Origin of the sequence: Nocardioides fonticola, from assembly GCF_039536805.1 — a bacterium.
GTDB lineage: Bacteria > Actinomycetota > Actinomycetes > Propionibacteriales > Nocardioidaceae > Nocardioides > Nocardioides fonticola.
On the sequence record NZ_BAAAZH010000003.1, the window covers coordinates 1 to 112,807 of the forward strand.

A 112,807-nucleotide genomic window follows, 5' to 3' on the forward strand; every position below is an offset into this window, starting at 1 on the left:
TGGGCGGCCTGCTTGGCGGCGGCCTCGTCGGCGGCGATGAGGGCCTCGGCGGCGAGGGTGGCGCGCTGCTCGGCGGCGGTCGCGATGGCGGTGGCCTCGCTGGCGAGCCGGGCCTCCTCGGCGGCTGTGGCTGCGGCGGCGATGCGGGCCGCGGTGGCCGGCTGGGTGGCCTCGGCCTGCGCGGTGGCGGCCTCCTCGGCGGCCAGGCGGGCAGCCGACTGCTCCTGGGCGATGGCGGCCTGGGCCCGGGCCGAGCGCTCGGCGTCCAGGCGCGCGGCCTCGGCGGTGGCGGCGGCCTCGGCCTGGCCGCGGGCGGCGAGCTCGGCCTCGGCGCGCAGACGGGCGTGCTCGGCGGCGCGGCGGTCGGCCTCGTCGAGCAGCGGGTTGGAGCTGCGCACGGCCTCGCTGGTCTGCTGGTGCGCGGTGCGCAGGTCGGCGAGCTCGCGCTGGGTCTCCAGCAGCAGCTGCTGGGTCTCGCCGAGCTGGCGGCCGGTCTCGTCGAGCACCGAGGTGAGGTCGGCGATCTGGCGGGCCTGGTGCTGGATGAGCTGCTGGGCGGTCGCGACGAAGGCGCCGATCTGCGGGTCGAGGCCCTCGGTGGCGACCTCGGGCATCTCGACCTCGGGGGCCGGCTCGACCGCGGCGATGCGGGGGGCCGAACCGTCGCCGCCGCCGCGGGCGCGACGGCGCTCCTCGATGAGGGCCTGGGCACGCTGCACGGAGTCGCTGTTCGACCGCGACGAGAGCGCGCTCGGAGCAGGTACCGGCACGGAGACAGGGGTCTCGGGCTCGAGGTCGTCCTCGTGGTCGCGGCCGCGACGCCAGCCGCGTCCGCGGTCCTGCTCACCGCGTCCGCGGCGGCGCGAGCGCGACTCGGGTGCGGCGGGACCGGCGTTCTGGCCGGCCAGGATGGCGGCCCGCGCCTCGGCGATCGGGTCGAGTCGGGTCTGCTCACTCGCGGGCGCGTTGCCCGCGGCGGCGTCCTGCTGCATCAGGACGGCGCGCGCCTCGGCGATGGGGTCGAGACGGGTGCGTTCGGCCGGCGAGCTGTCCGGCGACTCGGGGGGGAGATCGCTCATGCTGCGAAGGTAACCGACAAGGCACCCCCACGTGACCCCTTTGGGCCATATCGGACAGGTGGTGAAGGTCGCGTGGACCTGGGGGTGACCTCCGGCCCGCGTCGTCGTGCGGGCCCCGGCTCGCCGCCCGGTCACGGGCGGGTCACGCGAGGGTGTCGAGATACCCCACCCGGTGTCGGACGCCGGTGCGCAGCCGCTGCTCCTCGACGGCCACCATCGTCTCGATGACCGCGCGCAGCTGCCGGGACGGCGTCCAGGCGTACCGCGCGGCGAGACGGCTCGCGTCGCCGCGCACGCCGGTGACGTCGTGCGGTCGCGCCGGCACCTGTTCCGGCCCGGCCAGGTCGCCGATCAGGCGCGGGTCGGCCGGTGCGCCGGCGGCGGCCAGCGCCCAGGTGGCGACCTCCCCGAGCCGGTGCAGCTGACCGGTGGCCACGACGACGTCCTGGGCAGGGTCGGGGGAGAGGGCCACCTGCGCCCAGGCGGCCATGAAGTCGGCGGCTCCGCCCCAGTCGCGCTCGACGCTCGGGTCGCGCAGCTCGAGACGCTCGCGGCGTCCGGCGGCGACCTCGACGGCCTGGCGGCAGGTGGTGGGCAGCGCGAAGTGGGCGGCGTGCAGCGGCCCGGTGTGCCCGAAGAGCACGAGGTTCGCGGCGTCGAGTCCGCTCGCGCGGGCGGCGACGACGGCCTCGTGCGCCGCGGCCTTGGCCCGGCCGTAGGGGGAGACCGGGGCCAGCGGGGAGTCCTCGTCGAGCACCGCGCCGGGGGTGGCCGGGCCGAAGATCTCCGAGCTCGAGGCCTGGAGGAACCGCGGCGCGCTGCCGTGCCGCTCGGCGTGCTCGCGGAGCACGGCCAGCATCGCCACGACGGCGTCCCGGTTGACCGCCAGGGTCAGCTCCTCGGCCTCCCACGAGGCGCCGACCGAGCTGAGCGCGGCCAGGTTGTGCACGACGTCGGGTCGCACGCGTTCGAGCAGCCGGGCGAACCCGCGACTGTCGCGGACGTCGTGGGCGGCCAGCTCGATGCCCTCGAGGTAGACCAGGGTCTCGGGTTCGGAGGCGTCGGAGACGGTGCCGACCACACGGTGCCCGGCCGCGTGCAGCAGCCGGGCGAGGTGGACGCCGTCCTGGCCGGCGACGCCGGTGACCAGGTGCGTCAGGGGCGGGCGTGGGGTCGACACCCGCGTCAGCGGTTCAGCAGGTGGGCGATCTTGGCCCGGTCGGCGTCGACCATGATCCCGGCGAGGGTCACGGCGTCGGTCTCGGGCTTCCAGCCGAGCAGGTCGCGGGCCTTGGAGGCGTCGCCGATGAGGGCGTCGACCTCGGTGGGCCGCTCGTAGGCGGCGTCGTAGGTGACGTGGTCGCGCCAGTCGAGGCCGGCGTGGGAGAAGGCGGCCTCGCAGAACTCCCGCACGCTGGTGCCCTTGCCGGTGGCCACGACGAAGTCGGTCGGCTCGTCGTGCTGGAGCATGCGCCACATCGCCTCGACGTACTCCGGGGCGTAGCCCCAGTCGCGGACGGCGTCGAGGTTGCCGAGCACGAGGGTGTCGGTGATGCCGGCCTCGATGGCGGCCACGCCCTGGGTGATCTTGCGGGTCACGAAGTTCTCGCCGCGGCGGGGCGACTCGTGGTTGAAGAGGATGCCGGAGACGGCGAACAGCCCGTAGGCCTCGCGGTAGTTGACCGTCACCCAGTGGGAGTAGAGCTTCGCGGCGCCGTAGGGGGAGCGCGGGTAGAAGGGGCTGGACTCGCTCTGGGGCGGCGCGGTGGCGCCGAACATCTCCGAGGTCGAGGCCTGGTAGAAGCGGCAGTCGAGATCGGCGGCGCGGATCGCCTCGAGCAGGCGCAGGGTGCCCACGGCGTCGGTGGAGGCGGTGTACTCCGGCATCTCGAAGGAGACCTTGACGTGGCTCTGGGCGCCGAGGTTGTAGACCTCGTCGGGCCGGATCGCGTGGATGAGGTTGACCAGGCTGACGCCGTCGGTGAGGTCGCCGTAGTGCAGGTGCAGGCGCTCCTCGTGGGTGAGGTGGTCGATGCGGTGGCGGTTGAGGGAGGAGGAGCGGCGCACGAGCCCGTGCACCTCGTAGCCCTTCGCGAGCAGCAGTTCGGCGAGGTAGGAGCCGTCCTGGCCGGTGATGCCGGTGATGAAGGCGCGCGGGGTGGACATGGTCGCGGACCCTACGACATGGGGCCCGCCTTCCGGGGCGTCTCACATCATGGATCTCAGTCTCATGATGCAGACACTCGATTGGGAGCACCGGTCGCCCGCGCCCTACTCTCGTTTCCATGCCGTCGACCATGCTCACCAAGCGCCGCGCAGTGGACCACTGCCGCGTGCGCTCGGCGCTGTGTCGAATGTCGATCGGGCTGTAATCCCCAACTCCTAGCGAGTTAGTACAGTTTCCACGGGCCGTGTCTGCGGCCCACCCGACCGACACCCCCAGGAAGTGCCATGTCCACGTCCTTCCAGCAGTCCTCGGCGTCCACCGGGGCCTCCGCCACGGCCCGGCCGCGCGGCATCGACCCCCGCGGTCCGCAGTTCACCGCCTCGATCACCGTCGTGGTGCTCGTCGCGATCCTGCTGCTGCCGACCACCGCAGCCACCGTGCTGACCGCCGTCCAGACGGCGTTCTTCGCGATCGGCGCCGCCTGCGGCGTCCAGCACACGCCGCACGCCTGGGTGTTCCGCACCTTCGTGCGGCCGCGCCTGGCCCCGCCGTCCGAGCTGGAGGACCCGGCTCCGCCGCGGTTCGCCCAGGCGGTCGGCCTGGTCTTCCTCGGGGTCGCCCTCGCCGGGTACCTGACCGGGGCCACGCTGCTCGGTCAGATCGCCATCGGCTTCGCCCTCGTGGCCGCCACGCTCAACGCGGTCTTCCGCTTCTGCCTGGGCTGCGAGATGTACCTGCTCATCAAGCGCGCGACCGCCTGACGCCGTTCGCCGTCCCGGCGCGGCTCGCACCCGAGCGCCGCGTCCTGCACCACCGCCACCTGCACGTCTCCGCAATGACGCATACGAAAGAGAGAAACCAATGAGCCGCGAGAACACCCTCGTCTCCGCCCAGTGGGTCGAGGAGCACCTGGATGACCCGAAGGTCGTCCTCATCGAGGTCGACGAGGACACCTCGGCCTACGACAAGGGCCACATCAAGGGCGCCATCAAGCTCGACTGGACCACCGACCTGCAGGACCAGGTGCGTCGCGACTTCGTCAACAAGCAGCAGTTCGAGGCCCTGCTCTCCTCGCGCGGCGTCGCCAACGACGACACCGTGGTGCTCTACGGCGGCAACAACAACTGGTTCGCGGCCTACGCCTACTGGTACTTCAAGCTCTACGGCCACCAGGACGTCAAGCTGCTCGACGGCGGCCGCAAGAAGTGGGAGCTCGACTCCCGCGAGCTCGTCGACGAGCTGCCGACCCGCGCCGAGACCACCTACGTGGCGCAGGAGCAGGACTCCTCGATCCGCGCCTACCGCGACGAGGTCGTGGCCGCGATCGGCACCCAGAACCTGGTCGACGTCCGCAGCCCCGACGAGTACGCCGGCCGCCTGCTCGCCCCGGCCCACCTCCCGCAGGAGCAGGCCCAGCGTGCCGGCCACATCCCGACCGCCGCGAGCGTGCCGTGGAGCAAGGCCGCCAACGACGACGGCACCTTCAAGTCCGACGACGAGCTGCGCGAGATCTACACCGAGGCCGGCGTCGACTGGAGCAAGGACACCATCGCCTACTGCCGCATCGGCGAGCGCTCCTCGCACACCTGGTTCGTGCTCAAGGAGCTGCTCGGCCAGGAGAACGTGAAGAACTACGACGGCTCGTGGACCGAGTACGGCTCGCTGGTCGGCGTCCCGGTCGTCCTGGGCGACGAGCGCGGGGAGGCCTGACATGTGCGGAGCCACCACGGGCGGTCTGCCGCTCGACGGCGTGAACGTCGCCAAGGAGGCCGTCGTCCAGGGCCAGGTGCTGCGTGACGGCGAGCCCGTCGGCAACGCCTACGTGCGCCTGCTCGACAAGTCCGGCGAGTTCACCGCCGAGGTGCCCACCTCGGCCACCGGCCACTTCCGGTTCTTCGCCGCCGAGGGCGAGTGGACCCTGCGCACCCTGGCGCCGAAGGCCGACCCGGTCGACAAGAAGGTCGTCGCGGCCATCGGCTCGGTCGCCGAGGTCGTCGTCGCGATCTGATCGCGTTCTCGACCTGTAATACAGCGCACAGTGAATGTGGCCCGAGCCCGGTGGGCTCGGGCCACATCGCGTCTGCGGTTCTGAGAGGGTGTGCCCGTGGCGATGCTCCCCCCGCTCCGCCGACGCTCCGTCCTGCGGTACGCACTCGGTGTCGTCGTGCTGCTCGGGCTCCTGGTGTCGTGGCGGGTCTGGCAGGTCCGCGGCGACCTCCTCCAGGCGCGCGACTACGCCGAGGCCCTGCGTGCCGCCGGCGACGAGCGGGATCTGCCGGACGCGCGGGTGGCGCTCGCGTCGCTGGAGGTGCATGCGGGCGACGCGGCCGATGGGACTCGCGGCCCGAGTTGGTGGCTGCTGGAGCATCTGCCTCTCATCGGCGACGATGCCCGGGCGGTGGCGACATCGTCCCAAGCCCTCAGCGAGGTGGCTCGGGCCGGACGTCCCCTGCTGAACATCGTGGAGGAGATCGATCGCGGCAGCCTCTCGCCCGAGGGCGGTCGGCTCCCGCTGGATCGCATCGAGGCGATCGGTCCACCGCTCTCGCAGTTCTCGGACGCGGTCATCGATGCGCGCGACGAGATCGCGGGCCTGAACGGCAGCTACGTGGGACGGCTGTCGACTGCGCTCGACGAGTTGTCTCCGGTGCTCGACGACCTCTCAGCGACCGTCGCGCGGACGCAGACCGCCGTCACTGAAGCGCCGGTACTCCTCGGTGCCGACAAGCCGATGCGGTATCTGCTGGTCTTCCAGAACAACGGCGAGATACGAGCTACAGGTGGACTGCCGGGGTCGGCCGCGGAGGTCATCGCCGATCGCGGCCGCCTTCGGTTACGACGCACGTTCTCCCCGATCGATCGAGACGTGGTCGCGCCGGCTGAGTTCCGGCTCTCGTCGGCTGAGCGGACGCTGTACGGTCCGCTGCTGCAGCGGCACACGGCGATCTTCCTCAACTCGATGCCGGATCGCTCGCGGGCCGCGAGCCTGTTCGCCGAAGGGGCTCAGGCGTGGCTTGGTCAGCGGGTCGACGGCGTGATCCTGATGGATACGGTGACGCTCGGCTATCTGCTGCAGGCCACCGGTCCCGTCTCGGTCGAAGGTGTGCGTCTGGACGCGACGAACGCAGTCCGCGAGCTGCTCTACGGCACTTACGCTCGGTTCCCCAGGCTGGCGGACCAGGACCGGTTCTTCGGCTCCGTGTCATCGGCCATCTTCGAACGCATCACGGGCCGTTCCGTGGACGTGGCCGAACTGGCCGGCGCGCTGCGCCGCTCGTTCTCCGAGCAGCGCTCCTACTTGTACCTCCGCGACCGGGCCCGCGACTCTGCTCTCCGCGACATTGCGGGCAGCGGCTCGCCAAGTGATCTCGAGGTCGGCCTGAACGATGTCGGCGGAGGCAAGATGTCCTACTTCCTCCGGTCGCGGATCCAGGGTGGTGCCACGTGTGGATCGACCCGCTCATCGGGGTCCTTCCGCGTCCAGCTCACCTCGGAGGCGCCCCTCGATGCCTCTCGGCTCCCCGACCGTTTCGAGAACGCTGGCGAGCATTGGCAACCGGTGCGGGACGGAGCCCAGATCGTGCAGGTGGTCGCGATGCTTCCGCGTGGTTGGTCGGTCACCCGGGTCGATCTCGGATCCCGCCCGGTCGCCTTCAGGTCCGCTGCCGTGGGCGGTCGCGAGGTCGTGACCTTCCAGACCGAGGTGCTCGCCCAGGAGACCGATACCGCGACCATCGAGATGCGAGGGACGCCGGGCGACGCCTTCGGGGACGTCTGGCTCACGCCAGGGGTGACTGCCGGAGGACCCTCGGTCGACGCGCAGGTGAAGGGCTGTTGACGATTCCCATGGTCCAGACCACTGGTCTGGACCTTTGCATTTAGTTGGGCGAGCGGCCATCCACATGGAAACCTGTACCGAAGCTCCCCCAGAAGCGGACACCGTCGTCCCGCCATCCGCTTGCACATACCTCCCCCGAAGGTGCTCCCTCCATGAAGAAGCTCATCTCTGCCACCCTCATCGCCGGTCTTCTCGCTCTGACGCCGGTCGGCGCCGAGGCCGACACCTCCGGCGGCCAGGCCATCCCCGCCTCCTGCTCCGCGCCGTCCACCTCTGCCTCCTCCGGCAGCAACGGCACGCTGACCGTCGACTGCTCGGTTGGAACGACCCGCACCGCGGCAGGCGCCCGCCGCGCCGACGCGAACGACGGCCGCCTGCGCATCAAGGTCTGGCTGAAGCAGGACGGCAAGATCAAGCAGAAGTTCGTCATGTTCCGCCGCGTCACCGTCGGTAAGACCTACAACGTGCAGACCTGGACGCTGAAGTACCCCGGCACCTACCGGGTGAAGCTCGGCTTCCGGCCCGACAAGGGCACCCGCTTCGCCAAGTCGATCACCTACACCAAGATCCGCGTCTCCTGATCGAACTCTGATGCCGACTCCGGCCCGCGACGCGGGTCGGAGTCGCTGTCATTGTCGTCATCGCCCGGCCTCGGGAGGGAGAGGGTCTCGTGAGATCGCGACGTGCCGTCATCGCTTCAACAGCAGGTGCGGTGCTCCTCGTGCTGGTCGCCGTCGTCGGCTGGCGCGTGTGGCAGGTGAAGGAGGCGCTCGGCGCCTCCGAGGACGCCGCCTCCGCGCTCGAGGCAGCCATCCGCGACGACGACTCCGCGGCCGCCGACCGCGCCCAGACCGACCTGGAGAACCATGCAGCAGCGGCGGATTCCGGTACCTCGGGTCCGATCTGGTCGACGCTGCGCCACCTCCCGCTCATCGGCGACGACGCCGACGCCGTCCGCCTGGCCAGTTCGGCCCTGGTGGACCTGGTGCGCAGCGCCGTCCCGGCCCTGCGCACGGTCGCCGACCAGCGCGACGACCTCCTGCCGCAGGACGGGCAGGTGCCCCTCGACCGGATCGCCGCGCTGCGTGACCCGGTCGCCACCGCCGACCGTGCTGTCGGTCGGTCGGCCGACAGGCTCGACCAGGTCGACGCCGATGCCCTGCTCGGCCCGCTGCGGTCGCGGTGGCGCTCGCTGGTCGAGCGGGTCGACCAGGCCCGGGCCGATCTGACCGCCGCACGGGCGGCGGTCGACCTCCTTCCGACGATGCTCGGCGGCGACGGGCCTCGCCACCTCCTGCTGATCTTCGAGAACAACGCCGAGATCCGCGCCACCGGTGGTCTGCCGGGCTCGGCGGCCGAGGTCACCGCCGACGACGGACGGCTGTCGCTCGGTCGTCAGGTCGCCGGGAGCGATCTCGTCGGCACCACGCCCGTGCTGCCCCTGACCGAGGCCGAGCGACGCATCTACGGCCCGCGCCTCGCTACGGACTTCCGTCAGGCCAACTGGACGCCGGACTTCCCGCGATCCGCCGACCTGTGGGAGGCCAACTGGAACCAGCGGTTCCCCGCCGATCCGGTCGACGGCGTCGTCGCGATCGATCCGGTGGCGCTCTCCTACCTGCTGCGGGCGACCGGCCCGATCACGGTCGGCGCGGTGACGCTCACCTCCGACAACGCCGTGGACGAACTCCTGAGCAACGTCTACGCCCGCATCCCCGACCCGCCCGACCAGGACGTCTTCTTCCGGCAGGTCGCGGCCGCGGTGTTCGCGCGCTTCACCTCCGGGGTGCAGGACACCTCCGCCCTCCTCGGAGCGTTCCGGCAGGGAGTGACCGAAGGGCGTATCCGGGTGCAGAGCAGTCTGCCCGCCGAGCAGGGCGCTCTCGCGCGGTTCTCGATCGCCGGCGTCCTGCCCACGACGCCGACGCGCGAACCGCAGCTCGGGCTCTACCTGGTGGATGCGACGGGCTCGAAGATGTCGTACTACCTGCGCACGGCCGCCCAGGTCGAGGCCGTCTCCTGCGTCGACCGCGTGCAGCGCTTCGACGTGACGGCCACGCTCTCCTCCACGCTGCGTCCTGAGGACGCCGCCGCGCTGCCGGACTACGTGGCCGGCGACTACGAGGACATCGCGCTCGACCGTGGCGACCAGATCGTCACGGTGCGGCTCTACGGTCCGATCGACGGCCGCGTGGTCACCCAATCGATCGACGGCGCGACGCCTAAGAAGGCGCCGATCGTCGAGTCCGACGGCAGGGGAGTGGCCACCGTCTACCTCGTGGTGCCGCCCGGCAGATCGGTGTCGGTGACCTGGCGCGTGCAGACGCCGGCCGGCCAGACCGGCTCACCCCAGCTCCAGCTCACCCCCGGCGTCACCGCCAACGAGGTCTCGGTCGACCCCAGCGCCTGCTGAGGAAGTGAGCCGCGCCGGTCGCCCCGGTGCGAGCAAAGCGACCCCACCCGGTCGGTGAGGTGCGAGCGAAGCGAGCCTCGAAACGCCCGCACCCGAGCAGCAGTCGGTACCGGCCGCCGTCCGTCTCGCCGGGTCTCGCGGCTCCTCGCTGGCGCTCGTCGCACCTCGACCACCGGTGGCCACCCGGTCACCCCGGTGCGAACGACGTGAGCCCACCCGGTCGTTGAGGTGCGAACGAAGTGAGCCTCGAAACGCCCGCACCCGACCGCCGACGTCGGCCACCGGTGGTATCCGGTGGTCGAGGTGCGAACGAAGTGAGCCGCGAGACCCCGTGAGCCGACCGCCGACGGCGACCACCGCCCGCTGGCCCGAAACGACGATCGGGGCGCCCCGCGAACCCGCGGAGCGCCCCGATCGAGCGTCTGATCAGCGCGAGACGCGTCGTCCCTTGCGCGCGGCCTTGCTTCCCACGCCCTCCGGCACGGTGCTGGTGGCGTAGTAGCCGGTGTAGTAGCCGGTGCCCGACTCACGGCGCGGCACCCGGTTCACCACGAGCCCGAGCACGCGTCCCTTGACCGAGAAGATCGAGTTCAGCGCGTCTTGGAGCTCCTGGCGCACCGTGCGGCCGTGGGAGAGCACGACGATCGCCCCGTCGCACTCGCGGGCGAGGATCGCCGCGTCGGTCACGGGCAGCAGCGGCGGGGCGTCGATGATCACCATGCCGTCGCGGGCGAGCTCCTGCACGAGGCTGTGCATGGCCCGCGAGCCGAGCAGCTCGCTGGGGTTGGGCGGGATGCTGCCGGCGGCGAGCACCGTGAGGCCCTCGAAGTCCGGGCTGTCCTGGAGCACGTCGTTGAGCGTCACCCGCCCGATCAGCACGTCGGTGAGCCCGGCACCCTCGACGAGGCCGAAGCCGTCGGCGACCGACGGACGCCGCAGGTCGCCGTCGACGAGGGTGACCGCCTGGCCCGAGATCGCGATCGCCGCGGCCAGGTTGGCGGCGGTCGTCGACTTGCCGTCGTTGGGCTGCGGGCTGGTCACCACGATGATGCGCGGCGGGTTGTCGACGTCCATGTAGGCGATCGAGGTGCGCAGCTTGCGGAACGCCTCACCGGGCTCCCAGCCAGCGGAGCCGGAGGACTTGCTGACCGCGAGCACGGCCGGCCCGTTGTTCTCGCCGTCGTCCAGTTGCTTGATCGCCGGCACCCGGCCGACGACCGAGACGCCGAACTCCTTGTCGAAATCGGTGGAGGAGCGCAGGCGCTGGTCGAGACGCGATCGCACCACCGCGTAGGCGATACCGAGCAGCAGGCCGAGCACGAAACCGATGCCGAGATTGCGCGGCGGGTTCGGTGAGACCGGGGTGCTGGGCAGCTCGGCCGACTCGATCGGTGCCACGTAGACGGCGTTCGGGATGTCGTCGTTGGGGTTCTCGATCTCCTTGACCTCGGCCGCGGTGGCCTTCACCCAGGCGTCGGCGAGCTGCTGGGCGAGCTTGGGGCTCGAGGCACGAGCAGTGATCTTGAGCAGAGTGGTGTTGAGCGGCTGGGTGACCGAGATGTCACCGATGAGGCCGGCCGGGTCGGTCTGGAGGCCGAGGTCGTCGATCACACGCTGGGCCACGGCGCGGCCGGTGGCGATCTCGACGTAGGAGACGGCCTTCGACTTGGCGAGCGTGTCGTTGTTGATGCCCACCGCCGGGTCGGTGGTCGCCTCACTGGCGACCGTGACGACACCGTTCGCGTTCGCCGCGTAGATCTTCGGCTGGGTCAGGGTGTAGGCGCCCGCGCCGGCGGTGCCGAGGATCGTCAGCAGCAGCACCCCGATCCAGTGGGCACGGAGCACGCGGAGGTATTCGCTGAGTTCCATCGACGCGAGTGGCCTTTCACAGGGGAGGTGGGGAACTACGATCCGGCAGTGTGACGCCAGACGACGCCGAGACTGATCGCGTGGATCTTAGGGCGGTCGGCGTCCCTCTGGCCGTCGAAGTGGCAGGTTGTAACAAGAGTCTCGCGCTCGCGGAGATCCGACGTGTGTGGGCCCGCTGCCTGCGAGACGACGATGAGGCACCGGTGGGCACGATCCGCGCCGTCCTCGACGACGATCCGGAGCTGGTGGCCGACGAGCTCGCCGGCGGGGCCGTCGCCTACACCGAGCTCGCCCACCTGCTCCACGATCTCTCGCCTCGGGTCACCGACCTGGCGCTGCGCCTGCGGGCCCATCACCCGGTCGCGCTCCTGCACGCGGGCGGTGTCTGCGATGAGGAGGGCAACACCGTGGTCGTGGTCGGGCCGTCGGGGGCCGGCAAGACGACCGCCGTACGGCGCCTGACCCGGCACTTCGGCTACGTGAGCGACGAGACGATCGCCGTGGCCACCGATCTCACGATCGCGCCCTATCCGAAGCCGTTCTCGGTGCTCGACCGGGGTGACGCCTGGAAGACCCAGCATGCTCCCGACGAACTGGATGCTGGGCCTACCCCGGCGACAGCGCGGGCGGCAGCCATCCTCGTCCTCGACCGGCAGCCGGGCGCAGGGTCGGACGTCCTCGTCGAGGAACTCGACACCCTCGAGGCCATGAGCCTGCTCGTGCCTCAGGTCGCCTTCCTCGCGGGTCGTCCGGGCCCGCTCGGCCGGTTGGCGATGATCCTCGACCAGGTGGGACCGGTCCGTCGCGTCCGCTACGAGGAGGCCGACGACCTCCGGCCCCTCGTCTCGACCCTCCTCGACCTCGCGCGCGATCGGGAAACGCGAACCCTCCCGACCATGGACGATCGGCTGCCCTTCGTGCCCCGCCCTGCGGCGAACCCCGATCCGTCGCCGAGCGCCTGGCGGCTCGGCGGTCTCACCGACCTCCACCACCTGCCGGACGGGCGAACCGCCGTCCTGGTGGACGACCAGTTCCTCGCCCTCTCCCCGGCTGCGGGTGCGGTGCTCCGCGCGCTCGAGGCCGCTCCGCAGGGGCTGAGACTCGAGGACTTCGCCGCAGCCGGTGTCGGTCTTCCCGACGAGGTGGCGGTCGATCTGCTGCGCCAGCTGGCCGCCGTCGCCGTCGTGACGGCCCCTGTCGACGCTCACTTCCGCGCCTGATTCACGCCCCCGTTACACCGTGGTCTAGACAGAGACGTCGGTCACCTGTTGTTCGTTGGCGCCCCTGCGGACTCTGCGCCTAGTCTGTTCGGCAGCGGCACTGTCGCCGCCCTCCCTCCCAACTTGCGTCCGACGGGCGCGCCTCTGTGATGAATGGGGTTCACATGACCACGCTCGACAACTCGACCGAGTTCGAGGACGGGGCCACCGAGTCCGGTCTCTCTCGCCGCTCGCTCGTCCGCGCCGGCGCCATGGGTGCCGCGGCTGTTCCCGCGATCACGATCGCCACTGCGGCCCCCGCCCTCGCGGCGGCCACCTCCGCCACCAACTCCGGGTCCACCGTGCTCGCGGCCTCGCTCTACGCGAACCGCGTCGGCGGCACCCGCAACATCAACCTGACGGTGAACATCACCAACACGGGCACGCTGACCACCACCGCCCTCGCGGTGACGGTCACCATCGACCCGCTGACCCAGGTTCCGATCCTCTCCATCCTCCCGGGCCTCGGCAGCATCCTCGGTGGCAGCGCCGCCGACGCCGACTCCTCCGCCCAGGGCGGCTGGACGGTCTACAAGACCGGCAGCATGATTCCGCTCGTCGGCAACCTCACCAAGGCCGTGCTCGGCTCGGTGACGTTCCGCTACGTCGCTCCGACGCAGCTCGCCGGCGGTGCCAGCACCACCCTCAAGGCCGTCGTCAACCTCCCGGTCAAGACCCAGTCCATCGGCTTCCTCGCCGCTGGCACGGCCTCCCCGGGTACCGGCGTGCCGGCGATCCTCGTGGGCGCCTCGATCTGACCCAGCCGTTTCGGCTCTCCAGGGCCCTCGGCCGCCGGCGAAAGCCGGTGACCGGGGGCCCTGGTGCGTCAGAATGCTGGAAGTCGGTAACCGAGAGGGAGCGAACGTGGGGAACAGCGACGTGCCGCGTCGTCGCGTCGGCATCGCCGCAGTCGAGCGCCCCGGCCGCGTAGCCGTTCTCGATACCGATCGGTTGGCGCAGGCACCGGTGATCCTGTTGGGACTGGCCGCCGATGTGTGGAGGACAGTCGACGGAAGCCGCTCGCGCGACGACATCGCGCGCGAACTTGCGAGCCTGTGGGACACGACACCCGGCGAACTGACCGAAGTCGTCGCCGAGGCACTCGATGCTCTGGTGAGCTGTGGCTTCATCGAACGAGTGAGGTCGGCAGACAGTGATCAGTGACGACGCCCTGCGGCTCGAGGCCGATGAGGCTGTCGAGCTCGCACACGTCCTGGCATTCCGACTCGCCTCTGATCACGGCATCCGCGCGATGGTCATCAAGGGTCCGGTCGCACGACACTTCGGGCTACGTCCCGCTGGCGACACCTCGATCGATGTCGACATCTGGGTGGACCCGCAGCGTTACGAGACCTACTGCGACCTGCTCCGATCGGTCGGCTGGACGATCGGTGTTCTGCACCGCTCAGCCAGCATCATGGCGATCCATTCCGACGCGTTCGTCCATCCGACGTGGCCGTGCGAGATCGACGTGCATCACCGATTCCCCGGGTTCCTGGCCGATCCGCAACTTGTCTTCGACACCCTATGGGAACGGGTTGTGGAGATGACCGTCGCTGGCGATCAGTCGCTCGCTGCTCCCGATCGCATCAGCAGCATCCTGATCGAGAGCCTCCATCTGCTGCGTGATGGCCCAGGGGGGCAGGGGCGACTCGCCGGCCTGATCGAGCGGGTTGCGCCGCTCCTGGGCGAGCGCGACAAGGTGGACCTCGCGAAGCTCGCCCACGGGGTTGGCGCCGCTGAATCCCTCGAGCCCGTTTTCGATCGTCTGGGAGTCGTCGCCTTCGTTCCACCCGACCCAGAACCCCGGCATGTGGAGTCCATCGCCGACTGGAGGCTCAGGACCACCGTCGGCGATGCACTGGCAGTCCCGGCCATTGCCGAACTGTCGCGAACTCCGCTTTCTCGCTGGCCGCGGATGTTGTGGCGCACGGTGTGGTTGACCGAGGCGGAGATCCGTGAGCGCCAGCCGGGGGCGGCGCCGGGTGCATGGGGCCTGTTCCGAGCACGTCTTCGACGGCTCGGCTACGGGACATTGGCGCTTGCGCCAGCGTTGCGCGCGGTGTTCGGCGTACGCCGGCAGGTGTCGCGTTCTGGGAGGCGAGGGAGATGAGATCAGCTCGGACGTCCCAACGGCCGATCGCCGAGTACAGCGCCCAGGCAGATCCGGCTCTACGAATGGATCCACGCACATGACCAAGGTTGTTCTCGCTGCTCCCGGCGCGGACCGATACGGATCTGATCTACAACTCCTGGAATCGGCGCGTGCTCTTCGGTCGGCTGGATGCCGCGTGAACGCCTTCGTGCCGGAGTCTGGCCCACTCGTGCCGATGCTCGAAGACCTCGGTGTCGATGTGAGGGTTCTCCCCGTCCCGGTCCTCCGACGCACTGACAAGTCGGTTCGCGGGCTCGTGGTCCTCGCGGCCCGCTTGTCCATCGCCCTTCCCCGCATGATCTTCGCGCTTCTTCGGGTCAGGCCGGACGTCGTCTATGTCAACACCGTGACCATTCCATGGTGGACCCTGGCGGCGCGGCTGGTGGGGCGCAGGGCCGTCGTACACGTTCACGAAGCCGAGTCCCAAGACAGTCGAGGGGCCAGGCTCGCGCTGTACCTTCCGCTCGTCCTCGCCACCCGGATCATCATGATCAGCACAGCTGCACGTGATGCTGCCGTGGGAACCATTCCGCGCATTGGTTCACGGGCGATCATCGTTCGCAATGGTGTCCCCGACCGACCCTCGCCTCCGGCCATACGACAGCGGGGCTCGGTCCTTCAGGTCGGCGTCGTAGCACGTCTGTCGCCCCGCAAGGGCACGATGGATGCCTTGGAAATCGCTGCGAAACTCGCGTCGACGACTCCGGTTCAACTCCATCTCTTCGGCGATGTGTTTCCCGGATATGAGTGGTACGAGGAGGAGTTGAAGGCGCGGGCTTCTCGCCCCGACCTAGCCCGCCTCGTGACGTTCCACGGCTACACGCGGCCGGTATGGAACGCACTCGACGATCTCGACCTCGTTCTAGCCCCGTCACACGTCGAACCATTCGGAAACTCCGTCGTTGAGGCGCAACTCTCTCAGCGAGTGGTGGTTGCGAGTGAAGCGGAGGGTCATCTCGAGTCCATTGAGCATGGCGTGACGGGATTCCACTATCCGATCGGAGACATCGAGGCCGCGGTGCGTTGCATCGAGGGAATCGTGTCGGATGGCGAACTCGCCCAAGCGGTCGCTCTGCGAGCCCGGGATTCAGCGCTTCGCAACAACGGCACCGATGCCTACAGGGGTGGACTCCTTGCGGCACTTGAGATTCCGCAGGATTCTCTCGCTCCGATCCCCTCTGACCGATCTCGCCCCATCACAGGAGAGATGTCATGACGTCTTCAGCGGTCGTTGTCGGGATCGCGACCTTCAAACGCCCCGGCCTTCTCAAGGAGCTGTTGGAATCCTTGAGGGATCAGCAGGACGCTGAGTCTTTCGATGTTCTTGTGGTGGACAACGATCCCGAGTGCTCGGCCCGACAGACGGTCGAAGAGTTCGCCGCCCGCTCACCGTTGACAGTCCGCTACCTGGTGGAGGGACGTCCGGGGATTGCCGCGGCGCGGAACAAGGTGCTCGAACATTCTCAGACTTACGACAGGCTCCTCATCATCGACGACGACGAGGTCGCGGGCCACCGCTGGATTGCCAGTTCGCTGGAGGGCCTCGATACGACAGGCGCGACCATGGTGCACGGAGAGGTTCGCTACGCATACCCGCAAGGGACGCCTCGATGGATCACCGAGGGCGGCTACTTCATCAACCCCGTACTGCCGAACGAGGCTGAGCTCCCGTTCGCGGCTACGAACAACCTCGCCATCGATCTTGTGAAGATGCGAGCGCTCGGAAACTTCAGATTCGACGATCAGTTGGGACTCGCGGGGGGTTCGGACCTGCTGTTCACCGGAACGGTTCATGCCGCCGGGGGGGTCATCAAGTGGTGGCCAGCGGCGTCAGTCACCGAGATCGTTCCGCCGGAGCGCGTGAAGCCGCGATGGGTTCTCACGCGCGCCATCCGAGCGGGGGAATCTCAGGCGAATTCCTCCCTCCTCCGCGGCCGTCCGAGTTTCGCCCTGCGACTGAGCCTGATGCTCTACGCCATCACTCGTCTTGTCGGTGGGGCTGGATTGGCCGCAGTGGGTCTGCTTACCGCCAATCAGGGGCGCTGTGGAACCGGTCTACGGCATGTGTTGCGCGGCGTCGGGTTCATTCGGGCGATCCTCGGTTACCGCGTGCAGGAGTATCAGCGACGTGACACCGACTGACCGCGTGGTGATCTGGAGGCAGACCTGGCTCCCAGGATCGGAGACCTTCATCCGCAACCAGGTTGACTCCCTCAGCCACTGGCGTGCGCTTCCGATTGCAGTGGAACACCTCGATTCCCCCATCTCCGGTGGCGGGTCGATCGTGCTCGGTGATGGCCTGCCCGATCGCATCAGACGACGCTCCTACCGCGTGACCCGGCGGTCGTCCGCGGTCCGACGAGCGATCCGAGATGCAGCGCCAGCCATCATCCATGCGCATTTCGCGAACGACGCCGGCCTCATCGAACCGATCGCTCGGCAACTCCGCGTGCCGATGGTGGTGACCGTTCACGGGTATGACCTCACGGTCACCCGCGACCGGCCGAGGAGGGACGCACGCGATGTGGCGGCTGGGCTTCGGCGGGCTCAGAGCGTGATCACCCTGTCCCGATTCATGGCTGATCGTGCGGTGCGTCAAGGTGCGGATCCGGGGAAGATCCTGACGATCCCGACTGGCATCCCGATTCCGCCGGACCCGGGCCCGCGACGTGCGGACGACGACACGGTCAAGGTGCTGTTCGTCGGTCGCCTGGTCGAGAAGAAGGGTGTCGAGGATGCGATCCGCGCTGTTGCTGCGGTCGCTGCGAAGGGACATCGGCTTGCTCTCACCATCGCGGGATCGGGCCCGATGGAGGCAGAGTTGAAGGCGCTTCCTCCGCAAGTCAGGGCCTCCGTCCGGTTCGTCGGCGCGATCTCGCCCAGCTCTGTCCGAGAGTTGATGGCGACCCACGACCTTTTCCTCGCCCCGTCGAAGACTGCACCCAACGGAGATTCAGAGGGTTTCGGGATGGTGTTCCTCGAAGCCGCGGCGCATCGACTCCCGGCTGTCGGTTATGTCCATGGAGGCGTGCCGGAGGCTGTGGTGGACGGCGAGACGGGTCTTCTTGCTCCTGAGGGCGATCTTGAACAGCTCTCAGCCCGCCTCGAGCAACTCGTCGAGTCGGAGGCGATGAGGCTGGAGATGGGTCTCGCGGGTCGACGTCGTGTCGAGACGGACTTCGACGTCCGCAAGTGCACCGCGCAGCTGGAGCGTCACTATGACTCCGTTGTCGGTCGAGGATGAGGCGTAGCCTGGCGGTCGCCTCACTTGCGGGCGTGGTCGGCAACCTGGCTGCACCTGCCGTCGCCATCCTCACCGCGCCGATGCTCGCGCGGGGCCTCGGCGTTGCAGAGCGTGGCGATCTTGCCGGAGCGACCAGCCCGTTCATGCTGGCGGTGGCTGCCGCCACGCTCGGACTTCCGGAAGCGGTGGTCTTCCTCACTGCGCGCGCGGGCTGCGTTGACCGGCGACTGACGAGACAGGCGATCATCATCCTTACCGGGGTCGGCGTCATCGTCGCGATCCTTCTCGCTGTTGTGGTCTCCCCCTCTCTCCGCACTGACGCCGCCCGCCATGCCTGTTGGATCTCGCTCTTTCTCTTGCCATGGTGCCTGGCGATCGGGTCCATCCGAGGTGCGGCGATGGGGATCCATGCATGGGGCAGGGTGTCTGCCGAGAAGCTGACGACCGCCAGCTCGCGATTGGTCGCGATCTCGCTTCTCTTCGCTTTCGGTCACCTCTCGGTTCTGACCGCTGCGACCGCGATTGCAGGCTCCATGGCGTTGGGAGCGGTCACGTACCTGGGAACCTTCAGTGCGCACCGCGGTTCAGTATTCCCGCGACCCGAGCGCCCGTCCTTCGACATGCTGGGCTTCGGCGTCAGGTACTGGTCGGGCTCATTGGCGGGAACGCTTCTCTTGCGGCTCGATCAGCTGCTCATGGTTCCCCTGACATCCTCGACGGAGCTGGGCCTCTATGCAGTGGCTGTGAGCATCGCCGAGGTCGCGCTTGTACTGAACCTGGCGCTGAAGGACATCATGCTCGCCACGGAGGCGGGAGACAGCAATGAAGAGAGGGTCGTGTCCTTCGCCCGGCTCTCGACTCTTCTGACGACTGCGCTGGGCTTGTTCGTGCTCTCGGCGTCCTGGCTCTTGGTCGAACCGCTCTTCGGGGCTGACTTCGCCGACTCTCGGATCATCATCGCAATCCTCGTTCTCGGGATTGTGGTCGGCAATCCTGGCTCCATCTGTGGTGCTGGCATGAGTGGTTGGGGCCGTCCGGGCCTCCGGAGCATCGCGGTGGCCGCAGCCGCAGCAGTCAACTTCGGACTCGTGTTGATCCTGGTGCCCACGTACGGGGGGGCCGGAGCGGCGTGGGCGACCGTTGCCGGGAACGCTGTCGCCGGCAACCTCAACATCGTCTTCTGTCGACGATATTTCGGCCTGTCGATGTCGCGGTTCTACGGTATCCGTCGGTCGGATCTCGCGCTTCTGGTGCGAGGACTGGACTCGCTCAGGGCGCGACTGGGTAGCTGACTCTCGGCCGTGCAGCCGTCGCACTCTTGTCGGCTGCGGCTTCGAGCAACCCCGCCTCCGACTCGCCGAGCGAACTTCTCGGAGCGAGCGCTGCGAGGGCTGCCGCAACGAACAGGGCGGGGCCGGCGATGGTGTCGGTCGCGATCGAGGAATACGACGCTACCGAGAAGGCTCCGATCAGGAGGCTGATCGTGAAGGGAGCATTCCGCTTGCCTGAGACGAGGGCTGGCCCGATCAACGCGAGAAAGAGGAGCAGGGTGGTCAGCAGACCGTAATCCACGGCGTACATCAGCCAGCCGTTCTCAAGGCTGCTGGGAAGGCGTTCGCCAGCGGCGAATCGATAACTGGAGCCGGAGCCGTCCCCGAACACGAAGAACGATTCCCAGTGCCGACCGAACGCCGCTCGAGCGAGTCCACGGGCGGCCGCACTTCCGCTGTCCTGAACGAACCGGCCCTGCGTCTCGGCGAAGAGCGAGGTGCCGGCCACGTAAACCCCTCCAGCGAGAGTTCCGACGGCGATCACGAACTTTCGGCCGATGCTCTGCGAACTTGCGATCGCAAGGTAGAGGACGCCGAGCACCAGGAGAAGGAGTCCGGTTCGCGACTGTGACACGACAACCCCAGACGTGATTCCCGCGAGCAGTGCCAACTGGATCACCGACGACCTGATGAAGACGAGGAGCGGCACAGCCATGGCGCAGAACAGTGCCAGGGCTAGCGGGTGATCAAAGGTCCCGCTCTGGCGTCCCGTCCCAAGGGAGTACCACACCGTTTTCTGGAAGTCGGACTCGAATGGCTGCGTCAGTGCTCCGGACTTCACCAGGAGCCCCAAGACGCCTTCGCTCGCCGCCAGTACAACCCACAGGCGGGCAGCCTGGAGGAGCAGGCGGGGTGCGGTCGAAGACGCGATGACGATCAACAGGTAGAGGAAGAGCCCTCCGGCGAGCTGGTCCAGCATCAAGGCGGTGCCGTTCGGGCTCCCGAGGTACACGGTCTGGCCAACGGCACTTGCAACAACGAGGGTGATGGCGGCGATGGGGCCACGCTTGGTGCTCAAAGCACTGAGCGCGGTCGGACCACGAAACACCACCTGGAGGAGCAGAGCGACCGCCGCCAGGACGGTGACGGGATGGACTGGCGGGATCGGAGTCGCAGTTCCAATGACCATGCCGGTGAGTTGGTGCCCGGCTACGCCGGGAACGATTGCCCACAGGAGGATCACAAGCATGACGAGGCGCTGCGGTCGATTCAGCAGCAGCGCACTGATGATCACGCTCACGGCGGCCCAGGTCTGCAGATTCATCTCGCGCCCTCCTCGTCTCTCGCGCCTGCATGGACTGTACGGCTGACGGACGGTCCCAATTCGCCGATCCTCGAAGATGGACCGAGACGCAGGTCTCGAGCCGGGCTCCCATGACCGATCTCGATCTTGGCCTGGATGCCCTGGCACGCCGCACCTTGCGACTGTCTACGGTTGACCTCATGGAGTCCGGTTCCAAAGACGAGCGCTCATTCGCAATCCTCACGGCTTGCGTCGGGAACATCTGCCGGTCGCCTCTTGCTGAGCGGCTCCTCGACCAGCGGCTGAGGCCAGTTCGAAATGACACCTCCGTAGTCGTCAGTTCGGCTGGCGTCCGAGGATTGACCGGACAGCCCATGGAGCCCCACGCCGCGGCCGAGTTGATGCGTCTCGGCGGAGACCCGGACGGATTCGTCGCGCGCCGGGTCGACGCTCAGATCGCGGGTGATGCCGACCTCATCCTCGCCATGACCCGCGAGGTGCGAGCCGATGTCTTGAAGGAGCAACCGCGCGCGATGAAGCGCGCCTTCACCCTGCTCGAGTTCGCCTACCTGTGCCGGTACGCCGTCGAGCAGGACGCACCCATCTACACGGTCGAGGACCTACTGGCGTATGCGGCTCGGCATCGCAGTCAGGCGGCCGGCATCGAACAGGACGTGCCGGACCCGATCGGTCGTTCGCCCGAGGTCCACCGTGAGGTCGCCGACCTCATCGCGGTCAATGTCAACGTCGTGAGCGCGCTGCTCGTGCCGCTCCTGCGGGACTGACGTCACAGGAGGCCGAGCCGCGACTGCTGCGGGTCGAGTGCGCCCATCCCTAGAATCAGCCCGACACCGAGCCCGCCGGGCCCGCCGCACAGGGAGACCTCTCGTGAAGATCGCAGTCGCCGGAATCGGCTATGTGGGACTGTCCAACGCGGTCATCCTCGCTCAGCACCACGAGGTGTGGGCTGTCGACCTCGACGAGGCGAAGGTCGCGCAGGTCAATGCTCGACAGTCGCCGATCGTGGACGCCGAGATCGAGGAGTACCTGGCCTCCCGCGACCTCGACCTCACGGCCACGACCGATCCCGCCGCGGCCTACACAGGCGCCGAGTTCGTGCTGGTGGCCACACCCACCGACTACGACCCCCAGACCAACTACTTCAACACGGGCTCGGTGGAGGCGGTGATCGAGCAGGTGCTCGAGGTCGCTCCCCAGGCCGCCATCATCATCAAGTCCACCGTGCCGGTGGGCTTCACCTCGCGCATGCGCGAGGTGCACCCGGGCGCGGTGATCGTCTTCAGCCCGGAGTTCCTCCGCGAGGGCCGAGCCCTCTACGACAACCTGCACCCCTCCCGCATCGTCGTGGGCTCCCGCAGCGCCGTCGGCAAGCGCTTCGCCGATCTGCTCCTCGAGGGTTCGTTGGAGAAGGACGTGCCGGTGCTGCTCACCGACTCCACCGAGGCGGAGGCCATCAAGCTCTTCGCCAATACCTACCTCGCACTGCGGGTCGCCTTCTTCAACGAACTCGACACCTACGCCGCGATGCGCGGGCTCGACTCCGCCCAGATCATCGAGGGCGTCGGCCTCGACCCGCGCATCGGCAACCACTACAACAACCCGAGCTTCGGCTACGGGGGCTACTGCCTGCCCAAGGACACCAAGCAGCTCCAGGCGAACTACCGGCACGTGCCGCAGAACCTCATCAGCGCGATCGTCGACTCCAACACCACGCGCAAGGACTTCGTCGCCGCCGACATCCTGTCCCACAACCCGCGCACCGTCGGCATCTACCGGCTGATCATGAAGGAGGGCTCGGACAACTTCCGCATGTCCTCCATCCAGGGTGTGATGAAGCGGATCAAGGCCAAGGGCGTCGAGGTGGTCATCTACGAGCCGACCCTGGAGGACGACCTCTTCTTCAACTCCGAGGTCATCAGCGACCTCGAGGAGTTCAAGAAGCGCGCCGACATCATCGTCGCCAACCGGCGCACCGACGCCTTGGACGACGTGGCCAGCAAGGTCTACACCCGCGACATCTACGGGCGGGACTGACCGGAGCCAGCGGTCGGGCGCTCGGGAGATCGGTCAGACGACGTCGACGAGCCGCGAGTGCACGGCGCGTCGGGCGGGCTCGTAGGCCTGCGCGATCTCACCCAGACCGACCACGACGCAGTCGGTGTCCTCGGGGCTGAGGTACGCCGACTCGCCCCGCTGGAGGCGCAGTGACTGGCCGTCCCCGTTGCGCAGCTCCACCTCGCCGCCGGTGCAGATGACGATCGACCTCCGGGTCGTCACCAGAGGGACGCCGTCCGGGTCGGCGTGGGAGACCTGGGTGACTGCGAGGGCGAACTCGACGTCGGCGGGGGAGAAGACCTCGGTGTCGGCGAGGGCGAACTCCGGATTGACCCGGGCGATGCGCGCCATGCCGGTGGTGCCCAGGCAGGTCACGAGGCCGTGCGGGTCGACGTGCTTGGTGGTCAGGCCGGCGCGCAGCACGTTGTCGCTGGAGGCCATCACCTCCAGGCACAGGCCCTTGAGGTGGGCGTGGATGATGCCGGCGCCGAGGTAGGCGGCTTCGCCCGGCTGCAGGGTCATCCGGTTGAGCATCAGCGAGATGATGACGCCGACGTCGCCCGGGTAGTACTCCGCGATCTCGACCGCCGTGGAGTAGGCGCGCTTGATGTCCATGCCGAGACGGCCCAGGGCACGGCAGGCGCCGACGACCTCGCCGACCTCGGCCTCGGTCACCTCCGAGCTCAGCAGCCACTCGAGCCGGCGCACGATGCCGGCGAAGCCGGGGTCGGCTCGCAGGTCGTCGGCCAGGCGCTTGGTGAGGGGGGTCTCCAGAGGCGCGAGCACGCGCAGGATCTCCACGGTCGGTCGGAAGCCGATGAGGGAGTCGAAGGTGGTCAGCGCGTAGACCATCTCCGGCTTGTGGTTGTCGTCCTTGTAGACCCGGTGCGGAGCATCGAGGGGAATGCCGGCGCGCTCCTCCTCGGCGAACCCGTCCTCGGCCTGGCTCTTGCTCGGGTGCACCTGGAGCGAGAGCGGCTGATCGGCGGCGAGCACCTTCAGCATGAACGGCAGATCGCCGGTCAGATCGGCCAGCGCCTTGGTCTCGCCGTCGGCGCTCACAGCCGTGGAGGGCTGGAGCGGGTGGGTGCCGATCCACACCTCCGCCACCGGGGTGCCGTCCGACCGTTCGCCCAGGAAGCGCGGGATCGCGTCAGGCGATCCCCACGAGTAGTTCTGGACGCCGTTGCGGAGCCGGTACATGAGGTCAGCCTAGGCAATCCGAGCCGGAGTTCGAGGCCCTAGGGATGGGGTGGGACGACGACCACGGGCCGCGGTCAGCTCTTCTCGACCCCGGCCTGGGCGTCGGACCTCGAGGCGGCGCGGGCGCCGCCGTAGGTCCAGGTGTCGAGCTCGGCCACGGTGGGGGCCCCGAAGTAGGGGAGTCCCTGCTGCTTGCGCAGCACGCCCCAGATGAGCGGCAGCAGCACGGCGGTCACGATGCCGACCACGCCGATCAGCACCGGGTGGGTGGTGTCCTTGCCCAGGGGCGCCCAGCCCGCCTTGTCGAGCAGGGCGACGCCCGACATGGTCAGCACGACCACGATGCCGCGGCGGATCAGCGACTGCGGTACCCGCGGCGCGATGGTGCTGCCCAGCAGGGTGCCGGGCACGGAGCCGATGATCAGCGGGATGGTGATCGACCAGTCGAGGCCGTTGAGGGAGATGTTGGAGAGCGCGGCGGCGAGCACGAGGGGCACCGCCTGCACCAGGTCGGTGCCGACCAGGCGCAGCGCGGAGAGGCCCGGGTAGAGCATCAGCAGCGCGATCATGATGACCGAGCCCGAACCTACGCTGGTGATGCCGACGAGTGCTCCGCCGAGCATGCCGACCAGCAGCGTCGGGATCGGTCGGACGGCCGGGTCGGGGTCGCCCACCGGGCCGCCGCTGCGGACGCGGCGGAGGTTCACGTAGAGGCGCAGGGCGTAGGTGAGGGCGGCGAAGATCAGCGCGAAGCCGATCGCCTCCTTCAGCACGGTGTCGAGCTGCTTCTCATCGGTGGTGAAGTGATGGATCGCGAAGGGGCCGAGGAAGGCCATCGGCACCGAACCAGCGATCAGCCAGCCTGCCAGCCGGAAGTTCGGTTGGCCCTCGCGGGCATGCACGATCGCACCGCCCGTCTTGTAGACCGCGGCAGCCGTCAGGTCGGCCGTGACGACGGTGGCGGCCTCGCCGCCGCCGACGCCGAGGAAGATGAGGGCGGGGGTCATCAGAGCCCCGCCGCCCATGCCGGTGAGGCCGACGACGATGCCGACGAAGAAGCCGGCGGCGACGATGGACACAGCTGTCCACGTGAGCAGCTCGCTCATGGAGATCTCCTAGTGCGCGGCGACCGCACCCTGGTCGATCCGCGGAGTCGAGGATAGGGGAGATTCCTGCTGTTCTCGGTATTGCCTATCGAGGTGATCGGGATTGGCTGGCTGAGCCGGCCAGGGACGTCGGCGGGCGGGTGCGGGGTAGTCCGGTGGTCGAGGTGCGACGAGAGCCAGCGAGGAGCCGCGAGACCCGGGGAGTCGAACGCCCTGCGGTACCGGTAGCTCCTCGGGTGCGGGCGTTTCGAGGCTCGCTTCGCTCGCACCGGGGCGACCGGAGAGGCTCGCTTCGCTCGCACCGGGGCGAGCGGGAGGGCCTACAGGTCGAGGAACCCCGCCTCGCGCAGCGCGACGACCACGTCGTCCAGGGCGTCCTCGATCGTGCGGCCCGTGGTGTCGACGCGCACGTCGGCGTCCTCCGGCTCCTCGTACGGGGAGGAGATGCCGGTGAACTCGGGGATCTCGCCGCGGCGGGCCTTGGCGTAGAGGCCCTTGCGGTCGCGGCGCTCGCACTCCTCGAGCGGGGTCGCCACGTGGACCAGGAAGAAGGCGCCGCCCGCGGCCTCGACCAGCGCCCGCACCTGCTGGCGGGTCTCGTCGAAGGGGGCGATCGGGCTGCACACCGCCACCCCGCCGTGGCGGGCGATCTCGGCGGCCACCCACCCGATGCGGCGGATGTTGGTCTCGCGGTCCTCCTTGGAGAAGGTCAGGCCCGCCGAGAGGTTGCGCCGTACGACGTCGCCGTCGAGGGAGGTGAGCGTGCGCTCGCCCGCCTCGAGGATGCGGTCCATCAGCGCGCGGGCCAGCGTCGACTTGCCGCTGCCGGAGAGGCCGGTGAAGAAGAGTACGAGGCCGACCTCGTCGGCCGCCGGCGCGGCCTGCTCGACGATCGCGGCGATCGTCGCGGGCAGGTCGCCCTTGTCGTCACCGCCGAGCGGTAGGACGACGTCGTCGCCGGCGTAGGTGGCCACCACCTGGACGCCGAGGGCGTGATCGGCCTCCGCGTCGCCGTGTGCGGCCAACGGGACGGCGACCACGACGGCGTCGGCGAGCAGCTCGGCCGCGGCGAGCGTCGCGCGCAGCAGGGCGACGGCGGGCAGGCTCGGCGTGCCCACGCCGACCAGGGCCAGCAGCACGACCGGCCGCTCGCCGATGGCGGCCAGGTCGGCCTCGCTCAGCGGGTCGGCCACCGGCACCACCGCGCGCCCGGCGTACCGCTCGCGCACCTGGGCGGGGGAGAGGTAGAGCCGGCGGAACGGGCCGTACTGGGGGTGCGTCAGCGTCTCGATCTCGCCACCCGGCACGGCGACCCGGGCCAGCGGCAATCCTTCAGGGTCGACGAGTTCCACGCCGCCCGCCTCGGCTGCTGCCGCCGCGACGGCGTCCGGCAGAGTCAGGGTGACCGGGCTGCCCGGCTCGTCGAAGCGCGTCAGCGGCGCCAGCGCACCCGTGGTGAGGAGCTCGAGGTCGTCGAGCTCGCGCGGCGTCGGGCAGTGCTGGGGCCAGGGCTTCGTCGGTGCGGACACGGGCGTCATCCTGCCACCCCAAATCTTCGTTCGTTCGCGCCACTTACTGGTGCGAGCGCTGATAGGTTTTCGGCCGTCCCCTGAAGTCTCGCGGAGGGCTCTATGCAGCAGGCCAATGATCATCGGCGAGATCGGCTGAATGGGATCCAAGGGTTGCGGTTCGTTGCCGCCGGTCTCGTCGTGGTGACGCACGCGACCTTTTACGCTGGCGAGCGATTGGATCCTTCGTTCCCGACGTGGCACTTCGGAGAGATCGGAGTACCTATCTTCTTCGTGATCAGTGGCTTCGTCATGGTGGTGTCCACCCAAGACTTGGTGGGCAAAGATGACGGCTGGAAGTACTTCTCCGCCAGGCGGGGGACGCGGATCGTACCGCTCTACTGGACTGCGACAACTGTCAAGCTCCTGACCATGGTCGTCGTCCCTGGCGCGGTCCTGCATGCGGCGCTATCCCCTCAGACGGTCCTTTCCTCGTACTTCTTCCTTCCGTCCTACAACGCCGACGGCGAGCTCCGACCGCTCTTGGGCGTTGGATGGACCCTTATCTTCGAGGTCTTCTTCTACATCATCTTCGCGATAGGCATGCGAGTTTCGAGACGCCCTGCTTTGTTCTCGACTGCGGTTCTTCTTCCGGTCGCGATCGGCGGGTTTGCTCTTCCCGGCGACGTTAGGGGCGAATGGACCTTCTACTTCAGTGGAGTTCTCCTCTACTTCGTCATGGGAATGTGGATTGGCGCGCTGTGGACGAAGCGTCTTGATGGCCCTATTCGGATGCTCGCAATCGCCACAGTGACGGTTGCGGCCTGTTGGTCCTCAGCCAGCGCGGCGACTGGATCTCCATCCCCTTCCCACTACCTGCTCGCCCCTACGATCTTCCTACTGACCCTCGTCGCCGAATCCACCATCGGGGCACGGCTCCCTCGCTGGTTTCTCATCGGCGGTGACGCTTCGTACGCGCTCTACCTGTTCCATCCCATCGTCGCGCCCGCTGTGCCGGCGCTGATGAGCAAGTTCGGTTTGGTCTACCCCTGGCTGTCGGTCGTCGGGGGGTTCGGAGCGGCACTCGTCGCGGGAATCATCGGGTATTACTTCATCGAGCGACCCGCACTGGAGCAGACTCGCAGGCGGTGGAAGTACGCCGGAAAGATGAGAGGCGCAGGACTACCCCAAGGCACAGTCGCCCGCTAGAGAACTGCGCGGATCTCGCCCACCGGCATCCCGCCGCCCAGCAGCGGATGGGTGCCGATGCGGTCGAGCACCTCGTTCTCGATGCCGAGGCGCCGCAATGCGGCGACCATGACGATCGGGCGGGCCCGGTCGGCGCCGTCCTCGATGGTGAGCGCGACGGCCCGGCCGTCGGCGAGGGCCACCACGTAGGAGGCCTCCGCGCCCAGCTTGCCGATCGCGCCCGGTACGGCCTGCAGGAGGGCGGCCTCGTCGCGACGGGTACCGGAGACCCACGTGGGATGCGTGCGGATCGCCTCGGTGATCTGGCGGCGCGGCCCGCTCTCGGCGACCGCCAGACCACGGAGGGCCCGGGCCAACCCGGTCAGGGAGGTCGACAGCAGCGGAGCGCCGCAGCCGTCGACCGCAAGGACGGCGATCGGCTCACCGGTCGACTCCTCGAAGGTGCGCACGATCGCCTGCTGGAGCGGGTGGTCGGGGGAGAGGTAGTCGTCGGTCGACCAGCCGCGGAGGACGCAGGTGGCCAGCATCGCGGCGTGCTTGCCCGAGCAGTTCATGGCGATGCGGCTGCGCTCGCCGCCGCTGCGCAGCACGGCTTCCTTCTCGGCCTCGTCGTAGGGCCAGTCGAGCGGGGTCTGGAGGGAGGTCTCGGTGAGTCCGGCGCCCGCCAGGATGCGTCGGACGCCGTCGAGGTGGAACGCCTCCCCGGAGTGGGACGCGCAGGCCAGCGCCAGCAGATCGGGCGGCAGGTCGAGTCCGAGCTCCACCATGGCCAGTGCCTGGAGCGGCTTGTTGCACGAGCGCGGGAGGATCGGCGCGTCGGCATCGCCGACCGCCCAGTCGACCGAGCCGTCGGCGGCCAGGGCCACGACGCTGCCGCGATGGCGTCCCTCGATGAACCCGCTGCGGACGATCTCGGCGACGACGGTGTGGGGCATGGGGTCACGGTAGGCGAGGTGGCCTCCCCGGGCGTTGTCGGCGATCGGGTGCGGGGGCTTCGAGGCTCGCTGCGCTCGCACCTCAGCCACCGGCGTCCGGCGGGGGCTGAGGTGCGACGAGCGCCAGCGAGGAGCCTCGAAGCCCGGTGAGACGAACGACCTCGGGTACCGCCGGCGGTCGCCTCCGGGCGTTTCGAGGCTCGCTGCGCTCGCACCTCAACGACCGGAGGGGCTCGCTTCGCTCGCACCGGGGCGACCGGTCGTGCTTGCAGCTGCACGCAGGCCGTAGGGGCCGTTATGCAGGGCATGTGAGCGGTTGCACAAGCGTCGGAGTTGGCTTCTGCTAGCTACAGCTAGCACCATGGGCGGTATGGCGAAGGGCAAGGTGTCGAAGACGGTGGGCTCGCTCGGCGAGTACCTCCGTGAACAGCGCACCTCGGCGCAGCTCTCGTTGCGTCAGCTCGCCGAGCAGGCCGGGGTCTCCAACCCCTACCTGAGCCAGATCGAGCGCGGTCTGCGCAAGCCGTCGGCCGAGGTGCTCCAGCAGCTCGCCAAGGCACTGCGCATCTCCGCCGAGCAGCTCTACCTCCGGGCCGGCATCGTCAGCCCGGACGACGGCGTCGGCGGGAGCGTCGAACTGGCGATCCTCGGCGACACCGCCCTCACCGAACGGCAGAAGCAGTCCCTCCTCGACGTCTACCAGTCGTTCCTCGCCATCAACGAGCCCCCCACCGATTCCTGACCCGCCGCGGTCCGGCGCCCGTCGGACCCATCCCCACCCGTCCGGCGTGCGCCGGACATCGATAGGAGTGCCGACACCATGGCCATCACCCTGAAGTCCCTCGATCTGAAGACCGAGGCCACCAAGACCCTCTACGCCGGCGCCGGCGCCGTCGACCTCGCGGTCGAGACCGTCCGCGAGTCGGTCACCGAGTACGTCGCCGACGTGCAGAAGAAGATCGCCGAGGTGCAGGCCGACGTCCTCACCCGCGTCGCCGACGTGCAGAAGGCCGTCCAGGGCATCGACCTGGAGCCCAAGAAGGTCCGCGCGCAGGCGACCACCGTGGTCAACACCCGCGTCGAGACGCTCACCGACGAGGCCAAGGCCCGCCGCGCCGCCATCGAGGCCCGCGTCGCCGAGCTCCAGGCCCAGGCCACCGCGCTGCCCACCAAGGTGCAGTCGGCCCTCACCGAGAACGTCGCCACCGCCACCGCCGCCTACGACGACCTGGCCAAGCGCGGCGAGGTCGTCGTCGCCCGCCTGCGCAAGCAGGAGCTCGCCCAGGAGGCCGCGAAGGTCGTCGAGGACGCCGCCGAGGTGGCCAAGGCCCCGGCCAAGAAGGCTCCGGCGAAGAAGGCCGCCGCCAAGAAGGCTCCGGCGAAGAAGGCGCCCGCGAAGAAGGCGCCCGCGAAGAAGGCCGCCGCCAAGAAGGCTCCGGCGAAGAAGGCCCCCGCCAAGAAGGCCGCGCCGGTCGTCGAGGCGGCTGCCGAGGTCATCCCCGGCATCGACGCCTGATCGGTTCCGATCACCGCACCACCCGGCATCACCCAGCACTGCCCGCGAGGGCCGGACGCTCGACGTCCGGCCCTCGTGGCGTTCTCGGCAGCCCGATCGGCGGAGCCGACTAGGCTGGAGCCGTGCGCGTCTTCGAGATCCAGTCCACGATCATGCTCGTCATCTTCGCGGTGCTGCTGGTGGTGAAGCTGTTCGCGTTCATCAGCGCGCTCACCTTCTCCAGTCAGTCCTACGAGGCCGCCGGCAAGCTCACCAAGCCGGCGTGGAGCCTGATCCTCGGTCTGGGCGTGGTGCTGCACTTCCTGGGAATGGTGCTGCGCCTCCCCATCGGGTTTACGGGCATCCTCGGGATCGCCTTCACGGTGGCCGCGTTCGTGTACCTCGCCGACGTGCGCCCGGCGTTGAACGGGTTGACGCGGCGGTAGGCGGCTGTCCCTGCCGCTGCTGTTCGTCTCACCGGGTTTCGAGGCTCCTCGCTGGCGCTCGTCGCACCTCAACCACCGGCGGGCCCGCGCGGGTCAGAGGCCCAGGTAGGCCTTCAGCGCCTCCCGCGCGTCCTGCGGCACGAAGCCGGTGGCCTCGATGCGGCTGAGGTCGAGGGTGCTGTGCACGGGGCGCGGTGAGAGGTCCTTGCCGGCACCGTAGGTGGCGGTGTCGGTGGCGCAGACGTCCTCGGCCGATCGGCCGCACAGCACGAAGACCTCGCGGGCGATGTCGCACCAGCTCATGGTGGGTCCGGCGTTCGTCACGTTGTAGGTGCCGAAGGGCGCTCCCACCGCGAGCAGGTGGAGGGTGGCGCGGGCCAGCTCGGTGGTGAAGGTGAGTCGGCCGTACTGGTCGTCGACCACGCTCGGCGAGACGCCGTTCTCGGCCAGCGACTGCATCGTGCGCACGAAGTTGCGGCCCTCGCCGACCACCCAGGAGGTGCGCAGCACGTAGTGGCGCGGTGCCACGCCCACGGCGATGTCGCCGGCCGCCTTGGTCTGGGCGTACACGCCCAGCGGCGCGAACCCCTCGGACTCGTCGTGCAATTCGGCGGTGCCGTCGAAGACGTAGTCCGAGGAGTAGTGCACCAGCGTCAGGCCGTGCTCGATGGCCGCCTGCGCCAGCAGGGCGGGCGCGACCGCGTTCGCGGCCCAGCTCGAACGGCGTCCCTCGGGCGTCTCGGCGACGTCGACGGCGGTGAACGCGGCGGCGTTGAGGATCGTGCCGTACTCGCTCCACGGGAACGCCGCCACCGCCGCGGGGTCGGTGATGTCGAACTCGTCGAGGTCGACGCCGTGGGCGTCGGGCAGCACGTCGAGCAGCGCCCGCCCGAGCTGACCCTTGCTGCCCACCACCAGCGTGCGCCGCGGCTGCATCGGGACGACGGCGTCCAGCGTGGGGTTCGCCTTGTCCTTCTCGGAGATGTCGGCCTCGGTCAGCGGGATCGGCCACGGGATGGAGGCCGTGGCGTCGTCCAGCGCCAGGGCCGGGTAGGTGACACCCGGACGCCAGTGGTCGTTGACGAGGTAGGTGTAGGCGGTGCCGTCCTCCAGGGCCTGATAGGAGTTGCCGACGCCGCGCGGCACGAACACCGCGACACCGGGGTCGATCTCCACGCTGAAGGTCGCACCGAAGCTGTCGCCCGCGCGCAGGTCGACCCAGGCGGCGAAGACCCGGCCGGTGGCCACGCCGACGTACTTGTCCCACGGCTCCGCGTGGATGCCGCGGGTCGCGCCGCGCCGGGTGTTGAAGGAGATGTTGTTCTGCACCGGGCCGAAGTCGGGCAGGCCGAGCGCGGTCATCTTCGCCCGCTGCCAGTTCTCCTTGAACCAGCCGCGGTCGTCGCCGTGCACGGGCATGCGGACGACGAGCAGCCCGGGGATCGTTGTGGTCTCGACGGTCAGCTCGCTCACGATCACTGGCCCTTCGCGGCGTAGGAGGCCTCGACGGCGTCCTTGTGCGGCCGCCACCAGGCCTCGTGGGCCTGGTACCACTCGATGGTGTCGGCCAGACCCTTCTCGAAGTCGCCGAAGCGCGGCGACCAGCCGAGCTCGGTGCGCAGCTTGGTGGAGTCGATGGCATAGCGCAGGTCGTGGCCGGCCCGGTCGGTCACGTGGTCGAAGTCGTCCTCGGGACGGCCGAAGTGAGCCAGGATCTGCCGGACGACGTCGAGGTTGTTGCGCTCGCCGTCCGCGCCGATGAGGTAGGTCTCCCCGATACGGCCGGTGGTGAGGATCGTCCAGACCGCCGACGAGTGGTCGTCGGCGTGGATCCAGTCGCGCACGTTCTGCCCGGCCCCGTAGAGCTTGGGGCGGCCGCCGTCGATGACGTTGGTGATCTGACGGGGGATGAACTTCTCGATGTGCTGCCAGGGGCCGTAGTTGTTCGAGCAGTTCGAGATCGTGGCCTGCACGCCGAAGCTGCGCACCCACGCCCGCACGAGCAGGTCGGAGCCCGCCTTCGTGGAGCTGTAGGGGCTGGAGGGGTTGTAGGGGGTCGACTCGGTGAAGCGCTCGGGGTCGTCGAGCTCGAGGTCGCCGTACACCTCGTCGGTGGAGATGTGGTGCAGCCGCGTGCCCGCCTTGCGCACCGCCTCGAGCAGCGAGAACGTGCCGATGAGGTTGGTGTGCACGAAGGGGGAGGGGTCGGCCAGCGAGTTGTCGTTGTGCGACTCCGCCGCGTAGTGGACGACGGCGTCGTGCTCGGCGACGAGGCGCTCCATGAGCGGCTGGTCGGCGATGTCGCCGACCACGAGGGAGACCCGATCGGCCGGCAGGTCGGCGATCGACTCGCGGCTGGCGGCGTAGGTGAGCTTGTCGACGACCGTGACCTTCGCGTCGGTGTGCTCGACGAGGAAGTGCACGAAGTTCGAGCCGATGAAGCCGGCGCCGCCCGTCACGAGGATGTGATCCATGCCCGAATGCTAGGGAGCCTGCCCGCTGGGGTATCGCGATCTCTAGCATTCGGAACGTGAAAGGGATCATCCTCGCCGGCGGCACCGGCTCGCGCCTCCACCCCATCACTCTGGGGATCAGCAAGCAGCTGATGCCGGTCTACGACAAGCCGATGATCTACTACCCGCTCTCCACGCTGATGCTGGCGGGCATCCAGGACGTGCTGGTGATCACCACCCCGCACGAGGCGGCCGCCTTCCAGCGGCTGCTGGGCGACGGTTCGCAGTACGGCATCTCGATCACGTGGGCCCAGCAGCCCTCGCCCGACGGACTGGCGCAGGCTTTCATCATCGGCGCCGACCACGTCGGCGACGACCGGGTGGGCCTCGTGCTCGGCGACAACATCTTCTACGGCGCCGGCCTGGGCACCCGGCTGCGGCGCTTCGAGGATCTCGATGGTGCCGCGGTCTTCGGCTACCGCGTGGCCGACCCGACCGCCTACGGCGTGGTCGAGTTCGACGAGGCCGGCCGCGCGATCTCCCTCGAGGAGAAGCCGGCGAAGCCCAAGAGCCCGTACGCCGTCCCGGGCCTGTACTTCTACGACAGCAGCGTCGTGGAGTACGCCCGCGACCTGAAGCCCTCGGCTCGCGGGGAGTTGGAGATCACCGACCTCAACCGCATCTACCTCGAGCAGGGACGCCTCCAGGTGGAGGTGCTGCCGCGCGGCAGCGCGTGGCTCGACACCGGGACGGTGGACGATATGAACGACGCCGCCAACTACGTGCGCGCCATCGAGAGCCGCCAGTCGAGCAAGATCGGCGCGCCCGAGGAGGTCGCCTGGCGGATGGGCTTCATCGACGACGCCCGGCTCGCCGAGCTCGCCCAGCCGCTGGTGAAGAGCGGGTACGGGACGTACCTGCTGAGCCTGCTCGACTGAGGGACGGCTCTCTCAGGCCTCGACGTAGGCGACCCGAGGCCGCTTCTCGGCGGTCTCGGCGATGGCTCGCTCGTAGTCGGCGCAGACGTCCGGCCAGTTGTACAGCCGAGCCCCGCGGTCGCGGGCGCGCTCCCCCCGGTCGTCGGTGGTGGCCATCTGCCCCAGCACGGTCTCGGCGATCGACTCGGGAGTGCCCGCGCAGTAGACGGCGGTATCGGCCAGCACCTCGCGGTTGTAGACCGTGTCGCGTGCCACGATCCGCGCGCCGCAGGCCATCGCCTGGACGAGTGCCGGGTTCGTGCCCCCGACGCTGTGGCCGTGGAAGTAGACGCCCGCGTGCTGCCAGAGGGCGAAGAGCCGCTGGTCGTCGCTGATGTGGCGCATCCAGTGGATGTTCGGATTCTCGGCGTCGAGCCGTTCGGCGCGTGCATCGATCTCGTTGCCGGCTCCCGACGTGCCGACGAGGACGACGGGGTGATGCTCGGCGATCGTCTCGGCAGCGTCCAGGAACTCGTTGATCGTGTTCTCCGGCACGAAGCGGGCGACGAGGAGCACGTACTCCCCGCTGGTGAACCCGGGCTCGACCGGAAGCTCGCCCACCGGCTGGCCGCCGTAGGGGATGAAGTAGCCGTCGCGGCGGAAGGTGCGCCGCCAGTAGTCGCCGATCGCGTGGGCGTCGAACACCAGCGCGTTGGCGAATCGCGCCGTCAGCACGGCGCCCCAGCGGAAGACCCGCTTGGCCCACGTGCCCCACTTCTGGCGCTCCCACTCGATGCCGTCGACATTGAGGACGATCGGGATGCCGCGCAGGCGCAGCAGCGGCAGCCAGTAGCCGTTCGCGCAGTTCATGACCAGGGCGACGTCCGGTCGATGGAAGAACGCGTGGAGGCAGGCCGTCAGACCGAAGGTCAGGGTGCTGAGCGAGGTCGAGTCGACGCCCCGGGTGGCCACGGTGCGGATCCGCGGATCGCGGTCGGGATCCGCCTCCTTCGTCTGTCCCGGCCGGCCGTAGACGACGACGTCCCAGCCCGCGTCCGCGAGACGGGGTGCGAGCTTGCGCACGGCGGTCTCGAAACCGCCGTAGTAGCTCGGGTAGCCGCGGGTGCCGATGATCGCGACGGTACGGCGAGCGCTGATGGGGACTCCTCAGGGTGGCGGTCGGGCGGTGATGGTCGGTCAGTAGGCGCCGCGGCTGGAGAAGACCGCCGTGACGGTCTTCGCCAGGATGCTGAGGTCCTGCACCATCGACCAGTTGTCGACGTAGTAGAGGTCGAGCCGCACGGCCTCCTCGTAGGAGAGGTCGGAGCGACCCGAGACCTGCCACAGGCCGGTCATGCCCGGCCGCACGTGCAGGCGACGGGTGGTGTCGCCGTCGTACTCCGCGACCTCCGAGGGCAGCGGCGGGCGCGGGCCGACCAGGCTCATCTCGCCGCGGACGACGTTGAACAGCTGCGGCAGCTCGTCGAGGGAGAGCCGGCGCAGCCACTGGCCGGGCTTGGTGATGCGCGGGTCGTCCTTCATCTTGAACAGACCGCCGTCGAAGCCGAGCTCGTCCTTCAGCGCCGCCAGCCGCGCCTCGGCGTCGACCACCATGGTGCGGAACTTGAAGCAGGGGAACTCCTCGCCGTCGCGTCCGGTGCGGATCTGCTTGAACAGCACGGGGCCGCGGTCGGCGAGCTTGATGTTCAGCGCGATGATCGCCAGCAGCGGGGCGAAGGCGACGATGAGGAACAGCGAGCCGACCAGGTCGAAGGCGCGCTTGCCGATGCTCGAGGCGTCGCGGGCCGTGGGCGGGCTGATGTGCATGAGCGGCAGCCCGCCGACCGGGCGCACCCGGATGCGCTGCGCGGAGATGTCGGTGACGCTCGGCGCCACCACGAGCTTCACGTGGTGCTGCTCGAGCTCCCACACCACCCGGCGCATCTGCTCGCCGGTCTCGATGGCGCCCTCGGCGAAGAAGACGATATCGGCGACATCGGAGGCCACCGCCGTGATGATCTCGTCCGTACCGCCGAGCACCGGGATGCCGGAATCGGTGGCGACCTCCCCGACGCCGCCCGGCGTGAGCGCACCGACGACGTCGTAGCCCAGCCAGTTCTCCCGCGCCAGCACGCCGGCAAGCTCGTCGACGTGCGAGGACGCACCGACGATGAGCACGCGCTCGCGCAGCGAGCCGTAGCGCCGCGCCACGTGCACGGCGCGGCGCAGGGCCAGCCGGCCGAGCAGGAGCAGCAGGGTGCCGATCACGAAGTTGATGACGAAGAAGCCGCGGCTGAGCGGGAACTTCGCGAGATAGCAGCCGACGCCGACCAGGGCGGCGGTGTAGAGGCTCGCGTTGAGCACCCGCTTGAACTCGTCGGTGCCGGCGCCGAAGACGTTCTCCCGATACCCGCGCATGAAGTAGATGACGGCCAGCCAGCCGAACAGCGCGGGCGGTGCGACGTAGACGACGCTGTCGATCGTGTTGACCTTGTCGTCGAACACGGTGAGCTGCGCTCGGGCGATGACGCCGATGACGACGGCGGCCAGGATCATGAGGGTGTCGACCAGCACGGCGGTGGCCGGCAGGTAGCGCAGGGCACGGCTCGCGGCGCGGGTTCGGACCAGGCGCATGGTGCGCTCGGCGAACGTCGTCACGTAGATCCCCCTGGCAGGTTTCCTAAGACCCTCTTAAGACCCTGAGTCTCCCGCACGCGACGGCACCTACCGACCGGTCTTTACCAAATGGTCTGTGATGACCAGCACGAACTAGTCCCTTCGGGCCATGGGGGATGACGGGTGTGTTGCCGGGCGCCACCCGAATGTGTCGGAAGCGTGGATCGACGGTGGGTGTAACACCGCGGTGATGTGTCAAGACTGGAGTGCATGATGACAGCGCTCTGGATCGTGCTCGCCCTGGTCGGGTGGACCCTCGTCGGTCTGCCGTTCGCTGTCCTCCTCGGCCGCCACGTCGACCGCCACGGCCGCGCCGAGCTGCCCGCCACCGCCCGCGCCCACGCTTCCGACGCCGCGCGTCACGTCGCCTGATCCCGCGATCCGGCCCGACCGGGGCCCCGCGCCGCGTAGGTTGCCGCGGGTGAGCCCCCGCCGTCCGGTCGCCGCGCTCGCCCTCGTCTGCGGGCTGAGCCTCACCGGCCTCACCGCCTGCGACCTCGACCCGGCTCCTCATCCCGCGGCCGCCGCGCTCGTCGCCGCCCCCGGCGGGACGGCGTCCGCGAGCGCCTCGCCGTCCGTCTCGCCGTCTGTCACCGCCAGCGCTCCTTCCGACAGCGACCCGCTGGCCGGACGTGTCATCGTCCTCGACCCTGGCCACCAGCTCGGCAACCGGCACTTCCCGCGCCAGATCGCGAAGCCGGTGCCGGCCGGCGGCTTCATCAAGCCCTGCAACACCACCGGCACCGCCACCGACGGCGGCTACCCCGAGGCCACCTTCGCCTGGTCGGTCGCCCGGGGGCTGCGCGCGCGACTGCGCGACCTCGGCGCGACGGTGCGGCTGACCCGGCACAGCAACAGCGACCGGCGCTGGGGGCCGTGCGTCGACGCGCGCGGACGGGCCGGGAACGCGCTGCCCGCCGACCTCAAGATCAGCATCCACGGCGACGGCTACACGGTGGCCGGGGCGCACGGCTTCCATGTGATCGCGCCGACCGACCGGCGTCCGTGGACCCGCGACATCTACCGCCCCTCGCTCGAGCTGGCCCGGAAGGTGCGCACCGCGCTGATCGACGCCGGATTCACCGTGGCGAACTACGTGGCCGGCGGCGACGGCCTCGACCTGCGCTCCGACCTCGCCACCCTCAACCTCTCCGACATCCCCACCGTGATGGTCGAGCTCGGCAACATGCGCTCGCCCGAGGACGCCGCCGTGATGACCACCGCCACAGGTCGCTCGCGCTACGCCGAGGCCCTTTCTCAGGCTGTTGTCGGCTTCCTCGGTTAAGGTCGCGGACGTGCCAGTCGACCCCGGAATCGCCGTCCTGCTCGAGCTCATCGCGGGCTCGGGCTACCCGCCGATGCACGAAGGCACGCCCGAGATCGCGCGCAAGGCGTTCCGGGCGATGACGGTCGACGCCACCCAGCCCGAGCAGGTGGTGGCCGTCGGCTCGGTCTCGGACGACGTCGTCGCCGGCGTCCCGGTGCGGATCTACCGGCCCGCTGCTGAGGGCCCCGTGCCGACCCTGGTGTTCCTGCACGGCGGCGGCTTCGTCATCGGCGACCTCGACACCCACGACCAGACCTGCCGCCGCCTCTGCGCCGGCGCCGACGTCGTCGTGGTCTCCGCCGATTACCGGCTCGCCCCCGAGCACGTGTGGCCTGCGGCCGTCGACGACGCCGTCGCCGTCACCACCGCCGTGGCCGCCGACCTCGCCTCCTACGGCGGCTCGCCCGCGCTCGGCGTCGGCGGCGACAGCGCCGGCGGCAACCTCGCCGCGATCGTCGCCCAGCAGCCCGGGCTTCGCGAGGCGATCGCCGGGCAGCTGCTCATCTACCCCGCCGTCGACCCCGGAGGCGAGTACGCCTCGCGGGAGGAGAACGCCTCCGGCTACTTCCTCGAGCAGGCCGGCATGGAGTGGTTCTTCGCCCACTACGTGCCCGACCTCGACGAGACGCTCCTCGACGACCCTCGCCTCGCACCGCTGCGCGGCGAGCTGGCCGGCGTCGCGCCCGCCGTCGTCGTCACGGCCGAGTACGACCCGCTGCGCGACGAGGGGGAGGCCTACGCCGACGCCCTCGCCGCCGCGGGCGTGGCCGTCGACCGCGTGCGCTACGACGGCCTCATCCACGGATTCATCGACATGGGCGTGCTCAGCCCCGCTGCCGCAGCCGCGGTCGACGACGTCGTCGCCCGCACCCGGAGCCTGCTCCATGACCCTCGTGACTGACGCCCCCGCGACCGCCCGACCGACCTGGCGGCGTCCCCTCGGCGTCGCCACCGCCGTCTACGGCTGCTTCCTGGCCTTCGTGCTGCTCGAGCCGTCGAACAACGTGCCGTCCTCGAGCATCGCCTGGCTCAGCGTGCGCCTCGCCGCCCACGGCGTGCCGACCGTGCTCTCGGGCTACGCCTACGTCGACTTCTGGTGCAACATCGCGATCATGCTGCCGCTCGCCGCAGCCCTGGTGTTCCTGTGGCCCCGGGTGCGCTGGGAGCGCTGGACCGTCATCGCCTTCGCCCTCTCCGCCGGCGTCGAGACCACCCAGTCGCTGCTGCTGCCCAGCCGCGTGCCCGCCTTCAGCGACGTCGTCGCCAACACCCTCGGTGTGCTCCTCGGCTCGGGGGCTGCGGCGTTCGCGTGGTGGGTCGGGACGCGGGGGGCGGGTGAAAGTTTCGGCGGGTGACCGCTGAAGGTTCGGCGGCTGACCGCTGAAACTTCTGGTGGTGTGACGTTCTGCAGGTCTGAGGGGCGTTCTCACCTGCAGAACGTCACACCTCGTTCTCCACAGATCGCTGGGGGCCGGTGTCCGAGTGGCCCGGCGCGGGCAGGCCGTCCCCATGGAACTGCCCCTGAGGTCGAGGACGCCGTCCGACCTCGTCGTGCCGGTGCGATGCGACCCGGCCGGCGTGCTCGGTCCGACCCGCACGCAGGCGGCCGGACCCAGGTGGCGGCGCGTGGCGCGCGGCTGGTTCGTGCCCACGGCCGCGCCGCACCACGTCGAGCAGCGCATCCTCGAGGCCACCGCGGGCATCGACGGCGCTCAGATCACCGGCTGGGCGGCACTGCGGCTGGCCGGGGTCGGACTGGTCGACGGCCGCGATCGGTTCGGCGCCGATCTCCCTGTGCCGCTGCGGGTCGTACGCGGCGGTCTGCGACCGCGGGACGGCGTGATCATGCGCCGCGGACTCCTGCCGCCCGAGCATCTCGTCGAGACCGCCGGCGTCCCCTGCGTGCGACCGCTGCCCGCGCTCCTGGACGCCGTCCGCTCGGCCGGCGACCGGGAGGCGATGGTGCTCGTGGACGCCGTCCTGGCGGCGGGGCTGGCGACGCGGCACGAGATCGAGGAGTGGGCCTCGACCACCCGCCCGCGTGGCTGGTGGAGCCTGGCGGCGGCGGTGCGGCTCGCTGCGCCCGGGGTGCGCTCGCCCCAGGAGACCCGGCTGCGGTTGCTCTGCACGCTCGACGCCGGGCGCGGCCCGTTCCTCGTGAACCCTCGGATCGAGACGCTGGAGGGACGCTTCGTGGCGATGCCCGATCTGCTCGACGAGGCCGCCGGGCTCGCGGTCGAGTACGACGGCGCCGGGCATCGCACCCGCGAGCAGCATCGCGCGGACGTCGTCCGCGCAGCCGGCATGCAGGACGTCGGCGTGGAGGTCGTCACCGTCGTGGGAGCCGATCTGCAGGACGTGCCCGGCGTGGTCGCGCGGCTCGAGCGCGCCTACGAACGGGCGCGCGACCGCGCCTACCTGGAGGTGGAGCGGCGCTGGCGGGTACGCCGTCCGTCTGCGCCGCCGGGAACAGGGCACGAGGTGTGACGTTCTGCAGGTCCCAGGGCCGATTTGACCTGCACAACGTCACACCAACGAAAGGTTCGGCGGCCAACCGCTGAAACTTTCGGCGGGTACCCGCCGAACCTTCACCCCACCCACCCCACCAACCACCCCCCGGCTAGTCTCGGCGTCGTGTCCGCGTCCCGAGCCGCCGCGTGGTTCGAGGCGAACACCCACGAGTGGTCGGAGTGGACCCTCGCCCAGCTGATGGAGGCCAAGGCCGGTCACAGCGTGAGTCTCGTGGTGCCGGCCCGCAACGAGGCCGGCACGGTCGGCGACGTCGTCGGCCGCGTGCGCGAGACGCTCGTCGACACCGTCGCGCTCATCGACGAGATCGTCGTCATCGACTCCGACTCCACCGACGCCACCGCCGCCGTCGCGGCCGACGCGGGAGCCGTCGTCCACCGCTCGCGCGACATCCGCCCCGACCTCGGCTCGGTGCCGGGCAAGGGCGAGGCGATGTGGAAGTCGCTGTTCGTCACCCAGGGCGACCTCATCGTCTTCATGGACGCCGACCTCACCGACTGGGACACCCACTTCGTGCCCGGCCTCCTCGGCCCCCTGCTCACCCGCCCCGAGGTGGCGCTGGTGAAGGGCTACTACGAGCGGCCCGGCCAGTCGGGTCCGCTGGACGGCGGCCGCGTCACCGAACTCGTCGCGCGACCCACGATCGCGCTCGAGCACCCCGAACTGGCCGGCCTCATCCAGCCGCTCGCCGGCGAGTGGGCGGCCCGCCGCAGCCTGCTCGAGCAGCTCCACATGCCCACCGGCTACGCCGTCGAGATCGCCTCCCTCATCGACACCGCCGACCTGCTCGGGGTCGAGGCGATCGCCCAGGTCGGCCTCGGCGTCCGCGCCCACTCCCACCAGCCGTTGCTCGACCTCGGAGCCATGGCCACCCAGTTGCTCGCCGCGGTCGGACGACGCCGCGGCACCCCGCCCGCCGCCCCTGACGCAGCACCCGACCATCAGCCCGACCGCCAGCTCGATCAGGAGCTCGACGGCCAGGTGGTGCTGCGCCAGTACCGGCCCCGCGAGGGGCGTATCGAGCCCGCCGAGCGCGTCGTCCTGCTCGGTGAGCGACCCCCCGCCAGGAGCGTGATGTGACACTGCGGTTGCGTCGGCACGAGTTCGCCGACGACCACAAGCTGATGATGGCGATCGTCAACCGGACGCCGGACTCCTTCTTCGACCAGGGCGCCACCTGGGCCGAGGACAAGGCGTTCGAGCGGGTGGCGACCGTCGTCGAGCAGGGCGCGGAGATCGTCGACATCGGCGGCATCAAGGCCGCGCCCGGCGTCGAGATCGACGCCGCGGAGGAGAAGTCCCGCGTCGTCGACTTCGTCGCCCGCGTGCGCGAGACCTACCCCGGTCTCGTCATCTCCGTCGACACCTGGCGCGCCGAGGTCGGCGACGCCGTGTGCGCGGCCGGCGCCGACGTCCTCAACGACGCGTGGGGCGGCGCCGACCCCGAACTGGTCGACGTCGCCGCCCAGTACGACGCCGCGATCATCTGCACCCACACCGGCGGCGTCACCCCGCGCACCCGGCCCTACCGCCTGGAGTACGACGACGTCGTGGCCGCCGCGATCGCCGACACGATGGCCTACGCCGACCGCGCCGTCGCCGCGGGTGTCGCCGAGGAGAGCGTGGTCATCGACCCCGCCCACGACTTCGGCAAGAACACCTTCCACTCCCTCGAGGTGACCCGGCGCATCGGCGAGATGGTCGAAGCCGGCCACGGGCGCCCGGTGCTCGTCTCGCTGTCGAACAAGGACTTCGTCGGCGAGTCCCTCGACCTGCCCGTCGGCGAGCGGCTCATCGGCACCCTGGCCGCCACCGCCGTGTGCGCACTGGCCGGAGCCCGCATCTACCGCGTCCACCAGGTGGTGGAGACCCGGCAGACCGTCGACATGGTCGACGTGATCTCCGGGCTCAAGCTGCCGCGTCGAGCCATCCGGGGGTTGCAGTGACCAGCCGCGTCGTCCTCGTCCCGGGCGTGCTCGCCCTGCTGCCCGAGTACGCCGGGCAGACCGACCCCGTCGCCGAGCTGCGGGCGGCAGCCGTCGCCGCGGTCGGCTGGGCCGGCCCGGACGCCGAGGTGATCGCCGAGCCCCAGGGCGCCCGCGTGGTCGAGGCGCTGCGTGCCGAGGCGCGCGCGGCCGGCGTCCTGGCGCCGGCCGGCGAGCCCGCCACGATCGTGGTCGCCAACGGCTCGGCCAAGCGCACCGAGAAGGCGCCCGGCCACCTCGACGAGCGCGCCGCCGGCGTCGACGAGGCGTTGGGGGAGGCCCTGCGTACACCCGACCCGCAGCACCTGAGAGAGTGGGACCGCGGACTCGCCGCCGAGCTGATGATCGGCCACGTCGACGGGTTCGTCGCCCTCGGTGACCTGCTCGCCAGTGCAGGCCCCGCCGAGGTCGACTACGCCGACGACCCGTTCGGCGTGCAGTACTGGGTGATGAGGTGGAGATGCGAGTCCTGACCGGCGCCGATGCCCACGGTGACCTGACCGACGACGACCTGGCGCGCCTGTACGCGGCCCCGACGACGCCGTTCCTGCGCGTCAACATGGTGAGCACCGTCGACGGCAGCGCCACCGGCGACAACGGGCTCTCCGGCTCGATCAACAACGCCGCCGACAAGCGGGTCTTCGACGTCCTGCGCGACTGGGCCGACGTGATCATCGTCGGTGCCGGCACCGCGAAGGCCGAGGGCTACCGTCCGGCCGCGCGTCCGATCGTCCTGGTCAGCCGCAAGGGCCAGGTGCCCGAGTCGCTGCGCGGCGCCCCGGCGGGCTCGGTCTACCTGGCCACCTGCTCGAAGTCCGACGGCATCGAGGAGGCCCGCGAGCTGCTGGGTGAGGAGCACGTGCTCACCCTCGGCACCTACCGCGTCGACCTCCCGCTGCTCAAGCAGACCCTCGCCGAGCGCGGCTGGGGCAAGCAGCTGTGCGAGGGCGGCCCCCACCTGCTGCGCGACCTGGTCTTCCAGGGCGCCGCCGACGAGCTCACCGGCACCACCGTGCCGCGCCTGGTGGCGGGGAGCTTCGGCCGCATCACCGAGGGCGCCTCCTTCGACCGCGCGCTCGAGCTGACCCTGCTGCTCGAGGACGCCGGCACGCTGTTCGGCCGCTGGAGCATCGTCGGCAGCTGAAGCCGCATCCTGGCGCCGTGGCGCCCGCTAGGGTCCGCTCCATGCAGGTCGGGATGACATTGCCGGTGATGGAGCCGGACCTCTGGGACGCTCCGGACACCCTCGAACGCTGGGCGCGCACCATCGACGAGGGGCCGTTCTCCTCGCTGTGCTTCGGCGAGCGGGTGGCCTTCGACAATCCCGAGACGCTCACCCTGCTCGGTGCTGTGGCGGCCTGGACGACGCGGGCGCGGCTGATCACCACCGTCGTCGTCCCGCAGCTGCATCATCCGGTGCCGCTCGCCAAGGCGCTGGCCACCGCCGACCGGCTCAGCGGCGGACGGCTCACCGTCGGCCTCGGGGTCGGCGGGCGCGAGGAGGACTACCGCGCCGCCGGCGCCGACCTCGCCACCCAGACGATGGGCGCGATGGCCGAGCGGGTCGCCACCATGCGCCGCGTGTGGGCGGGGGAGAACCTCACCGGCTCCACCCGCCCCGTCGGCCCGCCGCCGCTCCAGGACGGCGGCCCCGAGCTGCTGGTCGGCACGATGGGCCCCAAGACGATCCGGCACGCCGCCTCGTGGGCCGACGGGCTGGCCGGGGTCACCCTCGACCTCGACACCGCCGCCGTCGGCGGCCTCTTCGACCTCGCGCGCACCGCCTGGGCCGAGGCAGGACGCCCCGCGCCGCGGCTCACGACGTCCTTCTGGTTCGCGTTGGAGGAGACCTCCGGCGGGCGGGCCCGCGAGCAGGTGCACCGCCACCTGCGGCACTACATGAACTGGATCCCGGTCGAGTTCGTCGACGCGATGGCCCCCACGACCGGGTTCGCCGGCACGCTGGCCGAGCTGCGCGTCGTCCTCGACCGGTTCGCCGACCTGGGCTGCGACGAGGTGCAGCTGATCCCGACCGGATCGTCGGTGGAGCAGGTCGAGCGGGTGGCCGAGATCGTCGGCGGATAGGGCGCGCGGGGCGAGATTGGTCAGCTGAGTCTGCTGGTTGGCGTACGAAACTTCAGCTGACCAACGACAGAGTCACCGGCCGCCCGGTGACTCCGAGCAACGGCACCCCTACCCCAGCGCCCCCACCAACTCCGCGATCAGCTCCCCCCGCGGCCGGTACCCGGGGAAGTAGACGCACACCCGCTCGGCGACGTCGCCGAAGCGGCGCTCGATCTCCGCGGCGCACTCGGACGGCGTGCCGCGCACCGCGAGGGTCTCGAGCATCTGCGGGGTGATCAGGTCGATCATCGCCATCACGTCGCCGGTCTTCGACAGGGCGTTGAGCTGCGGTTGCAGATCGCCCCAGCCCTCGATGTCGAGCACGGGGCGGTAGGCGGGGGTGGAGCCGTAGAAGGCCAGCAGGCCGCGGACGCCGAGGTCGGCGGCGGCCTGCTCGTCGGCGCTCGCACCCATGGCGACGATCGCCTGCGGCTGGATCGCGAACCCCGGCCGGGTGGTGCCGAGCGCCGGCAGGGTGCGCTCGCGGAAGTGCCGGTGGGAGTGGAAGGGCATGACCAGCAGGCCGTCGGCGACCTCGGCCGCCACCTGGGTCATCAACGGCCCGAGGGCGCCGAGGTAGACCGGCGGGACGCCGTAGGGGTTCGGGCCCGGCACGAAGGTCGGCGGCATGAGGGTGTGGCGGGTGAACTCCCCGCGGAAGTCCAGCCGGGTGCCGTCCTGCCACGACGTCAGGATCGCCTTGGTGGCCAGCACGATCTCGCGCATCCGCGCGGCCGGCTGCGACCACGTGGCGCCGTACCGGTTCTCGATGTGCGGCTTGATCTGCGAGCCCAGCCCGAGCCGGAACCGGCCGCGGGAGAGCGCCTGGAGGTCCCATGAGGTGTGCGCCAGGTGCATGGGCGAGCGGGGGATCGCGATCGCCACGTTGGTCATCAGGTCGACGTCGACACCCGCGCCGGCTGCGAGCGCCAGCGGCAGGAACACGTCGTGCGGCCCCTCGAAGGTGAAGAGCCCGTGGACGCCGGTCGCGGCCAGCTCGGCGGCCCGCTGCGCCGCCTCGGTGGGTGCCGCGTCGAGCTGGATCTCGACCTTCATCGGGTGGCCGGCTCGCGGCGTCCGAGTTGGAGGGCGCCCGACTGCGAGCCGAGGAACGGCTTCTCTAGGTAGCGGTAGCTCAGCGCGGTGAACCCGGCCGCCATGGCCACACCGACGACCGCCAGCACGATCCCCGGTAGCGCGATGGCGTCCTTGTCGAGCAGGAAGATCGGCAGCCAGTGCCACAGGTAGAGGCTGTAGCTGGTGCGGCCGATCAGCGTCAGCGGGGCCGCGGTGAAGAGCCGCTTGATCGGGCTGTCGGCGTCGGTGAGGCCGTGGCGCAGCAGCAGCACCGTGCCCACGACCGCCAGGGGGACGCCGACGAAGCGGCAGATCGGGTCGTAGTAATGGCCCGGGGCCGCGACGACGTAGGCACAGATGAGGGCGAGGAAGAGCGCGGTGACCGCGGTGTCGGACGACGACGCACGGCGCGGCCCTGGAGCGTCGATGGCCAGCAGGGCGACGACGCCCCCGGCGAGGATCTCGGCGAAGCGGGCCGGCGGGATCGCGTAGAAGATCAGCCCGCCCCACGGCAGCGCCACGAGGTAGAGGGGGACGCCGCTGATCGCCGACCACCGCGCCAGTCGCGTGGCACTCCACCCGGCCCGTCGGGCGGCGTACACGGCGATCGGCCAGAGCAGGTAGAAGTACCACTCCATCGCCAGCGACCAGGTCTGGCGGAACGGCTCGGTCGTCGTCCCGAGGATCTCCGGCAGCCAGGTGAGCTGGAGGACAGCGAGCAGGCCGTTCCACGCCGCGTGGCCCACCCCGACATCGGGGTCGCCGGGCACGACCGCGATCGCGAGCGGGGTGAGGATCGCCAACCCGAGCAGGGCGGGATAGAGCCGCCGCACGCGGCGCTTCATGAACGTGACCCAGGCGCCGCCGATCGACTCGCCGAGCGGACCGCGCCACAGCACCGAGGTGATGACGTAGCCGCTCACCACGAAGAACACGTCGACGCCGATGTAGCCGCCCGTGCCGATCGGCAGGTACTCCGCCGCCCAGTGCACGCCCAGCACCGCCAGGATGCCGAGCGCGCGCAGACCGTCGAGGTAGGCGACGCGGGAGGGAGAGGACACAGGCGAAGGTTAGGGCCTGGATACCCGGTGGAGCACCCATGTCCCACCCAGTGCGACCACCCAGACCGACGACATGGTCAGCAGCGAGCCGCGGAAGCCGGCGTCCCCGCCGCCGTAGACCTCCATCAGGGTGACGCTCAGGGCGCTGCCCACCGAGAACCCGAGGTAGCGCAGCACCTGGTTGAAGGCCATGGCGCTGCCGGTCTCCGCAGGCGGCACGTGCGGCACCATCAGCACGGCCAGGGAGGAGAAGGTGAACCCGCTGCCGAGCCCGCTGAGCGCCATGATCGCCGTCAGGGTCAGCACGTGGTCGTGGAAGTCGGCGAGCAGCAGGGTGGCGGCGAGGAAGAGCCCGCACCCGGTGGGCAGCAGCAGGCGCGTGCCGGCGAGCCGCCCGACACCCTGGGCGAGGCGGCTGCCCACCACGCTGGCCACCGCGTACGGCGCCAGCATCGAGCCGGCCACCAGCGTCGAGCGGCCCAGGCCGAACCCGTCGCGCGGGGCGCTCTGCACCACCACGACCACCAGCGCCAGCAGCGTGTACATGCCGCACCCGGCCGCGAAGGCCACCAGGTTGGGGGCCGCGAGACCCGGGCGCACCGCGAGCCGCAGGTCCACCAGCGGGCCGTCCACCCGCAGCGTCCACCACCCCCAGGCCAGCAGGACGACGACGCCCGCCGCGAGCAGCGACAGCACCCGGGTGGAGTCCCACCCCCAGGTCTCGCCGCGGCTGACGGCCAGCAGGGTGGCGACCATCCCGCCGCTCAGCAGTCCGGCGCCGACCCAGTCGACAGCGCCGCCCGCGCCGTCGTCGCCGTGGGGCAGCACGAGCGCGGCCAGCGCCAACGTGATCGTGGTGAGGACGCCGCCGACCGCGTAGGCGCCCGCCACGCCGCCGTGCTCGGCCAGGAACGCCGAGAGCGGGTAGCCGGCCCCGGCGCCGGCCACCGTGGTCACCGAGAGCAGGGCGACGGTGCGCGGCAGGGCGGGGGCGGCCACGTGGTCGCGGGCGATCGCGATGGCGAGCGGCACCAGGGCCAGCCCGACGCCCTGGAGGGCGCGGCCCACGACCAGGGCACCGAACCCGAGCGGGAGCGCGCCGAGCAGCGAACCGACGCAGACCACCGCCAACCCGGCCAGCACCGCCGGACGCCGCCACCGGCCCGCGCCCAGGCGCCCCAGGATCGGGGTGGCGACCGCGCCGGAGAGCAGCGTGGCCGTCAGCGCCCACTGGGCGTCGGTCAGCGCCACGTCGTAGCGCCGGGCGATCGCCACGATGAGCGGCGCCCCGAGGCTGCTGACGATCGCGGTGACCGTGGTCAGCAGCACCAGCGTCACCACCAGTGCCCGGTCGCCGCGCACGCCACGCAGGCGGGGCGGGGCGGTCGTGGTCACCGGCCTACGGTGTCACGGCCGGCCGGGCCGCCCGGCAGCCGGTCCGGCGTCCGGTCGGGACGGGTGACGTCGTCCCCGCCCGGTGGCAGGATCGGCGCGGTCCACACCAGGAGGTCGCGCATGTCCCCGTTCCCCACCCGCCTGCGGCGCCGGCTCCTCGCCGCCGCGACCACGATCACGGCCGTCGTCGGTCTCGCGCTGCCGGCCGCCGTCGCGCCCGCGCAGGCCGCGGACGGCGATCTGCCGGTGCCCTACGGCTTCATCCCCTCCGCGGTGCTCGGCGGGCTGCCGCCCAACGGCAACGCGCCCGGCTCGAACGACTTCTCCTGCAAGCCCACCGCCGAGCACCCGCTGCCGGTGGTGCTCGTGCATGGACTGCTCGGCAACCGCTCGACCAACTGGCAGACCTTCGCGCCGCTGCTGCACAACGAGGGCTACTGCGTCTTCGCCCTCACCTACGGCCGCACGCTGCCGTTCCCGCTCGACCAGTTCGGCGGACTCGCCGACATCCGGCGCTCCGCCGGCGAGCTCAAGGCGTTCGTGGCCAGGGTCCTCGCGGCCACCGGCGCACCCCAGGTCGACATCGTCGGCCACTCCGAGGGCACCGTGATGCCCGACTACTACGTGAAGTTCCTCGGCGGCGCGCCCTTCGTGCACCGCTACGTCTCGCTGGCACCGCTGTGGCACGGCACCAACGTGCTCGGCGGCGCCACCCTCGCCCAGGCCGGCGAACCCTTCGGCCTCACCGGCCTGGTGCGCCTGCTGCTGCGTCCGTTCGCGCCGTCGCTGACCCAGCTGCTCACCGGCAGCTCGTTCATCAAGGAGCTGCGCAGCGGTGGCACCCCGGCCGTGGCCGGCGTGGAGTACACCAACATCGTCACGAAGTACGACCAGCTCGTCACGCCCTACACCTCGGGCATCGAGCCGGGCATGACCAACGTCGTCGTCCAGGACCTCTGCCCGCGCGACTACAGCGAGCACTTCGAGATCGTGGCCGACCCGATCGCCGCCCGCGTCGTCCTCAACGCCCTCGACCCGGCGAACGCCCAGCCGGTCGACTGCACCCTCGTGCTGCCCTACGTGGGGGTGCCGGGCTTCTGACGTGCCGGACGCCCGGACCTCGAGATCGGTCGAGGTCCGGGCGTCCGGGTCGTTCCCTGTGAGCCGGGGGCGATCACGGCCCCGTGTAGGCCACGACCTTGCCGCCGGCGTAGCACTGCTTCCACATGTTCTTTGGCACCTCGAGCTTGCGCAGCTTCGAGCACTTCGGCACCTCCTGGGTGCCGAGGATCTCGGTCCAGGTGCCGTCGATCGTGCGCCAGATCGCCTGGTGGCCGCCGGTGGGGCACGGCGCGAAGGTGCCGATGTCCGTCAGCGTGGCCCAGCCGTCGGAGCGCCACTTCTTCACCACGACGACAGGGGCGGTGGCACAGGAGGCCTTGCCGCCGTTGTCCTCGGTCCACAGGTCGTCGAGGCCCTTCTTCACCGCCAGCTGGAAGTCCTTGCTGGTGTCGGCCAGGCGGCCGAGCTGGTGGCTGGCGCGGCGCACGCTGACGCCGTCGCCCTTGTACGTGACGACGCGGACGTCGCCGGCCGAGGCGGTGCTGATTCCCGTGGTGGCGGCATCGGCGTGCGGCACGGCCGCGAGGGCGCCGAGGGCGCCGAGGCTGGCGGCGGCGACAGCGGCGAGGGAGGGGCGGGCGGACAGGTGCATGGGTGTTCCTTCGAGACGATGGTGAGGGGCGGCGGCATCGTGCCGCCGCCCCCTTGACGCTCGCGAGCGCCGTTCGGTTGCAGGTGGATCAGACCGAGGCCGGCTGCACCTGGGTCCAGGTGCTCACGAACTCGGTGCCGCTGCGGCGGAAGAGCTGGGAGACCGGGCAGCGTCGGTCGGTCTCGCGCTCGAGCTCGGCGAACTGCTCGGGCGTGGCGTCGGTGGCCACGCGGGCGGTCACCTCGACCCGGTCGAAGTTGGCGTTGCCCTCGGCGCCGCCGACCAGGACGGCGGTGTCGAGGTCGCCCTGGACGCGGAACTCGAAGTGCGTGAGCTCGATGCCGAGGTCCTTGGCCACCAGTTGGGCCGTGACCTGGTTGCAGGAGGTGAGGGCGCCGAGGGCGTAGAAGAGCGGGCTCGGCGCGGCGTCCTGGCCGCCGAAGGCGGGGTAGGCGTCGGTGGCGAAGCGGTGCGAGCCCGGGACCTCGAGCTGCTGGGCGACACCGGTGCCGGTGGCCTCCAGCACGAACGGGACGACGGATTCCTTGGGACGGGTGGACATGGGTCGGACCTCTCAATAGGGGAGTAAGGCTATTGAGATGCTACGGAATGGGTGGTGAGCTTCTCCAGGGTCGTCACGCGCCCGTCGGCTCCTGTGATCTCCGTGTGGAGTCGGTTCGCCTGCGGGACAAACGGACTGTGGTGGTGGATCATCGTCATGCGCCGTGCTCCGCGGCGCGCTCACCCGAATCCCCCCTTCGGTGCCGGTTCCTCGCCTCCCCCGCGAGCCTCCGACGCCTGCCCTCCCCCAGGAGTCCTGCCATGGCCTTCGGCATCCCTGTCCGCCCCCGCGCCGCCACCGCCCCGACACCACCCGTCCCGCCTCGGAGTCCCTGCTCCCGCGAGCACGCGTCGAGGACGGCGATGCCCGCTGGGGTCGCTCCTCACCGCACTCGCCCGGCAGCGATCTGAGGAGCGGTCCGTGGCACGCAGTGTGGAGGAGATCCTGCGCCAGTCCGAGGTGATCGCGCGCCAGCGCCACCTGCCCGAGGGCGAGTCCGACTCGCCCCTCGAACGCCTGCGCCAGGCGGTCGTCGGCAGGGGAGAGGCCGAGCGTCGCCTGCTCGAGGCCGTCCGGGCCGCGCGCGAGGCGGGGTGCTCGTGGGCGACCGTCGGCGCCATCCTCGGGACCTCGGGCGAGGCCGCCCGGCAGCGGTACGGTCCGCTCCAGGACGCCTGACCCTCCGGCCGACGCGGCCCGGGGCTGCTCGGGGTTGCTCAGGCCTGCTCAGGCCCGCTCAGGCGTCGTAGTCGACGTGCAGCTCCTCGGTGACGGGGTGCGCCTGGCAGGTCAGCACGTACCCCGCAGCCACCTCGGCGTCGTCCAGGGCGTGGTTCTGGTCCATCACGGCCCGCCCGAGCAGTACCTTCGCCCGGCACGTGCCGCACGCGCCGCCCGCGCAGGAGTACGGCGGCTCGAGGCCGCCCTGGAGGGCTGCATCGAGCAGGGTGTCGCCGGTCGAGCGCAGGTCGATCTCGAGGCGCCGCTCGCCGTGCGCGATCACGACCCGGCTCTCGACGTCGATCGCCGGGTCGGTCGCGGTGGTGTGGAAGACCTCGGTGAGCACCCGCTCGGTCGTGCCGAGCTCCGTCGACAGCTCGCGCACGAGGGCGTCGGGGCCGCACAGGAACCAGGCGTCGACCGGGTCCTCGCCCGCCAGCTCGCGTACGAGGGACGGCGTGATGCGGCCCGGCAGCTCGGCGTCCGGCGTCCGGGAGAGCACGTGGTGCACGCGCAGCCGATCGTCGGCGGCCAGGGCGGCGAGCTCGCCGCGGAACATCGTCGAGGACGGCGTCCGGTTGCCGTACACCACCGTGACGGTGCTGCGCGGCTCCTCCTCCAGCACGGTGCGCACGATCGACATGATCGGCGTGATGCCCGAGCCGGCCGCGACCGCGACGTAGCGGCGCCGGGCCGCGGGGTCGAGCTCGGTGCGGAAGTGCCCGGCCGGCGGCAGCACGTCGAGCAGGTCGCCGGCCTGCAGGTGCTCGAGGACGTAGCCGGAGAAGATCCCGCCCGGCACGTGCCGCACCGCGATGGCCAGCCGGCGCTCGGAGACCGCCGAGACGATCGAGTAGGTGCGGGTGACCGCGGCGCCGTCGATGATCGCGCGCACGGTGACGTGCTGGCCGTGCCGGTAGGCGTAGGTCTCGGCCAGGTCGGCGGGCACCTCGAGCACGACCAGGCGGCTCTCCTCGGTGAGGGTCTCGACGGCGGCCACGCGCAGCGGATGGAACACGGGCGCGGCGCGGCCGGCGTCGCCGTCGAGGACGACGTCGTCGGTGAGCCGGCGCCAGGTGCGGTACTCGTCGGCGGTCAGCGAGCGCCCGAACCACGTCGAGATGGCGGCGTCCCGGTCGAGGTAGGCCTGCTCGTTGCGCCGCCACGCCCGCACGTAGCGGTAGAACGGCACGCTCGGGTGCAGGTGATGCACGAGGTGGTAGTTCTGGTAGACGAACAGCGGCGTCATCCACGACTCGCGGCCCACCCGCACCCGTGTCGCCTGGTACTTGTGCTGGCGCTGGGTCAGCGGCAGGCCGTGGTGCGGCAGATAGTCGAACCACCACGCCAGCACCAGGACGCCGAGGCGCTGCCCGACCAGCCAGAGCAGCAGCTCCGGGCCGGCACCGAGCACGGCCACCGAGGCCAGCCCGGCGATCGCGCCGACGAACACCGCGAGGGTCACCGCGACCTCGCGCCGCGGCCGCTCGCCGATGCGGTGCAGGTAGAACGCGACGTACCAGAGGTCGAGGCTGGCCCACCGGAACGGCAGCTGCCAGGCCGGGCCCTCGCTGGTCCACTGGTCGGGGTCGACGAGCTTGGGCTCGTTGGTGTTGCGGTGGTGCTCGATGTGGATGAACTTCACCAGCGCGAAGCTCGCGTACGGCGCCACGAACGGGATCGCGAGGCGCCCGAAGAGGTCGTTGAGCCGGGTGTTCGTGCTCACCGCGTGGTGGATCGACTCGTGCAGCACGGTGAACATCAGGTACGTCACCGCTGCGCCCATCGGCACCAGCGCCCACGGCGTCCAGCTGCGGGCCAGCCCGACGATCTGGACGACGAACAGCCCGAGCGTGCCCACGTAGAGGCCGGCCGTCGGCCAGGCCAGGGTCGGCACGCGCTCGCCGGGGTCGGGCAGGCCGAGCACCGGCCGCAGGTCGACCGGGCGGGTCGCCGTGCTGGTGGGCATGGGGGGCATGGGGGTCGTGGGGGTCACGGGAGCACCTCTGCTTGACAAAATCGTGAGAATGTCAAGCAGAGGGTGACATGGCGGCGGGGCCTCCGGCAAGGGGCTGGTCGCGGCCGGCCGGTTTCGGCGGGCTGCCGAGCGGGCATCGCACCGCCGTGAGCGAACGACTCGTCGCCGACGTCGGCCAGATCCGATCCTCGGCGTCTACGGTGAAGGCGATCAGGGACGCCGTCACCGACAGCGATGCCCTCATCGATCGCTACGCCGACGCCGTGGGGCAGAGCGTGCTGGTCGACGCCCTCCACGACTTCGCCTCGAACTGGAAGATCCACCGCGAGAAGCTGGTCAAGGACCTCGACACCTTCAGCGGCTGGGCCGGCCGAGCAGCCGACGAGTACGACCGCGCCGACCACGACCTGGGCGCGGCCCTCACCCGCACCGCGCCGGCAGGGGAGACCGAGTCATGAGCCGCCCCGGCGACTGGTCGCCCCTCGCCGCCACCGACCCCGTCCCCGGCGACCCGTACGAGGTCGGCGCGCTCTCCCGAGAGCTGCGCGATCTCGCGCAGAGCCTGCGCGAGCAGGCCGAGCGACTCTCCTCGCTGAGCACCTCGGACTACTGGGAGGGCGAGGCGGCCGAGACCTTCGACGAGACGGCCGCCAAGGTCGCCGACGACCTCGATCGCATGCTGCCGCGCTACGAGGCCGCCTACGAGGCCGTCGCCTCCTACGTCGGGCCCCTGGAGGAGGAGCAGGCGGTCTCCCTCGGCATCCTGCACGAGGCGCAGGAGCTCGGACGCCGCGACGACGCCGCCCGCGCCCGGCTCGGCATCCCGATGCGCCGGATCTCTCCCGTGCTCTACCCCGTGCGTCCACCCGACGCAACGCCCGCCGAGAACGCCGACTGGGACACCGTCGATCAGTACGCCGGCGAGCTGCGGCGTCTCCAGGGGCGGCTCGAGGACTCCGCGAGCAGGGTGCGGCATGCGGCCGAGAAGGCGGCGTCCCGGCTGCGCGACGTGATCGACCACGACGGGCTCAAGGACAGCCGCTGGGACAAGGTCAAGCACGCAGTGAAGAGTGTGGCGAAGTGGCTGGCCGACAACCTTCACCTCAAGGCGATCTCGGAGCTCCTCTCCCAGATCGCCGCGGCGGTCGGGGTGGCGGCCCTGCTGCTGTGCTGGGTGCCGGGGCTCGGTGAGTTGTTGGCAGGGTTCGCCCTGGCGCTCGCCGGCGCGGCGCTGCTGATCGACACGGTCCTCGCTCTCGCGGGGGAGGGCAGTTGGGGCAAGGTGGCCATGGACGCCCTGCTCGTCGTCGCCGGCGGTGTCGCCAAGGGCCTCCAGGGCGCCTACGGCGCCATGATGGCCGGCGGAAAACTCACGGCAGCGGCGGAAGGGGCTGTTCCCGGCATCCTCCGCGCCGGCGGTCGCGAGGCCCCCGGACTGGTCACGGCGCTCCGAGCCGGTGATCTCCGGACGGCGTCCCAGCTCAGCAACCTCAGCGAGCGCCGGCTGGCCGGCCTCCTGGGCGGACAGCTCGGCCGGATGACCCGCGCCGAGGGCGTGTTGGGCGGCGGTCGCGTCGCCCTGCTGGACGCCGCCACCGCGCCGCCGATCCGCCCGAATCCCTTCACCAACCTGCGGGACGACGCCGCGGCCCTTCGCCAGCTGACGCCCTCGGGCATCAGCCACGGCCTGTCGGAGGCGCGCTCGTTCGCCGGCGGCCTCTCCCTCGAATCGATGCGGGCGTCGTACGACTCGACGCATCGGTGCCCGATGTGGCGCGAGCCGTCGGCAACGTCGGCATCAACACCACTGTGGCGATCCACGATGTGATGGAGGCTTACGCCGATCGGGAGATCCTGCCTGGCGAGTCCGCGCTCATCGAGGCGGGTCGTACCGGTGACTGATCGCGACCCTCGACTCGAGCCCCGAGGTGGCCGTGGCTCGTCGGCACGCGGAGCCGATCCGCTGACGGGGCGCGCCGTACCCCTCGCCGTCTACCGCCTGCTGCTCTCCACGGTCGCCGGGCTCCTGTTCCTGCTCGCCGTCATCATCGACGCGCAGTCCCTGGGCACCGTCGCCGCGGCGATGGTGCTCGCGAGCGCCCTGGCCTCGCGTTACTCACGGGATCGCAGCCCCGACGGCTTCGGACGGGCGTTCCTCCCCGGACTCCAAGGCGCCGGCGCGGCCGCCTTCATCGCCGCCGTCGCGGGGGCCGGATTCGGCTGGCACGTCGCGGCCTGGTTGGCGGGGGCCGCCGCGGTCCTCTTCGTCGTCCAGGTGCTGCTGGTGCTCCCGTGGGGGAAGCCCAGCCTCGAGGAGCGGATGGAGCAGATCCGCCGCGATCTCGCCGAGGAGGATCCCTCGTGAACCACGCCGGGCTCGCCGACCTGTACGTGCAGTTGGAGGCGGTCGTGCCGCCCGGGTGGGTCGCCCTCCCGCTCGCGCACGATGTCGACCCGGAGGCGTGGGCACGGGCCGACGTCGAGCGTGCGTCCGTCGGTGTCGAGCCGGCCTCGACCTCGGTGGGCGCGGAGGTGGCGGCCGGTCTGCTCGCCCTGGCGGTCCTACGGGCCCGCTACCTCTGGGACGGCGACGTGGCCGCGGCGCTCTCGTTGGCCTTCCAGCCCGACCCGTTGGGGCGCGTGCTCGCCGTCCTCGATGCCGCGGTCTTCCCGCTCGAGGATCGGCCGGTCACCCCCGACCGTGTGCTCGGTCTCGGCAGCGATCACGGCGGCATCGTCGGGTCGGTCGACGTTGCGGAGGTCGATCTGCCCGCGGGTCCGGCCGTGCGATACGCGGCGCGACTGGCGGCCAGCCCCGACGCCGAGGAACCCACCAGCGCCCAGGTCGCCGAGGCGATCGCCCTGATCGTGACCCCCGGCGAACTCCCCGGCTTCGTGCTGGTCGAGGCCCAATGGGCGGATCCGACGCTGAGCGATGCCATCTCCGCCGAGGTCGACGCCATCGCCGCCGGACTGCGCCTGGAGTTCCGGCAATGAGCCCCCGTTACCGCCTGCTGGCCCCGGAGGGTTGGGACCGCATCCCGCTCGACGAACGCGCGGAGCGCGCTGTCAACCGCATCGTCGAGCGGCAGTTCCGCGGCATCGACGACGCTCCCCATCTGAGGGCCGAGCTGCGCGGGAGCCTGCTCGATCAGGTGCGGCAGGCCGCCGAGGTCGGCGGGCGTGAGATGTTCCTGTCCTCCGTCATGGTCGGCCCCATGCCCTTGCAGTCGACCCTCCTGGTCACCGAGCTCGACGGCGACCCGGCCGTCGACGACTCCGAGGTGCTCGGCGAACTCGCGCTCCTGCTGCGCGAGGACGCCGGCGTGGAGTCGGCGAGGGTCGCCGAGCACCCCGCCGGTCGGGCCCAGCGCCGCGTGCGCATCGAGCCGGCCGCCTCCGCAGAGAGCCACGACACCCTCGTCGTCGAGTGGTACCTCGTCGCCCCGGGGGGTGCCTCGATCGTGCTGCTCACCTTCAGCACCTTCCTGCTGCCGATCCGCGAGGCGTTCGAGACGCTCTTCGACGTCGTCGCGTCGAGCGTGCGCTGGCGGTCTGCGGTCACGGTGCCGGCGTCCGGCTGATCCCGGCGTCCGGGGTCCCTCAGGTCCGGGAGCCCTCCCCGCCGACGTCGAGGAACAGGAACTGCGCGCGCTTGTGCGGCAGGTCGACGACCGGCCCGCGGGTGAAGCCGAGTGCCAGGCCCCGGCGCACCGAGGCCTCGTTGTCGGCGTCGGGTTCGAGGACGACGCGTCGCGTGCCTTGCTCGGCGAGCCAGGTCAGGAACCGCATGAGCTCCCGCTCGGTGCGTCCGGCGCGGGCCGGGGTGTCGGCGAGCAGCAGGTGCACCCCGACATCGCCGGGTCGGCGGTCGTAGAACGCCCCGATCTCGTCGACGAACGGGTCGTAGGTCTGCACCAGGCCGATCGGCACGCCGTCCACCTCGAGCAGGTACGCGGCGAGGTGCTCCTGCTCGTCGATCCAGCGGTAGATCTCCTCCACCTCGGCGCGCGACTTCCCGAGCATCCCCCAGAACCGGGCGCGCGGCTCGCTCACCCAGCCGTGCACGAGATCGAGGTCGGTATCCGGGTCGAGACGGCGAGGCCGATAGCTGCTCACGGGTGCTCCAGGGTGTCGGGGCGCAGGTCTTCCCACGCCGTCCTCAGGGGCAGGACGCCGCCGGCCGCCCAGGTCGCGTGCTGGTCGTGCGCGTGGGGGGACGCCGGATCGCCGGCGGCGCCGAGCGGGACGACCCACCCGCCGGCGTCCCGGTCGGCGAGGTCCCAGACCCAGCGCGCCGCCGAGGCGCGCACGCACACCTCGCTGCCGGGCAGCCACGCGGTGCATCGCACGGTGTCGGTGTCGCCGCTGAGCGGTGTCGATGGCGTTCTCGGCTCATGCGGCAGCCCGAACTGCTCGAGGGCGTGCAGCGGATGGAAGCGGTGCCGCTGCGGCCACGGCGGATGCTCGCCGTCGCGGACCGCGCGAGCCGCCTCGGCGACCAGCTGCGCGGCGTCGAGCCCGAAGGGACGCTCGGCGGAGAGGATCACGTGCAGCGAGACGGCCACCCGCACCGGCAGATGCGACCACGGCTCGACGATCGGCCCGTACGGCGACGGCTCGCGCAGGGGTGCCAGCGCCGGCGCCGCGCACAGCCGCTCGACGACCTCCTCGCGCAGCGCCGCGTACCAGGCGGCGCCGGGGGAGTCGTCGATCGCGCCGTCCCACCCCTCGGTGAGCGGGGGCCTGAGGTCGGCCGGCACGAGGTCGAGGAGCACCCGGGACGACGCCGAGGTCACGTCGGCCAGCGCGGCTGCGGCATCCGCGGCGTCCAGGAGCCGGTCGGGTCCGAGGAGTTCTCCCAGGCGTCGGGCGCGGAACGGCGGCGCGAAGTCGTCGGTCAGCACGTCGAACGCGGGCGTCGCCCGATCGTTGGCGGTGACCAGGACGCCGTCCGGCCCGGGCTCGCGGTTCGGTAGCGGCTCGACCCAGCCGACGATGCCGCCCTCGCTGTCGCGGCGCGGCATGCGACCGGCCACGAGGTGACGCACGTCGCCGGCGGTGTCGGCGATCAGCCAGTTGTTGACCGGCTCGACCCAGGCCCGCAGCGCCTGCGCGACGTCGTCCACCCGACGACTGCGCAGCAACGGGAGGAGCGCGGCGAAGCCGAGGTCGCCCAGGAGGTAGGCCGGACTGTCGAGTACGACACCCGCGCCCCGGCCGCTGTCGCCGAGCACGACCGGGCCGCGTGCGGTGTCGAGCACCTCGATGCTCACCGGTGTGGCGCCGCGGACGGTGACGCGCTGATGCTCGACCCTCGCGGGCTCCCCCTCGACGAGCACCTCCTCGCCGCGGCGACGCAGGCTCACCTCGTGGGCCTGCTGGTAGGCGGCCATCGCGTTGGTGACGCCCCAGGCCACCTCGCCGGCGTGCCCGAAGTGCTGCACGCCCGGCACGCCGGGGAAGGTCAGGCCGACGGCATCGAACGGGTCGCCCGGCCCGATGCACTGGAGCCGCACCTGCGCGTAGACGCCGGGATCCTCCAGCAGGCGATGGGGGTCGCCGGCGATGAGCGGCAGGCCGCTGCGGGTGCGGCTGCCGGCCAGCACGAACGCGTTCGAGCCGCCGGCCAGGCCCTCGGTGCGGAACAGGTCGGCCTCCGGCCCGAGGACGCGGCGGGCGCGGGCGTGGAACAGGGCGGAGGGGAACGAGCCGAACAGCACATGCTGGACGGCGAAGATCCCCAGCGGCGTCCACGGGTGCCAGCGGCCGGGGGCCGGGCCCAGCGCCCGCAGTTCAGGGCACGCGGCCTCCCGCAGACCGGTCTCGACGCCGCCGGCGTAGGCCGTCAGCGCGGCGCGCGTCTCGGCGTCGAGGACGTCGAAGGCGCGGCGGGCGAGCAGGTCGAGCTGCGCGCGGCGGGCGAAGGCGTCCCAGGCGACGCCGGCCGGTCCGAGGAGTTCCGCGGTGCGCCCCACCGAGCGCAGCCGCTCGATCTCGAGCTGCCAGGCGCGGTCGTGGGCGGCGACGCGCCCCTGGAGCGCGAACAGCGCGGCCACCGAGGGCGCCCGCAGATGGGGGACGCCGTGGGCGTCGCGGCGCACCTCGCCGGACACTGGCACCGCTGAATCCATGAGGTAAGGCTAGCCTAAATTCATGCATCTGGTGACGGAGCCCCCCGCGGCCGACCCTCGCACGCGGCGGCTGCTCGTCGGCTTCGCGATCGCCTCCCTCGGCACCGGCCTGACCGTGCCCTTCCTCTTCGTCCACCTCGCCCGGGTGCGCGATCTCGGCGCCGGCACGGCCGGGCTGCTCTACGCCTGGATGGGGCTGGTCGGCATCCTCGCCGCCCTCGCCGCCGGCCCGCTCCTGGACCGCCGCGGCTCGCGGCCCGTGCTGCTCGGCGCGCTCGGGGTCGGTGCGAGCGCCCTCACCTGCCTCGCGCTGCTGCCGCTGGACGCCGGGGTCGGCGTCATGCTGCCGGTGCTCGCCGGCGTGGTGCTCGGTGCCGCGCCGTTGTGGCCGGCGACCACCGCCCTCCTGGCACGGTGGGCCGGCCCGCATGCCGCGGTGCGCGACCGGCTGCTCGCCCAGGCCTTCCTCGCCCTCAACGCCGGCATCGGCGTCGGCAGCGTGCTGGGCGCGCTCGTGGTCGACGTCGATCGGGCCGGCACCTTCCGGTTGCTCTTCCTCGGCCAGGCCGCCACCTGCCTGGTCTTCGCGCTGATCGTGATCGGCGGAGGCGCGGGCGGTGGTGATGCCGGGCCCGATCCTGACCCGTCCCGTAGGCCCGGGACGGCGGCCGCCTCGGCCCCCGAGGCCGAGGCGGGGTGGTCGGTCGTCCTCGCCGATCGCCGGATGCTGCTGCTGTGCGGCTGCGGCGTCCTGGCCGTCACCTTCGGCTACGGCCAGATCGAGGCCGGCGCCACGGCGTACGCCGTCGAGGTCGCCGGCGTCCCGGCGGCAGCCCTGGGCTGGGCGTTCGCCGCCAACACCCTCGTCGTGCTGCTCGCGCAGCTGCCCGTGCTGCGATGGGTCGGGGCGTGGCGGCGCACCTCCGCACTCGGGCTCGCGGTCGCGTTGTGGTCGGTCGCGTGGGTCGTCGTCGCGGCCGCCGACCCGTTGGGCGGGCTCGGAGCCGCGCCGGCGATCGCCGCGCTCGTCGTCGGACTCGCGGTGTTCGGGCTCGGCGAGACGCTGTGGGCACCGGTCGCCGCCGCCCTCGCCGACGACCTGGCCACCGACGCCACCCGCGGACGCCACCACGCCGCTCTCGGCCTGGTCTGGACCCTGGGCCAGATGCTCGGCCCGGCGATCGCCGGTCTGCTCATCGGCTCCGGGCACGGCCACCTCTGGGCGCTGCTCGTCGTCGCCGCCACCGCCGTGACCGCCGTGCTGCTGCGCCGCTTCCGCCGCCTGCTGCGGCCCGAGGAGGACGGCGTCCCGTCGGCGGCGGCGTCCGCGTCGTCGGCGGACCCCGTCGTCACCGTGGCGCGCTGACCCCCGCGGCGTCCGCTATCCGGGCGTACTTCTCAGGGGAAACTGTCACTTCTCAGGGGAAATCTCCCCTGAGAAGTGCGGGAGTCACCGGTGCACCGGTGACTCCTGCAGCCGGCCCGCGCCTCGCCCACTCACGGCTCGAGCCCGCTGAGATCGCCCGGCACGTCGACGGCGTGCTGGCGCAGGATCTCCAGCGGGATCATCCGCAGCACCGACTCGTTCGTCGCGGCCAGGCGCACCGGAGCGGCGGCACCGTCGTGGTGGGCCCGCAGCCAGTTGTGGGCGGTCACGCACCACGGGTCGCCCGGCCGCAGCCCGGGGAACCCGTACTCCGGCCGCGGGGTAGAGAGGTCGTTGCCGATCGCCGCCTGATGCGCCAGGAAGGTGTCGGTGACGACCGCGCACACGGTGTGCATCACCCGGTCGTCACCGCGGGTCGCGCAGCAGCCGTCGCGGTGGAACCCGGTCATCGGCTCCGTGCCGCACTCCTCGAGATCGCCGCCCAGGACGTTGCGCTCGGTCACGGGACCAGTCTCACCGATCCGACTCGACGCGGGAACGGTTCAGCGCTCGTCCCTGTGCCCCGCGCGCTCAGCGGTGGAACCAGTCCACCCTCAGGCCGCGCGCGGTGTAGACCGAGAGCGCCACGCCGCCCGGCACCGCGCTGATGTCGTAGTCCGTCATGGCCCCGTTCAGCCGCCGGCGCGAGATGATCGCGGCCTCGCCCGCCCCGATCCCAAGCGCGGTGTCGATGACCCGCAGTTCGCCCTCGTCGACGACGTAGAGCAGATCGCCGCAAACGGCTGCGTCGCCGGGACCGAGCGAGCCCGTGGTGGCGATGGCGGCCAGCCGGTCGTCGACGGGCACCCAGACCCAGAACCGCGTGCCGGCATCCGTCGCCTCGCGGATCAGGATGCGGTCGATCCCGACGCCGCCGATGCTCAGGTCGCCGCGCGCACCGAGGTCCGCGACCTCGGCGATCTCCAGGCGGGCACCGTCGCGGGACGCTGCCCCCTCGAGAGCCGCCGCCTCCACAGTCGGCTCGGATGCGACGAGGCCGACCGTGCTGGCGATGGTGGGATTGGTCGCGAGGCCCGGAGGGGCCTCGAAGTCGGCGGATGCGCGACGCAGAGTCGTGAAGGAGCGGGGCAGTCCGATGAGCACGTCCCCGCCCCACGCGCCGATCGCCCGCACCCCGGTGAGGACACGCCCGAGGCCGAGAGATGAGCCGTCCGAGCGGATCTCGCGGACCAGGCGCTCCACCTCGTCAGGGTCGCTCGAGCTGCGTGGCAGCACGTTGCTCACCACCAGGCCCCCGGCGGACGCGGCCCAGGCGCGCGTGCCGCGCAACGCCTGCGCCAGGCCCGCGGGCCCGCCGACGACGATCGGATCCTCGGTGTCGTCCTCCGGCGCGATCACCGCGGCCTGCGGCGTCAGCAGAACGCGGACGTCGGCGGGGTCGGTGTCGGGTCTCGTGGCGACCGCCGTCGGTGCCGACACATCGCGGATGCACCCAGCCGATGCGTCCGGCGCGGGCCGAGCCACCGGCGCGCTCGCGGCGAGGGCCGCCACGGCGGTCAGTGCCACCACGATGGCGGCCGAGCGGCGGATCATCGGACCATCATCCTCGACGCCGTCCGCCTCCGCCGATCGCTGTCACGCGTCGGCCTGCCGTGGCGCTCGTCCCTCGCTCCGGGCCTACTTGTTGGCTTTACGCGCTCGGCTCGCCGCCTTGGCCCGCGTGTTGGCGTCGAGGTCGACCTTGCGGATGCGCACCGTCTCCGGCGTGATCTCCACGCACTCGTCCTCGCGGCAGAACTCCAGGCACTGCTCGAGGCTGAGCTTCTTCGGCGGGATGAGCTTCTCGAAGTTGTCGGAGGTCGCGGACCGGATGTTGGTCTGTTGCTTCTCCTTGGTGATGTTGACGTCCATGTCGTCGGCACGGGAGTTCTCGCCGACGATCATGCCCTCGTAGACCTCGGTGCCGGGCTCGACGAACATGACGCCGCGCTCCTGGAGCGAGGTCATCGCGTACGCCGTCGCGGCGCCGGCGCGGTCGGCCACCAGCGAGCCGGACGCGCGGGAGCGGATCTCGCCGGCCCACGGGAAGTAGCCCTCGGAGATGTGGTGGGCGATGCCGGTGCCGCGGGTGTCGGTGAGGAAGTCGGTACGGAAGCCGATGAGGCCACGGGCCGGGACGACGAACTCCATGCGCACCCAGCCGGTGCCGTGGTTGGTCATGCCCTCCATGCGGCCCTTGCGGTTGGCCAGCAGCTCGGTGATCGTGCCGAGGAACTCCTCGGGCGCGTCGATGGTCAGGCGCTCGAACGGCTCGTGCAGCTTGCCGTTGATCTCCTTGGTCACCACCTGCGGCTTGCCGACGGTCAGCTCGTAGCCCTCGCGGCGCATCTGCTCGACCAGGATCGCCAGCGCCAGCTCGCCGCGGCCCTGCACCTCCCAGGCGTCGGGACGCTCGGTGGGCAGCACGCGCAGCGACACGTTGCCGATGAGCTCGGAGTCGAGGCGGTCCTTGACCAGGCGTGCGGTGACCTTGTGGCCCTTGCCGCCCTTGCCGACGAGCGGGGAGGTGTTGGTGCCGATCGTCATCGAGATGGCCGGCTCGTCGACGTGGATGAGCGGCAGCGCGATCGGGTTCTCCGGGTCGGCGAGGGTCTCGCCGATGGTGATGTCGGGGATGCCCGCCACGGCCACGATGTCACCGGGGCCGGCCGACTCGCCGGGCTTGCGCTCGAGGCCCTCGGTGACGAGCAGCTCGGTGATCTTGACGTTCTTGACGCCGCCGTCGCGCTGCATCCAGGCGACCTGCTGGCCCTTCTTCAGCGTGCCCTGCTTGATGCGCAGCAGCGCCAGACGACCGAGGAACGGCGAGGCGTCGAGGTTGGTGACGTGGGCCTGCAGCGGGGCGCCCTCGTCGTAGGTCGGCGCGGGGATCGTGTCGAGGATCGTCTTGAAGAGCGGCTCGAGGTTGTCGCCCTCGGGCAGCGTGCCGTTCGCCGGCTTGGTGAGCGAGGCGATGCCTGCCTTGCCGGAGGCGAAGACGACGGGGAAGTCCAGCGCGTCCTGGCCGTGGCTGTCGTCGAGGAGGTCCATGAAGAGCTCGTAGGTCTCATCGACCACCTCGTCGATGCGGGCGTCGCCACGGTCGGTCTTGTTGACCACCAGGATCACCGGCATGTCGGCGTTGAGCGCCTTGCGCAGCACGAACCGGGTCTGGGGGAGCGGGCCCTCGGAGGCGTCGACCAGCAGCACGATGCCGTCGACCATCGACAGGCCGCGCTCGACCTCGCCGCCGAAGTCGGCGTGGCCGGGGGTGTCGATGATGTTGATCGTCATCCCGCCCTCCGGCGCGTGGGCGCCGGTGTAGCGGATCGCGGTGTTCTTCGCGAGGATCGTGATGCCCTTCTCGCGCTCGAGGTCACCGGAGTCCATGACCCGCTCGGCCACGCCCTCGGCCTGGTGGGCGCTGAAGGCCCCGGCCTGGTGGAGCATCGCGTCGACGAGGGTGGTCTTGCCGTGGTCGACGTGGGCCACGATGGCCACGTTGCGCAGGTCGGTGCGGATGCTGGACATGGCGACGGTGTTCAACTTTCACGAGCGAGGGCGCAGGGCATCGACGACGATCCGTCGCCCCGCGCGGGACGGTGCACGAGTTTAGTGCCGACCGGGTGCGGCTCCCGCATCCGCGCGACGCCCCCGAGCCGGGGCGCGACCTCAGGCCAGCGCGGTGTCCAGTGCCGCCGCGACGTGCAGGGTCGTGCAGGGGAACACCGGCAGCTCGGAGTCGGCCTGCCGCACGAGCAGCTCGAGCTCGGTGCAGCCGAGGATGACGCCACCGGCGCCGGCGTCCCAGAGCTGCTCGATGAGCGCGACGACCGAGCGCCGCGAAGAGTCGAGCACCCGACCCGCGACGAGCTCCTCGTAGATGATCCGGTTCAGCTCGGCGTGGTGCTCCTCGGCCGGCACGTGCACGGTGATGCCGTGCGAGGCGAGGCGGTCGACGAAGAAGCCGCGCGACATCGCGAAGGTCGTGCCGAGGAAGCCGACGGAGGTGACCCCCTGCGCCTTGCAGGCCTCGGCGACGACGTCGGCGAGGTGCAGCAGCGGGACGCCGATCGAGGCGGCCACCTGGTCGGCGACCCGGTGGAACGTCGTGGTGGCCAGCAGGACGAAGTCGGCACCCGCCCGCTCCAGGCCCTGGGCTGCCGAGGCGAGCACCGCCGCGACGCCGTCCCAGTCCTCGGCCTCCTGGAGGCGCGTGACCTCCGCGAAGTCGACGGACGAGAGCAGGATGCGCGCCGAACTCAGCCCGCCGAGGCGCTGCTGCACCCCGGTGTTGAGGGCCTCGTAGTAGACCGCACTGCTCTCCCAGCTCATCCCACCGATGACACCGATCGTCTGCACGGGGCCAGTCTGGCACCGTGCTGTCAGACGCGGGCGGGCGGCCCCGCGGCGGGCATCGTGAGATCGGCCTCATCGATGCCGAGCGTGCGGCTCGCCAGGGTGCGGATGAGCTCCGCGGTCTCCTCGGCGTCGCGTACGGGCTGGCGCAACCAGCCGATCAGCAACCGGGTCGCGCCGGCCGCGGCGAACTCGACGGCCGCCGGATCGAGACCCGGATGCTGGGCACGGATGCGCTCCATCGCCCACTCGGTGAGGGTCAGGGCGACGGTCGGCAGGATGCGGACGTCGTCCAGGTGCGCCCCGTAGGTGGCGCGGTCGCGCGCGAGGCTGCGCAGCACCTCGGCGAAGCTCCCGGCTGTGGCGTCGAGGTCGTCGAGCCGGCGCCGCATGGCAGCGGCGAGGAGGTCCTCGACGCTGTCGAAGTGCTGGTAGAAGGTCGGTCTGCTGACCCCGGCGCGGGCGCAGAGCGCCGAGATGGTGACCTCGAGCCCCTCCCCGTCGGCGAGGGCGGCCATCAGGGCATCGCCCAGGGCCTGGCAACTGCGCTGCACCCGGATGTCACGCGACATCGATCCCACCCCTCCGGAACTTGGAGCACTTTCGCTTACATCTGTAAGGTATCACCGGGGTGTGCGCGGCCGAGTTCCTCGGCCACCGAGTGAAGGAGGAGGCCCGATGGCGATCGCCGACGTCGTCCGCACCCGTCCCCGCACCGAGGGCACGACCCGCACCCGCGCCAGCGCGGTGCTCCGGGTCGGCTGGGCCCCGCTGATCGAGGTCGCCTCGGTGCTCGCGCTCTTCGTCGCCTACAACGTCGGCCGGTGGATCGCCACCGGCCGCGAGGCGACCGCCGACGTGCACGCGCGCGACCTCGTCGCTCTCGAGCGGTGGCTGCACCTGCCGAGCGAGGAGATGCTCCAGCGGTGGGCGTTCGACGTCCCGCACCTCATCGACTTCTGCAACCGCTACTACGTGCTGGTCCACTTCCCGCTGACCGTCGGGGTGCTGGTGTGGCTCTACGCCTTCCGGCGTCCGGCCTACACGTGGGCCAAGCGGGCCCTCATCATGGCCACCGGCGCCGCGATGGTCATCCACATCGCGCTGCCGATGACCCCGCCTCGCCTGCTCAGCGGACTCGGCATGGTCGACACCGGTTCGCGGTCGGGGGAGAGCGTCTACGGCGGGGCGTCGCCGGTCGGGGGGCTGGCCAACCAGTACGCCGCGATGCCGAGCCTGCACGTGGGCTGGTCGCTGCTCCTCGCCGTCGTCCTGATCATGAGCAGCCGGTCGCGATGGCGCTGGCTGTGGGTCCTGCACCCGATCCTCACCACCGTCACCGTGGTCGTCACCGCCAACCACTACCTGCTGGACGCCGTCGCGGGCGCGGCCCTGGTGCTCGCCGCTCTCTGGCTGGCCGAGCGGTGGTGGGGATCCGCCAGTGCTGCGCGCCCGGCCGGGCGCGACCTCAGCGCTCCCGGTGCACCTTGTGCTGCGCGGCCTGGGCCCGCGGCCGGATGACGAGCTCGTCGATGTTGACGTGCGCCGGGCGGGTCACCATCCAGGTGATCGCGTCGGCGACGTCGTCGGCCACCAGAGGCTCACGCACGCCGTCGTAGACCGCGTCGGCTCGGGCCTGGTCGCCGCCGAACCGTACGAGGGAGAACTCCTCGGTCGCGACCATGCCGGGCGCGATCTCGCAGACCCGGATGGGCTGGTCGAACAGCTCCAGGCGCAGCGTCTCGGTGACGACCTTGGTGCCGTGCTTGGCCGCCGTGTACCCGGCGCCGCCCTCGTAGGCCACACGGCCGGCAGTGGAGCCGACGTTGCAGATCACCCCGGCGCCGCTGGCCAGCAGGGCCGGCAGCAGGGCGCGGGTCACCTGCATGAGGCCGACGACGTTGACCTCGTACATGCGCCGCCAGTCGTCGCTGGAGGCCTCGGCCACGGGAGCCATGCCGAAGGCGCCGCCGGCGTTGTTGACCAGGACGTCGAGGCGGTCGCCGACAGCTGCGGCCAGTGCGGCCACCGACTCCTCCGAGGTGACGTCGCACGCCACCGCCGTGCCGTCGATCTCGGCGGCGAGCGCCTCGATGCGGTCGAGGCGACGGGCGGCGAGGACGACATGGAAGCCCGCCGCGGCGAGGTGCCGCGCGGTCGCGGCGCCGATCCCGCTGCTGGCTCCGGTGACGACGGCGGTCCTGCGGTTCTCGGGCATGGTGCCATTCTGGGGGGCGGCCCACCCGCCCGGTCATGCCAGGGGGTGGGAATCAACCGGCCCTCAGCCTGGTTCACGCCGAGGGCTGCGGCCCCGGCCCGTGGGCCCCGACGTGCCCCGACGTGGAGGAGAGGAGGCGACCCGTGCACGACGAGCCGATCCGGCGACTGGCGATGGTCAGCGTCCACACCTCGCCCCTCGACCAGCCCGGCACCGGTGATGCGGGCGGCATGAACGTCTACGTCGTCGAGCTCGCCACCCGGCTCGCCCGCCGCGGCGTCGAGGTCGACGTCTTCACCCGCGCCACCCGCTCCTCCCAACCGCCGGTGCAGGAGTGCGCCGACGGCGTGACCGTGCGACACGTGCATGCCGGGCCCTTCGAAGGCCTCACCAAGGACGAGCTGCCGGCTCAGCTGTGCGTCTTCGCGCGGGAGGTGCTGCGGGCCGAGGCCGCCCAGCCGGTCGGCCACTACGACGTCGTCCACTCCCACTACTGGCTCTCCGGCCAGGTCGGCGCGCTCGCCCGCGACCGCTGGGGAGTGCCGCTCGTGCACTCGATGCACACCATGGCCAAGGTCAAGAACGAGGCGCTCGCCGACGGCGACACCCCCGAGCCCGCCGCACGGGTGATCGGGGAGGAGCAGGTCGTCGAAGCGGCCGACGTGCTCGTCGCCAACACCGACCTCGAGGCCAAGCAGCTCATCAACCTCTACGACGCCGACCCCGGCCGCGTCGAGGTGGTGCACCCCGGCGTCGATCTGGAGGTGTTCCGGCCCCGCGACCGTGCGGCGGCCCGCGCCGACCTGGGCCTGCCGACCGATGCGCACGTTGTGCTGTTCGCCGGCCGCATCCAGCCGCTCAAGGGTCCCGACGTGCTGCTGCGGGCGATCGCCGACCTGCTCGAGCGCGACCCCTCGCAGCGCAGCCGCCTCGTCGTCCCGATCGTCGGCGGACCGTCCGGCTCCGGTCTCGACCGTCCCGAGGCGCTGGCCTCGCTGGCCGCCGAGCTCGGCATCGACGACGTCGTCCGGTTCGTGCCGCCGGTCGGCCAGCGCGACCTCGCCCGCTGGTACGCCGCCGCGACGCTCGTGGCGGTGCCCTCCTACAACGAGTCGTTCGGTCTCGTGGCCGCCGAGGCGCAGGCCTCCGGGACGCCGGTCGTCGCCGCCGCCGTCGGTGGGCTCACCACCGTGGTGCGCGACGGCCACAGCGGCCTCCTGGTCGAGGGCCACGACCCCCGCGCCTGGGGCGCCACGCTGCTGCGCCCGCTCGCCGACGAGCACCTGCTCTCGCGTCTGCGGGCCGGCGCCCCGGTGCAGGCCGCCGCCTTCTCCTGGGATTCCACGGCGGCGGGCATGCTGGAGGTCTACGCCCGCGCCCGTACCCAGTACCGAGAGGTTGGTCGCTGACCCCATGAGCCCCCGCGACGTCATCGCCGCGTACCTGACCGACAACGAGTTGGAGTTCGAGGAGCTCGCCGAGGGCGTCTTCTCCTTCGCCCTGCCCGGTGAGAAGAAGCTGCAGACCGCCGTCCGCCTCGACGTCGGCCCCCACGCGCTCGGCGTGCACGCGTTCGTGTGCCGCAAGCCCGACGAGAACGTCGAGAAGGTCTATCGCTGGCTGCTCGAGCGCAACCTGCGCATGTACGCGGTCGCCTTCGCCGTCGACGCGCTCGGGGACATCTACCTCGACGCCCGGCTGCCGCTCTCCTCGGTCACCGCCGACGAACTCGATCGGCTCCTCGGCTCGGTGCTCGCCTACGCCGACGAGTCGTTCAACGTGCTGCTCGAGCTCGGCTTCGCCTCCTCGATCCGCAAGGAGTACGAGTGGCGCAAGCTGCGGGGCGAGCCGACCCACAACCTCGAGGCGTTCAAGGCCTGGCTGGAGGCGGACTCGGCGCAGATGCAGCCGGGGAACTGACCGCCTTCGGCGCCCGGCGGGTCACCGCCACACCGAGCAGCGCGAGCGCCCCGCCCGCATAGGCCATCGCGGGCGGGGTCTCGCCGAGGAACGCCCAACCGAGCACGATCGTGAGCGGCGGCACCAGGTAGGTCGTGACGCCCAGGCTGCTCGCGCTCATGTGCCCGAGCGCGTAGGCGTAGGTGGTGAAGGCGATCGCCGTCGGGAAGACGCCGAGGTAGACCACCCACAGCACCGAGGACGCCGGCGCGTCGCCGACCTCGCCCACCAGGGACGGCAGGAACGGCAGGCACACCACGGCACCGATCGTGCAGGTGAGCCAGGTGATCTGCACCGGCGGCAGCGTGCCGCTCAGCGGCTTCTGCACGACCACGCTGATGGAGTACGCGGCCGCCGAGACCAGGCACAGCAGCACGCCGAGGACGTCGCTGCCGCCGCTGCCGTCGCCGGTGGCCAGGCCGATGAGCGCGACGCCGCCGAAGGCCAGCGCGAGCCCCAGGCCGAGGGCGACGGTGAACCGCTCGCCCAGGAACGCCGCGGCGAGCAGGGCGATCAGCACGGGGGAGGACTGGATGAGCATCGAGGCCGTGCCGGCGTCGACGCGGGTCTCGCCCTCGTTGAGCGCCACGTTGTACACGCCGTACCAGAGCACGCCGATGGTCAGCAGCCGCACCCACTGCGCGCCGGTGGGCCGGGGCACGCCGCGGCGCAGTGCCACCGCGCCCAGGCACAACGAGCCGACCAGCAGCCGGCCCAGCGAGAGCGGCCCGGCGGAGAAGTCGTCGCGCAGGTGCCGGATGGCCACGAAGGCGCTGGCCCACAGCAGCAGGGTGACCGCCACCGCGGCGACCGGGACCCACGCACGGGTCGTGCGGGCACCGGAGTCGGTCGAGGACGGGGCGGCGGTCGAGGTCACGGCCCGACCCTAGGCGCCGCCACCGACACTCGTCGCGCGGGTTTCGGCCACGCAAGCACGCATCCCCGCCGTCGGCCGACGGCCGGGGCGGGGAGGCGGGGAGACAGGTGCGTCGAGGCTGTCAGAGGTCGAGCTTGTAGCCCAGGCCGCGCACCGTGATCAGGTACTTCGGCTCGCCCGGGTCGGGCTCGAGCTTGGCGCGCAGCCGCTTCACGTGGACGTCGAGGGTCTTGGTGTCGCCCACGTAGTCCGAGCCCCACACGCGGTCGATGAGCTGACCGCGGGTGAGCACGCGTCCGGGGTTGCGCAGGAACATCTCGAGCAGCTCGAACTCCTTGAGCGGCAGTCGCTGCTCGGCGCCGTCGACGGTCACGACGTGCCGCTCGACGTCCATGCGCACCGGCCCGGCCTCCAGGGTGGACGGCGCGAGGTCGGGCTCGGTGCCGCGACGCAGCACCGCCCGGATGCGGGCGACCAGCTCGCGCGGGGAGTAGGGCTTGGTGACGTAGTCGTCGGCCCCGAGCTCGAGGCCCACCACCTTGTCGACCTCGTCGTCCTTGGCGCTGACCATGATGACCGGCACGCTCGAGGTGGCGCGGATCTGGCGGCACACCTCGGTGCCGGGCAGGCCCGGCAGCATGAGGTCGAGGAGCACGATGTCGGCTCCGTTGCGATCGAACTCGGTGAGCGCCTCGTTGCCGTCGGCAGCGATGGCGACCTCGAACCCCTCCTTGCGCAGCATGTACGCGAGGGCCTCGCTGTAGCTCTCCTCGTCCTCGACCACGAGTACCCGGGTCACAGGCGTTCCTCCTGCTTCTGTTCGGATCCGCGGTGGACCGGGAGGCTGAGGGTGAAGGTGGACCCCTGCCCCTCGGCCGACCAGACGCGGATCTCGCCGCCATGGGTGGCAGCGACGTGCTTGACGATGGACAACCCCAGCCCGGTGCCGCCGGTGGAGCGGTGCCGGGCGGGGTCGACGCGATAGAAACGTTCGAAGATGCGGTCGAGCTCGGTGCTCGGGATGCCGATGCCCTGGTCGACCACGGAGATCTCCACGTTGCCCTGGTCGACCTTCGTGGTGACCAGCACGGTGGAGTCGGGGTCGCTGTAGGAGACCGCGTTGGCCACGAGGTTGGAGACCGCTGCGGTCACCTGCTGCTCGTTGCCGAAGATCTCGAGGTTCTCCAGGCCGCCGCTGACGACCTGGATGCGCTTGGCCTCGGCGTCGATCTTGCTGGTGTCGATCGCGATCTTGATGACGTCGTCGAGGCGCACGGGGGACGGCGCGTCGAGCGGGTCGTCGGCCTGGAGGCGCGAGAGCTCGATGATCTGCTGGACGAGGTGGGTGAGCCGGTCGCTCTCGGTGAGCATGCGGCCCGCGAACCGCTTGACGGCCTCGGGATCGTCGGCGGCACCTTGCGCGGCCTCGGCCAGCAGTCGGATCGCCCCGACCGGGGTCTTCAACTCGTGGCTCACGTTGGCGACGAAGTCGCGACGCACCTCCTCGACGCGCCGCTCGCGGGTGCGGTCCTCGACCAGGGCGAGCACCAGGCGCGATCCGAGCGGCGCGACCCGGGCGGTCACGTGCCGGGCGGCGCCGTTGCTGCGCGGCATCGCCAGCTCGGTCTCGCGGATCTGCCCGTCGCGGCGCACCTGCTGCACGAGGTCGGCGAGTTCGGCGGAGGCCAGCGAGGTGCCGCGCACGAGTCCGAGCGCGTAGGCGGGCGCGGAGGCCTTGAGGACGACGTCGCTGTCGTCGACGACGACGGCGCTGGAGCGCAGCACGGAGAGCACGGTCGCCACTCCGGTCGGCACGCGGGGCTCGTCGACCGGGGTCGGCGTACGCTGCTGGCGATCGCTCACGTGCCAGGCCAGCACCGCGGACCCGGCCACGACGGCCCCGATCAGCGCGGCGAGGAACGCCTGCGTCGTCGGGTTCACGAAGGGGATCGTACGCATGGCGCACACCTTCGGTTCACTCCCGAGCGCCGACCTTCGCGATATTCACGCCGCGTTCACCCGATCACCCCGACCGGCCACCTATCATCCGTACGCTCATCCCCATGCGCGATGTCTTCCACGAGCAGCTCGACGCCGTCTTCGACGATCTGGCCGAGATCTGCCGCCGGGTCGAATCCTCGGTCCACCGGGCCACGGAGTCCCTGTTGGGCGGTGATGCCGCCCTCGCCGAGCAGGTCATCAGCGACGACATCGAGATCGATCGGGCGCGCGAGCGGGTCGAGGACAACGCGTTCTCCCTGCTGTCCCTCCAGGCCCCGGTGGCCGGCGACCTGCGCGTCGTCGTCGCCGCCCTGCGCATGGTGAGCGAGCTCGAGCGCATGGGCGACCTCTCGGTGCACGTCGCCAAGATCGCCCGCCTGCGGGTGCCGGCCATCGCCGTCCCCGACGAGATCCGCCCCACCGTGCAGCGCATGGCCGAGATCGCCGAGGACATGGTCACCCGGGCCTCGCAGATCATCCTCAGCCGCGACGTGCGGGCCGCCATCGAGCTGGGCCGCGACGACGAGATCATGGACCAGCTGCGGCGCACCAGCTTCGCCCAGCTGCTCTCCGACGACTGGGCCCACGGCGTCGAGGCGGCCGTCGACATCGCCCTGCTCGGCCGCTACTACGAGCGCATCGCCGACCACGCCGTCTCGATCGCGCACCGGGTGGTCTTCGTCGTCACCGGCGAGAACCCGCGCAGCGTCGCCGCGACCGAGGCGGCCGCGGAGGCGGGTGCCTGAAGCACCTCTGAGCGGACCGGAGGGCACGACCACGATGCAGAAGGGCCCGGACGCCGACGGCGTCCGGGCCCTGCTGATGTCTCGGGCGGAGCGGGGTCAGCGCCCCTGGTTCGCGACCGCCGCGGCGGCTGCGGCGGCCGCCTCGGGGTCGAGGTACTCCCCGCCGGCGACGGTCGGGGTGAACGTCTCGTCGAGGCGGTAGACCAGCGGCATGCCGGTGGGGATGTTCAGACCGGCGATGTCGTCGTCGCTGATGCCGTCGAGGTGCTTGACGATGGCGCGCAGGCTGTTGCCGTGGGCGGCGATCAGCACCGTGTTGCCGGCCTGGAGGTCGGGGATGATGGCCGACTCCCAGTAGGGCAGCAGGCGCGCGATGACGTCCTTGAGGCACTCGGTGCGCGGCATGTCGGCGCCGAGGTCGGCGTAGCGCGGGTCGCCGACCTGTGAGAACTCGTCGGCGTCGTCGAGCGGGGGCGGGGGGACGTCGAAGGAGCGGCGCCAGAGCATGAACTGCTCCTCGCCGTACTGCTCGAGCGTCTGCTTCTTGTCCTTGCCCTGCAGGGCGCCGTAGTGACGCTCGTTGAGCCGCCACGAGCGGCGCACGGGGATCCAGTGCCGGTCGGCGGCGTCGAGGGCCAGGGCGGCGGTGTTGATGGCGCGACGCTGCAGCGAGGTGTGGACGACGTCGGGCAGGACGCCGGCCTCCTTCAGCAGCTCACCGCCGCGGACGGCCTCGCCACGGCCCTTCTCGGTCAGGGCGACGTCGACCCAGCCGGTGAAGAGGTTCTTGGCGTTCCACTCGCTCTCGCCGTGGCGGAGCAGGATCAGGGTGGAGGTCATGGTCGCCGGCCTCACTCGGAGTGCGGCAGGCCGCCGCCGGTGGGGAAGCTGCAGTCGTACGGCTCGCCGGTCGGCTCGGCCGAGGGGGAGGCCTCCTCGCCGGTGCCCTTGTCCTCGCCCTTGCCGGTCGGCTCGGCCGACGGGCTGGCGTCGGCGAAGGCGGTGTCGTAGCCGGCGAACTCGTCGCAGGCCGTGACGACGGCGACGTCGGTGGTGACGGTCTCGCCGTCACTGAAGACGAAGGAGAGCGTCAGGACGTCGCCGGCGCCGTAGTTGCCGGTGACCGCGATGGCGTCCTCGGCCAGGTCTGCGTTCTTGCGGGCCCCGACGGCGATCGGGGAGAACTGCGCGACCGTGACGTCCTCCTCGGCCGAGGGGTTGACGCCCTGGAGCGAGATCGCCTCGGTGGCCGAGCCGTTGGACAGGCTGGCGACCAGGGTGCCCTCACCGGGGCGGGAGGAGACGACCACGGCGCCGAGGATGTCGACCTCGCCGCTGCGGTCGTTGATGCCGGCCGCCGGGGTGTAGACACGGTCGGTGGCGTAGTGGAACCCGCACGACGAGAGCGTCGGGACGATCGCGAGCGCGGCCACGGCGAGGGCGGCGCTGCGGCGGAGAGGCCGGCGGTGAGGCATGGGTCAGACCTTCATGTCGGTGAGATCGCTGGTGCACAGCTGCTGCGAGCACACCCTAGCGCCGGGTGAGAGCGCATCCCTCACCGGCTCAACCCGCGGTAGGTGGCGACGAAGGCCATCGCCGTCACGCTCGCCGCGATCCAGACCGAGGCCAGGGTGAGCACCCGCCCCGCGCCGACCCGCAGCCCGATCCGCAGGGGCAGGTAGGTCCAGCCCTCCTCGTGGTCGGGGACCAGGCCCCACAGTGCTGTGAGCAGGTGCACCCCGATACCGAGCAGCGCGGCCAGCGCCACCATCGCCGGCTCCGGCGGCGAGCCGACGGTGGCCCCGCCCCAGCCGCCGAAGGAGAGGAAGGCCGGGTAGAGGGCGAAGGACGCCGCCCACGGCAGCCACGACCAGAACCCCCGGCGGAAGCGGAGGTTGGCCAGCATCCCGATCGCGACGGCGAGCAGGTAGCACAGGCCCGCCCCCACGCCGTTCGCCACCGACAACGGGACGAGGAGCAGGACGCCGCAGGCGAGGACGAACCACAGCCCGCCGGGGTCGAGGCGTCCGTCGGCCACCGGCTTGCCGCGCGCCCGGAAACGGCGGTCGCGCTCGCGGTCGACCAGGTCGTTGTGCCAGCCCAGGATCGCCTGGCCGACCAGCACGGTGGCGGCCACGAGCGCGATCTCGCGCCCGGGACGGCCGGCCAGGGCTGCGGCGCCGGCCACGGCGCCCGCGGTGAGGACGGCCTGACGCGGGTGGGCCGCACGGATGAGCAGGAAAGGGGTGAACCGGGCGAGGACGCCGTCCGGGGCGACGTAGGCCTCGCCGGGACCGCCGGTCCCGCTGGGCCTGCCGGGACCGCCGGCGTCCTCCGCGGCGTCGGAGCGGAGCGGAGGGCCTGTCTGGTCCCCGTGCTCCGGGTCGAGGTCGAGAGGGGGGCGCGCCATGCCCCGAGTATCGACGAGCGGGGCCTCGACCTGAACCGATCCGACGCCACCGGCGCGGCGCCGGATCGGCTCAACCACGGGAGGTTTGGGGTCCCGCGGGTCGGGGAACGCACGCGCGCGGCCCGTGCGCCACCACAGGCCCGACCGGTCTGTCAAGCCCTCGAAACCGATCGATTAAGCCTCTGACCTGCGAAAACGCTGTGGTCGTCCTTCTCAGGTCGTGTTAAGATGGAGGCCTAGGAAGGGGAACCTGACATATGACTTTCACCGTCGGCGAAACGGTCGTCTACCCGAATCACGGGGCTGCTGTCATCGAGGACATCGAGACCCGCACCATCAAGGGAGAGGACCGTCAGTACTTGGTACTGAGGATCGTCGCCCAGCAGGACCTCGTGGTCCGCGTCCCGGCCTGCAACCTCGACCTGGTCGGCGTCCGCGACGTCGTCGACAAGGAGGGTCTCGACCGTGTGTTCGACGTCCTGCGCGCCGAGCACGTCGAGGAGCCGACCAACTGGTCGCGTCGCTACAAGGCCAACCTCGAGAAGCTCCACAGCGGCGACGTCATGAAGGTCTCGGAGGTCGTGCGCGACCTCTGGCGCCGCGAGCGCGACCGCGGCCTCTCGGCCGGCGAGAAGCGGATGCTGGCCAAGGCCCGCCAGATCCTGGTCTCCGAGCTCGCCCTGGCCGAGCACACCAACGAGGACAAGGCCGAGGCCATCCTCGACGAGGTGCTCGCCTCCTGACGGCGTCACACGATCATCACGACGGCCCCCGGGTGCATCACCCGGGGGCCGTCGTGCGTCCGGGGGCCGTGACGGGAACGGCCGACCGGGGGAAGCGGCCCGGCGGCATATGACTACGGTGGAGACGATGATCGAGCTGCCCGTTCCCGACCCCGACGACGTCCTGCCCACCGCCTACGGCGTCGTCCTCGACGCCGGCCGGGGCACGCTGCCCTTCGCGCTCCTGCAGGGCGAGCCGCTCGTCGCCTGCGCGGCGTGGTCGCTGGGCCAGACCGGCGTCGACCTGCTCGACCTCGGCACACCCTGGGCGGCGATCGCCGAGGCCGAGGAGCCGCTCGTGCTGCACGACGCGCTCTGCCCTCTCGCGCCACCCGAGTTCCTCGCCGCCTGCCTCGTGGAGGCGGTGAGCGCCGACCGTCCCGTGCTCGGCGCACGGCCGGTCACCGACACCGTCAAGCGGGTCGAGGACGGCGCGCTGGGGGAGACCCTCGACCGTGACGCCCTGATCGCCGTGGCCTCCCCGCTGGTGCTGCCCGCCCGCGTCGTCGCGACCCTGCCCGATCCGGGCCTCGACGGCCCGCTCGACCTCGCCGCGCTGGCAGCCTCGCTCGCCGACCGGGAGCAGCTGGTCGTCGCGCTCGCGCCGCCCGCGGCCCGCCGCGTGCACGATCTCGACGACGTCCGGCTGCTCGAGGCCGGGGCCGACCGCGCCTAGCCCCGGCCGCGGAGCAGGGCCTCGGCCAGCGCGACGTCCTCGGGGAAGGTGACCTTGAGGTTGAGCGGGGAGCTCGGCACCGCCACGACCCGGTCGCCCTCGCCCGCGTAGGCGGCGAAGCAGGCGGCGGTGTCGGTGCCCTCGAAGCCGTCGTCGGCCGCGGCCCGGTAGGCCGCCAGCAGGGGCGCCGCCCGGAACGCCTGCGGTGTCTGCATGCCCGCGAGCGGACCGGCGACAGGAGCCAGGGAGCGGGTGCACAGGCCGCGCAGCGTCACCGCCGGCACGGCGCCGCCCTCGGCCGCCGCGGCGGCGATCGTCGCCCGCCACAGGTCGAGCGTCGCGAAGGGGCGTGCCCCGTCGTGGATCGCCACGACCTCGAGGTCGCCCGCTGCGATCTGCGGTGCGAGCGCCCGCAGCGCCTGCCACTCCGAGGCGTGCCGCGTGGCACCGCCCTCGACGAGCGCGACCTCCTCGGCGTCGTCGAGGTGGGGTGCGAGGGCCGCTGCCACGGCGTCCCGCTCGCCCGGCCGCACCACGACCACGACGCGTCCCTCGGCGCCGACCGCCGCGAGGGCGGTGCGCACCGAGCGCACCAGCACGGGGACGCCGGCGACCTCGAGCAGCACCTTGTTCACCGGGACGCCGTCGACCAGCGCGCCGACCCGGGAGCCCGAGCCCGCGCCGAGCACCACCGCCGCCGTCCGCTGCACGCCGCGAACCTAGCGGAGGGGGCTGGGAGGAGGGATTTTCACAGCTGTTACATCGCGAAACAGGGGGCGCATACTCGCTCGCTTAGCGTCCGAGCCGTGGTTCGTCGGTGGAGGGGCGGTGTCGGATGAGCCCTCGCATGCGGAAGGCGGAGGAATGGCAGCCGGTCTGCCAGCTCCAGCAGTTGGAGGTCGAGCGGGGTGCGACCGCGCTCGTGCACGGCCAGGCGGTCGCGCTGTTCCGCCTCGACGACGAGCACGTCTACGCCCTGGGCAACCACGACCCGTTCGCGAAGGCCTCGGTGATCGCCCGCGGCATCGTCGGGTGGCGCGGCGACGTCCCGTTCGTGGCCTCCCCGACGCATCGGCACGCCTTCGACCTGCGATCGGGCCGGTGCCTGGACGACGCCGGGGTCACCGTGCCGGCCTACGAGGTCAAGGTCGTCGAGGGCGTCGTGCACGTCGGGCACCGCAAGTCGGCGGCCTGACCCTCGGCCCGACCCTCGGCCCGACCCTCGGCCTGGGGACGGCGGTCGGGCGACGTCGGCCGCTGCGTCTAGGGTGATCGGGCCATGCCGGAGACCGCCTCGACCCCCCGATCCGCCGCCGACGATCCGGCGGAGACCGTCCCGCGCGCCCGCGAGGTCCTCGGCCGCGCCGTCGCCGCCCTCGGCGGCGCCGAACGATCGGGCCAGGTCGCGATGGCCGAGGCCGTCGCCCGGGCCCTGGCCAACGGCGAGCACCTGCTCGTGCAGGCCGGCACCGGCACCGGCAAGTCGCTGGCCTACCTCGTGCCGGCGCTGCTGCATCCCGGCCGGGTGGTCGTGGCCACCGCGACGCTCGCGCTCCAGCACCAGCTCGTCGAGCGCGACGTCCCGCGGCTGATGAAGGCCGTCGGCGGCGAGGGTCTCGACACCTCCTACGCCGTGCTGAAGGGCCGCTCGAACTACGCCTGCCTGCACCGCATCCGCGAGGGGGTGCCCGACGATCAGGGCGTGCTGGTCGACGTCCCCGAGGGGTCGATGGCCGAGAAGGTGCTCGAGTTGCGGGCCTGGGCCGAGGAGGAGGCCGAGTCCGGCGGCACCGGCGAGCGCGACGCCGCGCCGCGGCACACCGAGCGGGAGTGGCGACAGGTCAGCGTGGGCCACCGCGACTGCCTCGGCGCCACCAAGTGCCCCTTCGGCGAGGAGTGCTTCGCCGAGCGCGCCCGCGAGAAGGCGCACCGCAGCCACCTCATCATCACCAACCACTCGCTGCTCGCGATCGACGCGATCGAGGGGGTGCCGATGATCCCCGAGTACGGCGCCGTCATCGTCGACGAGGCCCACGAGCTCGTCGCCCGGGTCACCCAGGCCGCCACCGACGAGCTCACCTCCGGCGACGTCGAGCGTGCCGCCCGCCGCGCCCAGCGCCACGTCGAGGGCTCGGAGGCCGACGACCTCGCCGACGCCGCCGACGCCCTGCGCTCGGCCATCGCCGAGGCGAGCCCCGGGCGCTTCGAGCAGCTGCCCGTCGATCTCGGCGACGCCCTCCAGCTCGTCCGCGACGCCGCCCGCGCCTGCGTCTCGGCCTTCCCCAAGGAGAACGCCGAGGAGGCCGACGCCGGGCGCACCCAGGCGCGGGGCGGCGTCCAGGAGGTCTTCAGCATCGCCGAGCGGATGGCCGCGGCCGCCGACCACGACGTGCTGTGGCTCAGCGAGGGCGGCGAGCGCATCCCGCCGCGGCTGTGCATCGCCCCGCTGCAGGTGTGGGGCCAGATGCGCGACCGGCTGCTGGCCGACAAGACCGTGGTGATGACCTCGGCCACCCTCATGCTCGGCGGCGACTTCGGAGCCGTGGCCACCGGCGTGGGACTCAAGCCGAGCGAGCGCATCGACGACGGCTCCTCCTCGGCCACCGGAGCGGCCGGAGCGGAGGACGCCCAGCCGTGGCGCGGGCTCGACGTCGGCAGCCCCTTCGACTACGGCCAGCAGGCCATCCTCTACGTCGCCAAGCATCTGCCCTCACCGGGCCGCGACGGGCTCGGGGCGGCCCAGCTCGACGAGATCGTGCAGCTCGTCGACGCCGCCGAGGGCCGCACCCTCGGACTCTTCTCGTCCCGACGGGCCGCCGAGGCCGCGGCGGAGGCCGTGCGCGCCCGGCTGCCGCACCTGACGACCCTCGCGCAGGGCGACGCCCAACTGCCCGAGCTCGCCCGGCAGTTCGTCGACGACCCCCACACCTGCCTCTTCGGCACCCTCAGCCTGTGGCAGGGCCTCGACGTGCCGGGCGACACCTGCCAGCTCGTGCTCATCGACCGCATCCCGTTCCCGCGGCCCGACGACCCGCTCATGAGCGCCCGGCAACGGGCCGCCGACCAGGCTGGCGGGAACGGCTTCATGCAGGTCGCGGCCACCCACGCGGCCCTCCTGCTGGCCCAGGGTGCGGGCCGGTTGATCCGCTCGACGTCCGACAAGGGCGTCGTGGCGATCCTCGACCCGCGGCTGGCCACCGCCCGCTACGGCGGGTTCCTGCGCGCCAGCCTCCCGCCGATGTGGACGACGACCGACCCGGCGCTGGTGCGCCAGGCGCTCGCCCGGCTCGCGACCGCCGCTCGCTGATCCCGGGCGGCGGTCGCGAGCAGCGCTACAGGTGCGCGCGGCCCTCGTAGGGCCGGGTCGAGAGCCCGAAGAACGAGGCCACCGTGGGGGCCACGTCGTAGGTGTGGGTGAGCGTCGAGCGCTTGACCGCGGTCGGCACCCGCGGGTGTCCACCGCCGATGAAGAACGGGATCGGCTCGGTCGCCGGATGTCCGTGGTTGCCGGGGATCGGGTTGCTGGTGTTCGAGGGGTCGGAGAACCGGCGGCCCGGCTCGCAGTAGACCACCAGGTCGCCGGCGTTCGGTCCGAGTCGCAGGGACGCCGGCCGGTGGGTGCTCAGCACGCCGTCGGTGGCGCGGGCGATGCGCTCCATGCGGGCCACGGCGTCGCGTCGCTTCGCCGCCTGGCCGGTCCAGTAGCAGAGGTCGGCGCCGCCGTTGTCGGCGATCGTGACGTTGCCGGCCAGCAGGTCGTCGGCGTCGAAGCCGGACTGGAGGCTGATGAAGTCCAGCGGCAGCGACCAGTCCATCGAGTGGTCGGCGAGCACGATGACCATCGCGTTCTCCCAGTGCCCGGCGGACCTCACGGCGTCCAGGAAGCGCCCGACCTGGAGGTCGGTGTCGGCGAGCGCCAGACGGCGGGCCACCTGCAGCGTCGTCCCGGTCAGGTCGGCGTGCCCGAACCGGTCGATGTCGCCGAGGTTCACGAACATCAGGTGCGGGTCGTAGTCCTGGAGCATCGCGATCGCGGCCTGCACGGTGAAGATGTCGGGCGCGTGCTCGGTGATCGGCAGGGTGGGGGAGGGCTCCCACCGCTGGCCGGCCCGCTCGCCGAAGACGCCGTAGAGGTACTCCTTGGAGAGCACGGTGCCGGTGCGGTAGCCGCGGGCGCGCAGGCGCTCGATGATCGTGGGCACCGCGATGTCGTCGGGCTGGTCCATGGTGCGCACCGCGCCCAGCGATCGGTCGTAGATGGTGTTGGCCGGCACGCCCGTGCGGTCGGGGCGTTGGCCGGTCATCATCATCACGTGGTTCGGGATGGTCTCCATCACCGGCAGCGAGGTGGCCTTCGGGAGATGCAGGCCGCCTGCGCGCAGCGCGAAGAGGTTCGGGGTCAGCGTGGAGCTGATCTCACCGGGCCGGCAGCCGTCGGTGACCAGCACGTAGGCGCGCTTCGGGGACGCCGCAGCCGAGGTGCCGGCGGCCGATGCCGCCGAGGCGGAGAAGGCGACCCCGGCAGCGCTCGCCGCGGCGCCCGCGATGAGCACGCGGCGTCCCGTGCGCAGCTGGGCGAGCCCGGTGGCGTAGGGGCGGTCGGCGTCGTCGCGGTAGGCCGGCCCGCAGGAGTGGGTCTCGTGCATCACGACCCCGCCTTCACCGGAGCGTCGGCCTGGGTGAGGGTGTTGCTGCCGGCCTTGGTCAGGTAGGAGACCGACCAGGTGATCGGCGTCGCCGGGTCGCGGCGGTCGCCGATGACGTACCAGTCGCACTGGGTGCGGGCCGGGGTGATGTCGAGGATGCAGAAGCCGTGGCTGTCGAAGTCGAGGTACTCGATGTGCGGGTTCGCCGCCTTGATCGCGGCCTCCACCACCAGGCTGGTCGTGCGCGGGGGGCTGCCGGTGTAGTCCTTGAGGTTGTTGGAGGTGACCGAGGCGCCGACGAACTCCACGGCGAGGGACGGGACGTCCTGGCTCAGCGGCGAGGGGTCGGAGGGCAGGTTGGCCGCCCAGCCCGAGTGGATGTCGCCGGTGATGAAGACGACGTCGTCGATCTTGTTCGAGGCCAGGTGGGAGAAGACCGTGCGCCGGTCGGCGGTGTAGCCGTCCCACTGGTCGGTGTTGTACGGGAGGCCCTCGGCGGGCAGGACGCCGGTGGCGCCCGAGATCGCGGAGCCGATCTCGGGCGGCAGCGTGCCGAACTCCACGGGCGCGATCATCACCGGGTTGCCGATGACCTTCCACTGCACCTCGGTGGCGCTCAGCGAGCGCTTGAGCCAGGCCATCTGCGCCGCACCCGTGATGGTGCGGGTCGGGTCGTCGACCTCGGACGGCGCGTCGGTGCCGGGGAACGAGACCTGCTCGGAGCGGTAGGAGCGCAGGTCGAGCATGCTGATCTCGGCCAGGCGACCGAACCGGAAGCGCCGGTAGAGGCGGTCGCCGTCGCCGAGGGCGGCGGTGCCGTTCATGCGCACCGGCATCCACTCGTCGTACGCGCGGTGGGCGCGGGCCCGGCGCCGCTCCCAGCTGCCCTCGGTGGCCGGGTCGTGGTTGGCCGCACCGCCCGACCACTGGTTGTCGGCGACCTCGTGGTCGTCCCACGTGATGATCCACGGGTACTTCGCGTGCAGATCGGCGAGGTCGGGATCGGTCTTGTACTGCGCGTGCCGCTGGCGGTAATCGGCGAGCAGCAGGACCTCCTTCGCGGGCACGTGCGGGCGGATGTCCTCGTTCGTCGGGCCGTAGCCGTACTCGCCGGGGCCGTACTCGTAGAAGTAGTCGCCGAGGTGGACGATCAGCTCCAGGTCGTCGCGTGCCGCCAGACCGCGGTAGACCGCGAAGTAGCCCGACTGCCAGTTCGCGCACGAGGTGAACCCGATGCGCAGCGAGCGCAGGGCGGCGTCCTCGCGCGGGGCGGTGCGGGTGCGACCGACGCGGCTCGTCGCGCCGACCGCGTGGAAGCGGTAGTAGTACCAGGTGGCGGGACTCAGGCCGTCGACGTCGATCTTCACCGTGTGGTCGCGGGCGGCGGAGGTGGCGACCTTGCCGCGGCGCACGATGCGGCGGAAGGCGCGGTCGGTGGCGACCTCCCAGGTCACCCGCACCTCGGGGCCGACGCCGGAGCCGGGGAGGGCGGCAGCGGACGGCGTCACCCGCGTCCACAGCACGACGCGGTCGGGCAGCGGGTCGCCCGAGGCGACCCCGTGCTGGAAGACCCGGCTCCCGGCACGCTCGGCGGCCGATCCCGCAGCGCCAGCGGTCTCCGCAGCGCCCGCCGCGTCGGCCGGCGGCAGCAGGCCCAGGCCCGCGGTCGCCAGACCTGCGGCGGCGGTTCCGGTGGCCACGACGGCCCGGCGGGTGAGGGCGGGATCGATCGGGGAGGAGGGTCCAGAGGTACTCACGCGCACTCAACGCGCGATGCCCCCGGGGGTGACGGGCCGCAGCGACCTGTCACCTGTTCTTCACCCGCGCGACACGGTGCCGCGGATGCGTGCCGGGAGCGCGTCGTCGCGGGGATCGCCCTGGCAGGCGTAGTCGGTGTTCTGGTCGCAGTCCAGGCGGCGGCTGCCGTTGACGAGGGTGACCGTGACGTAGCGCACGTCGCGCACCGAGAACGGCACGCGCACGCGGGCGTCGCCGGAGCGGTCGAGCCGCACGGGGACGTCGCGGAACCGACCGTTCGCCGTGCGGGTCGTCACGACCGCGGCCGATCCGCGCGCGGTGTCGGGCAGGTCGAGATCGAGGCGCAGGCGCCAGGACGACGCGCGCAATCCCGAGGCGGGATCGAAGCGGATGGTCGCCGACGTCAGGTGGTCGAGCGAGGTGCTCTGCCACCCGGAGCTGCGCCGGCTCGGCCCGAGCGAGCCGCGCGTCCACAGGGGTGCGGGCCGGTACGCCTCGCCTTCGCTGTAGACCGACGCCGGATGGGTGTTCGCCGCGGAGAAGTCCGCGAAGGCGCGTGCGAGGTCGATGCCGTGGTCGCGGCGCAGCACCTTGTCGATGGCCTGGAGGGAGTAGAGGTCGGGCGCGCCCCGGCTGCCGTCGGCCAGCTGGAAGATGTGGCGCACGAGCACCGGCAGCGGGCCGGAGCGCCTCGGGAAGCGCTCGGTGAGGTAGCGGATGAAGAGCCAGTCGCCGTAGGGGCGGGCGCCCTCGAAGAGGTCCATGCTCGAGCGCGGGTCGCCGAGCGGACCGGCGGGCAGGTACTGCCGGTTGTCGTCGACGCCGTCGAAGACCTCGTCCTCGGCCCAGGTGGCGGTCGCCTCCAGGAGCCAGGGGTCCTCGGCGACGTCGTAGGCGTACTGGACGGCGTGGAAGTACTCGTGCGCGACCGTCACCCGCAGGTTCTCCAGGGGCGTGTTGGTCGGGAACTGGCTCGTGGCGTAGTCGTTGTCGAGCGAGCAGTAGGCCCACACGTCGTAGGGGCCGTTCGCCGGCACCGACTCGTCGGTCGTGCAGTAGCCGTAGAGCCCCTGGGAGCCGAGGTCCTCCAGGTAGAGGTCGGGCAGGTCGTTGCCGCCGGCGCCCTGGTCGCTGAGGACGGCGCGGTAGCCGGCCGCCCGGTAGAGACGCTGGACCTTCGCCACGGTGCTCGCCACGGTCTCGACGTAGTCGGGCACCCCGTCGCCGTCGGCGTCGGTGGTGTCGATCGAGGAGCCGCCCAGGAAGCTGGTGGACCAGTGCACGCACAGGCTCGCGGAGCAGTAGACCTGGTTGGTCGAGGGACGGGCCAGGAGCGCTCGGGCCTGGCTCCGCTGGGCTGCCGGGAGGGCCGAGGCGGTCAGGGCGAGCTCGCGCAGCACCGTGCTGGCGTCGTCCCCGGAGTGCGGGGAGCGCGTGCGGCGGGCGGCGGTGTCGGCGGAGCCGCCGAGGAGGTCGCGGGCGGCATCGAGGGCGTGCTCGGCGCGGGTGCGCGCGCTGTCCGCGGCGGGCGAGCCGGACGCGGGTGAGGCATCGGCGGCGTCGGCCGCGGAGGAGGGGCCGGACAGCAGGCCGAGGGCCAGGAGGCCCGCAGCGGGGAGGGACAGGAGCCGGGATCGCGCCGAGTGAGCCACGTCACCACTGTCTCACGCACGAGCGCCGGGTGGGACGGATCCCACCCGGCGCTCGATGCACGCGTGCTGGATCAGACGCGGCGCAGGACCGCGGTGACCACGCCGATGATCTGCGCGTGCGTGCCGTCGATCGGGTCGTAGGCGGCGTTGTGGGGCATGAGCCAGACCTTGCCGTCGCGGCGCTGGAGGGTCTTCACCGTGGCCTCCCCGTCGAGGAGGGCGGCCACGATCTGGCCGTTGTCGGCGGTCTGCTCCTTGCGGACGACGACGTAGTCGCCGTTGCAGATCGCGGCCTCGATCATCGAGTCGCCGACGACCTGGAGGAGGAAGAGCTGCCCCTCGCCCACCAGCTGCTTGGGCAGCGGGAAGACGTCCTGCACCTGCTCCTCGGCGAGGATCGGACCGCCGGCGGCGATGCGGCCCACGACGGGCACCAGCGCGGCCGCCGGGACGACGTCGCCGATGCCGGTGGTGTCGGGACCGGTGTCGTCGCCGGAGGAGATCGAGCGCCGAGCCGCGAGGACCTCGGGCAGGAAGACCTCGAGGGCACGGGGGCGGTTGGCGTCGCGCTTGAGGAAGCCCTTCTCCTCCAGCACCCGCAGCTGGTGGGCGACGCTCGAGGTGCTGGTCAGGCCGACGGCCTGGCCGATCTCGCGCATGCTCGGCGGGAAGCCGCGCTTCTCGATGGCCTCCTTGATGGTGGCGAGCACCTTCAGCTGGCGCTGGGTCAGGCCCGTGGCGTCGGGCGGCCCGTCGGGGAGCTCGGTGACGGTCTCGCCGGAGGTCGCACGGGGGTTGTCGCTGGACTTCTTGCTCGGCATGGGCCGACGGTAACGGTCACGACGGCGGCATTCAAACATCTGTTCGATACCGGCGTGTCGTCGACAGGCTGCCCGACATCTCGAACATCCGTGCGAAGTCGACGGCGTTTCGCTCTTGTGTTCGATCGAACACCTGATCTAACCTCGAACGCAGATCGAACGTCTGTGCGAGAACCTCCGAGCCGATCCGGTTCTGTCGGTCCTCGCCGATAGACATCGATCCGCACCAGCTGATCGACCGATCGAACCCCGTGCACCGACCTTCCCCGAGGAGCACCCGATGGCCACCACCCTCATCCTTCCCGCCGCCAGCGGCGCGTCCGCCGCCCCCCGCGCCGCCGCTGCGGTGGCGTCTCGCCGGCCCGCTCGTCCGGCCTCCGGCGGGGTCCGCCTCACCCGGCGCGGCCGGCTCGTGGTGCTGCTGCTCTCGCTGGCGATCGTCCTGGGCGTCGGCGTCGCCCTCTCGGGTGGCTCGGTGGCCACTCAGGAGCCCGGTACGGCCGAGCCGACCCAGACCCTGATCGTCCGCTCGGGCCAGACGCTGTGGGACATCGCCGCCGCCCGTACCGACGAGGGCGACGTCCGGGGCATGGTCGAGCGGATCGAGCGGCTCAACGCCCTCGACAGCGCCGAGGTCACCGCTGGTCAGCGCCTGGTGGTTCCCGCGAACTGACATCGCGCCTCGCGCGTGCCGGCACGCGCAGGAACGCGCACGAACATCGTCGGTCGCCTCGACCCCGGCCGACGAGTAGGGGAAGACGAGGGGCGGGCCCGTAGGCCCGCCCCTCGCGCCGTCCCGGCCGGGGCCCGCGCGGGCCGGGGCGCCGTCCGTCGGCCATGCCGGTCGCGAAATCGAGGTGCCCGAACCCGATCGCGCCCTCACAATGGCTGCCCGTGGGACATGTCGAGGTGACCGGGATCCGTTACGAGCTCCCCGACGGCCGGGTGCTGCTCGAGGATGTGGGTTTCCGCGTCGGCGACGGCGCCAAGGTGGCCCTGGTCGGCGCGAACGGCGCAGGCAAGACCACGCTCTTCCGCATCATCACCGGCGAGATCGCCCCGCACGCCGGCGTCGTCACGCGCTCGGGCAGTCTCGGCGTGATGGGTCAGTTCGTCGGGGTGACCGCCGCGGGGGAGGAGCAGCCGACCGTCGCCGACCTGCTGCTCTCGGTCGCGCCGCCGGCGGTGCGCGATGCGGCCCGCGAGGTCGACCGCTGGGAGCGGGCGCTCATGGAGACCGACGACGAACCCACCCAACTGGCCTACGCCACCGCGCTCGGCGAGTACGGCGACGCCGGGGGGTACGACCTCGAGGTGCTGTGGGACGTCTGCACGATCGCCGCGCTCGGCGTGCCCTACGACCGGGCGAAGTACCGCGCGGTGACGAGCCTGTCGGGCGGGGAGCAGAAGCGGCTGGTGCTGGAGTACCTCCTGCGCGGACCCGACGACGTCCTGCTGCTCGACGAGCCGGACAACTACCTCGACGTGCCGGGCAAGATCTGGCTCGAACAGCGCATCGCCGCCTCGCCCAAGACGATCGTGATGATCAGCCACGACCGCGAGCTGCTGAACAACACCGCGACCCGCATCGTCACCGTCGAGCTCGGGCACGCCGGCAACCTCGTATGGACCCATCCCGGCGGATTCGCCTCGTACCACGAGGCCCGCCGTGATCGGTTCGCCCGCCTCGAGGAGCTGCGCAAGCGCTGGGACGAGGAGCACGCCAAGCTCAAGGCGCTCGTCCTGCGCTTGAAGATCAAGGCCGAGTACAACGACGGGATGTCGAGCCAGTACCGCGCCGCGCAGACCCGACTGCGGAAGTTCGAGGAGGCCGGGCCGCCCACCGAGCAGCCGCGGGAGCAGCAGGTGACCATGCGCCTGCAGGGCGGGCGCACCGGGAAGCGGGCCGTGGTCTGCGAGCAGCTCGAGCTCACCGGCCTGATGCGGCCCTTCGACCTCGAGGTGTGGTTCGGCGAGCGGGTCGCGGTGCTCGGCTCGAACGGGTCGGGCAAGTCCCACTTCCTGCGACTGCTGGCCGCCGGCGGTACCGATCCCGACGTCGAGCAGCGGCCGGTCGAGGAGCGCCCGATCGAGCCGGTGCGTCATCGCGGACTCGCCCGGCTCGGCGCCCGGGTACGTCCCGGCTGGTTCGTGCAGACCCACGAGCATCCCGAACTGGTCGGGCGCACGCTGCTGGAGATCCTCGGCCGCGGCAACCGCACCGCCGACGGGCGCGGCCGTGACGGCATGGGGCGCGAGCAGGCCAGTCGGGTGCTCGACCGTTACGAGCTCTCCGCATCGGCCGAGCAGCGGTTCGACTCCCTGAGCGGTGGCCAGCAGGCCCGCTTCCAGATCCTGCTGCTCGAACTGTCCGGTGCGACGCTGCTGCTGCTCGACGAGCCGACCGACAACCTCGACGTGCAGTCCGCCGAGGCGCTCGAGGCCGGACTCGAGGCCTTCGAGGGCACGGTCGTCGCGGTCACCCACGACCGCTGGTTCGCCCGCGGTTTCGACCGCTTCCTGGTCTACGGCTCCGACGGGGAGGTCTACGAATCCCCCGAGCCGGTCTGGGACGAGCAGCGGGTGGAGCGGGTGCGATGAGCGGCCGCTCGATCCACGCGGTCCCGCTGAGCGACGACGCCGCCCTCGCCGCGTGGAACGCCGTCCTCGCTCACGGCGAGAGCCACGGCCGGGAACGCTACGCCACGCCGTGGGCGCTCCCGGAGATGCTCGAGCGGCTGCGGGGGCCCGAGCACGGGATGGTCTACGAGGCGTGGGCGCTCACCGAGGACGACGTCGTCCGGGCCTCGGCCCTGGTCGAGTACCGCACGACCGACAACGTCGAGCGCATCGATGCGACGGTGGTGGTCGATCCCGACCACCGGGGGCGCGGGCTCGGCTCGGCGCTCCTCGACGCCATGGTCGAGCGGACGCGGGCGCTCGGGCGCACCCGCCTGGGCGCCGACGCGTGGTGGCCGATGGAGGCCGGTACCGACGGTGTCGGCACGCTCGGCGCCGACTTCCTGCGGGCGCGGGGTTTCGCCCTCGGCAGCTCCGAGATCCTGCGGGTGCTGACGTTGCCCACGCCCGACGCCGTCCTCGACCGCCTCGCCGCCGATGCCGCGACCCACCATGCGGACTACCGGATCGTCGCCTTCGTCGGGCCGGTGCCCGACGGGTTCGCGGCCGGATGGGCGACCCTCGCGGGCTCCCTGGAGGCCGAGGCGCCGACCGGCGGCATCGAGATCGAGGCCGCCGACCACGGCGTCGAGGGGCTGCGCACCGAGGAGGCCCTGATGGTGCGGCAAGGGCGCACGCCGCACCGTGCCGTCGCGGTGGACGCCGCCGGTGACGTCGTGGCCTACACCGAGCTCGTGACCACCGCCCACGAGCCCGAGCGGGCCTATCAGTGGGGCACCCTCGTGCGCGCCGACCACCGCGGGCATCGGCTCGGGATGGCGGTCAAGGTGGCCGCCCAGCGCCTGCTCCAGCAGCACGCCCCCGGCGTCCGGGAGGTCTTCACCTGGAACGCCGAGGAGAACGGCCCGATGATCGCGGTCAACGAGGCGCTCGGGTTCCGGGCCGTCGAGAGGGCCGGCTGGTTCGAGCGCCGGTTGGACTGAGGCGTCTCCCGGCGCGGGCGCTGCCCGGAGGCGGAGATGGAGACGCCCCCGGCCGATCACCTCGGAGACGGAGGTGGTGATCGGACGGGGGCGCCTGACATGCCGGCGGGTGGCCTCACAGGGACCCCACGCCCCAACACCCGCGGCATGTGCGGGTCGCGCCGTGTGGCGGCGGGCGACCCGGGATCAGGATCAGGAGTTCGTGGTCTGCGCGTCGGAGTCGAGCGACAGCGTCGCGGTCTTCTCCTGGCCTCCTCGGGTGTAGGTGACGGTGACCTGGTCGCCGGGCCGGTAGGACCGGATGGTGGCGACGAGGGAGTCCGAGCCGGTGATCACGTGGTCGTCGACCTTGGTGATGACGTCGCCCTTCTGCAGACCGGCCTTGGCCGCCGTCGACTCGTCGCCGATCTCGGCGATCTTCGCGCCGTTGGTCAGCCCGACCTCGGCCGCGCTGTCCGACGCGGCAGCGTCGGTCACCGAGATGCCGAGGCGTGCGTGGGTGGGCGTCTCGCCGTTGAGCATCTGCTCGATGATCGGCTGCACCTCGTCGATCGGGATCGCGAAGCCGAGACCGATCGAGCCGCCCTCCTCGGTGCCGCCGAACGGCGAGGAGGAACCCGAGGACGCCGTCTGGATCGAGGCGTTGATGCCGACGACGTGGCCCGCCATGTCGACGAGCGGACCGCCGCTGTTGCCGGGGTTGATCGCGGCGTCGGTCTGGATGGCCGGGTAGACCGTGGAGTTGCCCTGCCCGTCGCTGCCGACGTCGACCGGGCGGTCGAGTGCGCTGACGATGCCGCTGGTGACCGTGGACTCCAGGCCGAAGGGCGAGCCGATGGCGACGACGTCCTGGCCGACCTTGAGGTCGGTGGACTTGCCGAACGTGGCCGGGGTCAACCCGCTGACGCCGTCGGCCTGGATCACGGCGGTGTCGGTGAGCGGGTCGGTGCCCAGCACCTTCGCGCTGTGGGTGGAGCCGTCGTTGAAGGCGACCGTGATCGTGCCGTTGTCGCCGGCGACCTCGACCACGTGGTTGTTGGTGAGGATCTTGCCGTCGGAGCTGAGGATGATGCCCGACCCGGATCCGGCCTCGGTGCTGCCCTGCACGTAGATCTTCACGACCGAGGGGAGCACGGTGGCGGCCACCTTCTCGACCGAGCCGTCCGCGGCGGTGGTGTCGGTGGAGTCGACGACCGAGTCGGCGGTCTTGAGGCTCGACGGGCTGGCCGAGCTCGAGGCGGACGAGTTGCCGCCGTCGTCGACGGCGTTCCAGGCGGCCGCCCCGCCGAACCCGCCGATACCGCCGGCGACGAGCGCCGCCGCGACCACGGCGGCGGCGAGACCGCCGCGGCGCTGCTTGGCGGGAGCCGCGGATGCGGCGGGGAGCGGCTGGCCGAACGGGGAGTCCGCAGCCGGGTCGCTGACCGGACCGGTCGAGGCGATGTCGGAGGCGGGCGTCGGGAAACCGTGGCCCGGGTAGGTCGGGAAGGCCGCAGTGGACTCGGGCGCCGGGGGCTCCCAGCGGGGCGCGTCGGTCGGTGCCTGCTCCGTGGAGGGCTGCTCGGCCGCGGGCTGCTCGGGGGTCGGCTGGATCGGGGCGGTCTCGTCGGCGCCGTCGCCGATCGGGCCGCCGGGAGTCTCGGGCTGGTCGTTCATGTTGTCGAGATTGCCCGGCCACTCTGTGACGAACCTGAGGAGCGCCTGCAAGGTCACCGAAAGATGTCGACGGATCGGGCCGGTTCGGGGCGGCCCAGCCCTTGTGATGCAGTGTGTCGCCGGTCACACTCTGCGCATGACTCCGGAGCCTTCCTTCGTCGACGACCGTCTCGCGCACTGGGCCGAGGTGAAGCCCGATGAGGTCTGCATGGAGTACCTCGGTCGCTCCTGGACCTGGGCGCAGTGGAACGACCGGGTGCGGCGTGCCGCCGGCGCCCTGGCCGATCTCGGGGTCGCGCGCGGCGACGTCGTCGCCTTCCTCGACAAGAACCACCCCGCGGGTGTGGAGGTCTCGCTCGGGGCGGGTCTGCTGGGCGCCGCCACCGCGATCGTGAACTTCCGGCTCGCGGGCGACGAGCTGGACTACGTCATCAACGACTCCGGCGCCCAGGTGCTCGTGGTGGGCACCGAGCTGATGCCGCAGATCGAGAAGATCCGGCCGCTGCTCACGGGGGTGCGGGCCGTGATCGAGGTGACGCCGTCCGGTGAGGACGACGAGTACGAGGCGCTGCTGGAGAAGGCCACGCCGCTGGGCCGCCAGCCCGGCACCTCGCCCGAGGACACCTACCTGGTGCTCTACTCCTCGGGCACCACCGGTCGACCCAAGGGCGTCATGCTCAGCCACGCCAACCTCGTCGCCCACACCGTGTACTCCCACGACGGATGGGAGTTCGAGCCCGGCGACAAGTCGATGGTCGCGATGCCGCTCTTCCACGTCGGCGGGTCGTCGTACGTGCTCTTCGGTCTGCACGATGGCATCGGCACCGTGATGACCCGCGACCCCGACGGCGCCTCGCTCGCCGGCGCGATCCTGGCCGGCGCGAACCGCACGTTCCTCGTGCCGGCGGTGCTCGCCCAGGTGCTGCAGTCCGGGCCGGACGCCGTCGCGCTGTTCTCGCGGTTGCGCACCTACACCTACGGCGCGGCCCCGATGCCCGCCCCGCTGCTGCGCGCGGCGATGGAGGCCTGGCCCGAGACCGACTTCATGCAGGTCTACGGCCTCACCGAGGTCTCGGGCGTGGCCACGCACCTGCTGCCCGAGGAGCACCGCGACGCCGACCACCCCGAGCGACTCGTCTCGGCGGGTCGGGCGATCCCAGGCGTCGAGATCCGCATCGTCGACGCCGCCACCCTCTCCGACGTGCCCGAGGGCGAGCACGGCGAGATCTGGCTCAAGACGCCCCAGCTGATGAAGGGCTACCTGAACAAGCCCGACGCGACCGCGGAGGTCATCACGCCGGACGGCTGGTTCCGCACCGGCGACATCGGCCGCCTCGACGACGGCGGCTTCCTCTTCGTCGAGGACCGGCTCAAGGACATGATCATCAGCGGCGGCGAGAACATCTACAGCCCCGAGGTCGAGCGGGTGCTCGCCGAGCATCCGGCGGTGATGGAGGTCGCGATCATCGGCGTCCCCGACGACCAGTGGGGCGAGGCGGTCAAGGCCGTCGTCTCGCTCAAGCCCGGCACGTCGGCCACGCCCGAGGAGCTCATCGCCTACTGCCGCGAGCACCTGGCGCACTACAAGTGCCCCAAGAGCGTCGACATCCTCGAGCTGCTGCCGCGCAACCCGACCGGCAAGATCCTCAAGCGCGAGCTGCGGGCGCCGTACTGGGCCGACCGGGATCGGGCGGTCTGACCGGGCTCGAGTGGTCCCAGGCGTCCCACTCGTCAGGTGAGACTGTCGGTTCGTGACGCAAGTCTTGCCTGACCAATGGCAGGAGTCACCGGGCGCCCGGTGACTCCTGAGGCCGCCCCACCCCCCGTGGACGCCTCCCCATCCGTTCACCTGCGTCCGATTCGATGGGAACGTGCTGCACCGCTCCGATCTCGCGCCCGCCCCGCGCACCCTCGTCGACGTCGTCCGCGCCACGGTGCTCGATCACCCGGACGCCGTCGCGCTCGACAATGGCGCCGAGCAGCTGACGTACGCGGAGTTCGCCGAGGCCGCCGAGGCGGTGGCCCTCGAGCTGGCCGACCTCGGCATCGGGCGCGGCGACCGGGTCGGGGTGCGGCTGCCGAGCGGCACGGTCGACCTCTACGTGGCGATCCTCGGCGTCCTGGTCGCGGGTGCGGCCTACGTGCCGGTCGACGTCGACGATCCCGACGAGCGGGCGCGCACGGTGTTCGGCGAGGCCGACGTGGCGGCGGTCGTCGGAGCCGGCTTGGCGATCGAACCGCGGGTGCGGCGCGAGCCGATCGAGGTCGCCGACCCGGGCATCGAGGACGACGCGTGGGTGATCTTCACCTCCGGCTCCACCGGGACGCCGAAGGGCGTGGCCGTCACCCACCGCAACGCCGCCGCGTTCGTCGACGCCGAGGCGCGGCTGTTCTGCCAGACGCGCCCGCTGGGACCGGGCGACCGCGTGATGGCCGGCCTCTCGGTGGCCTTCGACGCCAGCTGCGAGGAGATGTGGCTGGCGTGGCGCTACGGCGCGTGCCTGGTGCCGGCGCCGCGCGCCCTGGTCAAGAGCGGCCTGGACGTCGGGCCGTGGCTGATCGCCAACGACATCACCGTCGTCTCCACGGTGCCGACGCTGGTGAGCCTGTGGCCGGAGGAGGCGCTGCGCCGCGTGCGCCTGCTCATCCTCGGCGGCGAGGCACTGCCGCCGGAGGTGGCCGAGCGGCTCGTCGGTGTGACGTCCGGCGGCGTCGTCCGGGAGGTGTGGAACACCTACGGCCCGACCGAGGCCACCGTGGTGGCGTGTGCGGCGCCGGTGCATGCCGGCGAGCCGGTGCGCATCGGGCTGCCGCTCGACGGCTGGGACCTCGCGGTCGTCGACGCCGAGGGCCACCCGGTCGCGCCGGGCGAGACCGGAGAGCTGATCATCGGCGGGGTCGGCCTGGCCCGCTACCTCGACCCCGCCAAGGACGCCGAGAAGTACGCGCCGATGCCGACCCTGGGCTGGGGGCGCGCCTACCGCTCCGGCGACCGGGTCGTGCTCGACGAGGCCGGCCTGCTCTTCGCCGGCCGCGCCGACGATCAGGTGAAGGTGGGCGGACGTCGCATCGAGCTCGGCGAGCTCGACTCCGCGCTGCTCGGGCTCCCCGGGGTGGTCGCGGCGGCCGCCGCGGTGCGGCGCAGCAAGGCCGGCAATCAGCTGCTCGTCGGGTACGTGAGCGTCGAGGACGCCTTCCGGCTCGACCGCGCCACCGCGTTGCTGCGCGAGCGCCTGCCGGCCGCGCTCGTGCCGCGGCTCGCCGTCGTCGACGACCTGCCGACCCGCACCTCGGGCAAGGTCGACCGCGACGCGCTGCCCTGGCCCCTGCCGGCCGCCGGCGCCGCGGCAGCCGTCGAGCTCGCGGGCGCGGCGGCCGTCGTCGCCGAGGTGTGGAACGAGGTGCTCGGGGCCTCGGTGAGCAGCCCGGACGACGACTTCTTCCTGCTCGGCGGCGGGTCGCTCGCCGCCGCCCAGGTCGTCACCCTGTTGCGGCGCACCCACCCCGAGGTCGCCGTCGGCGACCTCTACGACCACCCCACGCTGGCCGGCCTCGCCGCCCACCTCGACACCCTCGGCAGCGAGGAGCTGCCGACGCGCGACCACGACATCAAGCCCACGCCCCGCAAGACCCAGATCGGCCAGGGCGTTGCCGCGGTCGCTCTGCGCACCCTGGCCGCGCCGCGAGCGCTGGTGTGGGCCGGAGTGGCGGCGCGGCTCGCCCACGACGTCGGCGATCGGGCCGGTCTGGCCGCGGCCACCGGATGGCTGCCGGCCGTCTCGTGGTGGTGGCTGACCCTCGGGCTCGTCGCCTTCGTGAGCCCGCCGGCCCGCATGCTGCTCGCGGCCGCCGTCGCGCGGGCCTGGCTGCACGGCGTCGTCCCGGGGGAGTACCCGCGCGGCGGTCGCGTGCACCTGCGGCTGTGGGCCGCCGAACGCTCGGTCGAGCATCTCGGTGCGGTCTCGGTCGGCGGCGCCGTCCTGATGCCCTGGTACGCCCGCCTGCTCGGCGCGACGGTCGAGAAGGACGTCGACCTGCACGCGATCCCGCCCGTCACCGGCTTCCTGCGCCTGGGCCGGGGCTGCTCGATCGAGCCCGAGGTCGACCTGAGCGGTCACTGGATCGACGGCGACGTGCTGCATCTGGGCGCCATCAGCGTCGGCCGCGACGCCCGGGTCGGCACCCGCTCGACCCTGTGCCCCGGCGCGTTCGTCGGCGACGAGGCCGAGGTGGCGCCGGGCTCGGCGGTGCTCGACCCGGTGCCCGCCGGCGAGTTCTGGTCGGGTGCCCCGGCCCAGCGGGTGCGCGGCTCGGCCCGCGGCCCGTGGTCCGAGCGGCCCGCCACCTCGCCGTGGTGGCGCCTCGCCTTCGCCGCCTGCGGCCTGCTGATCGCCGGCCTGCCGGCAGTGGCGGCCGCACTCACCGGCCTGGTGGTCCTCCTCCTGACCGGGACGCCGTCCGGTACCGGCGCGAGCGCGCTCCTGCGGCTCTCGCTCGTGTGGTGGCTGCCCGCGACGGCCGCCGGGTACGCCGTCCTGGCGTTGCTCGTGCTGATCGTGGTGCGGGTGGCCGGCCGCGGGCTCGACTCCGGTGTGCACCCAGTGCGCAGCGGACCGGCCCTGCGCGTGTGGGTGACCTTGCGGGTGCTCGACGAGGCCCGCACCTGGCTCTTCCCGCTCTACTCCTCGACCCTCACCCCCATCTGGCTGCGGCTGCTCGGTGCGCGGGTCGGCTCGGGGGTGGAGGCCTCCACCGTGCTGCTCGTGCCGGCGCTGACCAGCGTCGGGGAGCTCGCGTTCCTCGCCGACGACACCCTGCTGGGGGGCTACGAGCTCGGCGGCGGCTGGATGCGCATGGAGAAGGTGAAGGTCGGCAAGCGCTCCTTCCTCGGCAACTCCGGCATGGCGGCTCCGGGCCGCAAGGTGCCGAAGCGCTCGCTCGTGGCGGTGCTCTCGGCCGCCCCGCAGCGCAAGGTCGCGCGGGCCGGGGTCTCCTGGCTCGGCAGCCCGCCCGCACCGCTGCGCCGTACCGCCGAGGAGGTCGACGAGGGCCGTACCTACGCCCCGCCCACCCGGCTGCGGGTCGCCCGGGCATGCTGGGAGATCGCCCGCCTGGTGCCGGCCGCGGCGGCTGTCTCCCTGCCGTTCCTCGTCGGGCTCACCGCCCTGGCAGCGGCCGACGCCGTCGGCGGCCCCGCCGGGGCGCTCGTCGGCCTGGTGACCGCCGCGTTCGCGCTGCTGGTCGCCGGGCTGGTGGCCGCCGTCCTCGCCGTGGCGGCGAAGTGGGCGCTGGTCGGGCGCCATCGGGCGGGCTCGCGGCCGCTGTGGAGCTCGTTCGTGTGGCGCAACGAGCTGGCCGACACCTTCGTCGAGATGGTCGCCGCGCCCTGGTTCGCCTCCGGCGCCCTCGGCACCCCGCTGCTGGCGGTGTGGTTCCGGGCCCTGGGCGCGCAGATCGGCCGCGGCGTGTGGTGCGAGAGCTACTGGCTGCCCGAGACCGACCTCGTCGAGCTCGGCGACGGCGCCGTGGTCAACCGGGGCAGCGTCGTCCAGACCCACCTCTTCCACGACCGCGTGCTCGCGATGGACGGCGTCCGCATCCGCCGTGGCGGCACCCTGGGACCCAACTCGGTGCTCCTGCCGTCGGCCAGCATCGGCCGGCACGCTACGGTCGGTCCGGTGTCGTTGGTGATGAGGGGTGAGTCGGTGCCCGACAGGACGATCTGGATCGGCAACCCGATCGGCCCGTGGGTCGGGGAGGTCCCGACCGCGTGAAGCTGCCTGTCGCCGACCCCTACCTCCCCGGCCACGGCGATCCGTCCTACGCCGTCGAGCACTACGACCTCGATCTCTCCTACGCGGTCGAGGGCAACCGCCTGGCCGGTGACGCCCGGCTGCGGGTGCGCCTGCGCGAGGACGCCGACCGCATCGTGCTCGACCTGGCCGGGCTGAAGGTCGAGAAGGTGCGTCTCGAGGGCGCCCGCCTCGGCAAGCACCACCACCGCTCCGACCGGCTCGTGCTCCAGTTCGCCCAGACGGTCGCGGCGGGGGAGGAGCTCACGGTCGCGGTGCGCTACTCCGGCAACCCGCGCCCGGTCATCGACCGCCACCACGGCGACGCCGGGTGGGAGGAGCTCGCCGACGGCGTCATCGTGGCCGCCCAACCGCACGGTTCGCCCACCTGGTTCCCCTGCAACGACCGGCCCGACGACAAGGCCACCTACCGCATCGCCGTCACCACCCCGGCCGGCTACCGCGTGGCCAGCAACGGCGAGCTCGTCGAGCACCGCCGCGGCGGCAGCCGCGAGACCTGGGTGCACGCGATGGAGACCCCGATGGCCACCTACCTGGCCACCGTGCAGATCGGCCGCTACCGGCTCACCGAGACCGACGCCGACGGCATCCCGGTGCGCACGATCGGCCCCGACGACGTCGACCTCGCCGGCTCCTTCGACCTCCAGCCGCAGATGATGGCGGCCTTCCTCGACCTCTTCGGGCCCTACCCGTTCGGCTCCTACACCGCCGTCATCACCGACGACGACCTGGAGATCCCGCTGGAGAGCCAGGGGCTGTCGACCTTCGGCCGCAACTTCGCCGCCCCCGTGTGGGAGCGCACCCGACTCATCGCGCACGAGCTGGCGCACCAGTGGTTCGGCAACGCCGTCACCCTCGCCCGGTGGCGCGACATCTGGCTGCACGAGGGCTTCGCCTGCTACGCCGAGTGGCTGTGGTCGGAGCACAGCGGCCAGCGCAGCACCGACGAGCTCGCCGCGCACTTCCACGAGCGCCTGGCCGGACTCGACCAGGACCTGCTGCTCGCCGACCCGGGCCCGGAGCTGATGTTCGACGACCGCGTCTACAAGCGCGGCGCGCTCGCGCTGCACGCCGTCCGCGGTCTGCTGGGCGACGAGGCGTTCTTCGATCTGCTGCGCCGCTGGGTCGCCGACCACACCGGCCGCAGCGTCACCACCGAGGAGTTCCTCGGCTACGCCGACGCCCTCACCGGCGCCGACGTCAGCGGTCTGCTGCGTCCGTGGTTGTACGAGATGCCGCTGCCGGCACGTTCCTGAGCACCACCTCCAGGTCGATCGCCCCGCTGTCGGCGACGGCGACGGTGCCCACCCAGCCCTCGGGCAGGGGGACGGCGGCGGTGACGACGCCCTCGGCGGTGTCGGGGCCGACGTCCTCGGGGTCGCGGCGCAGGCCTGTGCCGTGGGCCTTGAGGATCGCCTCGACCCGGGTCCACTCATGCAGCCGCGCATCACCGGCCTCGACGTCGACGCCGACCGGCAGCGGCGACCGCGCGACCAGGACGACGCCGTCGGCGTAGGCCAGGCTCAGCGGGACGCCGTCCGCGGCACGCGGGCGGCCGTGCCCGGACGCGGCGCAGTGCGGGCACAGGCGGGTGATCGGCCCGACGGCGTCCTCGGCGGCCTCGCGCAGGAGTGCGCGGTCGGGGCTGCGTCGGCGTCCGGGCAGCCACAGCGCGGTGACCTCGACACGACGAGACCCCGGCCCCGCGGGCGGGAAGCCCACGGGACCGGGGTCCGATGCGTCGTGCGGAGGGCCGATCAGATGATCAGGCCCAGCGCTCGGAGGCCGGGGTGAAGGTCAGGCCCCGGTCGCCGGTGTAGATCTGCTTCGGGCGCGCGATCTTCTGCTCCTTGTCCTGCACCAGCTCGTTCCACTGCGCGAGCCAGCCCGGCGTGCGGCCGATGGCGAAGAGCACGGTGAACATCTCCGGCGGGAACTGGAATGCCTCGTAGATGAGGCCGGAGTAGAAGTCGACGTTCGGGTAGAGCTTGCGCTGCACGAAGTACTCGTCCTCGAGCGCGATCTTCTCCAGCTCCTGGGCGATCTTGAGCAGCGGGTTGACCCCGGTGACCTCGAAGACGTCGTCGCAGGCCTTCTTGATGATCTTCGCGCGCGGGTCGTAGTTCTTGTAGACCCGGTGCCCGAAGCCCATGAGGCGCTCGTTGCCGTTCTTCACGCCCTCGATGAAGGCGGGGATGTTCTCCAGCGAGCCGATGCGGCGCAGCATGCGCAGCACGGCCTCGTTGGCGCCACCGTGCAGCGGGCCGAACAGCGCGCCGACGCCGGCGGCCACGGCCGAGTACGGGTCGACCTGGCTGGAGCCCACCGAGCGCACCGCGTTGGTGGAGCAGTTCTGCTCGTGGTCGGCGTGCAGGATGAACAGGACGTCGAGGGCCTTGACCAGACGCTCGTCGGCCTCGTACTTCGCCTCGCTCATCTTGAACAGCATCGAGAGGAAGTTCGCGGTGTAGCTGAGGTCGTTGTCGGGGTAGACGAACGGCTTGCCCTGCGCGTGCCGGAACGACCAGGCGCCCAGCGTCGGCATCTTGGCGATCATGCGCACGATCTGCATGTGCCGGTTGTCGGCCTCGCTGATGTGCCGCGCGTCGGGGTAGAAGGTCGACAGGGCCCCCACCGACGCCATGAGCATCCCCATGGGGTGCGCGTCGTAGCGGAAGCCCTGCATGAACTCCTTGATGTTCTCGTGCACGAACGTGTGGTACGTGATCTCGTGCACCCAGGCCTCGTACTCGGCCTTGGTCGGCAAGGAGCCGTGGATGAGCAGGTAGGCGACCTCGAGGAACGTCGACTTCTCGGCCAGCTGCTCGATGGGGTAGCCCCGGTACTCGAGGATGCCCTTCTCGCCATCGATGTACGTCACCGAACTGCGGCACGAGGCGGTGTTCACGAAGCCGGGGTCGTAGACCGCGAGGCCGGGCGCGTCGCCCTCAGCCTTGATCTTGCCGAGGTCGGCGGCCTTGATGGTGCCGTCGACGATCGGTACCTCGTACTCCTGGCCCGTGCGGTTGTCGCGGACGGTCAGAGATTCAGTCACGCTCCCTAACCTAGTGGGCGTGTCGGGGCCACGGAATGCCGGGCGGGGTGGTGGAGAACCACCGGACAGTAGCTTCCGATTACCGGTCATCTGCGGGCTCGATCGGCTCAGGAGACCGGCTCAGGAGACCGGCTTCGCGGCGGCCGCGACCGTGCCCGACCCGGCCTGGGTCACGTAGCCGGCGTCCCACGCGACGGTGGCCTCGGGGTCGGCCTTGTCGCTGACCATCCAGTAGTCCATCTGGGTGCTGGCCGCCGTCACCGTCAGGACGCCGTACCCGTGGTCGTCGAGGTTGACGTACTTGATGTGCCGGTTGGCCGCGAGCAGACCCTCGCCCAGGACGTCGTCCACCGTGTGCGGCGGGACGCCGAGGATGTCGTCGAAGTTGTCGCTGGTCACCGAGGGCACCACGAACTCCACGCCCACGGTGCCGGAGGTCGGGTAGGTGCCGGTGTCGACGGGCAGGTCCATCGCCCAGGCGGTGTGGATGTCGCCGGTCAGCGCCACGACCCCCTCGATCGACTCCGCCGCGATGTGGTCGAAGAGGAGGCGCCGATCGGCGGTGTAGCCGTCCCACTGGTCGCTGTTGATCGTGGCCTCCGCCGGGAAGGGCCCGGCGAGCTGGTCGAGGACGTCGACGAACTGGCGCGGCACCGCGGCCAGCGACAGCGGGGCGATCATCACCGAGTTGCCCAGCAGCTTCCACTGCGCCCGCGACGTCGAGAGCCGACGCTTCAGCCAGGCCATCTGGGTCGCGCCGGTGATGCTGCGCTCGGGGGAGGCGACCGCCGGGTCGACCGGCACCGAGGTCTGCTCGTCGCGGTAGGTGCGCAGGTCCATCAGCACGAACTCCGCCAGCGTGCCGTAGGCGAGGGTGCGGTAGAGCCGCGTGCCGTCACCCAGGCGCGCGGTGCCGTCCAGACGCACCGGCATCCACTCGTCGTAGGCGCGGTGGGCGCGGGCCATGCGGCGTCCGTAGTCGCCCTCGGTGGCGGGGTCGTGGTTCTCCGCCCCGCCCTTCCAGGAGTTGTTGGCGACCTCGTGGTCGTCCCACACGGTGATGAAGGGGACGCGGCCGTGCAGGGCCATCAGGTCGGGGTCCTGCTTGTAGGAGGCGTGGCGCTGGCGGTAGTCGGCGAGGCTGAGGATCTCCAGCGCCGGCGCCGGCGAGCGCAGGTCGGTGTCCTTGTTCTCGTACTCGTAGAGGTAGTCGCCGAGGTGGACGACGGCGTCGAGGTCCTCGCGCGCGGCCAGGTGGCGGTAGGCGGAGAAGTAGCCCTCGGGGTAGTTGGAGCAGGAGACGACGCCGAAGCGCAGCTGCCGCGGCGCGGCGCCCGCGGCGGGCGCCGTCCGGGTGCGGCCGATCGGCGAGGTGGCGCCGGCGGCGTGGAAGCGGAACCAGTGGTCGGTGGCCGGGCGCAGTCCGGTGGCGTCGACCTTCACGGTGTGGTCGCGCGACGCGGAGGTCTCCAGGCGCCCGGAGCGCACCACGTGCCGGAAGGCGGGGTCGGTGGCGATCTCCCAGGCGACCTTCGTGCGCGGCCCCTTCTCCGAGCCCGGCGTCGCCTCGGGGATGGGGGTGACGCGGGTCCACAGGACGACGGCGTCCGGCAGGGGATCGCCGGAGGCCACTCCGTGCTGGAAGACGGCGCGGTCGCGGGCGGTGGGTGCGGCGACGGTGCTCGGCGCGGCCGCGGCGCGGGCGCCCAGCCCGGCGACGGGGGCGAGAGCGGCGGCCGTCGCCGCGGTGGCGACGACGGTGCGGCGGGGCAGCCGCTGCTGCCCGAGGCCGGAGCTCAGGCTGGGGCTCTGGGTGGGGCTCTGGGTCTGGTCCGGGGTGGGGTTCGAGGTGCTCACGACGCCTGGAACGGACGCCGCGCCGGGCGGGTCACGGCACGTTCGGGATGGTCGACGCCTGTTCATCCGGCGTCGCCGCGAGGCTCCTCGCGGTTCATCCGGCGCCTGCGGTTTTGACCCTGCGGACGGCGTCCTCGTAGTCTTGGCGGTCGCGTCCCCTGCCGCTTCGACCTTTCCGCTGAGAGATCGGGGCAGTCCCGGAGGTCGGCCCTCACCGGTCGGCGAGCCGGGCCGTGTTCGTCAGAGGACGCCGCTGCACCACCCGGACGGCTCCCGCCGCTCCGGGCTCACGAACGAGAAAGTTGATCAGCCGTGCGTACGTACGCCCCCAAGCCGGGTGACATCCAGCGCGAGTGGTATGTCATCGACGCCGAAGACGTGGTGCTGGGTCGCCTCGCCGTGCAGACCGCGAACCTGCTCCGCGGCAAGCACAAGCCCATCTTCGCGCCCAACACCGACACCGGTGACTTCGTCATCATCGTGAACGCCGAGAAGGTCGCCCTCTCGGGCACCAAGCGCACCACGAAGATGGCCTACCGCCACTCCGGTTACCCGGGTGGTCTCTCCGCGACCCCGATCGGCGAGCTCCTCGACAAGGACGCCCGCAAGGCCATCGAGAACGCCGTCTGGGGCATGCTGCCGAAGAACAAGCTCGGCCGGCAGATGCTCAAGAAGCTGAAGGTCTACAGCGGGCCCAACCACCCGCACCAGGCCCAGAAGGCCGTTCCGTTCGAGATCAGCCAGATCTCCCAGTAATCGTCGAAGAGAACCAGAGGAATATCGTGGCTGAGACCACCGACACCACCGAGGTCGAGGAGACCTTCGAGGTCAACGAGGACGGCGTCGCCTACACGTCCGAGAGCACCCCGTCGGCCGAGACCGTCGCCGCTCGTCCCGCGACCATCGCCCCCGCCGCGGCCACCGGCCGCCGCAAGGAGGCCGTCGCCCGCGTCCGCATCGTCCCCGGCACCGGCCAGTGGACCATCAACGGCCGCACCCTGGAGGACTACCTCCCCAACAAGCTGCACCAGCAGGTCGTGAACGAGCCGTTCGCCGCCCTGCAGCTCGAGGGCCGCTTCGACGTCATCGCCCGCGTGCACGGCGGCGGCATCACCGGTCAGGCGGGCGCCCTGCGCCTCGGCCTGGCCCGCTGCCTCAACGCGGTCGACCTCGAGGCCAACCGCCCCACCCTGAAGAAGGCCGGTCTGCTCACCCGCGACGCCCGCGTGATCGAGCGCAAGAAGGCCGGTCTGAAGAAGGCGCGCAAGGCGCCGCAGTTCAGCAAGCGCTGACGACAAGCCCTCGTGGCTCGTCTCTTCGGCACGGACGGGGTCCGGGGCCTGGCCAATGGCGGTCTGACCGCCGGCCTGGCCCTGGACCTCGCCGTTTCCGCCGCCCGCGTGCTCGTCGACCGGGGTGACTTCGGTGGCGACCGGCCTCTCGCCGTCGTCGGCCGGGACACCCGCATCTCGGGCCAGTTCCTCGAGCACGCGGTCGTTGCCGGGCTCGCCTCGGCAGGCGTCGACGTCGTCCGCCTGCGGGTCGTGCCGACCCCCGGGGTCGCCTACCTGACCGACGCGCTAGACGCCGACCTCGGCGTGGTCATCAGCGCCTCGCACAACCCGATGCCCGACAACGGCATCAAGTTCCTCGGCCGCGGCGGCGTCAAGCTCGACGACGCCCTCGAGCAGGCCATCGAGGAGCTCATGGGCACCGAGTGGGAGCGTCCCACCGGCGGTGCCGTCGGCCGGGTGACGCCGTACGCCACCCCCATCGAGGAGTACGTCGCCCACCTCGTCGCCACGCTCGGCCCCGACGCCCACGCCCGCCCGCTCGCCGGGCTGCGCGTCGTCCTCGACTGCGCACACGGCGCGGCGTCCGAGGCCGGCCCGCTCGCGTTGCGCGAGGCCGGTGCCGAGGTCATCGTCATCAACGCCTCGCCCGACGGCCTCAACATCAACGACCGCTGCGGCTCGACCCACCTCGACCCGCTGCGGCGGGCCGTGCTCGAGCACGGCGCCGACGCCGGCTTCGCCCTCGACGGCGACGCCGACCGCTGCCTGGCCGTCGACCACCACGGCGTCGTCGTCGACGGCGACCAGATCCTCGCCATCCTCGCGCTCGGGCTGCGCGACGCCGGCCGGCTGACCGACGACACCCTCGTCGTCACCGTGATGAGCAACCTCGGGCTGCTCCAGGCGATGCGCCGAGCGGGCATCGCCGTGCGGCAGACCGCCGTCGGCGACCGCTACGTGCTCGAGGAGATGGGTGCGGGCGGCTTCTCCCTCGGCGGCGAGCAGTCGGGGCACGTGATCATGAGCGAGCACGCCACCACCGGCGACGGCATCCTCACCGCGCTCCAGGTGCTCGCCCGCATGCAGGCCACCGGCAGTCGGCTCGCCGACCTCGCCGCGGTGGTCACCCGTCTGCCGCAGGTGCTGGTCAACGTCGCCGGTGTCGACAAGGACCGCTGCGACGACCCCGCCCTGATCGCCGCCGTCGACGCCGAGGCCGCCGCGCTCGGCGATCGCGGCCGCATCCTGCTGCGCCCCTCGGGCACCGAGCCGCTCGTGCGGGTCATGGTCGAGGCGCCGACCGCCCCCGAGGCCCAGGATGTCGCCGACCGGCTCGTCGACGTGGTGCGGGAGCGGCTCTCGCTCTGAGACCGGCCCGGTGGTCGAGGTGCGACGAGCGCCAGCGAGGAGCCGCGAGACCCGGTGAGCCGGACGCCGTCCGGCGCCTAGACCTTGCGCAGCCGCACGTAGCGCACGGAGTGGTCCTTGTCCTTGCGCAGCACCAGCGTCGCGCGGGAGCGGGTGGGCAGCACGTTGAGGGCCAGGTTGGGGCCGTTGATGGCGTCCCAGATGCGCTGGGCCTCCTCGATCGCCTCGTCGTGGGAGAGCGAGGCGTACTTGGAGAAGTAGGAGCTCGGGTCGCGGAACGCGGTCTCGCGCAGCCGCAGGAACCGCTCGACGTACCAGTCGCGGATGTGGGCGGTGCCGGCATCGACGTAGACGGAGAAGTCGAAGAAGTCGCTCACCGCCAGGCCGGTGCGGCCGTCGTCGCGCACCCGGGCCGGCTGGAGCACGTTGAGGCCCTCGATGATGACGATGTCGGGACGCCGCACCACGACCTTCTCGTCGGGCACCACGTCGTAGATGAGGTGGGAGTAGATCGGGGCCTCGACCTCGTCCTTGCCCGACTTGATGTCGACCACGAAGCGCATGAGCGCGCGGCGGTCGTAGGACTCCGGGAAGCCCTTGCGCTGGAGCAGGCCGCGGCGCTCGAGCTCGGCGTTGGGGTAGAGGAAGCCGTCGGTGGTGACGAGGGCGACGTTCGGGTGCTCGGGCCAGTGGGCCAGCATCTGCTGCAGCACGCGGGCCGTCGTCGACTTGCCGACCGCCACCGAGCCCGCCAGACCGATGACGAACGGGGTGCGCGGCGGCGTCCGCTGGTGCAGGAAGTTCTCCTGGTCGCGGTGCAGCTGGCCTGCGGAACCGACGTAGAGGCTCAGCAGCCGCGAGAGCGGCAGGTAGACCTGCTCGATCTCCTCGAGGTCGAGGGCGTCGCCGAGGCCGCGCAGGCGGTGGATCTCCTCGCCCGTCAGCGGGCTGGTGGTCTCCTGGGCCAGGGCCGCCCACGCCTCGCGATCGAGTTCGATGTAGGGCGAGGTCTCCCGATGCGACGGGCCGTGGTGATCCTCGACCGGCCGCTGCTCCTCGGTCATGGGCCGGATTCTTGCAGCCGCCGCGCCGAAGCCGGTCGGGGGCCCGCCGGTCGGTAGACTGCCCGGCTATGTGCGGAATCGTCGGGTATGTGGGTGACCGCTCCGCGCAGGAGGTCGTCATCGAGGGCCTACGGCGCATGGAGTACCGCGGATACGACTCCGCGGGCATCGCGCTGGTGCGCGCCGCCGAGGGCACGCTCGCCGTCGACAAGCGGGCCGGCAAGCTCTCCAACCTGGAGAAGTCGATCAGCGAGGACCCCCTCCCGGCGTCCACCACCGGCATCGGCCACACCCGCTGGGCCACCCACGGCGCCCCCAACGACGTCAACGCCCACCCGCACCTCGGCGCCGTGCGTCGCGTGGCCGTCGTCCACAACGGCATCATCGAGAACTTCGCCGACCTGCGGGCCCGGCTCGAGGCCGACGACCACCTCCTGCTGTCGGAGACCGACACCGAGGTGACCGCCCACCTGCTGGAGCTCCAGGTCGAGTCCGGGGTCGACCTGACCACCGCGATGCAGCGGGTCTGCCAGCGCCTCGAGGGCGCGTTCACGCTGGTGGCCGTCGACGCCCAGGACCCCGACCGGGTCGTCGCCGCGCGCCGCAACTCCCCGCTGGTGGTCGGCCTGGGGGAGGGGGAGAACTTCCTCGGCTCCGACGTCGCCGCCTTCATCGAGCACACCCGCGAGGCCCTCGAGCTCGGCCAGGACCAGGTCGTCACCATCACGCGCGACGGCGTCAGCGTCACCGGCTTCGACGGCGTCCCCGCCGAGGGCCGGCGCTACCACGTCGACTGGGACCTCTCGGCCGCCGAGAAGGACGGTCACGACTGGTTCATGCGCAAGGAGATCTTCGAGCAGCCGCACGCGGTGGCCGACTCCCTGCTCGGACGCCGTTCGCGCACCGGCTCGCTGCAGCTCGACGAGATGCGTCTCTCCGACCAGGAGCTGCGCGACATCGACAAGATCATCATCATCGCGGCCGGTACCTCGTTCTACGCGGGCCTGGTGGCGAAGTACGCCATCGAGCACTGGTGCCGCATCCCGGTCGAGGTCGAGCTCTCCAGCGAGTTCCGCTACCGCGACCCGATCCTCGACTACTCCACGCTGGTGGTGGCGATCAGCCAGTCCGGCGAGACCGCCGACACCCTCCAGGCCATCCGCCACGCGCGCACCCAGCGCTCGAAGGTGCTCGCGATCTGCAACACCAACGGCTCGACCATCCCGCGCGAGTCCGACGCCGTCATCTACACCCACGCCGGACCCGAGATCGGCGTCGCCTCGACCAAGGGCTACACCACCCAGCTGGTGGCCTGCTACCTGCTCGCGCTCTACCTGGCGCAGGTGAAGGGCACCCGGTTCGGCGACGAGATCGACCAGATCATGGGTCAGCTCGAGCAGATCCCGGCCGCCATCGAGTCGATCCTCGCGCGCGCCGACGAGGTGTACGCGTTGGCGCACGAGTTCGCGGCCAGCACCTCCTTCATCTTCCTGGGTCGCCACGCCGGCTACCCCACCGCGCTGGAGGGGGCGCTCAAGCTCAAGGAGCTCGCCTATCTCCACGCCGAGGGCTTCGCCGCGGGCGAGCTCAAGCACGGCCCGATCGCGCTGATCGACGACGGCCTGCCGGTCTTCTGCATCGTGCCGCCGCAGGGCCGCGACCAGCTGCACGACAAGATGCTCAGCGGCATCCAGGAGGTGCGCGCCCGCGGGGCCCGCACGATCTGCCTGGCCGAGGAGGGCGACGCCCGCATCACGCCGTACGCCGACCGCCTCGTGCGGCTGCCGCGGGTGCCGGTGCTGCTCCAGCCGCTCGTCTCGGTCGTGCCGCTCCAGCTGTTCGCCTGCGAGCTGGCCACCGCGCTGGGCCACGACGTCGACCAGCCGCGCAACCTCGCCAAGTCGGTCACGGTCGAGTAGTGGCGATCCTCGGGGTCGGCATCGACGTCTGCGACATCGAGCGCTTCGGCGCCTCCCTCGAGCGCACGCCCGGTCTGCGCGAGCGGCTCTTCACGCCGTCCGAGGCGGGCCGGACGACGGCGTCCCTCGCCGCCCGGTTCGCGGCGAAGGAGGCGCTGGCCAAGGCGCTCGGCGCCCCGGTCGGGATGTCGTGGCACGACGCCGAGATCGTCTCGGAGTCGACCGGCCGCCCCCTCTTCGAGATCCGCGGCACCGTGCTGGAGCAGGCCCGCGCCCTCGGCGTCGCCTCGGTGCACGTCTCGCTCTCCCACGACGCCGGGATCGCCTCGGCGGTCGTGGTGCTGGAGGGGTGAGTGGGGCTCGTGGGGCCTCACGCCCCCGCCGCATGCGCCAGCGCCGCGGCGACGCCGTCCGCCTCGCTCTCGGGCACCCGGCCGGCGGTGACCCGGACGAACGCGCCGGGGGCGTGGCCGGGGGCGAGGAAGGTCGAGCCGGCGGCGACGCGGAGGCCGGCGGCGGCGAGGTCGAGCTGGGCGGCCTGCTCGTCGGCGACCGGCAGCCACAGGTTGATGCCGTCGGGCTGCGCCAGCCGGACGCCGTGCGCGCCCAACGCGGCGACGAGGCGCTCCTGGCGGGCGGCGTAGGCGGTGCGCGCCGCGGCCACCTGGTCGCGTGAGGACGGCGAGGTGAGCAGGTCGAGCACGATCGTCTGCACCATCCGCGAGGTCCAGCCCGGCCCCAGCATGCGGCGGGCGACCAGCCGGTCGACCAGTGCGGTGGGGGCGGAGAGGCCGGCGACGCGCAGATCGGGGCCGTGCGACTTCGAGAGGCTGCGCACGTGGACGACGCGCCCGGGCAGCAACGCACTCAGCGTCACCTCGGGTGCGGTCGAGAGCAGGGCCGAGTGGTCGTCCTCGATCACCAGCACCCCGGCGTGCTCGCGTCGTCGCAGCAGCCGTGCCAGCCGCTCAGCGCGCTCGGGGGACAGGCACACGCCCGTGGGGTTCTGCGCCCGCGGCTGCAGGACGACGGCCACCGGTCGGGTCGCCAGCGCCTCGCGCAGGGAGTCGACGCGCACACCCTCGGCGTCGAGCTCGACCGGCACGATGCGCCCGCCCAGGCTCTCGACCAGGTCGAGGAACGGCGGGTAGCCGGGGCTCTCCAGCACCACCCGGTCGCCGTAGGAGACCAGTTCGGCCAGCGTGCGCTCGACGCCGTCCTGGCCACCGTCGACGACGGTGAGCGCCTCGGGCGGGGTCGGCCACAGGGCGCGGAGGGCGTCGTCCAGGCCGGGCAGCACGGGCTCGTCCTGATAGCTGCCGGTGCCCGCGCGGATCGCCACCCGTCCGAGCGCGGGCGCCAGGTCGGGCAGCAGCTCGGGGTCGGGGGTGCCGCGGGAGAGGTCGAGGCGGACGTCGTCGGTGACGGCGTCGCCGCGCAGTCCGCGCAGGCGCGGGGAGAGCCAGGCGCGCGGGGTCTCGTGCACGAAGGTGCCGGCGCGGCCCCGCGCGACGACGAGCCCGGCCCGCTGGAGGGCCTGCCACGCCTCGCTGACGGTGGCCGGGCTGACGCCGAGTCCGGCCGCGACCTCGCGCACCGTCGGGAGCCGCTCGCCCGGGGCCAGGTCGCCGTCGGCGATGAGCCGCGCGAAGGCGCCGGCGACGCCGCGCGGACTGCGGTCGTCGAGCCGGCTGACGGCGTCGGGGAGGCTCACGGAGCGAGACCCTAGCGGCTCCGGACTTGCTCGGGATGCCTCGGTCATGGAAATGTTCAGATCAGGCAATAACAATCTTCCGGAGGTGCGCGTGACCACGTTCGACCTGCCGACGTCGGCGACCGGGCTCGACCCGACCCTCGACGCCCGCACCCACGACCTCGACCGCGCCCACGTCTTCCACTCCTGGTCGGCGCAGGGCGCGTTGAACCCGCTCGTCATCGCCGGAGGCAGCGGCACCCGTCTGTGGGACCACGCCGGGCGCACCTACCTCGACTTCTCCAGCCAGCTGGTCAACACCAACATCGGCCACGGGCACCCGGCCGTCGTCGCGGCCATCGCCGAGCAGGCTGCACGCCTGGCCACGGTGGCGCCGTCCACCGCCAACCTCCAGCGCGGCGAGGCCGCCGCCCGCATCGTGGCCCGCGCGCCCGAGGGCTTCCACAAGGTCTTCTTCACCAACGGCGGCGCCGATGCCATCGAGAACGCCGTGCGCATGGCCCGCCTGCACACCGGCCGCGACAAGGTGCTCTCGGCCTACCGCAGCTACCACGGCAACACCGGTGCCGCGATCGTCGCCACCGGCGACTGGCGGCGCATGCCCAACGAGTACGCCCGCGGCCACGCCCACTTCTTCGGCCCCTACCTCTACCGCTCGGAGTTCTGGTCGACCACGCCCGAGCAGGAGTCCGAGCGCGCGCTGCACCACCTGCGCCGCGTCATCGAGGCCGAGGGCCCGGCCACCATCGCCGCCGTCCTGCTCGAGACGGTGCCCGGCACCGCCGGCGTCCTGATGCCCCCGCCGGGCTACCTCGAGGGCGTGCGCGCGCTGTGCGACCAGCACGGCATCCTGCTCATCCTCGACGAGGTCATGGCCGGCTTCGGCCGCACCGGGCACTGGTTCGCCCTCGACGCCTACGACGTCGTCCCCGACCTCATCACCTTCGCCAAGGGCGTGAACTCCGGCTACGTGCCGGTCGGCGGCGTCGTCATCTCCGACCCGATCGCGGCCACCTTCGACGAGCGCGTCTTCCCCGGCGGCCTCACCTACTCCGGCCACCCGCTGGCCGCCGCCAGCATCGTGGCCACCCTCGACGCGATGGCCGCCGAGGGCGTCGTCGAGAACGCCGCGCGCATCGGCCGCGACGTCCTCGGTCCGGCGCTGCACGAACTCGCCGACCGGCACCCGATCATCGGCGAGGTGCGCGGCACCGGCGTCTTCTGGGCCGTCGAGCTCGTGACCGACCGGGCGACCCGCGAGCCGGTCTCCGCCGCCCTCATCGGGCGCGCCAAGACCGCCCTGCTCGAGCGGGGGCTGCTGCCCTTCGCCGCCGACAACCGCATCCACGTCGTCCCGCCGTGCATCGTGAGCGACGACGACGTCGCCGAGGCCGTCGGCATCTACGACGAGGTCCTCACCCTGCTCGACAAGGAGATCTGACATGCGCGTCATCGACCACTGGATCGGCGGCACCCGCGCGACCGGCACCGGCACCCGCCTCGGCGACGTCTACGACCCGGCCCTCGGCGAGGTCGCCGCACAGGTGCGGCTCGCCTCGGCCGCCGACCTGGACGCCGCCGTCGCCACCGCCCGCGCTGCCTTCGCCGAGTGGGGCGAGGCGTCGATCGCCAAGCGCCAGCAGGTGCTCTTCGCGTTCCGCGAGAAGCTCAACGCCCGCAAGGACGAGCTGGCCGCGATCATCACCGCCGAGCACGGCAAGGTGCTCTCCGACGCCGCCGGCGAGATCCAGCGCGGCCTCGAGGTCGTCGAGTTCGCCTGCGGCATGCCGCACCTGGCCAAGGGCGGCTACTCCGAGAACGCCTCGACCGGCGTCGACGTCTACTCCCTCAAGCAGCCGCTGGGCGTGGTGGGCATCATCAGCCCCTTCAACTTCCCGGCCATGGTGCCCATGTGGTTCTTCCCGATCGCGCTCGCGGCCGGCAACTGCGTGGTGCTCAAGCCCTCGGAGAAGGACCCCTCGGCCGCGATCTGGCTGGCCGAGCTGCTCACCCAGAGCGGCCTGCCCGACGGCGTCTTCAACGTCGTCCACGGCGACAAGGAGGCCGTCGACGCGCTGCTCGTGCACCCCGACGTCGCCTCGATCTCCTTCGTCGGTTCCACCCCGATCGCGCAGTACGTCTACGAGACCGGCACCCGGCACGGCAAGCGGGTGCAGGCGCTGGGCGGCGCGAAGAACCACATGCTCGTGCTGCCCGACGCCGACCTCGATCTGGTCGCCGACTCCGCGGTCAACGCGGGCTTCGGTTCCGCCGGTGAGCGCTGCATGGCCATCTCGGTCGTCGTCGCCGTCGACTCCATCGCCGACGAGCTGATCGGCAAGATCAAGGACCGCATGGGCAAGCTCGTCACCGGCGACGGCCGGCGCTCGTGCGACATGGGTCCGCTCATCACCCGCGAGCACCGCGACAAGGTGGCCGGGTACGTCGAGATCGCCGCCGCCGACGGCGCCGAGATCGTGGTCGACGGCCGCGACGTCGTGGCCGACGGTGCCGCCGACGGCTTCTGGCTCGGCCCGACGCTGCTCGACCGCGTGCCGACGTCCTCACGCGCCTACACCGAGGAGATCTTCGGCCCCGTGCTCTCGGTCGTGCGGGTGTCGGGCTACGAGGACGGCGTCGCGCTCATCAACGCCGGCCCGTATGGCAACGGCACCGCGATCTTCACCAACGACGGCGGCGCCGCGCGGCGCTTCCAGCGCGAGGTCGAGGTCGGCATGGTCGGCATCAACGTGCCGATCCCGGTGCCGGTGGCCTACTACTCCTTCGGCGGCTGGAAGGCCTCGCTCTTCGGCGATGCCAAGGCCTACGGCCCGGCCGGCGCCGACTTCTTCACCCGCGAGAAGGCCATCACCTCGCGCTGGCTCGACCCCTCGCACGGCGGGCTCAACCTGGGGTTCCCCCAGAACGTGTGACGTCGGCGGGGCTCGGGTCTGGGCGTGTCGGAATCACCGGTGCACCGGTGACTCCTGCACTTCTCAGGGGAAATATCGGCCGATAGGTGACAGTTTCCCCTGAGAAGTGCCTCCGGAAATCGGACGCCGGGCCGATCCGTCCTCTCGAGCACCGATCCCCTAGGTTGGTCGAATGCGCCACGCCCACCCGGTCGCCGAGATCCGTGCGGCCGAGGCTGCGCTGATGGCGCAGCTGCCCGAGGGGGCGCTCATGCAGCGCGCGGCACGCGGGCTGGCCACGGCGGTGCTCGATCTGCTCGGCGGCGCCTACGGACGCCGGGTCGTGCTGCTGGTCGGCCCGGGCGACAACGGCGGCGACGCACTGTGGGCCGGGGCGATGCTCGCCCGGCGCGGAGTCGGCGTCGAGGCCTGGCTGCTGGCCGAGCGGCCGCACGCCGAGGGGCTCGCCGCATTGCGGGCCGCCGGCGGCCGCCTCACCCGCGGCCACCGTGATCTGCCCACGGCCCAGCGCCCCGACGTCGTCCTCGATGGCATCGTCGGCATCGGCGGACGCCCCGGTCTGCGGGACGACGCCGTGGCCGCGCTCGCGGCCCTCGACGGCGTCCCGATCGTGGCCGTCGACGTGCCGAGCGGCATCGACGTCGACACCGGCGAGCTCACCGGCTCCCACGTGCGCGCGGCCGTCACCGTCACCTTCGGCACCCACCGCATCGCCCATCTCGTCGACCCGGCGGCCGAGGCATGCGGTGTCGTGCACCTCGTCGACATCGGGCTCGCGCCGGTGCTCCCGCCGGCCGGCGTCGAGGCGCTGCAGGCCGCCGACGTCGCCGCCCTGCTGCCGCTCCCCGGCGGTTTCGCGCACAAGTACACGCGCGGGGTCGTCGGCGTGCGCGCCGGCTCGGCGCAGTACCCCGGTGCCGGACTGCTCTGCGTCGGTGGCGCCGCCTGCGG

The 112,807-nt window shown here is 71.7% G+C and carries 105 protein-coding genes (1 of these 105 cut by a window edge); 61 read left to right on the forward strand and 44 right to left on the reverse strand.

The genetic code is table 11. The features are described from left to right. From ABD671_RS02005 to gmd, 3 genes are all read right to left on the reverse strand, one after another. Window positions 1–1,079, reverse strand: a 1,079-nt coding sequence (locus tag ABD671_RS02005) for a hypothetical protein (RefSeq protein WP_425574870.1), incomplete at its 3' end; no start/stop codon positions are given. A gap of 142 nt (window positions 1,080–1,221) precedes the next feature. Next, window positions 1,222–2,259, reverse strand: coding sequence for a GDP-mannose 4,6-dehydratase (locus tag ABD671_RS02010; RefSeq protein WP_344731533.1), 1,038 nt, complete (start codon window positions 2,257–2,259; stop codon window positions 1,222–1,224). 5 nt (window positions 2,260–2,264) lie between these two features. After that, complete coding sequence (gene gmd, locus ABD671_RS02015) at window positions 2,265–3,245, reverse strand: GDP-mannose 4,6-dehydratase (RefSeq protein ID WP_344731534.1); 981 nt, start codon at window positions 3,243–3,245, stop codon at window positions 2,265–2,267. Window positions 3,246–3,530: 285 nt separating this feature from the next. On the opposite strand from gmd, the gene ABD671_RS02020 reads away from it, so the two are divergent. From ABD671_RS02020 to ABD671_RS02045, 6 genes are all read left to right on the forward strand, one after another. Then, a complete protein-coding gene (locus tag ABD671_RS02020; RefSeq protein WP_344731535.1) occupies window positions 3,531–4,007 on the forward strand; it encodes a DUF4395 domain-containing protein in 477 nt (158 codons plus the stop codon). Between the two features lie 100 nt (window positions 4,008–4,107). Further along, window positions 4,108–4,956: a sulfurtransferase gene (locus tag ABD671_RS02025; protein WP_344731536.1), complete on the forward strand. Its 849-nt coding sequence runs from the start codon at window positions 4,108–4,110 to the stop codon at window positions 4,954–4,956. A 1-nt stretch (window position 4,957) separates the two neighbouring features. Then, window positions 4,958–5,254, forward strand: coding sequence for a DUF1416 domain-containing protein (locus ABD671_RS02030; protein ID WP_344731537.1), 297 nt, complete (start codon window positions 4,958–4,960; stop codon window positions 5,252–5,254). Between the two features lie 102 nt (window positions 5,255–5,356). Continuing rightward, window positions 5,357–7,084 carry a DUF4012 domain-containing protein gene (locus ABD671_RS02035; protein ID WP_344731683.1) on the forward strand — a complete coding sequence of 576 codons (1,728 nt, stop codon included), beginning with the start codon at window positions 5,357–5,359 and terminating at the stop codon, window positions 7,082–7,084. 152 nt (window positions 7,085–7,236) lie between these two features. Further along, window positions 7,237–7,665 (forward strand): hypothetical protein, encoded by a 429-nt coding sequence (locus tag ABD671_RS02040; RefSeq protein ID WP_344731538.1) that lies wholly within the window; start codon window positions 7,237–7,239, stop codon window positions 7,663–7,665. A 131-nt stretch (window positions 7,666–7,796) separates the two neighbouring features. Beyond that, entirely contained in the window at window positions 7,797–9,497 is a 1,701-nt protein-coding gene (locus ABD671_RS02045) for a DUF4012 domain-containing protein (RefSeq protein WP_344731539.1), read from the forward strand. Between the two features lie 426 nt (window positions 9,498–9,923). Here the strand turns inward: ABD671_RS02045 and ABD671_RS02050 are convergent, their stop codons facing one another. Then, window positions 9,924–11,366, reverse strand: a complete 1,443-nt coding sequence (locus tag ABD671_RS02050; RefSeq protein ID WP_344731540.1) for a tyrosine-protein kinase domain-containing protein — start codon at window positions 11,364–11,366, stop codon at window positions 9,924–9,926. A gap of 203 nt (window positions 11,367–11,569) precedes the next feature. Here ABD671_RS02050 and ABD671_RS02055 point away from each other — a divergent pair, with 203 nt between their 5' ends. The 8 genes from ABD671_RS02055 to ABD671_RS02090 all read left to right on the forward strand — a co-directional run bounded on the left by ABD671_RS02055 (window position 11,570) and on the right by ABD671_RS02090 (window position 19,316). After that, window positions 11,570–12,586, forward strand: a complete 1,017-nt coding sequence (locus tag ABD671_RS02055) for a hypothetical protein (protein WP_344731541.1) — start codon at window positions 11,570–11,572, stop codon at window positions 12,584–12,586. Window positions 12,587–12,750: 164 nt separating this feature from the next. Then, window positions 12,751–13,383: a hypothetical protein gene (locus tag ABD671_RS02060; RefSeq protein WP_344731542.1), complete on the forward strand. Its 633-nt coding sequence runs from the start codon at window positions 12,751–12,753 to the stop codon at window positions 13,381–13,383. A gap of 106 nt (window positions 13,384–13,489) precedes the next feature. Beyond that, on the forward strand, window positions 13,490–13,789 hold the full coding sequence (locus ABD671_RS02065) for a PqqD family protein (protein WP_344731543.1): 300 nt from the start codon (window positions 13,490–13,492) through the stop codon (window positions 13,787–13,789). Beyond that, window positions 13,779–14,738: a nucleotidyltransferase family protein gene (locus tag ABD671_RS02070; protein WP_344731544.1), complete on the forward strand. Its 960-nt coding sequence runs from the start codon at window positions 13,779–13,781 to the stop codon at window positions 14,736–14,738. The genes ABD671_RS02065 and ABD671_RS02070 overlap by 11 nt, the downstream gene beginning before the upstream one ends. A 79-nt stretch (window positions 14,739–14,817) precedes the next feature. Next, window positions 14,818–15,996: a glycosyltransferase family 4 protein gene (locus tag ABD671_RS02075; RefSeq protein WP_344731545.1), complete on the forward strand. Its 1,179-nt coding sequence runs from the start codon at window positions 14,818–14,820 to the stop codon at window positions 15,994–15,996. Next, window positions 15,993–16,922 (forward strand): glycosyltransferase family 2 protein, encoded by a 930-nt coding sequence (locus tag ABD671_RS02080; protein WP_344731546.1) that lies wholly within the window; start codon window positions 15,993–15,995, stop codon window positions 16,920–16,922. Before ABD671_RS02075 ends, ABD671_RS02080 begins: the two co-directional genes overlap by 4 nt. Beyond that, on the forward strand, window positions 16,909–18,024 hold the full coding sequence (locus ABD671_RS02085; RefSeq protein ID WP_344731547.1) for a glycosyltransferase: 1,116 nt from the start codon (window positions 16,909–16,911) through the stop codon (window positions 18,022–18,024). The genes ABD671_RS02080 and ABD671_RS02085 overlap by 14 nt, the downstream gene beginning before the upstream one ends. Before the next feature lie 32 nt (window positions 18,025–18,056). Continuing rightward, the gene (locus ABD671_RS02090; protein ID WP_344731548.1) at window positions 18,057–19,316 is read left to right on the forward strand and encodes an oligosaccharide flippase family protein; all 1,260 of its coding nucleotides are present in this window, start codon (window positions 18,057–18,059) and stop codon (window positions 19,314–19,316) included. On the opposite strand, the gene ABD671_RS02095 is transcribed toward ABD671_RS02090, so the two are convergent. After that, on the reverse strand, window positions 19,294–20,619 hold the full coding sequence (locus ABD671_RS02095) for a hypothetical protein (protein ID WP_344731549.1): 1,326 nt from the start codon (window positions 20,617–20,619) through the stop codon (window positions 19,294–19,296). The two genes, ABD671_RS02090 and ABD671_RS02095, sit on opposite strands and share 23 nt — an antisense overlap. A gap of 110 nt (window positions 20,620–20,729) precedes the next feature. Here ABD671_RS02095 and ABD671_RS02100 point away from each other — a divergent pair, with 110 nt between their 5' ends. Then, window positions 20,730–21,383 carry an arsenate reductase/protein-tyrosine-phosphatase family protein gene (locus tag ABD671_RS02100; protein ID WP_344731550.1) on the forward strand — a complete coding sequence of 218 codons (654 nt, stop codon included), beginning with the start codon at window positions 20,730–20,732 and terminating at the stop codon, window positions 21,381–21,383. Between the two features lie 103 nt (window positions 21,384–21,486). After that, window positions 21,487–22,653 carry a nucleotide sugar dehydrogenase gene (locus ABD671_RS02105; protein WP_344731551.1) on the forward strand — a complete coding sequence of 389 codons (1,167 nt, stop codon included), beginning with the start codon at window positions 21,487–21,489 and terminating at the stop codon, window positions 22,651–22,653. 33 nt (window positions 22,654–22,686) lie between these two features. Here ABD671_RS02105 and manA read toward each other — a convergent pair whose 3' ends face one another. From manA to cysC, 3 genes are all read right to left on the reverse strand, one after another. Then, window positions 22,687–23,877, reverse strand: coding sequence for a mannose-6-phosphate isomerase, class I (gene manA / locus ABD671_RS02110; RefSeq protein ID WP_344731552.1), 1,191 nt, complete (start codon window positions 23,875–23,877; stop codon window positions 22,687–22,689). Between the two features lie 74 nt (window positions 23,878–23,951). Further along, entirely contained in the window at window positions 23,952–24,983 is a 1,032-nt protein-coding gene (locus ABD671_RS02115) for a sulfite exporter TauE/SafE family protein (RefSeq protein ID WP_344731553.1), read from the reverse strand. A 320-nt stretch (window positions 24,984–25,303) separates the two neighbouring features. Beyond that, on the reverse strand, window positions 25,304–26,512 hold the full coding sequence (gene cysC / locus ABD671_RS02120) for an adenylyl-sulfate kinase (protein ID WP_344731554.1): 1,209 nt from the start codon (window positions 26,510–26,512) through the stop codon (window positions 25,304–25,306). A gap of 102 nt (window positions 26,513–26,614) precedes the next feature. Here cysC and ABD671_RS02125 point away from each other — a divergent pair, with 102 nt between their 5' ends. Beyond that, complete coding sequence (locus ABD671_RS02125) at window positions 26,615–27,700, forward strand: acyltransferase family protein (protein ID WP_344731555.1); 1,086 nt, start codon at window positions 26,615–26,617, stop codon at window positions 27,698–27,700. On the opposite strand, the gene ABD671_RS02130 is transcribed toward ABD671_RS02125, so the two are convergent. Then, window positions 27,697–28,635, reverse strand: a complete 939-nt coding sequence (locus ABD671_RS02130) for an asparaginase (RefSeq protein ID WP_344731556.1) — start codon at window positions 28,633–28,635, stop codon at window positions 27,697–27,699. The two genes, ABD671_RS02125 and ABD671_RS02130, sit on opposite strands and share 4 nt — an antisense overlap. A gap of 370 nt (window positions 28,636–29,005) precedes the next feature. Between ABD671_RS02130 and ABD671_RS02135 the strand changes: the two genes are divergently transcribed. From ABD671_RS02135 to ABD671_RS02145, 3 genes are all read left to right on the forward strand, one after another. Beyond that, entirely contained in the window at window positions 29,006–29,377 is a 372-nt protein-coding gene (locus tag ABD671_RS02135) for a helix-turn-helix domain-containing protein (protein ID WP_344731557.1), read from the forward strand. 78 nt (window positions 29,378–29,455) lie between these two features. Then, window positions 29,456–30,151 carry a hypothetical protein gene (locus tag ABD671_RS02140; protein ID WP_344731558.1) on the forward strand — a complete coding sequence of 232 codons (696 nt, stop codon included), beginning with the start codon at window positions 29,456–29,458 and terminating at the stop codon, window positions 30,149–30,151. Window positions 30,152–30,273: 122 nt separating this feature from the next. After that, entirely contained in the window at window positions 30,274–30,576 is a 303-nt protein-coding gene (locus ABD671_RS02145) for a DUF2516 family protein (protein WP_344731559.1), read from the forward strand. A 93-nt stretch (window positions 30,577–30,669) separates the two neighbouring features. On the opposite strand, the gene ABD671_RS02150 is transcribed toward ABD671_RS02145, so the two are convergent. Both ABD671_RS02150 and rfbB read right to left on the reverse strand, forming a co-directional pair. Then, window positions 30,670–32,049, reverse strand: coding sequence for a sugar nucleotide-binding protein (locus tag ABD671_RS02150; RefSeq protein WP_344731560.1), 1,380 nt, complete (start codon window positions 32,047–32,049; stop codon window positions 30,670–30,672). A 2-nt stretch (window positions 32,050–32,051) separates the two neighbouring features. Further along, window positions 32,052–33,050 carry a dTDP-glucose 4,6-dehydratase gene (gene rfbB, locus ABD671_RS02155; RefSeq protein ID WP_344731561.1) on the reverse strand — a complete coding sequence of 333 codons (999 nt, stop codon included), beginning with the start codon at window positions 33,048–33,050 and terminating at the stop codon, window positions 32,052–32,054. 56 nt (window positions 33,051–33,106) lie between these two features. On the opposite strand from rfbB, the gene rfbA reads away from it, so the two are divergent. Next, window positions 33,107–33,967, forward strand: coding sequence for a glucose-1-phosphate thymidylyltransferase RfbA (gene rfbA / locus ABD671_RS02160; RefSeq protein WP_344731562.1), 861 nt, complete (start codon window positions 33,107–33,109; stop codon window positions 33,965–33,967). A gap of 12 nt (window positions 33,968–33,979) precedes the next feature. Here rfbA and ABD671_RS02165 read toward each other — a convergent pair whose 3' ends face one another. Next, window positions 33,980–35,104 (reverse strand): DUF1972 domain-containing protein, encoded by a 1,125-nt coding sequence (locus tag ABD671_RS02165; RefSeq protein ID WP_344731685.1) that lies wholly within the window; start codon window positions 35,102–35,104, stop codon window positions 33,980–33,982. A gap of 39 nt (window positions 35,105–35,143) precedes the next feature. Further along, entirely contained in the window at window positions 35,144–36,604 is a 1,461-nt protein-coding gene (locus tag ABD671_RS02170; protein WP_344731563.1) for a sugar transferase, read from the reverse strand. A gap of 228 nt (window positions 36,605–36,832) precedes the next feature. Here ABD671_RS02170 and ABD671_RS02175 point away from each other — a divergent pair, with 228 nt between their 5' ends. From ABD671_RS02175 to ABD671_RS02220, 10 genes are all read left to right on the forward strand, one after another. After that, on the forward strand, window positions 36,833–36,994 hold the full coding sequence (locus tag ABD671_RS02175) for a hypothetical protein (protein WP_344731564.1): 162 nt from the start codon (window positions 36,833–36,835) through the stop codon (window positions 36,992–36,994). Window positions 36,995–37,043: 49 nt separating this feature from the next. Next, complete coding sequence (locus tag ABD671_RS02180) at window positions 37,044–37,907, forward strand: N-acetylmuramoyl-L-alanine amidase family protein (protein ID WP_344731565.1); 864 nt, start codon at window positions 37,044–37,046, stop codon at window positions 37,905–37,907. Window positions 37,908–37,917: 10 nt separating this feature from the next. Continuing rightward, on the forward strand, window positions 37,918–38,850 hold the full coding sequence (locus tag ABD671_RS02185; RefSeq protein WP_344731566.1) for an alpha/beta hydrolase: 933 nt from the start codon (window positions 37,918–37,920) through the stop codon (window positions 38,848–38,850). Further along, window positions 38,834–39,304, forward strand: coding sequence for a VanZ family protein (locus tag ABD671_RS02190; RefSeq protein WP_344731567.1), 471 nt, complete (start codon window positions 38,834–38,836; stop codon window positions 39,302–39,304). The genes ABD671_RS02185 and ABD671_RS02190 overlap by 17 nt, the downstream gene beginning before the upstream one ends. Before the next feature lie 154 nt (window positions 39,305–39,458). Beyond that, window positions 39,459–40,436: a hypothetical protein gene (locus ABD671_RS02195; protein ID WP_344731568.1), complete on the forward strand. Its 978-nt coding sequence runs from the start codon at window positions 39,459–39,461 to the stop codon at window positions 40,434–40,436. 147 nt (window positions 40,437–40,583) lie between these two features. Continuing rightward, window positions 40,584–41,558, forward strand: coding sequence for a glucosyl-3-phosphoglycerate synthase (locus ABD671_RS02200; protein ID WP_344731569.1), 975 nt, complete (start codon window positions 40,584–40,586; stop codon window positions 41,556–41,558). Continuing rightward, the gene (folP, locus tag ABD671_RS02205) at window positions 41,555–42,424 is read left to right on the forward strand and encodes a dihydropteroate synthase (protein WP_344731570.1); all 870 of its coding nucleotides are present in this window, start codon (window positions 41,555–41,557) and stop codon (window positions 42,422–42,424) included. The genes ABD671_RS02200 and folP overlap by 4 nt, the downstream gene beginning before the upstream one ends. Continuing rightward, window positions 42,421–42,936, forward strand: coding sequence for a class III extradiol ring-cleavage dioxygenase family protein (locus ABD671_RS02210; RefSeq protein ID WP_344731571.1), 516 nt, complete (start codon window positions 42,421–42,423; stop codon window positions 42,934–42,936). Before folP ends, ABD671_RS02210 begins: the two co-directional genes overlap by 4 nt. After that, on the forward strand, window positions 42,924–43,607 hold the full coding sequence (locus tag ABD671_RS02215) for a dihydrofolate reductase family protein (RefSeq protein WP_344731572.1): 684 nt from the start codon (window positions 42,924–42,926) through the stop codon (window positions 43,605–43,607). Before ABD671_RS02210 ends, ABD671_RS02215 begins: the two co-directional genes overlap by 13 nt. Before the next feature lie 17 nt (window positions 43,608–43,624). Next, a complete protein-coding gene (locus ABD671_RS02220) occupies window positions 43,625–44,548 on the forward strand; it encodes an LLM class flavin-dependent oxidoreductase (protein WP_344731573.1) in 924 nt (307 codons plus the stop codon). A gap of 108 nt (window positions 44,549–44,656) precedes the next feature. Here ABD671_RS02220 and ABD671_RS02225 read toward each other — a convergent pair whose 3' ends face one another. From ABD671_RS02225 to ABD671_RS02235, 3 genes are read right to left on the reverse strand one after another with little or no spacing between them, the layout of a single operon-like run. After that, window positions 44,657–45,643 (reverse strand): TIGR03617 family F420-dependent LLM class oxidoreductase, encoded by a 987-nt coding sequence (locus tag ABD671_RS02225; protein WP_344731574.1) that lies wholly within the window; start codon window positions 45,641–45,643, stop codon window positions 44,657–44,659. Continuing rightward, complete coding sequence (locus ABD671_RS02230; protein WP_344731575.1) at window positions 45,640–46,725, reverse strand: acyltransferase family protein; 1,086 nt, start codon at window positions 46,723–46,725, stop codon at window positions 45,640–45,642. Before ABD671_RS02230 ends, ABD671_RS02225 begins: the two co-directional genes overlap by 4 nt. A 9-nt stretch (window positions 46,726–46,734) precedes the next feature. Then, complete coding sequence (locus tag ABD671_RS02235; RefSeq protein ID WP_344731576.1) at window positions 46,735–48,120, reverse strand: MFS transporter; 1,386 nt, start codon at window positions 48,118–48,120, stop codon at window positions 46,735–46,737. Window positions 48,121–48,240: 120 nt separating this feature from the next. On the opposite strand from ABD671_RS02235, the gene ABD671_RS02240 reads away from it, so the two are divergent. Continuing rightward, window positions 48,241–49,221 (forward strand): esterase/lipase family protein, encoded by a 981-nt coding sequence (locus ABD671_RS02240; protein WP_344731577.1) that lies wholly within the window; start codon window positions 48,241–48,243, stop codon window positions 49,219–49,221. Between the two features lie 73 nt (window positions 49,222–49,294). On the opposite strand, the gene ABD671_RS02245 is transcribed toward ABD671_RS02240, so the two are convergent. Then, complete coding sequence (locus ABD671_RS02245; protein ID WP_344731578.1) at window positions 49,295–49,834, reverse strand: hypothetical protein; 540 nt, start codon at window positions 49,832–49,834, stop codon at window positions 49,295–49,297. Between the two features lie 88 nt (window positions 49,835–49,922). Continuing rightward, complete coding sequence (locus ABD671_RS02250) at window positions 49,923–50,396, reverse strand: OsmC family protein (RefSeq protein ID WP_344731579.1); 474 nt, start codon at window positions 50,394–50,396, stop codon at window positions 49,923–49,925. 420 nt (window positions 50,397–50,816) lie between these two features. Between ABD671_RS02250 and ABD671_RS02255 the strand changes: the two genes are divergently transcribed. Continuing rightward, window positions 50,817–51,074 carry a hypothetical protein gene (locus ABD671_RS02255; protein WP_344731580.1) on the forward strand — a complete coding sequence of 86 codons (258 nt, stop codon included), beginning with the start codon at window positions 50,817–50,819 and terminating at the stop codon, window positions 51,072–51,074. A gap of 58 nt (window positions 51,075–51,132) precedes the next feature. Here the strand turns inward: ABD671_RS02255 and ABD671_RS02260 are convergent, their stop codons facing one another. Continuing rightward, window positions 51,133–53,085 (reverse strand): fatty acid desaturase, encoded by a 1,953-nt coding sequence (locus ABD671_RS02260; protein WP_344731581.1) that lies wholly within the window; start codon window positions 53,083–53,085, stop codon window positions 51,133–51,135. Between the two features lie 155 nt (window positions 53,086–53,240). On the opposite strand from ABD671_RS02260, the gene ABD671_RS02265 reads away from it, so the two are divergent. From ABD671_RS02265 to ABD671_RS02285, 5 genes are all read left to right on the forward strand, one after another. Then, entirely contained in the window at window positions 53,241–53,552 is a 312-nt protein-coding gene (locus tag ABD671_RS02265; RefSeq protein WP_344731582.1) for a hypothetical protein, read from the forward strand. Further along, window positions 53,549–54,922, forward strand: coding sequence for a hypothetical protein (locus tag ABD671_RS02270; RefSeq protein WP_344731583.1), 1,374 nt, complete (start codon window positions 53,549–53,551; stop codon window positions 54,920–54,922). Before ABD671_RS02265 ends, ABD671_RS02270 begins: the two co-directional genes overlap by 4 nt. Before the next feature lie 66 nt (window positions 54,923–54,988). After that, entirely contained in the window at window positions 54,989–55,459 is a 471-nt protein-coding gene (locus ABD671_RS02275; protein WP_344731584.1) for a hypothetical protein, read from the forward strand. After that, a complete protein-coding gene (locus ABD671_RS02280) occupies window positions 55,456–56,091 on the forward strand; it encodes a hypothetical protein (protein WP_344731585.1) in 636 nt (211 codons plus the stop codon). Before ABD671_RS02275 ends, ABD671_RS02280 begins: the two co-directional genes overlap by 4 nt. After that, window positions 56,088–56,678 carry a hypothetical protein gene (locus ABD671_RS02285; RefSeq protein WP_344731586.1) on the forward strand — a complete coding sequence of 197 codons (591 nt, stop codon included), beginning with the start codon at window positions 56,088–56,090 and terminating at the stop codon, window positions 56,676–56,678. Before ABD671_RS02280 ends, ABD671_RS02285 begins: the two co-directional genes overlap by 4 nt. A 19-nt stretch (window positions 56,679–56,697) precedes the next feature. Here ABD671_RS02285 and ABD671_RS02290 read toward each other — a convergent pair whose 3' ends face one another. Both ABD671_RS02290 and ABD671_RS02295 read right to left on the reverse strand, forming a co-directional pair. Beyond that, window positions 56,698–57,213 carry a GNAT family N-acetyltransferase gene (locus ABD671_RS02290; protein ID WP_344731587.1) on the reverse strand — a complete coding sequence of 172 codons (516 nt, stop codon included), beginning with the start codon at window positions 57,211–57,213 and terminating at the stop codon, window positions 56,698–56,700. Further along, window positions 57,210–59,228 (reverse strand): penicillin acylase family protein, encoded by a 2,019-nt coding sequence (locus ABD671_RS02295; protein ID WP_344731588.1) that lies wholly within the window; start codon window positions 59,226–59,228, stop codon window positions 57,210–57,212. Before ABD671_RS02295 ends, ABD671_RS02290 begins: the two co-directional genes overlap by 4 nt. Window positions 59,229–59,250: 22 nt before the next feature. Here ABD671_RS02295 and ABD671_RS02300 point away from each other — a divergent pair, with 22 nt between their 5' ends. Beyond that, window positions 59,251–60,594 carry an MFS transporter gene (locus ABD671_RS02300; RefSeq protein WP_344731589.1) on the forward strand — a complete coding sequence of 448 codons (1,344 nt, stop codon included), beginning with the start codon at window positions 59,251–59,253 and terminating at the stop codon, window positions 60,592–60,594. Between the two features lie 131 nt (window positions 60,595–60,725). Here ABD671_RS02300 and ABD671_RS02305 read toward each other — a convergent pair whose 3' ends face one another. The 5 genes from ABD671_RS02305 to ABD671_RS02325 all read right to left on the reverse strand — a co-directional run bounded on the left by ABD671_RS02305 (window position 60,726) and on the right by ABD671_RS02325 (window position 65,585). After that, entirely contained in the window at window positions 60,726–61,118 is a 393-nt protein-coding gene (locus ABD671_RS02305) for a DUF2237 family protein (protein WP_344731590.1), read from the reverse strand. 67 nt (window positions 61,119–61,185) lie between these two features. Further along, window positions 61,186–62,208: a hypothetical protein gene (locus ABD671_RS02310; protein WP_344731591.1), complete on the reverse strand. Its 1,023-nt coding sequence runs from the start codon at window positions 62,206–62,208 to the stop codon at window positions 61,186–61,188. An 84-nt stretch (window positions 62,209–62,292) separates the two neighbouring features. After that, window positions 62,293–64,185 carry a translational GTPase TypA gene (gene typA, locus ABD671_RS02315; RefSeq protein WP_344731592.1) on the reverse strand — a complete coding sequence of 631 codons (1,893 nt, stop codon included), beginning with the start codon at window positions 64,183–64,185 and terminating at the stop codon, window positions 62,293–62,295. 141 nt (window positions 64,186–64,326) lie between these two features. Continuing rightward, window positions 64,327–65,016 (reverse strand): aspartate/glutamate racemase family protein, encoded by a 690-nt coding sequence (locus tag ABD671_RS02320; protein WP_344731593.1) that lies wholly within the window; start codon window positions 65,014–65,016, stop codon window positions 64,327–64,329. A 23-nt stretch (window positions 65,017–65,039) separates the two neighbouring features. Then, window positions 65,040–65,585, reverse strand: coding sequence for a TetR/AcrR family transcriptional regulator (locus tag ABD671_RS02325; protein WP_344731594.1), 546 nt, complete (start codon window positions 65,583–65,585; stop codon window positions 65,040–65,042). A gap of 106 nt (window positions 65,586–65,691) precedes the next feature. On the opposite strand from ABD671_RS02325, the gene ABD671_RS02330 reads away from it, so the two are divergent. Then, on the forward strand, window positions 65,692–66,534 hold the full coding sequence (locus ABD671_RS02330; RefSeq protein ID WP_344731595.1) for a phosphatase PAP2 family protein: 843 nt from the start codon (window positions 65,692–65,694) through the stop codon (window positions 66,532–66,534). Here ABD671_RS02330 and ABD671_RS02335 read toward each other — a convergent pair. Next, entirely contained in the window at window positions 66,482–67,231 is a 750-nt protein-coding gene (locus ABD671_RS02335; RefSeq protein WP_344731597.1) for an SDR family NAD(P)-dependent oxidoreductase, read from the reverse strand. The two genes, ABD671_RS02330 and ABD671_RS02335, sit on opposite strands and share 53 nt — an antisense overlap. A gap of 143 nt (window positions 67,232–67,374) precedes the next feature. Here ABD671_RS02335 and mshA point away from each other — a divergent pair, with 143 nt between their 5' ends. Further along, the gene (mshA, locus tag ABD671_RS02340) at window positions 67,375–68,640 is read left to right on the forward strand and encodes a D-inositol-3-phosphate glycosyltransferase (RefSeq protein ID WP_425574871.1); all 1,266 of its coding nucleotides are present in this window, start codon (window positions 67,375–67,377) and stop codon (window positions 68,638–68,640) included. A 4-nt stretch (window positions 68,641–68,644) separates the two neighbouring features. Then, a complete protein-coding gene (locus tag ABD671_RS02345) occupies window positions 68,645–69,151 on the forward strand; it encodes a type III secretion system chaperone family protein (RefSeq protein WP_344731598.1) in 507 nt (168 codons plus the stop codon). Here the strand turns inward: ABD671_RS02345 and ABD671_RS02350 are convergent. The 3 genes from ABD671_RS02350 to ABD671_RS02360 all read right to left on the reverse strand — a co-directional run bounded on the left by ABD671_RS02350 (window position 69,102) and on the right by ABD671_RS02360 (window position 72,026). Continuing rightward, the gene (locus ABD671_RS02350) at window positions 69,102–70,067 is read right to left on the reverse strand and encodes a DMT family transporter (RefSeq protein ID WP_344731599.1); all 966 of its coding nucleotides are present in this window, start codon (window positions 70,065–70,067) and stop codon (window positions 69,102–69,104) included. The genes ABD671_RS02345 and ABD671_RS02350 overlap by 50 nt on opposite strands. 121 nt (window positions 70,068–70,188) lie before the next feature. Beyond that, window positions 70,189–70,866 carry a response regulator gene (locus ABD671_RS02355; protein WP_344731600.1) on the reverse strand — a complete coding sequence of 226 codons (678 nt, stop codon included), beginning with the start codon at window positions 70,864–70,866 and terminating at the stop codon, window positions 70,189–70,191. Next, window positions 70,863–72,026, reverse strand: a complete 1,164-nt coding sequence (locus tag ABD671_RS02360; protein ID WP_344731601.1) for a sensor histidine kinase — start codon at window positions 72,024–72,026, stop codon at window positions 70,863–70,865. The genes ABD671_RS02355 and ABD671_RS02360 overlap by 4 nt, the downstream gene beginning before the upstream one ends. Window positions 72,027–72,130: 104 nt before the next feature. On the opposite strand from ABD671_RS02360, the gene phoU reads away from it, so the two are divergent. Then, window positions 72,131–72,814 (forward strand): phosphate signaling complex protein PhoU, encoded by a 684-nt coding sequence (gene phoU, locus ABD671_RS02365; RefSeq protein ID WP_344731602.1) that lies wholly within the window; start codon window positions 72,131–72,133, stop codon window positions 72,812–72,814. 96 nt (window positions 72,815–72,910) lie between these two features. Here phoU and ABD671_RS02370 read toward each other — a convergent pair whose 3' ends face one another. The 3 genes from ABD671_RS02370 to ABD671_RS02380 form a co-directional block, all read right to left on the reverse strand. Beyond that, window positions 72,911–73,654: a phosphoglyceromutase gene (locus tag ABD671_RS02370; RefSeq protein WP_344731603.1), complete on the reverse strand. Its 744-nt coding sequence runs from the start codon at window positions 73,652–73,654 to the stop codon at window positions 72,911–72,913. An 11-nt stretch (window positions 73,655–73,665) separates the two neighbouring features. Next, window positions 73,666–74,289 carry a hypothetical protein gene (locus ABD671_RS02375; RefSeq protein ID WP_344731604.1) on the reverse strand — a complete coding sequence of 208 codons (624 nt, stop codon included), beginning with the start codon at window positions 74,287–74,289 and terminating at the stop codon, window positions 73,666–73,668. A gap of 80 nt (window positions 74,290–74,369) precedes the next feature. Continuing rightward, window positions 74,370–75,224 carry a UbiA family prenyltransferase gene (locus tag ABD671_RS02380; RefSeq protein ID WP_344731605.1) on the reverse strand — a complete coding sequence of 285 codons (855 nt, stop codon included), beginning with the start codon at window positions 75,222–75,224 and terminating at the stop codon, window positions 74,370–74,372. A 257-nt stretch (window positions 75,225–75,481) separates the two neighbouring features. On the opposite strand from ABD671_RS02380, the gene ABD671_RS02385 reads away from it, so the two are divergent. Continuing rightward, window positions 75,482–75,967 carry a CarD family transcriptional regulator gene (locus ABD671_RS02385; protein WP_344731606.1) on the forward strand — a complete coding sequence of 162 codons (486 nt, stop codon included), beginning with the start codon at window positions 75,482–75,484 and terminating at the stop codon, window positions 75,965–75,967. 127 nt (window positions 75,968–76,094) lie between these two features. Further along, window positions 76,095–76,682: a 2-C-methyl-D-erythritol 4-phosphate cytidylyltransferase gene (locus ABD671_RS02390; protein WP_344731607.1), complete on the forward strand. Its 588-nt coding sequence runs from the start codon at window positions 76,095–76,097 to the stop codon at window positions 76,680–76,682. Here ABD671_RS02390 and ABD671_RS02395 read toward each other — a convergent pair. Continuing rightward, window positions 76,679–77,392, reverse strand: a complete 714-nt coding sequence (locus tag ABD671_RS02395; protein WP_344731608.1) for an IspD/TarI family cytidylyltransferase — start codon at window positions 77,390–77,392, stop codon at window positions 76,679–76,681. The genes ABD671_RS02390 and ABD671_RS02395 overlap by 4 nt on opposite strands. 137 nt (window positions 77,393–77,529) lie before the next feature. Here ABD671_RS02395 and nirD point away from each other — a divergent pair, with 137 nt between their 5' ends. Next, window positions 77,530–77,877 (forward strand): nitrite reductase small subunit NirD, encoded by a 348-nt coding sequence (nirD, locus tag ABD671_RS02400; RefSeq protein ID WP_344731609.1) that lies wholly within the window; start codon window positions 77,530–77,532, stop codon window positions 77,875–77,877. A gap of 84 nt (window positions 77,878–77,961) precedes the next feature. Beyond that, window positions 77,962–79,989 carry an ATP-dependent DNA helicase gene (locus tag ABD671_RS02405; RefSeq protein WP_344731610.1) on the forward strand — a complete coding sequence of 676 codons (2,028 nt, stop codon included), beginning with the start codon at window positions 77,962–77,964 and terminating at the stop codon, window positions 79,987–79,989. 25 nt (window positions 79,990–80,014) lie between these two features. Here the strand turns inward: ABD671_RS02405 and ABD671_RS02410 are convergent, their stop codons facing one another. The 4 genes from ABD671_RS02410 to lexA form a co-directional block, all read right to left on the reverse strand. Beyond that, window positions 80,015–81,328, reverse strand: a complete 1,314-nt coding sequence (locus tag ABD671_RS02410) for an alkaline phosphatase family protein (protein WP_344731688.1) — start codon at window positions 81,326–81,328, stop codon at window positions 80,015–80,017. Continuing rightward, entirely contained in the window at window positions 81,328–83,085 is a 1,758-nt protein-coding gene (locus tag ABD671_RS02415) for an alkaline phosphatase D family protein (protein WP_344731611.1), read from the reverse strand. Before ABD671_RS02415 ends, ABD671_RS02410 begins: the two co-directional genes overlap by 1 nt. A gap of 60 nt (window positions 83,086–83,145) precedes the next feature. Further along, a complete protein-coding gene (locus ABD671_RS02420; protein WP_344731612.1) occupies window positions 83,146–84,738 on the reverse strand; it encodes an MXAN_6640 family putative metalloprotease in 1,593 nt (530 codons plus the stop codon). 71 nt (window positions 84,739–84,809) lie between these two features. Further along, window positions 84,810–85,559, reverse strand: coding sequence for a transcriptional repressor LexA (lexA, locus tag ABD671_RS02425; protein ID WP_344731613.1), 750 nt, complete (start codon window positions 85,557–85,559; stop codon window positions 84,810–84,812). 280 nt (window positions 85,560–85,839) lie between these two features. On the opposite strand from lexA, the gene ABD671_RS02430 reads away from it, so the two are divergent. The 3 genes from ABD671_RS02430 to ABD671_RS02440 all read left to right on the forward strand — a co-directional run bounded on the left by ABD671_RS02430 (window position 85,840) and on the right by ABD671_RS02440 (window position 89,182). Continuing rightward, window positions 85,840–86,232 carry a LysM peptidoglycan-binding domain-containing protein gene (locus ABD671_RS02430; RefSeq protein ID WP_344731614.1) on the forward strand — a complete coding sequence of 131 codons (393 nt, stop codon included), beginning with the start codon at window positions 85,840–85,842 and terminating at the stop codon, window positions 86,230–86,232. Between the two features lie 221 nt (window positions 86,233–86,453). Then, a complete protein-coding gene (locus tag ABD671_RS02435) occupies window positions 86,454–88,160 on the forward strand; it encodes an ABC-F family ATP-binding cassette domain-containing protein (RefSeq protein WP_344731615.1) in 1,707 nt (568 codons plus the stop codon). Then, window positions 88,157–89,182, forward strand: a complete 1,026-nt coding sequence (locus tag ABD671_RS02440; protein ID WP_344731616.1) for a GNAT family N-acetyltransferase — start codon at window positions 88,157–88,159, stop codon at window positions 89,180–89,182. The genes ABD671_RS02435 and ABD671_RS02440 overlap by 4 nt, the downstream gene beginning before the upstream one ends. A 192-nt stretch (window positions 89,183–89,374) precedes the next feature. On the opposite strand, the gene ABD671_RS02445 is transcribed toward ABD671_RS02440, so the two are convergent. Continuing rightward, the gene (locus ABD671_RS02445) at window positions 89,375–90,838 is read right to left on the reverse strand and encodes a S1C family serine protease (protein WP_344731617.1); all 1,464 of its coding nucleotides are present in this window, start codon (window positions 90,836–90,838) and stop codon (window positions 89,375–89,377) included. 136 nt (window positions 90,839–90,974) lie between these two features. Between ABD671_RS02445 and ABD671_RS02450 the strand changes: the two genes are divergently transcribed. From ABD671_RS02450 to ABD671_RS02460, 3 genes are all read left to right on the forward strand, one after another. Then, on the forward strand, window positions 90,975–92,537 hold the full coding sequence (locus tag ABD671_RS02450; RefSeq protein ID WP_344731618.1) for a long-chain-fatty-acid--CoA ligase: 1,563 nt from the start codon (window positions 90,975–90,977) through the stop codon (window positions 92,535–92,537). A 172-nt stretch (window positions 92,538–92,709) separates the two neighbouring features. Next, a complete protein-coding gene (locus ABD671_RS02455; protein WP_344731619.1) occupies window positions 92,710–96,612 on the forward strand; it encodes a Pls/PosA family non-ribosomal peptide synthetase in 3,903 nt (1,300 codons plus the stop codon). Continuing rightward, entirely contained in the window at window positions 96,609–97,907 is a 1,299-nt protein-coding gene (locus tag ABD671_RS02460) for a M1 family metallopeptidase (RefSeq protein ID WP_344731620.1), read from the forward strand. The genes ABD671_RS02455 and ABD671_RS02460 overlap by 4 nt, the downstream gene beginning before the upstream one ends. Here the strand turns inward: ABD671_RS02460 and ABD671_RS02465 are convergent. The 3 genes from ABD671_RS02465 to ABD671_RS02475 form a co-directional block, all read right to left on the reverse strand. Further along, on the reverse strand, window positions 97,852–98,373 hold the full coding sequence (locus ABD671_RS02465) for a 4'-phosphopantetheinyl transferase family protein (RefSeq protein WP_344731621.1): 522 nt from the start codon (window positions 98,371–98,373) through the stop codon (window positions 97,852–97,854). The two genes, ABD671_RS02460 and ABD671_RS02465, sit on opposite strands and share 56 nt — an antisense overlap. Window positions 98,374–98,416: 43 nt before the next feature. Next, entirely contained in the window at window positions 98,417–99,706 is a 1,290-nt protein-coding gene (locus ABD671_RS02470; RefSeq protein ID WP_344731622.1) for a citrate synthase, read from the reverse strand. Window positions 99,707–99,826: 120 nt separating this feature from the next. Then, window positions 99,827–101,563 (reverse strand): alkaline phosphatase D family protein, encoded by a 1,737-nt coding sequence (locus ABD671_RS02475; RefSeq protein ID WP_344731623.1) that lies wholly within the window; start codon window positions 101,561–101,563, stop codon window positions 99,827–99,829. A 312-nt stretch (window positions 101,564–101,875) separates the two neighbouring features. Between ABD671_RS02475 and rplM the strand changes: the two genes are divergently transcribed. The 3 genes from rplM to glmM are packed head-to-tail and all read left to right on the forward strand — an operon-like array spanning window position 101,876 to window position 104,226. Beyond that, window positions 101,876–102,319, forward strand: a complete 444-nt coding sequence (gene rplM, locus ABD671_RS02480; protein WP_344731624.1) for a 50S ribosomal protein L13 — start codon at window positions 101,876–101,878, stop codon at window positions 102,317–102,319. A gap of 26 nt (window positions 102,320–102,345) precedes the next feature. Then, window positions 102,346–102,855, forward strand: coding sequence for a 30S ribosomal protein S9 (gene rpsI / locus ABD671_RS02485; RefSeq protein WP_344731625.1), 510 nt, complete (start codon window positions 102,346–102,348; stop codon window positions 102,853–102,855). Window positions 102,856–102,867: 12 nt separating this feature from the next. Beyond that, a complete protein-coding gene (gene glmM, locus ABD671_RS02490; RefSeq protein WP_344731626.1) occupies window positions 102,868–104,226 on the forward strand; it encodes a phosphoglucosamine mutase in 1,359 nt (452 codons plus the stop codon). A 77-nt stretch (window positions 104,227–104,303) separates the two neighbouring features. Here the strand turns inward: glmM and coaA are convergent, their stop codons facing one another. Beyond that, entirely contained in the window at window positions 104,304–105,290 is a 987-nt protein-coding gene (gene coaA, locus ABD671_RS02495; protein WP_344731627.1) for a type I pantothenate kinase, read from the reverse strand. A 68-nt stretch (window positions 105,291–105,358) separates the two neighbouring features. Here coaA and glmS point away from each other — a divergent pair, with 68 nt between their 5' ends. Together glmS and ABD671_RS02505 are read left to right on the forward strand one after the other, a co-directional pair. Further along, entirely contained in the window at window positions 105,359–107,209 is a 1,851-nt protein-coding gene (gene glmS / locus ABD671_RS02500; RefSeq protein ID WP_344731628.1) for a glutamine--fructose-6-phosphate transaminase (isomerizing), read from the forward strand. Next, complete coding sequence (locus ABD671_RS02505; protein ID WP_344731629.1) at window positions 107,209–107,562, forward strand: holo-ACP synthase; 354 nt, start codon at window positions 107,209–107,211, stop codon at window positions 107,560–107,562. The genes glmS and ABD671_RS02505 overlap by 1 nt, the downstream gene beginning before the upstream one ends. Before the next feature lie 17 nt (window positions 107,563–107,579). Here the strand turns inward: ABD671_RS02505 and ABD671_RS02510 are convergent, their stop codons facing one another. Further along, the gene (locus tag ABD671_RS02510; protein ID WP_344731630.1) at window positions 107,580–108,923 is read right to left on the reverse strand and encodes an aminotransferase-like domain-containing protein; all 1,344 of its coding nucleotides are present in this window, start codon (window positions 108,921–108,923) and stop codon (window positions 107,580–107,582) included. 91 nt (window positions 108,924–109,014) lie between these two features. Between ABD671_RS02510 and ABD671_RS02515 the strand changes: the two genes are divergently transcribed. From ABD671_RS02515 to ABD671_RS02525, 3 genes are all read left to right on the forward strand, one after another. After that, on the forward strand, window positions 109,015–110,364 hold the full coding sequence (locus ABD671_RS02515) for an aspartate aminotransferase family protein (RefSeq protein ID WP_344731631.1): 1,350 nt from the start codon (window positions 109,015–109,017) through the stop codon (window positions 110,362–110,364). Between the two features lies 1 nt (window position 110,365). Further along, the gene (locus ABD671_RS02520) at window positions 110,366–111,856 is read left to right on the forward strand and encodes a CoA-acylating methylmalonate-semialdehyde dehydrogenase (protein ID WP_344731632.1); all 1,491 of its coding nucleotides are present in this window, start codon (window positions 110,366–110,368) and stop codon (window positions 111,854–111,856) included. 172 nt (window positions 111,857–112,028) lie between these two features. Next, window positions 112,029–112,807 carry the 5' portion of an NAD(P)H-hydrate epimerase gene (locus tag ABD671_RS02525; RefSeq protein WP_344731633.1) on the forward strand. 631 nt of this gene lie beyond the right edge of the window, so 779 of the gene's 1,410 nt are visible here — the first part of the coding sequence; it begins with the start codon at window positions 112,029–112,031; its stop codon lies beyond the right edge, outside the window.

What these genes read in the sequence shown, in the direction of transcription:
- ABD671_RS02060 (WP_344731542.1), top strand. Translation starts at nt 12,751, where the DNA reads ATGACCACGCTCGACAACTCGACCGAGTTCGAGGACGGGGCCACCGAG.
- ABD671_RS02370 (WP_344731603.1), bottom strand. Translation starts at nt 73,654, where the DNA reads ATGACCTCCACCCTGATCCTGCTCCGCCACGGCGAGAGCGAGTGGAAC.
- ABD671_RS02040 (WP_344731538.1), top strand. Translation starts at nt 7,237, where the DNA reads ATGAAGAAGCTCATCTCTGCCACCCTCATCGCCGGTCTTCTCGCTCTG.
- ABD671_RS02100 (WP_344731550.1), top strand. Translation starts at nt 20,730, where the DNA reads ATGACCGATCTCGATCTTGGCCTGGATGCCCTGGCACGCCGCACCTTG.
- ABD671_RS02050 (WP_344731540.1), bottom strand. Translation starts at nt 11,366, where the DNA reads ATGGAACTCAGCGAATACCTCCGCGTGCTCCGTGCCCACTGGATCGGG.
- ABD671_RS02300 (WP_344731589.1), top strand. Translation starts at nt 59,251, where the DNA reads ATGCATCTGGTGACGGAGCCCCCCGCGGCCGACCCTCGCACGCGGCGG.
- ABD671_RS02430 (WP_344731614.1), top strand. Translation starts at nt 85,840, where the DNA reads ATGGCCACCACCCTCATCCTTCCCGCCGCCAGCGGCGCGTCCGCCGCC.
- ABD671_RS02375 (WP_344731604.1), bottom strand. Translation starts at nt 74,289, where the DNA reads ATGCCTCACCGCCGGCCTCTCCGCCGCAGCGCCGCCCTCGCCGTGGCC.
- ABD671_RS02250 (WP_344731579.1), bottom strand. Translation starts at nt 50,396, where the DNA reads ATGTCCACCCGTCCCAAGGAATCCGTCGTCCCGTTCGTGCTGGAGGCC.
- ABD671_RS02285 (WP_344731586.1), top strand. Translation starts at nt 56,088, where the DNA reads ATGAGCCCCCGTTACCGCCTGCTGGCCCCGGAGGGTTGGGACCGCATC.
- ABD671_RS02385 (WP_344731606.1), top strand. Translation starts at nt 75,482, where the DNA reads ATGACTTTCACCGTCGGCGAAACGGTCGTCTACCCGAATCACGGGGCT.
- ABD671_RS02310 (WP_344731591.1), bottom strand. Translation starts at nt 62,208, where the DNA reads ATGATCCGCCGCTCGGCCGCCATCGTGGTGGCACTGACCGCCGTGGCG.
- phoU (WP_344731602.1), top strand. Translation starts at nt 72,131, where the DNA reads ATGCGCGATGTCTTCCACGAGCAGCTCGACGCCGTCTTCGACGATCTG.
- lexA (WP_344731613.1), bottom strand. Translation starts at nt 85,559, where the DNA reads ATGCCGAGCAAGAAGTCCAGCGACAACCCCCGTGCGACCTCCGGCGAG.
- ABD671_RS02080 (WP_344731546.1), top strand. Translation starts at nt 15,993, where the DNA reads ATGACGTCTTCAGCGGTCGTTGTCGGGATCGCGACCTTCAAACGCCCC.
- ABD671_RS02190 (WP_344731567.1), top strand. Translation starts at nt 38,834, where the DNA reads ATGACCCTCGTGACTGACGCCCCCGCGACCGCCCGACCGACCTGGCGG.
- coaA (WP_344731627.1), bottom strand. Translation starts at nt 105,290, where the DNA reads ATGACCGAGGAGCAGCGGCCGGTCGAGGATCACCACGGCCCGTCGCAT.
- ABD671_RS02215 (WP_344731572.1), top strand. Translation starts at nt 42,924, where the DNA reads ATGCGAGTCCTGACCGGCGCCGATGCCCACGGTGACCTGACCGACGAC.
- ABD671_RS02095 (WP_344731549.1), bottom strand. Translation starts at nt 20,619, where the DNA reads ATGAATCTGCAGACCTGGGCCGCCGTGAGCGTGATCATCAGTGCGCTG.
- ABD671_RS02140 (WP_344731558.1), top strand. Translation starts at nt 29,456, where the DNA reads ATGGCCATCACCCTGAAGTCCCTCGATCTGAAGACCGAGGCCACCAAG.
- ABD671_RS02445 (WP_344731617.1), bottom strand. Translation starts at nt 90,838, where the DNA reads ATGAACGACCAGCCCGAGACTCCCGGCGGCCCGATCGGCGACGGCGCC.
- ABD671_RS02405 (WP_344731610.1), top strand. Translation starts at nt 77,962, where the DNA reads ATGCCGGAGACCGCCTCGACCCCCCGATCCGCCGCCGACGATCCGGCG.
- ABD671_RS02335 (WP_344731597.1), bottom strand. Translation starts at nt 67,231, where the DNA reads ATGCCCGAGAACCGCAGGACCGCCGTCGTCACCGGAGCCAGCAGCGGG.
- ABD671_RS02345 (WP_344731598.1), top strand. Translation starts at nt 68,645, where the DNA reads ATGAGCCCCCGCGACGTCATCGCCGCGTACCTGACCGACAACGAGTTG.
- ABD671_RS02325 (WP_344731594.1), bottom strand. Translation starts at nt 65,585, where the DNA reads ATGTCGCGTGACATCCGGGTGCAGCGCAGTTGCCAGGCCCTGGGCGAT.
- ABD671_RS02450 (WP_344731618.1), top strand. Translation starts at nt 90,975, where the DNA reads ATGACTCCGGAGCCTTCCTTCGTCGACGACCGTCTCGCGCACTGGGCC.
- ABD671_RS02410 (WP_344731688.1), bottom strand. Translation starts at nt 81,328, where the DNA reads ATGCACGAGACCCACTCCTGCGGGCCGGCCTACCGCGACGACGCCGAC.
- ABD671_RS02330 (WP_344731595.1), top strand. Translation starts at nt 65,692, where the DNA reads ATGGCGATCGCCGACGTCGTCCGCACCCGTCCCCGCACCGAGGGCACG.
- ABD671_RS02195 (WP_344731568.1), top strand. Translation starts at nt 39,459, where the DNA reads ATGGAACTGCCCCTGAGGTCGAGGACGCCGTCCGACCTCGTCGTGCCG.
- gmd (WP_344731534.1), bottom strand. Translation starts at nt 3,245, where the DNA reads ATGTCCACCCCGCGCGCCTTCATCACCGGCATCACCGGCCAGGACGGC.
- manA (WP_344731552.1), bottom strand. Translation starts at nt 23,877, where the DNA reads ATGTACCGGCTCCGCAACGGCGTCCAGAACTACTCGTGGGGATCGCCT.
- ABD671_RS02135 (WP_344731557.1), top strand. Translation starts at nt 29,006, where the DNA reads ATGGCGAAGGGCAAGGTGTCGAAGACGGTGGGCTCGCTCGGCGAGTAC.
- ABD671_RS02240 (WP_344731577.1), top strand. Translation starts at nt 48,241, where the DNA reads ATGTCCCCGTTCCCCACCCGCCTGCGGCGCCGGCTCCTCGCCGCCGCG.
- ABD671_RS02440 (WP_344731616.1), top strand. Translation starts at nt 88,157, where the DNA reads ATGAGCGGCCGCTCGATCCACGCGGTCCCGCTGAGCGACGACGCCGCC.
- ABD671_RS02390 (WP_344731607.1), top strand. Translation starts at nt 76,095, where the DNA reads ATGATCGAGCTGCCCGTTCCCGACCCCGACGACGTCCTGCCCACCGCC.
- ABD671_RS02360 (WP_344731601.1), bottom strand. Translation starts at nt 72,026, where the DNA reads ATGCGTACGATCCCCTTCGTGAACCCGACGACGCAGGCGTTCCTCGCC.
- ABD671_RS02270 (WP_344731583.1), top strand. Translation starts at nt 53,549, where the DNA reads ATGAGCCGCCCCGGCGACTGGTCGCCCCTCGCCGCCACCGACCCCGTC.
- nirD (WP_344731609.1), top strand. Translation starts at nt 77,530, where the DNA reads ATGCGGAAGGCGGAGGAATGGCAGCCGGTCTGCCAGCTCCAGCAGTTG.
- ABD671_RS02295 (WP_344731588.1), bottom strand. Translation starts at nt 59,228, where the DNA reads ATGGATTCAGCGGTGCCAGTGTCCGGCGAGGTGCGCCGCGACGCCCAC.
- ABD671_RS02115 (WP_344731553.1), bottom strand. Translation starts at nt 24,983, where the DNA reads ATGAGCGAGCTGCTCACGTGGACAGCTGTGTCCATCGTCGCCGCCGGC.
- ABD671_RS02380 (WP_344731605.1), bottom strand. Translation starts at nt 75,224, where the DNA reads ATGGCGCGCCCCCCTCTCGACCTCGACCCGGAGCACGGGGACCAGACA.
- ABD671_RS02075 (WP_344731545.1), top strand. Translation starts at nt 14,818, where the DNA reads ATGACCAAGGTTGTTCTCGCTGCTCCCGGCGCGGACCGATACGGATCT.
- ABD671_RS02520 (WP_344731632.1), top strand. Translation starts at nt 110,366, where the DNA reads ATGCGCGTCATCGACCACTGGATCGGCGGCACCCGCGCGACCGGCACC.
- rfbB (WP_344731561.1), bottom strand. Translation starts at nt 33,050, where the DNA reads ATGGATCACATCCTCGTGACGGGCGGCGCCGGCTTCATCGGCTCGAAC.
- ABD671_RS02260 (WP_344731581.1), bottom strand. Translation starts at nt 53,085, where the DNA reads ATGCCCACCAGCACGGCGACCCGCCCGGTCGACCTGCGGCCGGTGCTC.
- ABD671_RS02030 (WP_344731537.1), top strand. Translation starts at nt 4,958, where the DNA reads ATGTGCGGAGCCACCACGGGCGGTCTGCCGCTCGACGGCGTGAACGTC.
- ABD671_RS02035 (WP_344731683.1), top strand. Translation starts at nt 5,357, where the DNA reads ATGCTCCCCCCGCTCCGCCGACGCTCCGTCCTGCGGTACGCACTCGGT.
- ABD671_RS02130 (WP_344731556.1), bottom strand. Translation starts at nt 28,635, where the DNA reads ATGCCCCACACCGTCGTCGCCGAGATCGTCCGCAGCGGGTTCATCGAG.
- glmS (WP_344731628.1), top strand. Translation starts at nt 105,359, where the DNA reads ATGTGCGGAATCGTCGGGTATGTGGGTGACCGCTCCGCGCAGGAGGTC.
- ABD671_RS02175 (WP_344731564.1), top strand. Translation starts at nt 36,833, where the DNA reads ATGATGACAGCGCTCTGGATCGTGCTCGCCCTGGTCGGGTGGACCCTC.
- typA (WP_344731592.1), bottom strand. Translation starts at nt 64,185, where the DNA reads ATGTCCAGCATCCGCACCGACCTGCGCAACGTGGCCATCGTGGCCCAC.
- ABD671_RS02245 (WP_344731578.1), bottom strand. Translation starts at nt 49,834, where the DNA reads ATGCACCTGTCCGCCCGCCCCTCCCTCGCCGCTGTCGCCGCCGCCAGC.
- ABD671_RS02020 (WP_344731535.1), top strand. Translation starts at nt 3,531, where the DNA reads ATGTCCACGTCCTTCCAGCAGTCCTCGGCGTCCACCGGGGCCTCCGCC.
- ABD671_RS02025 (WP_344731536.1), top strand. Translation starts at nt 4,108, where the DNA reads ATGAGCCGCGAGAACACCCTCGTCTCCGCCCAGTGGGTCGAGGAGCAC.
- ABD671_RS02125 (WP_344731555.1), top strand. Translation starts at nt 26,615, where the DNA reads ATGCAGCAGGCCAATGATCATCGGCGAGATCGGCTGAATGGGATCCAA.
- ABD671_RS02225 (WP_344731574.1), bottom strand. Translation starts at nt 45,643, where the DNA reads ATGAAGGTCGAGATCCAGCTCGACGCGGCACCCACCGAGGCGGCGCAG.